The organism is Roseobacter sp. (assembly GCF_039970775.1).
Classification (GTDB): domain Bacteria; phylum Pseudomonadota; class Alphaproteobacteria; order Rhodobacterales; family Rhodobacteraceae; genus Roseobacter.
Window position 1 is genome coordinate 1 of sequence record NZ_JBDVLG010000019.1, and the last position, 115,343, is coordinate 115,343.

At 57.8% G+C, this 115,343-nt stretch carries 109 protein-coding genes, 1 pseudogene and 1 riboswitch (1 of these 111 running past the window's edge); of the genes and pseudogenes, 69 read left to right on the top strand and 41 right to left on the bottom strand.

The annotated features are described in order from the left end of the window. From ABJH13_RS03370 to crtA, 3 genes and pseudogenes are all read right to left on the bottom strand, one after another. Nucleotides 1-813 (bottom strand): annotated as a pseudogene (locus ABJH13_RS03370) (magnesium chelatase ATPase subunit D); the annotation flags it as partial. After that, nucleotides 810-1,814 carry a magnesium chelatase ATPase subunit I gene (gene bchI / locus ABJH13_RS03375; protein ID WP_348404807.1) on the bottom strand — a complete coding sequence of 335 codons (1,005 nt, stop codon included), beginning with the start codon at nt 1,812-1,814 and terminating at the stop codon, nt 810-812. The pseudogene ABJH13_RS03370 and the gene bchI, both read right to left, overlap by 4 nt. After that, nucleotides 1,811-2,527 carry a spheroidene monooxygenase gene (gene crtA, locus ABJH13_RS03380; protein ID WP_348404808.1) on the bottom strand — a complete coding sequence of 239 codons (717 nt, stop codon included), beginning with the start codon at nt 2,525-2,527 and terminating at the stop codon, nt 1,811-1,813. Before crtA ends, bchI begins: the two co-directional genes overlap by 4 nt. 103 nt (nt 2,528-2,630) lie before the next feature. Between crtA and ABJH13_RS03385 the strand changes: the two genes are divergently transcribed. Genes ABJH13_RS03385 through ABJH13_RS03395 form a run of 3 tightly spaced genes read left to right on the top strand, consistent with a single transcriptional unit; the run spans nt 2,631 to nt 5,696 of the window. Beyond that, on the top strand, nt 2,631-4,178 hold the full coding sequence (locus ABJH13_RS03385; RefSeq protein ID WP_348404809.1) for a phytoene desaturase: 1,548 nt from the start codon (nt 2,631-2,633) through the stop codon (nt 4,176-4,178). Continuing rightward, nucleotides 4,175-5,212: a 15-cis-phytoene synthase gene (crtB, locus tag ABJH13_RS03390; protein WP_348404810.1), complete on the top strand. Its 1,038-nt coding sequence runs from the start codon at nt 4,175-4,177 to the stop codon at nt 5,210-5,212. The genes ABJH13_RS03385 and crtB overlap by 4 nt, the downstream gene beginning before the upstream one ends. A 4-nt stretch (nt 5,213-5,216) precedes the next feature. Next, the gene (locus ABJH13_RS03395; RefSeq protein WP_348404811.1) at nt 5,217-5,696 is read left to right on the top strand and encodes a TspO/MBR family protein; all 480 of its coding nucleotides are present in this window, start codon (nt 5,217-5,219) and stop codon (nt 5,694-5,696) included. Here ABJH13_RS03395 and crtC read toward each other — a convergent pair. Beyond that, the gene (gene crtC / locus ABJH13_RS03400) at nt 5,693-6,541 is read right to left on the bottom strand and encodes a carotenoid 1,2-hydratase (RefSeq protein WP_348404812.1); all 849 of its coding nucleotides are present in this window, start codon (nt 6,539-6,541) and stop codon (nt 5,693-5,695) included. The genes ABJH13_RS03395 and crtC overlap by 4 nt on opposite strands. 20 nt (nt 6,542-6,561) lie before the next feature. Next, nucleotides 6,562-8,109, bottom strand: a complete 1,548-nt coding sequence (gene crtD / locus ABJH13_RS03405) for a 1-hydroxycarotenoid 3,4-desaturase CrtD (RefSeq protein ID WP_348404813.1) — start codon at nt 8,107-8,109, stop codon at nt 6,562-6,564. A 92-nt stretch (nt 8,110-8,201) separates the two neighbouring features. Between crtD and ABJH13_RS03410 the strand changes: the two genes are divergently transcribed. From ABJH13_RS03410 to ABJH13_RS03530, 25 genes are all read left to right on the top strand, one after another. Continuing rightward, nucleotides 8,202-9,086, top strand: coding sequence for a polyprenyl synthetase family protein (locus ABJH13_RS03410; RefSeq protein WP_348404814.1), 885 nt, complete (start codon nt 8,202-8,204; stop codon nt 9,084-9,086). Then, on the top strand, nt 9,079-10,206 hold the full coding sequence (locus ABJH13_RS03415) for a methyltransferase (RefSeq protein WP_348404815.1): 1,128 nt from the start codon (nt 9,079-9,081) through the stop codon (nt 10,204-10,206). Before ABJH13_RS03410 ends, ABJH13_RS03415 begins: the two co-directional genes overlap by 8 nt. Nucleotides 10,207-10,329: 123 nt before the next feature. Next, nucleotides 10,330-11,271: a chlorophyll synthesis pathway protein BchC gene (bchC, locus tag ABJH13_RS03420; protein WP_348404816.1), complete on the top strand. Its 942-nt coding sequence runs from the start codon at nt 10,330-10,332 to the stop codon at nt 11,269-11,271. Next, nucleotides 11,268-12,299, top strand: a complete 1,032-nt coding sequence (locus ABJH13_RS03425; protein ID WP_348404817.1) for a chlorophyllide a reductase iron protein subunit X — start codon at nt 11,268-11,270, stop codon at nt 12,297-12,299. The genes bchC and ABJH13_RS03425 overlap by 4 nt, the downstream gene beginning before the upstream one ends. Next, nucleotides 12,286-12,459 carry a hypothetical protein gene (locus ABJH13_RS03430; RefSeq protein WP_348404818.1) on the top strand — a complete coding sequence of 58 codons (174 nt, stop codon included), beginning with the start codon at nt 12,286-12,288 and terminating at the stop codon, nt 12,457-12,459. The genes ABJH13_RS03425 and ABJH13_RS03430 overlap by 14 nt, the downstream gene beginning before the upstream one ends. Continuing rightward, nucleotides 12,456-14,027 carry a chlorophyllide a reductase subunit Y gene (gene bchY / locus ABJH13_RS03435; protein WP_348404819.1) on the top strand — a complete coding sequence of 524 codons (1,572 nt, stop codon included), beginning with the start codon at nt 12,456-12,458 and terminating at the stop codon, nt 14,025-14,027. The genes ABJH13_RS03430 and bchY overlap by 4 nt, the downstream gene beginning before the upstream one ends. An 87-nt stretch (nt 14,028-14,114) precedes the next feature. Then, entirely contained in the window at nt 14,115-15,590 is a 1,476-nt protein-coding gene (gene bchZ / locus ABJH13_RS03440; RefSeq protein ID WP_348404820.1) for a chlorophyllide a reductase subunit Z, read from the top strand. Next, nucleotides 15,587-15,832 (top strand): cytochrome PufQ, encoded by a 246-nt coding sequence (gene pufQ, locus ABJH13_RS03445; protein ID WP_348404821.1) that lies wholly within the window; start codon nt 15,587-15,589, stop codon nt 15,830-15,832. The genes bchZ and pufQ overlap by 4 nt, the downstream gene beginning before the upstream one ends. 180 nt (nt 15,833-16,012) lie before the next feature. After that, nucleotides 16,013-16,162: a light-harvesting antenna LH1, beta subunit gene (gene pufB, locus ABJH13_RS03450; protein ID WP_348404822.1), complete on the top strand. Its 150-nt coding sequence runs from the start codon at nt 16,013-16,015 to the stop codon at nt 16,160-16,162. A gap of 14 nt (nt 16,163-16,176) precedes the next feature. Further along, a complete protein-coding gene (gene pufA / locus ABJH13_RS03455; RefSeq protein ID WP_187429532.1) occupies nt 16,177-16,335 on the top strand; it encodes a light-harvesting antenna LH1, alpha subunit in 159 nt (52 codons plus the stop codon). 252 nt (nt 16,336-16,587) lie between these two features. Beyond that, entirely contained in the window at nt 16,588-17,436 is an 849-nt protein-coding gene (gene pufL / locus ABJH13_RS03460) for a photosynthetic reaction center subunit L (RefSeq protein ID WP_348404823.1), read from the top strand. Between the two features lie 2 nt (nt 17,437-17,438). Further along, nucleotides 17,439-18,431 carry a photosynthetic reaction center subunit M gene (gene pufM, locus ABJH13_RS03465; RefSeq protein WP_348404824.1) on the top strand — a complete coding sequence of 331 codons (993 nt, stop codon included), beginning with the start codon at nt 17,439-17,441 and terminating at the stop codon, nt 18,429-18,431. 3 nt (nt 18,432-18,434) lie between these two features. Then, the gene (gene pufC, locus ABJH13_RS03470) at nt 18,435-19,550 is read left to right on the top strand and encodes a photosynthetic reaction center cytochrome PufC (protein WP_348404825.1); all 1,116 of its coding nucleotides are present in this window, start codon (nt 18,435-18,437) and stop codon (nt 19,548-19,550) included. A 218-nt stretch (nt 19,551-19,768) separates the two neighbouring features. Next, nucleotides 19,769-21,697: a 1-deoxy-D-xylulose-5-phosphate synthase gene (gene dxs / locus ABJH13_RS03475; RefSeq protein WP_348404826.1), complete on the top strand. Its 1,929-nt coding sequence runs from the start codon at nt 19,769-19,771 to the stop codon at nt 21,695-21,697. A gap of 119 nt (nt 21,698-21,816) precedes the next feature. Continuing rightward, a riboswitch (TPP riboswitch) is annotated at nt 21,817-21,917 on the top strand. A gap of 142 nt (nt 21,918-22,059) precedes the next feature. After that, a complete protein-coding gene (locus ABJH13_RS03480) occupies nt 22,060-23,031 on the top strand; it encodes an FAD-dependent oxidoreductase (protein ID WP_348404827.1) in 972 nt (323 codons plus the stop codon). After that, entirely contained in the window at nt 23,015-23,212 is a 198-nt protein-coding gene (gene thiS, locus ABJH13_RS03485; protein ID WP_348404828.1) for a sulfur carrier protein ThiS, read from the top strand. Before ABJH13_RS03480 ends, thiS begins: the two co-directional genes overlap by 17 nt. Nucleotide 23,213: 1 nt before the next feature. Further along, on the top strand, nt 23,214-23,984 hold the full coding sequence (locus tag ABJH13_RS03490; RefSeq protein WP_348404829.1) for a thiazole synthase: 771 nt from the start codon (nt 23,214-23,216) through the stop codon (nt 23,982-23,984). Continuing rightward, on the top strand, nt 23,981-24,577 hold the full coding sequence (locus tag ABJH13_RS03495; RefSeq protein WP_348404830.1) for a thiamine phosphate synthase: 597 nt from the start codon (nt 23,981-23,983) through the stop codon (nt 24,575-24,577). Before ABJH13_RS03490 ends, ABJH13_RS03495 begins: the two co-directional genes overlap by 4 nt. Beyond that, nucleotides 24,574-25,530 (top strand): ThiF family adenylyltransferase, encoded by a 957-nt coding sequence (locus ABJH13_RS03500; RefSeq protein WP_348404831.1) that lies wholly within the window; start codon nt 24,574-24,576, stop codon nt 25,528-25,530. The genes ABJH13_RS03495 and ABJH13_RS03500 overlap by 4 nt, the downstream gene beginning before the upstream one ends. 9 nt (nt 25,531-25,539) lie before the next feature. Continuing rightward, on the top strand, nt 25,540-26,478 hold the full coding sequence (locus ABJH13_RS03505; RefSeq protein ID WP_348404832.1) for an ABC transporter substrate-binding protein: 939 nt from the start codon (nt 25,540-25,542) through the stop codon (nt 26,476-26,478). Continuing rightward, nucleotides 26,475-27,143, top strand: coding sequence for a thiaminase II (tenA, locus tag ABJH13_RS03510; protein ID WP_348404833.1), 669 nt, complete (start codon nt 26,475-26,477; stop codon nt 27,141-27,143). Before ABJH13_RS03505 ends, tenA begins: the two co-directional genes overlap by 4 nt. After that, entirely contained in the window at nt 27,140-27,841 is a 702-nt protein-coding gene (locus ABJH13_RS03515; protein WP_348404834.1) for an ABC transporter ATP-binding protein, read from the top strand. Before tenA ends, ABJH13_RS03515 begins: the two co-directional genes overlap by 4 nt. Further along, a complete protein-coding gene (locus ABJH13_RS03520) occupies nt 27,838-28,500 on the top strand; it encodes a TenA family protein (protein ID WP_348404835.1) in 663 nt (220 codons plus the stop codon). The genes ABJH13_RS03515 and ABJH13_RS03520 overlap by 4 nt, the downstream gene beginning before the upstream one ends. Then, nucleotides 28,497-29,237: an ABC transporter permease gene (locus ABJH13_RS03525; protein ID WP_348404836.1), complete on the top strand. Its 741-nt coding sequence runs from the start codon at nt 28,497-28,499 to the stop codon at nt 29,235-29,237. The genes ABJH13_RS03520 and ABJH13_RS03525 overlap by 4 nt, the downstream gene beginning before the upstream one ends. A 120-nt stretch (nt 29,238-29,357) precedes the next feature. Beyond that, nucleotides 29,358-31,250, top strand: a complete 1,893-nt coding sequence (locus tag ABJH13_RS03530) for a nucleoside-diphosphate sugar epimerase/dehydratase (RefSeq protein ID WP_348404837.1) — start codon at nt 29,358-29,360, stop codon at nt 31,248-31,250. 22 nt (nt 31,251-31,272) lie between these two features. On the opposite strand, the gene asnB is transcribed toward ABJH13_RS03530, so the two are convergent. Continuing rightward, nucleotides 31,273-33,189, bottom strand: coding sequence for an asparagine synthase (glutamine-hydrolyzing) (asnB, locus tag ABJH13_RS03535; RefSeq protein ID WP_348404838.1), 1,917 nt, complete (start codon nt 33,187-33,189; stop codon nt 31,273-31,275). Nucleotides 33,190-33,328: 139 nt separating this feature from the next. On the opposite strand from asnB, the gene ABJH13_RS03540 reads away from it, so the two are divergent. From ABJH13_RS03540 to ABJH13_RS03550, 3 genes are read left to right on the top strand one after another with little or no spacing between them, the layout of a single operon-like run. After that, entirely contained in the window at nt 33,329-34,522 is a 1,194-nt protein-coding gene (locus ABJH13_RS03540; protein WP_348404839.1) for a glycosyltransferase family 4 protein, read from the top strand. Then, entirely contained in the window at nt 34,522-35,742 is a 1,221-nt protein-coding gene (locus ABJH13_RS03545; protein WP_348404840.1) for a hybrid nucleoside-diphosphate sugar epimerase/sugar transferase, read from the top strand. Before ABJH13_RS03540 ends, ABJH13_RS03545 begins: the two co-directional genes overlap by 1 nt. Beyond that, on the top strand, nt 35,739-36,308 hold the full coding sequence (locus ABJH13_RS03550; protein ID WP_348404841.1) for an HAD family hydrolase: 570 nt from the start codon (nt 35,739-35,741) through the stop codon (nt 36,306-36,308). Before ABJH13_RS03545 ends, ABJH13_RS03550 begins: the two co-directional genes overlap by 4 nt. 4 nt (nt 36,309-36,312) lie before the next feature. Here the strand turns inward: ABJH13_RS03550 and ABJH13_RS03555 are convergent, their stop codons facing one another. Together ABJH13_RS03555 and ABJH13_RS03560 are read right to left on the bottom strand one after the other, a co-directional pair. Further along, entirely contained in the window at nt 36,313-37,020 is a 708-nt protein-coding gene (locus ABJH13_RS03555; RefSeq protein ID WP_348404842.1) for a nucleotidyltransferase family protein, read from the bottom strand. 9 nt (nt 37,021-37,029) lie between these two features. Beyond that, nucleotides 37,030-38,520, bottom strand: coding sequence for a PfkB family carbohydrate kinase (locus ABJH13_RS03560; RefSeq protein WP_348404843.1), 1,491 nt, complete (start codon nt 38,518-38,520; stop codon nt 37,030-37,032). A 153-nt stretch (nt 38,521-38,673) separates the two neighbouring features. Between ABJH13_RS03560 and ABJH13_RS03565 the strand changes: the two genes are divergently transcribed. The 4 genes from ABJH13_RS03565 to ABJH13_RS03580 all read left to right on the top strand — a co-directional run bounded on the left by ABJH13_RS03565 (nt 38,674) and on the right by ABJH13_RS03580 (nt 42,470). Next, nucleotides 38,674-39,633: a glycosyltransferase family 2 protein gene (locus ABJH13_RS03565; RefSeq protein ID WP_348404844.1), complete on the top strand. Its 960-nt coding sequence runs from the start codon at nt 38,674-38,676 to the stop codon at nt 39,631-39,633. 163 nt (nt 39,634-39,796) lie between these two features. Further along, nucleotides 39,797-40,762, top strand: coding sequence for a family 2 glycosyl transferase (locus ABJH13_RS03570; RefSeq protein WP_348404845.1), 966 nt, complete (start codon nt 39,797-39,799; stop codon nt 40,760-40,762). Nucleotides 40,763-40,785: 23 nt separating this feature from the next. Beyond that, nucleotides 40,786-41,721 carry a sulfotransferase gene (locus tag ABJH13_RS03575; RefSeq protein WP_348404846.1) on the top strand — a complete coding sequence of 312 codons (936 nt, stop codon included), beginning with the start codon at nt 40,786-40,788 and terminating at the stop codon, nt 41,719-41,721. Between the two features lie 224 nt (nt 41,722-41,945). Further along, complete coding sequence (locus tag ABJH13_RS03580) at nt 41,946-42,470, top strand: hypothetical protein (RefSeq protein WP_348404847.1); 525 nt, start codon at nt 41,946-41,948, stop codon at nt 42,468-42,470. Nucleotides 42,471-42,539: 69 nt separating this feature from the next. On the opposite strand, the gene ABJH13_RS03585 is transcribed toward ABJH13_RS03580, so the two are convergent. From ABJH13_RS03585 to ABJH13_RS03595, 3 genes are read right to left on the bottom strand one after another with little or no spacing between them, the layout of a single operon-like run. Then, complete coding sequence (locus tag ABJH13_RS03585) at nt 42,540-43,610, bottom strand: glycosyltransferase family 1 protein (protein ID WP_348404848.1); 1,071 nt, start codon at nt 43,608-43,610, stop codon at nt 42,540-42,542. Beyond that, a complete protein-coding gene (locus tag ABJH13_RS03590) occupies nt 43,607-44,449 on the bottom strand; it encodes a hypothetical protein (RefSeq protein WP_348404849.1) in 843 nt (280 codons plus the stop codon). Before ABJH13_RS03590 ends, ABJH13_RS03585 begins: the two co-directional genes overlap by 4 nt. A 16-nt stretch (nt 44,450-44,465) precedes the next feature. After that, nucleotides 44,466-45,932: an oligosaccharide flippase family protein gene (locus ABJH13_RS03595; protein WP_348404850.1), complete on the bottom strand. Its 1,467-nt coding sequence runs from the start codon at nt 45,930-45,932 to the stop codon at nt 44,466-44,468. Nucleotides 45,933-46,075: 143 nt separating this feature from the next. Between ABJH13_RS03595 and ABJH13_RS03600 the strand changes: the two genes are divergently transcribed. Both ABJH13_RS03600 and ABJH13_RS03605 read left to right on the top strand, forming a co-directional pair. Then, on the top strand, nt 46,076-47,521 hold the full coding sequence (locus ABJH13_RS03600; protein ID WP_348404851.1) for a hypothetical protein: 1,446 nt from the start codon (nt 46,076-46,078) through the stop codon (nt 47,519-47,521). Further along, nucleotides 47,518-48,336 carry a sulfotransferase family protein gene (locus ABJH13_RS03605; RefSeq protein ID WP_348404852.1) on the top strand — a complete coding sequence of 273 codons (819 nt, stop codon included), beginning with the start codon at nt 47,518-47,520 and terminating at the stop codon, nt 48,334-48,336. The genes ABJH13_RS03600 and ABJH13_RS03605 overlap by 4 nt, the downstream gene beginning before the upstream one ends. Here ABJH13_RS03605 and ABJH13_RS03610 read toward each other — a convergent pair. Further along, complete coding sequence (locus tag ABJH13_RS03610) at nt 48,302-48,523, bottom strand: hypothetical protein (protein ID WP_348404853.1); 222 nt, start codon at nt 48,521-48,523, stop codon at nt 48,302-48,304. The genes ABJH13_RS03605 and ABJH13_RS03610 overlap by 35 nt on opposite strands. A gap of 340 nt (nt 48,524-48,863) precedes the next feature. Here ABJH13_RS03610 and ABJH13_RS03615 point away from each other — a divergent pair, with 340 nt between their 5' ends. Next, on the top strand, nt 48,864-49,970 hold the full coding sequence (locus ABJH13_RS03615; protein ID WP_348404854.1) for an acyltransferase: 1,107 nt from the start codon (nt 48,864-48,866) through the stop codon (nt 49,968-49,970). On the opposite strand, the gene ABJH13_RS03620 is transcribed toward ABJH13_RS03615, so the two are convergent. The 3 genes from ABJH13_RS03620 to ABJH13_RS03630 are packed head-to-tail and all read right to left on the bottom strand — an operon-like array spanning nt 49,951 to nt 54,527. After that, a complete protein-coding gene (locus tag ABJH13_RS03620; RefSeq protein WP_348404855.1) occupies nt 49,951-51,102 on the bottom strand; it encodes a glycosyltransferase in 1,152 nt (383 codons plus the stop codon). The two genes, ABJH13_RS03615 and ABJH13_RS03620, sit on opposite strands and share 20 nt — an antisense overlap. 1 nt (nt 51,103) lies before the next feature. After that, complete coding sequence (locus tag ABJH13_RS03625) at nt 51,104-52,333, bottom strand: polysaccharide biosynthesis/export family protein (protein WP_348404856.1); 1,230 nt, start codon at nt 52,331-52,333, stop codon at nt 51,104-51,106. Beyond that, nucleotides 52,323-54,527, bottom strand: a complete 2,205-nt coding sequence (locus ABJH13_RS03630) for a polysaccharide biosynthesis tyrosine autokinase (RefSeq protein WP_348404857.1) — start codon at nt 54,525-54,527, stop codon at nt 52,323-52,325. The genes ABJH13_RS03625 and ABJH13_RS03630 overlap by 11 nt, the downstream gene beginning before the upstream one ends. Nucleotides 54,528-55,100: 573 nt before the next feature. Here ABJH13_RS03630 and ABJH13_RS03635 point away from each other — a divergent pair. Continuing rightward, nucleotides 55,101-57,848: a S8 family serine peptidase gene (locus ABJH13_RS03635; RefSeq protein ID WP_348404858.1), complete on the top strand. Its 2,748-nt coding sequence runs from the start codon at nt 55,101-55,103 to the stop codon at nt 57,846-57,848. A gap of 39 nt (nt 57,849-57,887) precedes the next feature. Here the strand turns inward: ABJH13_RS03635 and ABJH13_RS03640 are convergent, their stop codons facing one another. Continuing rightward, nucleotides 57,888-58,580 (bottom strand): sugar transferase, encoded by a 693-nt coding sequence (locus ABJH13_RS03640; RefSeq protein WP_348404859.1) that lies wholly within the window; start codon nt 58,578-58,580, stop codon nt 57,888-57,890. Nucleotides 58,581-59,081: 501 nt separating this feature from the next. Between ABJH13_RS03640 and ABJH13_RS03645 the strand changes: the two genes are divergently transcribed. Continuing rightward, entirely contained in the window at nt 59,082-60,305 is a 1,224-nt protein-coding gene (locus tag ABJH13_RS03645) for a polysaccharide pyruvyl transferase family protein (RefSeq protein WP_348404860.1), read from the top strand. On the opposite strand, the gene ABJH13_RS03650 is transcribed toward ABJH13_RS03645, so the two are convergent. From ABJH13_RS03650 to ABJH13_RS03680, 7 genes are all read right to left on the bottom strand, one after another. Continuing rightward, entirely contained in the window at nt 60,269-61,504 is a 1,236-nt protein-coding gene (locus tag ABJH13_RS03650) for a glycosyltransferase (protein ID WP_348404861.1), read from the bottom strand. The two genes, ABJH13_RS03645 and ABJH13_RS03650, sit on opposite strands and share 37 nt — an antisense overlap. 222 nt (nt 61,505-61,726) lie before the next feature. Then, the gene (nqrF, locus tag ABJH13_RS03655; protein WP_348404862.1) at nt 61,727-62,950 is read right to left on the bottom strand and encodes an NADH:ubiquinone reductase (Na(+)-transporting) subunit F; all 1,224 of its coding nucleotides are present in this window, start codon (nt 62,948-62,950) and stop codon (nt 61,727-61,729) included. Between the two features lie 13 nt (nt 62,951-62,963). Continuing rightward, entirely contained in the window at nt 62,964-63,572 is a 609-nt protein-coding gene (nqrE, locus tag ABJH13_RS03660; RefSeq protein WP_348404863.1) for an NADH:ubiquinone reductase (Na(+)-transporting) subunit E, read from the bottom strand. After that, nucleotides 63,572-64,225 carry an NADH:ubiquinone reductase (Na(+)-transporting) subunit D gene (locus ABJH13_RS03665; protein ID WP_348404864.1) on the bottom strand — a complete coding sequence of 218 codons (654 nt, stop codon included), beginning with the start codon at nt 64,223-64,225 and terminating at the stop codon, nt 63,572-63,574. The genes nqrE and ABJH13_RS03665 overlap by 1 nt, the downstream gene beginning before the upstream one ends. Continuing rightward, nucleotides 64,225-65,040, bottom strand: coding sequence for a Na(+)-translocating NADH-quinone reductase subunit C (locus ABJH13_RS03670; protein WP_348404865.1), 816 nt, complete (start codon nt 65,038-65,040; stop codon nt 64,225-64,227). Before ABJH13_RS03670 ends, ABJH13_RS03665 begins: the two co-directional genes overlap by 1 nt. After that, complete coding sequence (locus tag ABJH13_RS03675; protein WP_348404866.1) at nt 65,033-66,232, bottom strand: NADH:ubiquinone reductase (Na(+)-transporting) subunit B; 1,200 nt, start codon at nt 66,230-66,232, stop codon at nt 65,033-65,035. The genes ABJH13_RS03670 and ABJH13_RS03675 overlap by 8 nt, the downstream gene beginning before the upstream one ends. 1 nt (nt 66,233) lies before the next feature. Then, a complete protein-coding gene (locus ABJH13_RS03680) occupies nt 66,234-67,577 on the bottom strand; it encodes a Na(+)-translocating NADH-quinone reductase subunit A (protein WP_348404867.1) in 1,344 nt (447 codons plus the stop codon). 172 nt (nt 67,578-67,749) lie between these two features. Between ABJH13_RS03680 and ABJH13_RS03685 the strand changes: the two genes are divergently transcribed. Together ABJH13_RS03685 and nqrM are read left to right on the top strand one after the other, a co-directional pair. After that, nucleotides 67,750-68,781, top strand: a complete 1,032-nt coding sequence (locus ABJH13_RS03685) for an FAD:protein FMN transferase (protein WP_348404868.1) — start codon at nt 67,750-67,752, stop codon at nt 68,779-68,781. 27 nt (nt 68,782-68,808) lie between these two features. After that, nucleotides 68,809-69,051 carry a (Na+)-NQR maturation NqrM gene (nqrM, locus tag ABJH13_RS03690; RefSeq protein WP_348404869.1) on the top strand — a complete coding sequence of 81 codons (243 nt, stop codon included), beginning with the start codon at nt 68,809-68,811 and terminating at the stop codon, nt 69,049-69,051. A gap of 132 nt (nt 69,052-69,183) precedes the next feature. On the opposite strand, the gene ABJH13_RS03695 is transcribed toward nqrM, so the two are convergent. Next, on the bottom strand, nt 69,184-69,972 hold the full coding sequence (locus tag ABJH13_RS03695) for an MOSC domain-containing protein (protein ID WP_348404870.1): 789 nt from the start codon (nt 69,970-69,972) through the stop codon (nt 69,184-69,186). Nucleotides 69,973-70,412: 440 nt separating this feature from the next. Between ABJH13_RS03695 and ABJH13_RS03700 the strand changes: the two genes are divergently transcribed. Further along, on the top strand, nt 70,413-71,435 hold the full coding sequence (locus tag ABJH13_RS03700) for a hypothetical protein (protein ID WP_348404871.1): 1,023 nt from the start codon (nt 70,413-70,415) through the stop codon (nt 71,433-71,435). Between the two features lie 93 nt (nt 71,436-71,528). On the opposite strand, the gene ABJH13_RS03705 is transcribed toward ABJH13_RS03700, so the two are convergent. From ABJH13_RS03705 to ABJH13_RS03715, 3 genes are all read right to left on the bottom strand, one after another. Beyond that, nucleotides 71,529-73,313: a TRAP transporter fused permease subunit gene (locus ABJH13_RS03705; RefSeq protein ID WP_348404872.1), complete on the bottom strand. Its 1,785-nt coding sequence runs from the start codon at nt 73,311-73,313 to the stop codon at nt 71,529-71,531. A gap of 17 nt (nt 73,314-73,330) precedes the next feature. Continuing rightward, nucleotides 73,331-74,287, bottom strand: coding sequence for a TAXI family TRAP transporter solute-binding subunit (locus tag ABJH13_RS03710; RefSeq protein WP_348404873.1), 957 nt, complete (start codon nt 74,285-74,287; stop codon nt 73,331-73,333). Between the two features lie 111 nt (nt 74,288-74,398). Continuing rightward, entirely contained in the window at nt 74,399-75,496 is a 1,098-nt protein-coding gene (locus ABJH13_RS03715) for an FAD-dependent oxidoreductase (protein WP_348404874.1), read from the bottom strand. Between the two features lie 273 nt (nt 75,497-75,769). On the opposite strand from ABJH13_RS03715, the gene ABJH13_RS03720 reads away from it, so the two are divergent. Together ABJH13_RS03720 and ABJH13_RS03725 are read left to right on the top strand one after the other, a co-directional pair. Beyond that, entirely contained in the window at nt 75,770-76,198 is a 429-nt protein-coding gene (locus ABJH13_RS03720; protein ID WP_348404875.1) for a hypothetical protein, read from the top strand. Nucleotides 76,199-76,207: 9 nt separating this feature from the next. After that, a complete protein-coding gene (locus ABJH13_RS03725) occupies nt 76,208-76,918 on the top strand; it encodes a DUF3047 domain-containing protein (RefSeq protein ID WP_348404876.1) in 711 nt (236 codons plus the stop codon). Between the two features lie 18 nt (nt 76,919-76,936). Here ABJH13_RS03725 and ABJH13_RS03730 read toward each other — a convergent pair whose 3' ends face one another. Together ABJH13_RS03730 and ABJH13_RS03735 are read right to left on the bottom strand one after the other, a co-directional pair. Next, nucleotides 76,937-78,295, bottom strand: coding sequence for an FAD-binding oxidoreductase (locus ABJH13_RS03730; RefSeq protein WP_348404877.1), 1,359 nt, complete (start codon nt 78,293-78,295; stop codon nt 76,937-76,939). Then, complete coding sequence (locus tag ABJH13_RS03735) at nt 78,292-79,668, bottom strand: VOC family protein (RefSeq protein WP_348404878.1); 1,377 nt, start codon at nt 79,666-79,668, stop codon at nt 78,292-78,294. Before ABJH13_RS03735 ends, ABJH13_RS03730 begins: the two co-directional genes overlap by 4 nt. Nucleotides 79,669-79,998: 330 nt before the next feature. Between ABJH13_RS03735 and ABJH13_RS03740 the strand changes: the two genes are divergently transcribed. Continuing rightward, nucleotides 79,999-80,907, top strand: a complete 909-nt coding sequence (locus ABJH13_RS03740) for a LysR substrate-binding domain-containing protein (protein WP_348404879.1) — start codon at nt 79,999-80,001, stop codon at nt 80,905-80,907. Between the two features lie 14 nt (nt 80,908-80,921). Here ABJH13_RS03740 and ABJH13_RS03745 read toward each other — a convergent pair whose 3' ends face one another. The 9 genes from ABJH13_RS03745 to ABJH13_RS03785 form a co-directional block, all read right to left on the bottom strand. After that, a complete protein-coding gene (locus tag ABJH13_RS03745) occupies nt 80,922-81,926 on the bottom strand; it encodes a P1 family peptidase (protein ID WP_348404880.1) in 1,005 nt (334 codons plus the stop codon). A 79-nt stretch (nt 81,927-82,005) separates the two neighbouring features. Then, nucleotides 82,006-82,356, bottom strand: a complete 351-nt coding sequence (locus ABJH13_RS03750; protein WP_348404881.1) for a cupin domain-containing protein — start codon at nt 82,354-82,356, stop codon at nt 82,006-82,008. Further along, nucleotides 82,353-83,099 carry an SDR family oxidoreductase gene (locus ABJH13_RS03755; protein WP_348404882.1) on the bottom strand — a complete coding sequence of 249 codons (747 nt, stop codon included), beginning with the start codon at nt 83,097-83,099 and terminating at the stop codon, nt 82,353-82,355. Before ABJH13_RS03755 ends, ABJH13_RS03750 begins: the two co-directional genes overlap by 4 nt. A 10-nt stretch (nt 83,100-83,109) precedes the next feature. Continuing rightward, complete coding sequence (locus ABJH13_RS03760; RefSeq protein WP_348404883.1) at nt 83,110-83,634, bottom strand: GNAT family N-acetyltransferase; 525 nt, start codon at nt 83,632-83,634, stop codon at nt 83,110-83,112. After that, nucleotides 83,634-85,262 (bottom strand): dipeptide ABC transporter ATP-binding protein, encoded by a 1,629-nt coding sequence (locus tag ABJH13_RS03765; protein ID WP_348404884.1) that lies wholly within the window; start codon nt 85,260-85,262, stop codon nt 83,634-83,636. Before ABJH13_RS03765 ends, ABJH13_RS03760 begins: the two co-directional genes overlap by 1 nt. After that, nucleotides 85,259-86,074: an ABC transporter permease gene (locus ABJH13_RS03770; protein ID WP_348404885.1), complete on the bottom strand. Its 816-nt coding sequence runs from the start codon at nt 86,072-86,074 to the stop codon at nt 85,259-85,261. The genes ABJH13_RS03765 and ABJH13_RS03770 overlap by 4 nt, the downstream gene beginning before the upstream one ends. Then, nucleotides 86,071-87,018 (bottom strand): ABC transporter permease, encoded by a 948-nt coding sequence (locus ABJH13_RS03775; RefSeq protein WP_348404886.1) that lies wholly within the window; start codon nt 87,016-87,018, stop codon nt 86,071-86,073. The genes ABJH13_RS03770 and ABJH13_RS03775 overlap by 4 nt, the downstream gene beginning before the upstream one ends. A gap of 550 nt (nt 87,019-87,568) precedes the next feature. Further along, nucleotides 87,569-88,207 carry an MSMEG_1061 family FMN-dependent PPOX-type flavoprotein gene (locus ABJH13_RS03780; protein WP_348404887.1) on the bottom strand — a complete coding sequence of 213 codons (639 nt, stop codon included), beginning with the start codon at nt 88,205-88,207 and terminating at the stop codon, nt 87,569-87,571. Further along, entirely contained in the window at nt 88,204-88,854 is a 651-nt protein-coding gene (locus tag ABJH13_RS03785) for a glutathione S-transferase (protein WP_348404888.1), read from the bottom strand. Before ABJH13_RS03785 ends, ABJH13_RS03780 begins: the two co-directional genes overlap by 4 nt. A gap of 151 nt (nt 88,855-89,005) precedes the next feature. On the opposite strand from ABJH13_RS03785, the gene ABJH13_RS03790 reads away from it, so the two are divergent. From ABJH13_RS03790 to ABJH13_RS03820, 7 genes are all read left to right on the top strand, one after another. Continuing rightward, entirely contained in the window at nt 89,006-89,185 is a 180-nt protein-coding gene (locus ABJH13_RS03790) for a hypothetical protein (RefSeq protein WP_348404889.1), read from the top strand. Further along, nucleotides 89,175-89,714, top strand: a complete 540-nt coding sequence (locus ABJH13_RS03795) for a pyridoxamine 5'-phosphate oxidase family protein (RefSeq protein WP_348404890.1) — start codon at nt 89,175-89,177, stop codon at nt 89,712-89,714. The genes ABJH13_RS03790 and ABJH13_RS03795 overlap by 11 nt, the downstream gene beginning before the upstream one ends. Before the next feature lie 106 nt (nt 89,715-89,820). After that, nucleotides 89,821-90,489: a cupin domain-containing protein gene (locus tag ABJH13_RS03800; protein ID WP_348404891.1), complete on the top strand. Its 669-nt coding sequence runs from the start codon at nt 89,821-89,823 to the stop codon at nt 90,487-90,489. After that, nucleotides 90,489-91,172, top strand: coding sequence for an SDR family NAD(P)-dependent oxidoreductase (locus ABJH13_RS03805; RefSeq protein ID WP_348404892.1), 684 nt, complete (start codon nt 90,489-90,491; stop codon nt 91,170-91,172). The genes ABJH13_RS03800 and ABJH13_RS03805 overlap by 1 nt, the downstream gene beginning before the upstream one ends. A 3-nt stretch (nt 91,173-91,175) precedes the next feature. Further along, nucleotides 91,176-92,228, top strand: a complete 1,053-nt coding sequence (locus tag ABJH13_RS03810; RefSeq protein ID WP_348404893.1) for an NAD(P)/FAD-dependent oxidoreductase — start codon at nt 91,176-91,178, stop codon at nt 92,226-92,228. A 9-nt stretch (nt 92,229-92,237) separates the two neighbouring features. Further along, on the top strand, nt 92,238-92,810 hold the full coding sequence (locus ABJH13_RS03815) for a TetR/AcrR family transcriptional regulator (protein WP_348404894.1): 573 nt from the start codon (nt 92,238-92,240) through the stop codon (nt 92,808-92,810). A 28-nt stretch (nt 92,811-92,838) separates the two neighbouring features. Continuing rightward, entirely contained in the window at nt 92,839-93,789 is a 951-nt protein-coding gene (locus ABJH13_RS03820; protein WP_348404895.1) for an ADP-ribosylglycohydrolase family protein, read from the top strand. Nucleotides 93,790-94,149: 360 nt separating this feature from the next. Here ABJH13_RS03820 and ABJH13_RS03825 read toward each other — a convergent pair whose 3' ends face one another. Further along, nucleotides 94,150-94,464: a hypothetical protein gene (locus ABJH13_RS03825; protein ID WP_348404896.1), complete on the bottom strand. Its 315-nt coding sequence runs from the start codon at nt 94,462-94,464 to the stop codon at nt 94,150-94,152. 767 nt (nt 94,465-95,231) lie between these two features. Here ABJH13_RS03825 and ABJH13_RS03830 point away from each other — a divergent pair. The 13 genes from ABJH13_RS03830 (at nt 95,232) to ABJH13_RS03890 (ending at nt 107,831) form a co-directional block, all read left to right on the top strand. Then, nucleotides 95,232-96,107, top strand: coding sequence for a sugar nucleotide-binding protein (locus tag ABJH13_RS03830; RefSeq protein ID WP_348404897.1), 876 nt, complete (start codon nt 95,232-95,234; stop codon nt 96,105-96,107). A gap of 34 nt (nt 96,108-96,141) precedes the next feature. Beyond that, nucleotides 96,142-97,422, top strand: coding sequence for a class I SAM-dependent methyltransferase (locus ABJH13_RS03835; protein WP_348404898.1), 1,281 nt, complete (start codon nt 96,142-96,144; stop codon nt 97,420-97,422). A gap of 606 nt (nt 97,423-98,028) precedes the next feature. Then, nucleotides 98,029-98,745 carry an O-antigen ligase family protein gene (locus ABJH13_RS03840; protein ID WP_348404899.1) on the top strand — a complete coding sequence of 239 codons (717 nt, stop codon included), beginning with the start codon at nt 98,029-98,031 and terminating at the stop codon, nt 98,743-98,745. Nucleotides 98,746-98,941: 196 nt separating this feature from the next. Then, nucleotides 98,942-99,790: an ABC transporter permease gene (locus ABJH13_RS03845; protein ID WP_348404900.1), complete on the top strand. Its 849-nt coding sequence runs from the start codon at nt 98,942-98,944 to the stop codon at nt 99,788-99,790. A 10-nt stretch (nt 99,791-99,800) separates the two neighbouring features. Beyond that, nucleotides 99,801-100,595 (top strand): ABC transporter ATP-binding protein, encoded by a 795-nt coding sequence (locus ABJH13_RS03850; RefSeq protein WP_348404901.1) that lies wholly within the window; start codon nt 99,801-99,803, stop codon nt 100,593-100,595. Between the two features lie 124 nt (nt 100,596-100,719). Next, entirely contained in the window at nt 100,720-101,658 is a 939-nt protein-coding gene (locus tag ABJH13_RS03855; RefSeq protein WP_348404902.1) for an SDR family oxidoreductase, read from the top strand. A 40-nt stretch (nt 101,659-101,698) separates the two neighbouring features. After that, nucleotides 101,699-102,697: a GDP-mannose 4,6-dehydratase gene (locus ABJH13_RS03860; protein WP_348404903.1), complete on the top strand. Its 999-nt coding sequence runs from the start codon at nt 101,699-101,701 to the stop codon at nt 102,695-102,697. Between the two features lie 32 nt (nt 102,698-102,729). Further along, nucleotides 102,730-103,563: a transketolase gene (locus ABJH13_RS03865; RefSeq protein WP_348404941.1), complete on the top strand. Its 834-nt coding sequence runs from the start codon at nt 102,730-102,732 to the stop codon at nt 103,561-103,563. Next, nucleotides 103,560-104,498 (top strand): transketolase C-terminal domain-containing protein, encoded by a 939-nt coding sequence (locus tag ABJH13_RS03870; protein WP_348404904.1) that lies wholly within the window; start codon nt 103,560-103,562, stop codon nt 104,496-104,498. Before ABJH13_RS03865 ends, ABJH13_RS03870 begins: the two co-directional genes overlap by 4 nt. After that, complete coding sequence (locus ABJH13_RS03875; RefSeq protein WP_348404905.1) at nt 104,495-105,535, top strand: zinc-binding dehydrogenase; 1,041 nt, start codon at nt 104,495-104,497, stop codon at nt 105,533-105,535. The genes ABJH13_RS03870 and ABJH13_RS03875 overlap by 4 nt, the downstream gene beginning before the upstream one ends. A 13-nt stretch (nt 105,536-105,548) precedes the next feature. Continuing rightward, nucleotides 105,549-106,145 (top strand): hypothetical protein, encoded by a 597-nt coding sequence (locus ABJH13_RS03880; protein ID WP_348404906.1) that lies wholly within the window; start codon nt 105,549-105,551, stop codon nt 106,143-106,145. Further along, on the top strand, nt 106,142-107,158 hold the full coding sequence (locus ABJH13_RS03885; RefSeq protein ID WP_348404907.1) for a phosphotransferase: 1,017 nt from the start codon (nt 106,142-106,144) through the stop codon (nt 107,156-107,158). The genes ABJH13_RS03880 and ABJH13_RS03885 overlap by 4 nt, the downstream gene beginning before the upstream one ends. Nucleotides 107,159-107,168: 10 nt before the next feature. Beyond that, nucleotides 107,169-107,831: a methyltransferase domain-containing protein gene (locus ABJH13_RS03890; RefSeq protein WP_348404908.1), complete on the top strand. Its 663-nt coding sequence runs from the start codon at nt 107,169-107,171 to the stop codon at nt 107,829-107,831. Between the two features lie 126 nt (nt 107,832-107,957). Here ABJH13_RS03890 and ABJH13_RS03895 read toward each other — a convergent pair whose 3' ends face one another. Next, nucleotides 107,958-108,998, bottom strand: coding sequence for an aromatic ring-hydroxylating dioxygenase subunit alpha (locus ABJH13_RS03895; protein WP_348404909.1), 1,041 nt, complete (start codon nt 108,996-108,998; stop codon nt 107,958-107,960). A gap of 340 nt (nt 108,999-109,338) precedes the next feature. Between ABJH13_RS03895 and ABJH13_RS03900 the strand changes: the two genes are divergently transcribed. Further along, complete coding sequence (locus ABJH13_RS03900; RefSeq protein ID WP_348404910.1) at nt 109,339-110,253, top strand: LysR substrate-binding domain-containing protein; 915 nt, start codon at nt 109,339-109,341, stop codon at nt 110,251-110,253. Between the two features lie 21 nt (nt 110,254-110,274). Here ABJH13_RS03900 and ABJH13_RS03905 read toward each other — a convergent pair whose 3' ends face one another. Beyond that, entirely contained in the window at nt 110,275-111,387 is a 1,113-nt protein-coding gene (locus ABJH13_RS03905; RefSeq protein ID WP_348404911.1) for a hypothetical protein, read from the bottom strand. Nucleotides 111,388-111,587: 200 nt separating this feature from the next. On the opposite strand from ABJH13_RS03905, the gene ABJH13_RS03910 reads away from it, so the two are divergent. Next, a complete protein-coding gene (locus ABJH13_RS03910; protein WP_348404912.1) occupies nt 111,588-112,277 on the top strand; it encodes a GntR family transcriptional regulator in 690 nt (229 codons plus the stop codon). 168 nt (nt 112,278-112,445) lie between these two features. Beyond that, a protein-coding gene (locus ABJH13_RS03915; RefSeq protein ID WP_348404913.1) for a glycosyltransferase family 2 protein crosses the window boundary here: on the top strand, nt 112,446-115,343 show its 5' portion. The gene runs 309 nt beyond the window's last position; the window shows 2,898 of its 3,207 coding nt (coding positions 1-2,898); the start codon lies at nt 112,446-112,448; its stop codon lies beyond the right edge, outside the window.

A 115,343-nucleotide genomic window follows, 5' to 3' on the forward strand; every position in this document is an offset into this window, starting at 1 on the left:
CAGCGCCCTGACCGCGACAACCAACATGTCGCCCTGTGGGATATCCAACGGGTCTTGGGCCCCGTCGTTGGCCTGCGCCTGCGCGGCGTCGGGTTCTGCGGGGGGGGTGTCTTCGGCGTCTTGCGGCACTTGGGTGGCACGCTGGGGGTACACAAGCCCCGCTGCCTGCTGCAAATCGGCCTGTGTCACCGCGGACCTGCCCGCGATCGCGGCGTGGGTTCGTGCAACCCGCAGCGCCAACAATGGGGCGCGCAGGCTGTCGATGCCGAATTGCGCGGCCAACACGGCCAAGGTCGCGGCGTCATCCGGCGAGGCCGAAACCCGACGTGGATCGCAGGCATTTTGAGACGGCGGATCGGGGGTCCATCCAGCGGGGGGGCGGCTCTCAGGGGCGATGTGAAACGGGACGCGGTCTGCCAACGCAAGGGGGGCGGCTTCTTGGGGCTCTGCCCCTTCGTCCAGCGCAATCAGGCAGTGCCCTGCGTCGCGGTCGATCTGATGCGCGATCTTCGCCGCCAAATCGGGTGCGCACCGTTCGGCCATCGTTAGAATAACCGTGCAGGGCGTCGCATAAACCCCTGAAGTTTTGACATATTGCCCCGATTGCAACGTCGCAGATAGATCCAAACCGCCGAACAGATGTTCATCTGACACCGCCGGGTGCAATTTGCGCGCGCGCAACCCGCGCAGGCCGTCCATAATAAGGTCACGCTCGGGCCCAGACCGCATGCGCACAACTGCCCCGCCCAAATATCCCGGTGCTGCGTTTAGAAGCCGCAAACAGGTGGCCGCGCGGACCCAACTATCGCTCACTCCAGAACGTCCTCTAGGATGCGGCGAACGCGGGTGCCCGACCCTGCTTCGTCCAGCGGGTCGCGGCGCAATCGGTGCGACAGGGCGGTGGGGGCAATGGCGCGCAGATGGTCCCGGCCAACGGTGCCGTCGCCTTGGTATGCAGCAAGCGCGCGTGCCCCGCGCAGCAATGTCAGTTCGCCGCGCAGCCCGTCCGACCCCAGAGCAATGCACAAGGTCGCGCAATCCTCCAAAATCGCATCGGGCGTGGTGATTTCTGCAAGCCTTTCACGCGCCGCCAAGATCGCATCGCGGATCACGGTGTCTTGTGCGGTATACTGCGCCATAAACGCTGTGTGGTTGTTTTCAAAGGCGTCACGACGCTTGATGACCTCGACGCGTTCAGCGACGTCATTGGGGGACCGCACGTCAACCGACAGCCCGAACCGGTCCAACAGCTGTGGGCGCAATTCGCCTTCCTCGGGGTTGCCGGACCCGACCAGCACAAACCGCGCGGGGTGACGAATAGACAAGCCTTCGCGTTCCACCACGTTTTCACCCGATTGTGCGACATCCAACAGCAGGTCAACGATGTGGTCGTCCAAAAGGTTGACCTCGTCAATGTACAGATACCCACGGTTGGCCCGCGCCAACAATCCCGGCTCAAACGCCTTTTCGCCCCGCGTCAACGCGCGTTCGATATCAAGCGCGCCCACCACGCGGTCTTCGGTGGCCCCCAGCGGCAGGTCGATCACCGGGGTGGCGCGCGATACGATCTTTTGCGATCCAAGCTCTGCCCACTCGGGGCAATCGGCGGGCGTGGGCGCATTCACCGGGCAGCTTTCCACCGCGCGGATCGGGGGCAGCAACGCCGCCAATGCCCGCACGGCGGTTGATTTCCCGGTGCCACGATCCCCGAACACCAGAACGCCCCCAATGCCGGGGTCTACGGCTGTTAAGATCATGGCTTGTTTCATGTCGGTTTGCCCGACGATGGCAGAAAACGGGAAGGGGGCTGTCATATGGTGTGATCCAGGGCGCTAAGTGGGCTGTGTCCGCCCCATGTGCCGGCGTCGCCCAGAATGGCAAAACGTGCATAGAGCTCTTCTGAAAACCAACCGCCCTCCCGCACCGCATGAATAGCGGCGGCATGGGGGCCGTTGGTACGGGCGAAACTGGCCATCGCTTGGGTGCTGGGCCAGATCGAAAACGTGATTTGGTGCAGCAACGGGACTTCACCGATGCCGATTTTGAACGCCACATTACGGTCGCTGCCAACCATGCGGCTGATGTCGGGGACGCGGCGCCAGAATTGCAGCGCGGTCGACGGTCTGAGCGTCGCGCGGGTCAATGCGGCCAGAGGCCCTGCGGGTTCGGGTGCGGTCGCCTTGAAGGGCGCCTGACCGGACCAGACGCCCCGCGCCGAAGAGGTCTCTAGAAAGACGGTCCAGGTTTCGCTGGCGTGTTTGCGGTAGCGTTGAAAGATCGGCGCGCCTCGTGTGTGCCGCCGTGCGGTGGCTTCATCGGGCCAACTGGCAAGAATGGCGTAGACGCCTGTGTTTGGCACCGGGGTGAACCCTTCACCGCTGCCCGAGCCGCATAATTTCCAAAACCCGATATCGGGCACTTTTGACACCGCCGCGCGGGCCAGCCCCATCATCACAAAGGCCCACAGCCGCGCGGATGGCTTGGTAAATCGAAAAAAGCTCAGGGATACAATGGGTGTATGGGTCATCGCGCGCTGTGTTTGTCCTAGCTGTCAACTAAGTCTGACACGCAAATTCGTAAAATGAAAGATCACAATTGTAAAGTAAACTAGACAGATCTACTGTATTCACATGATGACACGTGTGGACCCTCTCCAATCTGAACGCGCAACACAAGGTGGCCGCAACCGGGCGATTGTGATCGGCGCAGGCTTGGGCGGGCTGGCCGCGGCGATGCGGTTGGGGGCCAAGGGCTATGCGGTCACGGTCATCGATAAGCTGGATGTGCCGGGCGGGCGGGGGTCGGCCATCTGGCAAGACGGCCACCGGTTTGATCTGGGGCCAACCATCGTAACAGTGCCGCAATTGTACCGCGAATTATGGGCGGCGTGTGGGCGTGATTTTGATGCAGACGTAACCCTAAAAGCGTTAACGCCTTTTTACGAAATCCGCTGGCCGGATGGTACGAAATTTGTGGCCCAGCAAGACACAGATAAATTGCGCGCCGAGGTGGTCAAACTATCGCCGGGTGATTTGGCCGGGTTTGATAAATTTCTGACCGACAGCTCTGATAGGTATTGGTTTGGCTTCGAAGACTTGGGTCGGCGGCCGATGCACCGGTTGTTGGACCTAATCAAAGTCTTGCCCAGCTTTGTCAGGCTGCGGGCGGATCGGTCGGTGTATGCCCACGCCGCCCGCCGGGTAAAAGACGACAAGCTGCGCATGGCGCTCAGCTTTCATCCGTTGTTCATCGGTGGTGACCCGTTGCATGTGACGTCGATGTATATCCTTGTGGCTTACCTCGAAAAAGAATTTGGCGTGCATTACGCCATGGGCGGGTTGGCGGCGATGGCGCAAGCGATGGCGGGGGTGATCACGGATCAGGGCGGCAGCCTGCTGATGGAGACCCAGGTTGATGAAATCGTCCTGCGCGACGGGGCGGTCACCGGGGTGCGTCTTGCGTCGGGGTTGGAAATGGGCGCGGATGTGGTGGTGTCGAATGCGGATGCGGGGCACACCTATAACAAGCTGTTGCGCGCGCACACCAAACGGCGCTGGACACCCAAACGCCTGAAACGCGCACGGTCTTCTATGAGCCTGTTCGTGTGGTATTTCGGGACCAAGAACACCGCGCAAGATTGGCCCGATGTGGGCCACCACACCATCCTGAATGGGCCGCGCTATACCGGGCTGTTGCGTGATATCTTCATCAAGGGCAAGCTGAGCGACGACATGAGCCTTTATGTCCACCGCCCATCGGTGACGGACCCGTCGGTGGCGCCCAAGGGCGACGATAGCTTTTATGTGCTTAGCCCGGTGCCGCATCTGGGTCACGACAATGGGGTCGATTGGGCGCAAGAAGAACCACGCTACAAGGCCAAGATGCTCAAGGTGCTCGAAGACCAGCTTTTGCCGGGGTTGGCCGACCGGATCAGCACCGAAGTCGTGTTTACGCCCGAAACCTTTCGTGACCGGTACCTTAGCCCCCATGGCGCAGGGTTTTCCATCGAACCGCGCATCCTGCAAAGCGCGTGGTTCCGCCCGCATAATGTCTCTGAAGAGGCGCGGGGGCTGTATCTGGTGGGGGCGGGGACGCATCCGGGCGCGGGCGTGCCGGGTGTGATTTCGTCCGCCGAAGTGCTGAGCAAACTTGTCCCAGACGCAGAGGGTGTGCGATGATTGATCCAGCCGACCTAGACTATTGTCGCGATGCGATCCGCCATGGGTCGTTGTCGTTTCATGCGGCGTCCAAGGTGCTGCCTGCGCGGGTGCGTGACCCGTCATTGGCGCTTTATGCGTTTTGCCGGTTGGCCGATGATGAGGTCGATCTCAAGGCCGAAAAGGCCGAAGCCGTCCTGCGTCTGCGTGATCGGTTGGATGCCGTCTATGCAGGCCGCCCCCGCAACGCCGCGCCCGACCGGGCGTTTGCCGCGATAGTCGATGGGTTCGAGATGCCGCGCGCCTTGCCGGATGCGTTGCTCGAAGGGCTGGCGTGGGACGCAGAGGCGCGGCGGTACCAAACGTTGTCCGACGTGCGCGCCTATTCTGCCCGCGTGGCGTCGGCGGTGGGGGCGATGATGTGCGTGTTGATGGGGGTGCGCGATGCAGATGCCTTGGCGCGGGCCTGTGATCTGGGTGTGGCGATGCAGCTGACAAATATCGCGCGGGATGTGGGCGAAGACGCGTTGGAAAACCGCATTTATCTACCGCTAGACTGGCTGGACGACGCCGGGTTGGACGTAGACGCATTTTTGGCCAACCCAACGCCCACCAAGGCCGTGCGCCGCATGGTCAAACGTCTGATCGCCGAAGCCACCCGTCTTTATATCCGGTCCGAGGCAGGTGTCGGTGCGTTGCCGCGCGCCTGTCGTACGGGTATTTACGCGGCGCGGTTTATTTATGGGGGCATCGGTGGGCAGCTGACCGGCATGGGGTACGATTCTATCTCGGCCCGCGCGCGCACCAGCAAGGCGCAGAAAATCGGATGGTTGGGTCAATCGATCGTGCGAAGCGGGGCCAGCATGATCATGCCGCGATCGGCGGTGCTTTATGCCAAACCCCTAGACGAGGTCGCGTTTCTTGTCAGCGCAACGGCCCGTGGCGAGGCGCCGCGGTCGCGCAGTGACGCGCTGATCTCGGTGCTGGCCACGCTGGAACAACGGCGGTTGGATCAACGTGATGGCTTGACGGGCCCACGCACAGGTTTAACGTAACCACATGTTTTGGATATTATTCTGCATCTTTCTCGCGGCTTGTCTTGGGGCGGGCGCCACAGGGGGGCTGTTCCCGCCGGGCCCGTGGTATCGCAGCCTGACCAAGCCATGGTTCACACCGCCTGACTGGGTCTTTCCGGTGACGTGGATGGTGTTGTACGTTTGCATGGCCACGGCCGGTGCGCGGGTTGCACAGCTGGATGGCAACGGCGTGGCGATGGCGTTTTGGGCGTTGCAAATCGCGTTGAACGGGCTTTGGACGCCGGTGTTCTTTGGCCTTCAGAACATTCGCGTGGGGCTGTTTGTGGTGCTTGGCTTGTGGGTTGCGGTGGCTTTGGGCATGGGGGCCATGTGGCAGATTGATCCCGTTTCGGGGCTGCTGTTTGCGCCGTATCTGTTGTGGGTGACCATCGCGTCGGCGCTGAATGCCGCAGTGTGGCGGCTCAACCCACAAGCGGTCCGCGCAGGGCGACCCAGCGCCTAGTCAAAACGCCAGTCGCGGCGGCGCGGCACACGCACGGCCAACATGGGTTTCAACAGTGGGTTGCGAAACCGCCGCAGGTCGAGCGCCTCGTGCACGCCGGTGACGCGTTCGCCACCCAGTTGCGTTTCAACGGCCGCGCGGGTGTAAAAAGGCGCGTCCAACATGGCAAGCGTTTGGCGCGGTTGAAACCCCGGATCGGCACGGGTTTCGCGCTTTACCGCCCACAGGCTGCGCCGCATAGAGGCTTTGGGCGGCAGGGAGATCGGTTCGGCCCCGCCCGTGTCATCAAACCGAAACCCCGCGGCCAGTTCTGACCCATCCAGACGTGTCGCGTCATAAAAACACGTGGCCCCGGTCCGGGTGGGAAACCGCCCCCATGTCCAATAGCTGAAATCATCTTCTAGGGCGCGGGTGCCGAAATTGGCGTCAAAATACCCTTCGCCTTGCCACGTCCAACCGGGTCGGTCGATATCGACCTCGATGCGCGCGCGGGGGGCAAAGGGGCGCCAGATATGCGCGCCGTCATCTGTGAGTGGTAGTTCCACCTGGGTCAGCGCGGCAGGGGTCACACGGATCTGCCCGCACAGGCGGTTGATCAACGGCGGCCCGGACATTTCATCGATATCGATGACCAGCTGATCGCCGGCCCACCGCATCATCGACGGCCCGACCTGTAGCCGCGACCCGGTTTGACGCAACGCAGACGCGCCCCTATCCGTCATGGTGAACCGCCCGCCGGGGCCGTAGGTGGCCACGTTGATGCACACGTGGTTTTGCGGATTGCGGCGCCCTGACCATTTGTACCACGGCGAAAACACCGACCCAATAAACCCGATGACAGACACCGCGCGCGTGCCGCAATCACTTAGGCCGTCGACATACCACCAGGCATAGCCGTTTGGCGCGACGTGGATGTCAAAGTTTGGTCGTGCAAGATCGCCTCGGCCGCGTGCCGCGCGGAGAGCGCCGCCATCGGCACGCCCGCCCCCGGATGGGTCCCGCCCCCCGCCAGCCACAGCCCCGCTATGGAAGTCCGCGCGGTTGGCCGTTTTAACGATGCCGTCAGTCCGTGCGGCGTTTGACCGTAAAGCGCCCCCATCGTTTCGGGGAACATCGCGGCAAAGCGTTGGGGTGTCGTGATCGTCGTGGCGGCCGGGGTCGGCGACATAGTCACGCCCATATCCGCCATCCTCTGTATGATCTGATGATGCCATCTGTCCAAATCCCTCGGGGGGGCCAGTGTTTCTGTGGCTGGCGCATTCGAGATAATCTCGAACCGTTCCAGCGTGGGTGTCGGATGCCCCTGGCCGCGATCTTCGGCGCACAGGTACAACGTTGGGTCTGCGGGCGTGCGCCCGGCCATCAGATCGTCAAATTCCGACTGTGGGTCGTCGGCGAAAAAGACGTTGTGATGTGCCAGCCTAGCACCTTGGGGCGTGGCCGCAAAGCTATGAACGCGCGCTGAAAAAGACCGGGGCAAGGTGGCGGTTTGCGGGGCGACCACTTTCAACCCATCGCCCATGCTGCCGGTCGCCAACGCGCGCGGATCACCGGCATATATAACCGTCTGCGCGGGCAGGTGCGTGCCCCCCACATCCACGCCGGTGATCTGACCGTTGCGCGTGGTGATTTGGTCGACATGCACGCCAGTGCGGATGTGCACCCCACGCCGCACCGCCAATGCTGTTAGCGCTTGGGTCAGCTGGTGCATCCCCCCTTGCACCACCCAAACGCCCGCAGCTTCGGCCTGCCAAATCAACGACAAGATCGCCGGGCTCAGATGCGGTGCGCCGCCGACATATGTGGCATAGCGACCAAACAGTTGCGCCAGCCGAGGGTCGCTGAACTGTCTGTTCAGTAGTTGCGATAATGTCGACAAGGGCGCCATTGCCGGGATCAGACGTGGTTGGCGCAACACATGTGGGATCAGCTGGCCCAGTTTGGGGCGCGGGGCCTGCATCATCGGGGCGTCAAAGGCCGCGAATAACTGTGCCGTGCGGGCATGGAACTGGCGGAATTCATCGGCCGAAGCGTCGCCCGCAAAGTCGCGGATTGCAGCGGCGCTTTGGGCGGGGTCCGCATGCAGATCTAGCGTGCTGCCGTCAGGCCAAAAGTGCCGCGCCAGAATATCCTGCGGCACCAACGTCACGTGATCTTCTAGGCGGTTGCCGGCGGCCATGAACAGATCGTCAAAAACATGGCGCAGGGTTAGCACGGTCGGGCCTGCATCGACGGGCCCCGCGGCACTGGGCACGGTGCGAATTTTGCCGCCGGTGTGCGCGTGCCGTTCCAGGAGGGTCACGTCCATCCCACCCACGGCCAGCCGGAGCGCCGCAGCAAGCCCCGCGATACCCGCGCCAACGACGACAGCACGCGGATGGGGGGCAGACGTGATGGGGGGCGAGGCAACCATACGCGATTGTTGACTCGTCGTTGCGATGTGTCCAGTATGATTTACACATTGATGTCGATATTTACTGACACTTGCCAGAATGGGATCCGACTATGGGTATGACTGCGCGCATCGAAACGGCTATTTCTTCGGCAGTGGCTGTCGGGCAGGGCAGGGGGGCGGTGCCGCAACGGCTGTCTTGCGCGCTGGGGTATGCCACGGCGCCGGGGGGTGCGCGGATCCGGCCCACTATTTTGATGTCTGTGGCCATGGCCTGCGGCGATGACCGCCCGGCGATATCAGATGCGGCTGCGGCTGCGTTGGAAATGATCCATTGCGCCAGTCTCGTGCATGATGATCTGCCATGTTTCGATGACGCGTCCTTGCGGCGCGGCAAGCCGTCGGTGCATAAGGCGTATTCCGAACCATTGGCCGTGCTAACCGGGGACAGCCTGATCGTGTTGGCGTTTGAAACGCTTGCCCGTCAGTCAGCCCATGCGCCTGACCGCGTGGCGCAGTTGATCATGACATTGGCGCAGCGCACCGGCATGCCGGGCGGCATCTGTGCCGGGCAGGGTTGGGAAAGCGAGACGGACATAGACCTGTCCGCCTATCATCAGGCCAAGACGGGCGCGCTGTTTATCGCGGCCACGCAAATGGGCGCGGTGTCCGCCGGGCAAGAGGCCGAACCCTGGATGGAACTGGGTGCCCGCATCGGCGAGGCGTTTCAGGTGGCGGATGATCTGCGTGATGCGCTTTATGATGCCGACACTCTAGGCAAACCTGCCGGGCAAGATGACCTGCACGGGCGGCCCAATGCAGTGGCGCAACTGGGGGTGCAGGGTGCGATTTCGCGGCTCAAGGATATTTTGGGCGGTGCGATTGCGTCTATCCCGTCGTGCCCCGGCGAGGCGCAATTGGCGCAAATGGTGCGTATGTACGCCGAACGACTGACGCCCGTGGCGCCGACCGTCGCGACTCACCGCAGCAATGTCTGATACATTTCACGACACGTCCGGTTGGCGCGGTGGGTGGTTGAACCGCCTCGTGGCGCGCCCGGGTTTTCAAAGCTGGGCCAGCAGGTTCCCGCTGACACGGGGGCAGGCGCGGCGTGATGGCGCGGTCATGTTCGATCTGGTGCAAGGGTTTGTGCAAAGCCAAGTTTTGATGGCGCTGGTCGAATTGAATATCCTGCAACGTCTGCGCGGAGGCGCGCAAAACGCCGAAAATTTGGGGCGCGTCGTGAATGTGCCAGAAGATCGCATGCAGGTCTTGCTCCAAGCCGCCGCGGCGTTGCATTTACTGAAACGGGACCGTAGCGGGCGGTACCGGTTGGCCCGCAAGGGGGCTGCGTTGATGGGCGTGCCGGGGCTAGATGCGATGATCCGCCATCACCGCGCATTCTACCGTGATTTGGCCGACCCTGTCGCGTTGCTGCGTGGCCCCGAACAGACGGAACTGTCGGAATTTTGGCCCTACGTCTTTGGTGCGCGCGGCGCGATCGACCCTGCCGTTGCCGATACATATTCTGATCTGATGGCGCAAAGTCAGCGGTTGGTGGCCGAAGATACCCTGCGGGCCGTGTCGATGCAGGGGGTCACACGGTTGCTGGATGTTGGCGGCGGGACCGGCGCATTTCTGGAGGCGGCCGGCCGCGCGGCACCAAACATGGACTTGATGTTGTTTGATCTGCCGCAGGTGGTCCCGCAGGCGCGTGCGCGCTTTGACGGCGCAGGGATGGGCGCGCGTGCGACCGTTCACGCGGGGTCGTTTCGCGAGACCCCGTTGCCCCAAGGGGCCGATGCGGTGTCGCTGATCCGGGTGCTGTATGACCATGCAGATGACACGGTGCGCAGGCTGTTGGCTGCGGCCTACGCGGCCCTGCCTGAGGGCGGGCGGTTGATTATATCCGAACCGATGGGCGGTGGGGCTACGCCTGACCGTGCGGGGGATGTGTATTTCGCGTTCTACACATTGGCGATGCAAACGGGCAAAGCACGCTCTGTCGCCGAGATATCACAGCTGTGCCGCGCGGCAGGGTTTGTCGATATCCGCAGCCCAAAACCTGCGCGCAATTACGTGACCCGTGTCCTGACGGCCCGCAAGGGTGCGCGATGACAGTAAAATGTGTCTAAGTTTATTGACACACAACTGTGTAAGGTTAAACTGACATGTAAGACGCGCCGGGCAGATGAGTCTTAGACACCTCATCAAGCCCGGCGCGCAAACGGGGAGAGACACTTGGACACCACTGCTGTTCTTCTGAAAGGTCCGCGTGATCTGGATGTCGGCACGTTGGCGCTGATGGCGCCGGGCGCGCAGGACCTTGTGGTTGATATCCACCATTCGGGTATCTCTACGGGGACGGAAAAGCTGTTTTGGTCCGGTGACATGCCGCCCTTTCCGGGCATGGGGTACCCGTTGGTTCCCGGATATGAGGCCGTGGGCGAGGTGGTCGAGGCCGCCCCCGCAGCCGGGTACCGGCCCGGTGACAATGTATTTGTACCGGGTGCCAATTGCTATGAAGGCGCTTTTGGCCTGTTTGGCGGCGCGGCCGCGCGGGTGGTCACTGCGGCAGATCGGGTCACGCGCATAGATGCGGGCCTTGGCGCGCAGGGTGCTGTGTTGGCGCTGGCGGCGACGGCGCGGCACACGATGGCGGGGTTGAACAAATCGATGCCGGATCTGATCGTGGGTCACGGTGTTTTGGGCCGTTTACTGGCGCGCCTTACGCTGGCCGCCGGGGCGCCCGCACCCACGGTTTGGGATATCGACGCAACCCGCCGCAGTGGCGCCACCGGCTATGATGTCATCGCGCCCGAAGACGATACGCGGCGCGATTATATGTCGGTCTATGATGCCTCGGGCGATATCAATGTGATCAACGATGCGCTGAAGGTTCTGGGGCGCGGCGGGGAAATCGTACTGGCGGGGTTTTATGCAGACCCTATCCAATTCGCCTTTCCGCCTGCCTTTATGAAAGAGGCCCGGTTTCGCGTTGCCGCCGAATGGACCCACGATGACCTGACCGCAACGCGCGCGTTGGTCGAAAGCGGCGCTCTGAGTTTGGACGGGTTGATCACCCACACTGCACCGGCCCGCGATGCGCGTGCGGCCTACACGCGCGCGTTCACTGACCCCGCGTGTCTAAAGATGATAGTCAACTGGAAGGACATGGCGTGAAAGACGGTATAGACGACAAGCAGCCGGCAAAATCCGATGTGCCCAACCTCAAGGAATTTGACGCCCGATTGCGCGCAGAGGCGGCCGAGCCCACCCTAGAGGTGCCGCAGGCCGAACCGACCTCCAAAACGCAAATCATCGCGATTTATGGCAAGGGTGGCATCGGCAAATCGTTCACCTTGGCCAACCTCAGCCACATGATGGCCGAACAGGGCAAACGCGTGCTGTTGATTGGCTGCGACCCGAAATCTGACACCACGTCGTTGCTGTTTGGCGGCAAGGCCTGCCCCACGATCATCGAAACCTCAACCCGCAAGAAACTGGCGGGCGAAGAGGTCAAGATCGGCGATGTCTGTTTCAAACGCGGCGGTGTATTCGCCATGGAACTGGGCGGGCCAGAGGTCGGCCGGGGGTGTGGTGGCCGTGGGATTATCCACGGGTTTGAATTGCTCGAAAAACTAGGGTTCCACGATTGGGACTTTGACTATGTCCTGCTGGATTTCCTCGGCGATGTGGTTTGTGGCGGCTTTGGCCTGCCGATCGCACGGGACATGGCGCAAAAGGTGATCCTTGTCGCGTCAAACGATTTGCAATCGCTTTATGTGGCCAACAACGTGTGTTCTGCGGTGGAATATTTCCGCAAGCTGGGCGGCAATGTCGGTGTGGCGGGTCTGGTGATCAACAAAGATGACGGCACCGGCGAGGCCGCAGCCTTTGCCGATGCGGTGGACATCCCTATCCTGGCGGCGATCCCGCAAGATGACGACCTGCGCAAGAAATCCGCGAATTATCAAATCGTTGGGACGTCGGCCAGCCAGTGGGGCGATCTCTTTGCCGCGTTGGGTGACAATGTGGCGGTGGCCCCGCCAGTGCGCCCGGTTCCTTTGGATCAAGACGGGTTGTTGGGCCTGTTTGATGCCTCCGAGACCGGCGGAAACGTGGTTTTGGTACCGGCCACAGACATCGATATGCGCGGCAAGAATGCAGCACCTAAACCGTCCTTGGAGGTGGTCTATGACGACGCCTAAATACATTGAACAAAGCCGCGACGCGATGGACCGCAGCATGTCGCAAAACCATAAATCCTTGGCGGTATTTGACAGCAGCCAAAAGATGATCACCGAGTCCATTCGGTTAATGGAAACCATGCGTTCCCCGACACCGGGCTACCGGTTGGTGACCAAATGAAGGGCGAAGTCACATATGATGATGCCGCCGGGGTTGAGGTGATCAAGGGTCATCCGCATGGCGATGTCGCACGTGTGGCTGACGCGGCGCCTGTGGATGGCGGGGGGTGTCATTCGGGCGCGGATTTGGCGCAGGCGGCGCGCACGGCGGGCCAATCTGACCTGTTGGATAAATTCAAGGCCGACTACCCGATGGGGCCGCACGACAAACCGCAATCCATGTGCCCGGCGTTTGGGTCTTTGCGGGTGGGGTTGCGCATGAAACGGGTGGCGACTGTACTGTCTGGGTCGGCGTGCTGTGTGTACGGTCTGACGTTTGTGTCGCATTTTTACGGCGCGCGCCGGTCGGTTGGGTATGTGCCGTTCAATTCCGAAACCTTGGTCACGGGTAAGCTGTTCGAAGATATCCGCGAAAGCGTGCACGAGCTGGCCGACCCAGACCGCTACGACGCGATTGTGGTGACGAACCTGTGCGTGCCGACGGCCAGTGGCGTGCCCCTACGGTTGCTGCCAGATGAGATCAACGGCGTGCGGATTGTCGGCATCGACGTGCCCGGCTTTGGCGTACCCACCCATGCCGAGGCCAAGGATGTTTTGGCCGGTGCTATGCTTGAATATGCGCGCAAGGAAATTCAGGCGGGGCCGGTGGCCAAGCCCATGGGTGGCAAACACGACCGCCCGACCGTGGCGCTTTTGGGCGAGATGTTCCCAGCCGACCCAATGATGATTGGCGCGATGTTGGCCCCCATGGGGTTGGCGGCGGGGCCGGTTGTGCCTTGCCGCGAGTGGCGCGAACTATACGCGGCACTTGATTGCGGCGTGGTTGCGGCGATCCATCCGTTTTACACCGACGCTGTGCGTCAGTTTCAGGCGGCGGGGCGTACTGTTGTTGGGTCCGGGCCTGTCGGACACGATGGTACGGCGGCGTGGATGGCCGCGATTGGTGATGCTTATAATGTCCCTGCTGCGCAGGTTGCCGCAGCGCAAAATGCGTTTCTGCCTGCGATCAAGGGTGCGCTTGCTGGTGCGCCGATCACCGGCACCATCACATTGTCGGGCTATGAAGGGTCCGAATTGCTGGTCGCGCGGTTGCTGATCGAAAGCGGCGCGGATGTGCCCTATGTCGGGACGGCCTGCGCCAAATCGCCGTGGTCTGCGGCGGATGCCGAATGGCTGGCGGCCAAGGGCGTGACGGTGAAATTCCGCGCGTCACTGGAAGACGACTGCGCCGCGATGGAGGCTATCCGGCCTGATCTGGCCATCGGGACAACGCCGGTTGTGCAAAAAGCCAAGGAAAAGGGTATTCCGGGTCTTTATTTCACCAATCTGATTTCGGCGCGGCCTCTGATGGGTCCGGCTGGGGCGGGGTCTTTGGCCGAAGTGATCAATGCCGCCATGGGCAACAAGGGCCGTATGGACCGGATGAAGGCGTTCTTTGAGGACGTGGGCGCGGGCGACACGGCGGGCGTCTGGGAAGGCGCACCAAACCTGCGGCCAGATTACCGCGCGCAACACCAAAAGAAGCTCGACAAAGCGGCGAGGGCGGCAAAAGCCGCGCAAATGGTATGATGCGTTTTTACGTCCATAAAGCCGCGACGGTTGGCAAAGCTGCCCCCCTGGGCATCGATCAGGCCGATCCTGTACCGGAGGTGGCGCATGCTGGTCACTGATCATGATCGCGCGGGCGGGTATTGGGGGGCGGTCTATGCCTTTTGTGCCGTCAAAGGTTTGCAGGTGGTCATTGATGGTCCGGTTGGGTGCGAAAACCTGCCAGTCACGTCCGTGTTGCACTACACCGACGCCTTGCCACCGCATGAATTGCCCATCGTGGTGACGGGTTTGGGCGAAGGCGAGATGGGCGCGGGCACCGAGGAGTCGATGAAACGCGCATGGGATACGCTGGACCCTGCGTTGCCCGCCGTGGTGGTGACCGGGTCGATCGCCGAGATGATTGGTGGCGGCGTCACCCCGCAAGGCACTAATATACAACGTTTTTTGCCGCGTACGATTGACGAAGACCAATGGGAAGCGGCCGACCGGGCGATGACCTGGATCTTTACCGAATTTGGCATGACCAAAGGGCGCATGCCGCCCGAAAAGAAACGCGCAGAGGGTGCAAAGCCGCGCGTGAATATCCTTGGCCCGATGTATGGCACGTTCAATATGCCATCTGATCTGGCCGAAATCCGGCGTCTCATCGAAGGCATCGGCTGTGAGGTCAACATGGTGCTGCCGTTGGGCGCGCATGTGGCCGAAATGAGAGATCTGGTAAATGCGGATGTGAATGTCTGCATGTACCGCGAGTTCGGGCGTGGACTATGTGAGCTTCTTGCCAAGCCATATTTGCAAGCACCGATAGGGATCGAGAGCACGACCAAGTTCCTGCGCGCACTGGGGAATTTGGTGGGCCTCGATCCCGAACCTTTTATCACGCGCGAAAAACACTCTACCATCAAACCGGTGTGGGATCTGTGGCGGTCTGTCACGCAGGATTTCTTTGCCACGGCCAGTTTTGCGATTGTGGCGAATGAAACCTATGCCCGTGGGATCCGGTTGTTTCTCGAAGACGATCTGGGGCTGCCCTGTGCGTTCGCAGTGGCGCGGATTGCAGGCAAAAAGACCAACAACGAAGAGGTGCGTGCCCTGATGGGGCAAAAGCGGCCGCTGATCGTGATGGGGTCTATCAACGAAAAGATGTATATGGCCGAACTAAAAGGCGGGCACGGGCCGAGCCCGGCGTTCATCCCTGCCAGCTTTCCGGGGGCGGCCATTCGGCGGGCCACGGGCACGCCCTTTATGGGGTACGCAGGGGCCACGTATTTGGTGCAAGAAGTGTGCAACGGGCTGTTTGATGCGCTGTTTCATATCTTGCCGTTGGGCACCGAAATGGATGCAACCGACGCCACGCCAACGCCCTTACGGCGTGATTTCCCATGGGATGCGGATGCCCAGGCGATGTTGGATAAAATCGTCGAAAGCCATCCGATTTTGACACGAATTTCAGCTGCGAAAACACTGAGGGATGCAGCGGAACAGGCGGCGCTTGCCGCAGGCGACGATCGTGTGGTGCTGAACACCGTGCGCGCGCTGGACCCGGTAACCGCCGGAACAGACCTGGAGGATCTGACATGAGTGACATGACATCTGACATCATCGAGACCGCAATGGAGGCCCCCACGCAAGCCCCCAGCAAGAAAGCGGTTCGAACCGAATTCATGGTGTATTTTGCGATCATCTTTGTGGCGACGTTGCCCTTGGCCACGCTGACTTGGGCGTTGTCGGCGATCCGCAGCCGCAGTTTCACAGAAAAAGGCCCCATGGCCCGCGCCTGGACCCAGGCCCGCATTATCACGCCGATGATCTTTTCGGCATGAACGATCTCGCACAAACGGTGGCAAGACCGCGTGTGCGACCCGATTTCTCGGCCTGTGTGCGCCTGCCGAGGCACGGACTGATCGCCTTTCCCAAGGTGAACAGAGCCCCGAGGGGGAGACCCCCCAAAGGACCCGGCCGCGGGGTGCGCGGCGTCAGCATAACGTTCCGGAGGAATATTTATGGCTGATAATTCAAGCCTGTCTTTCACAGGCCTAACCGACGAGCAGGCGCAAGAATTGCATGCTGTTTACATGAGTGGGCTCTGGCTGTTTTCAGCAGTGGCTATTGTGGCTCATTTGGCAGTGTTCATCTGGCGTCCTTGGTTCTGAGGAGGACATAGAGAATGGCAAAGTTCTACAAGATCTGGCTCATCTTTGATCCGCGTCGTGTGTTTGTCGCACAAGGCGTGTTCCTCTTTTTGCTGGCCGCGATGATACATCTCGTCCTGCTCAGCACAGAGCACTTCAACTGGTTCGAACTGGCGGCGCAATCCGCCCAATAACGGGACCGGTCTGGCAAGGACCACCCCAAAACCAGTGACACCTAACAGCGCTGCGGGCGGCACAATGTGCGCCATCCGCCCGTAGCAAACCCCAACATAACAACACGACGGCCTCCGCCTATGTGGGCAGTCGACCTTGACCCGGATCAGCCTATCGCCCGTCCGCCTTTGGATAGGTCCGTGATAGCGCCGAGACGCATAAGGTCGCCGCACCTGACATATTGGCGCGCCGCACATACGCGGAGAATGAAGATGGCGTTGCTCAGCTTCGAAAGAAAATATCGCGTCCGCGGAGGGACGCTGGTCGGGGGCGATCTGTTCGACTTCTGGGTGGGCCCTTTCTATGTGGGCTTTTTCGGGGTGACGACCGCGTTTTTCGCGCTGCTGGGCACCATTTTGATCTTTTGGGGCGCCAGTCAGCAGGGCACGTTTAACCCCTGGCTGATCAACATCGCCCCACCCGATATAAGCTATGGCTTGGGGTTGGCCCCACTGCTGGAAGGCGGGTTGTGGCAAATCATCACCATCTGTGCCACCGGCGCATTCATCAGCTGGGCGCTGCGCGAGGTCGAGATTTGTCGCAAGTTGGGCATGGGGTATCACGTGCCCTTTGGGTTTGCCTTTGCGATCTTGGCCTACATGACGCTGGTGATTTTCCGCCCGCTGTTGATGGGCGCATGGGGGCATGGGTTTCCCTACGGGATCTTTAGCCACCTCGATTGGGTCAGCAACACGGGCTACGCGTACCTGCATTTCCATTATAACCCGGCGCATATGCTGGCGGTTACGTTGTTTTTCACCACCACATTCGCCTTGGCCTTGCACGGTGGTTTGATCCTGTCAGCCGCCAACCCCGAAAAGGGCGAAGAGGCCAAAACCCCCGACGACGAAGACACGTTCTTTCGCGATTTCATCGGGTATTCGATCGGCACGCTGGGCATCCACCGCGTGGGGTATCTGCTGGCGATCAACGCGGTGTTTTTCTCGGCGGTGTGCATCATTATCTCTGGGCCCGTCTGGACGGCGGGCTGGCCCGAATGGTGGAACTGGTGGCTGGATATGCCGATCTGGGGTGAACCCATTGCTGTAGGGGGAATGTGATCATGTGGTATCCGGACTATCAGAATATTTTCACGCAGGTGCAGGTTCAGGGCAAACCCGAATGGGGCATGGACAACGAAAACAACATGGCCGCCGAACGCGTCGGCACCCCGTTTTTCAACACGCTTGCAGGGTTGATCGGCAACGGCCAAATCGGCCCATACTATTGGGGCTGGACCAGCATGATCGCTTTTGGCACAGGTCTTGCGTGGTTCTTTATCGTCGGCTTTAACATGCTGGCGCAGGTGGGCTATTCGATCCCGCAATTCATCCGGCAACTGTTTTGGCTGGCGTTGGAACCGCCCAGCCCAGAATACGGGCTGCGCATGCCGCCGCTGGACGAAGGCGGGTGGTACATCATCGCCAGTTTCTTTTTGCTGGTGTCGGTGATGACATGGTTGTTGCGCACGTATCTGTTGGCGCAACAGCATAAAATGGGCAAACATATCTTTTGGGGCTTTGCGGCGGCTGTGTGGCTGTTTCTGGTGCTGGGGCTGTTCCGCCCGATCCTGATGGGGTCGTGGTCCGAGGCCGTGCCTTATGGCATCTTCCCCCACCTCGATTGGACAACCGCGTTTTCGATCCGCTACGGGAACCTGTACTACAACCCGTTCCATTGCCTGAGCATCGTGTTTCTTTATGGGTCGGTTTTGCTGTTTTGCATGCACGGCGCGACCATTCTGGCCGTCACCCGTTACGGTGGCGACCGCGAGCTGGAACAGATCTATGACCGGGGCACAGCCACCGAACGCGCCGCGCTTTTCTGGCGCTGGACCATGGGCTTTAACGCGACCATGGAAGGTATTCACCGGTGGGCGTGGTGGTTTGCGGTGCTGACGCCAATCACGGGTGGCATTGGGATATTGTTGACGGGCACGGTCGTCGACAACTGGTTCATCTGGGCACAAGAACACAATTTCGCGCCTATGTATGACGGGTCTTATGGATATGCCGACTACGGATCCTACGAGGCCTTTATCGGGAAGGAGAACTGACCGATGTTTCCCAAATGGTATAAAAAATGGAACGCCGATAACCCCACCAATATCTTTGGCCCGGCGGTTCTGGTTGGGGCACTGGGGGGCGCGGTGTTTGCGGCGGCGATGGTCGTGAATTTTGGCAACCCTGCGCAAACCGCCAGCCTGCAGACGGGGCCGCGTGGGACCGGCATGTCGGTGCCCGAATTCAACGTGGTGCACACGGCCCCCGACCCCACGATCGACGATTACTATACCGAAGAGCCCTACATCCCCGAAGGCGGCGAAGATCTCGCCCGTGATGTGTATCAAAACGTGCAAGTGTTGGGGGATCTGACCGAAGACAATTTTAACCGGGTGATGGGGGCCATGACGCAGTGGGTCAGCCCCGAGCAAGGGTGCGCCTATTGCCACGGCGACGGTGACATTGAAACCTACGGGTCGGATGATCTGTACACCAAGGTCGTCGCCCGCCGCATGATTGAGATGACACAAAACATCAACGAAAACTGGGGGGGGCATGTGAATGCCGTCGATGAGGTTGGGGTCAATTGCTACACCTGCCACCGCGGCGAAAACGTACCTTCCGAGGTGTGGTTCCGGATCAGCCCAGTGAACGAGGCCGCAGGTGGCTGGGCTGCTGTGCAAAACCGCGCGACGTCGATTAGCCAGTCGACATCGTTGCCTTCTAACGCGCTAGAGACCTACCTGACAGACTACGAACCCGTAAACGTGCACGACCTCGACAGCCGCGTCGAAGGGGTGCCAAATGACATCGATGTGGCCTCAATTCAAAAGACCGAACAGACGTTTGCCTTGATGAATTACTTTGCCAATAGTCTGGGCGTGAACTGCGTGTTTTGTCACAACAGTCGCGCGTTTTATGACCCCGAACAGCTGACCCCACAATGGAGCACCGCTTTGTTGGGGCGTCAGATGGTGATTGAACTGAACCTCGATTATTTGATCCCGCTGGAAACGGAATACCCGGCAGATCGTCTGGGGCCGATCTATGCAGATGCGCCCAAAGCGGCCTGCAAAACCTGCCACAAAGGCTATCAACGGCCCCTTCAGGGGATCAACGTGATTGCCGACTGGCCCGAGCTCGCGACCAGCGAGGCGCCGGTTTACGAATAAGCGGATGGCGGTTTGCGCCGTCCCGCTTAGCCAAGCAAGGATCCGTGGCTTCCTGGATCCGCGCGCGGGGGCTTTGTTGCCCCGGTTCCCTTCCTGTTGGCTACAGGAACGCGGCGTCGCAACCGGGGGAACCTGGGTGCGGCGCCTTTGCTTTTCACCGGGCGGTATGCAGCCGTTGGCAAGCGGCTGCTGTCCCCGATCAAACGGAGACGTGCGCCATGACCCAACATCAAACCCCCACCCTTGATCAGGTCGCAGGCCCTGCAGATCTGCGCCACATGCCCGACCATAAGTTGGCCGCAGTCGCCGATGAATTGCGCGCCGAAGTGGTCGCGGCTGTTAGTAAAACGGGCGGGCATCTTGGGTCTTCACTGGGGGTTGTTGAGCTGAGCGTGGCGATCCACGCGGTGTTCGATACCCCGCGCGACAAACTGATCTGGGATGTGGGGCACCAGTGTTACCCGCATAAGATCCTCACCGGGCGGCGGGACAGGATGCACACGTTGCGGCAGGGCGGCGGCCTGAGCGGGTTCACCAAACGCAGCGAATCTGACTACGACCCCTTTGGCGCGGCCCATTCCAGCACGTCTATCTCTGCGGCGTTGGGGTTTGCCGTCGGGCGCGACATGGGGCAGCCCACCGGCGACGCCATCGCGGTGATCGGCGACGGGTCGATCAGCGCGGGCATGGCCTATGAAGCCATGAACAACGCAGGGGCCGAAGGGCGCCGGTTGTTTGTGATCCTCAACGACAATGAAATGTCGATTGCCCCGCCCGTGGGGGCGATGTCGTCCTACCTATCCAGCCTGTCAGATCTGACGCGCAAGGGGCCGTTTGGTGGGTTGGTGGCTGTGGCCGAGGGGATGGAACAATTTGCCCCCAAGCCCGTGCGCGATGGGGCGCGCCGCGCGCGTGAAATGGTCACCGGGCTGGAAAGCCGCGGTACGTTTTTCGAAGAACTGGGGTTTGATTACATCGGTCCCATTGATGGCCACAATATGGGGCAATTGCTGGCTGTGTTGCGCGCTGCCAAAACCCGCGCGACGGGGCCGGTGTTGATCCATTGCTGCACGGTTAAGGGCAAAGGCTACGCCCCCGCCGAAGGATCAGCCGATAAATACCACGGTGTCGCCAAATTTGATGTCGATACCGGGGTGCAAGCCAAGGCCAAGGCAAATGCGCCGTCCTACACTGGCGTTTTTGGCGATGCATTGACACAGGCTGCCGCACGGGATCCCAAGGTGGTTGCCGTAACGGCCGCGATGCCAAGCGGAACCGGCGTTGACCGCATGGCCAAACGGTTCCCCGGTCGGGTGTTTGACGTAGGCATCGCAGAACAACACGGGGTCACATTCGCCGCCGGGATGGCGGCCAGCGGGCTAAAACCGTTCTGCGCGATTTACTCGACCTTCCTGCAACGCGGATATGATCAAGTGGTGCATGACGTCGCCCTGCAAGGTCTGCCCGTGCGGTTCGCGATTGACCGCGCGGGGTTGGTGGGTGCGGATGGCGCCACGCACGCGGGCGCTTTTGATATCGGTTATCTGGGCGCGTTGCCGGGTATGGTGATCATGGCTGCCGCTGACGAGGCCGAACTGGTGCATATGGTCGCCACCGCCGCCGCGCATGGTACCGGACCCATCGCGTTTCGGTATCCGCGTGGCAATGGCACGGGCGTGGCGCTGCCCGATCAGGGTACGGTGCTAGAGATCGGCAAGGGCCGGATGATCCGGCAGGGGCAGGGCGATGTGGCGCTGTTGTCCTTGGGCACGCATCTGGCGGAATGCGAAGCCGCGGCCACGTTGCTGGAACGCGAAGGTGTCAGCGTTAGCATCGCAGATGCACGGTTCGCCAAACCGCTCGATATGGCGTTGATTGCGCAGTTGGCACAGACCCACGGCGCGCTGGTCACGGTTGAACAAGGCGCGCAGGGGGGCTTTGGTGCGATGGTCTTGCAGGCCATGGCCGCCCAAGGGTTGCTTGATCATGGGTGCCGGATGCGCACGGTGTGTCTGCCCGACCGGTTTATTGACCACGACAGCCCATCGATGATGTACCGCGACGCGGGCGTGGACGCCGAAGGCATCCTTCAGACGGTTCTTGCCGCTCTGAACCGCGACCGCAAAGTCATGCACCTGACCCGTTAGTGCATAAAACTGGCCCGCAGACCTACCAAGTCACGGGCCGGTTTTATGAGAAAAAGCCCTGATCTGCGGGCCCCCTGACACATCTGTTTGACGGCCCCGCCCGAAGCGCCTAACACTGCGACGTACTGTTGGGGTGCCCGATACCGGGCTGAGACGCGCAAGTGAACCCATTGAACCTGAACCGGTTAGGACCGGCGGAGGAAACAGGCGGATTGCGGATGCGCATATCGGTTTTTTCACCCGTCCTGACCCAAAAAAGAGCGGGACGTGGTGTTGGCATCTGCCAAATTAACACAAAGCAGGGATGTGTTTGATAGGTGCGCGGCGGCGTTGTGCTGTGGTGGTTCGCTATGACGAACGGCATGATCACGATATTGGGCGGCGGTGTTTGTGGCCTGTCGATGGCGGCAGAATGCGTCGCGCGGGGGGCCGACGTAACGGTGATAGATCCTGCGGGTGGGGTCGGCGACCACGCCTGCAGCTGGTGGGCGGGTGGCATGTTGGCACCCGAATGCGAAGGTGTGCTGACCGAAGACAACGTAGTGGCGCAGGGCCGCAAGGCCGCCCTGTGGTGGGCGGATCACGGCGCGGACGTGACGCATAAGGGCACGGTGGTTGTGGCTCTTGGTCGCGATCAGGCCGAACTATCGACATTTGCGCGCCGTGCCCCGATGGCCACATGGTTGGCGCGCGACGGCCTTGCCGATTTGGAACCGCATCTGGCCGACCAGATATCACGCGCACTGTTCATTGAAACCGAAGCCCACCTAGACCCGCGCAAAACACTGGTGGTGCTAGAACATACCCTAAAGGCCCAAGGTGTGACGTTTGCCACGCAGGCCGCGTTACAGGGGCAGGTGATCGATTGCCGCGGGCTGGCCGCGCGCGATGCATTGCCCGATCTGCGCGGGGTCAAGGGCGAGATGCTGGTGGTGCATTGCCCTGACGTGATCCTCAGCCGACCTGTGCGTCTGTTGCATCCACGGTTTCCCTTGTATGTGGTGCCGCGCGGCGACGGAGTGTTCATGCTGGGCGCGACCCAGATCGAAAGTGGTCAGCGCCATCGCGCGTCTGTGCGGTCGGTGATGGAATTGATGAACGCAGCCTACGCCTTGCACCCCGCCTTTGGCGAGGCAGAATTGATCGAAATCGGCGTCGATGCCCGCCCTGCCTTCCCCGACAATCAACCGCGCATTCGCAAATCCGGCGGCCGGATTTATGCCAATGGATTGTTCCGGCATGGGTTCTTACTGGCGCCCGCGTTGGCCCGGATGACGGCAAATCTAGTGATCGACGGAACAATCCCAGAGGTTTGGTATGAGACTGATAATTAACGGCGAAACGGTGGATAGCGCGGCGGCCACGCTGGCGGATGTGCTGGCCGAATTGGGCAAGGGGGACGCCAAGGTCGCCACATCGGTGAACGAGATGTTCGTGCCCAAACCCGCGCGCGCGGCCCATGCGTTGGATGATGGTGACCGCATCGAAATCGTCGCACCACGGCAGGGGGGCTGACATGCCGGAATTTTACGGACAACAGATCGCGTCGCGGTTGATGTTGGGCACGGCGCAATATCCGTCTCCTGCGGTGTTGGCGCAGGCGTTTGAACAATCAGGCGCGGGCATCGCCACGGTTTCGGTGCGCCGCGAGGCGGGGGGCGACCACGCGGGGCAGGATTTTTGGGCGTTGATCCAGGATTTGGGCGTGGCGGTGTTGCCCAACACGGCGGGCTGCCATTCCGCGCGCGAGGCGATTACCACCGCACAAATGGCCCGCGAATTGTTCGACACCAACTGGATCAAACTCGAAGTCATAGGACACGCAGATACGTTGCAACCCGATCCCTTCGGCTTGGTAGAGGCCGCCAGAACCTTGACCGACGATGGGTTTGAGGTCTTTCCCTATTGCACCGAAGATCTGGTGCTGTGCGACCGGTTGGTTGATGCTGGCTGCAAGGTGCTGATGCCTTGGGGCGCCCCGATCGGCACCGGTTTGGGCCTGAACAACATCTATGGTCTGCGGTCTTTGCGCGCACATTTCCCCGATATCCCGTTGGTGGTGGACGCTGGGTTGGGGCTGCCGTCACAGGCCGCCCACGCGATCGAATTGGGGTTTGACGCGGTGCTGCTCAACACTGCCGTGGCCAAAGCCGGAGACCCGGTCGCAATGGCCACAGGCTTCGCACGCGCGGTCGAGGCAGGCGCGTTGGCCGTCGCCGCAGATCCGATGGACCCCCGCGATATGGCGGCCCCCTCGACCCCCGTATTTGGAAAGGCGTTCTTGTGACATTGCACCCGTTTTACCCGATCTTTGACGACGTGGCATGGCTGCACCGGATGCTGCCCTTGGGGGTAAAACTGGTACAGCTGCGGATCAAAGACCAACCGCTGGATGTCGTGCGCGCCCAGCTGGCCGAAGCCCAGGATCTGTGTCGCGCGCATGATGCGGTGTTGGTGATCAATGATTATTGGCAACTGGCCATCGAATTGGGCTGTGACTGGCTGCATCTGGGGCAAGAAGATCTTGATACCGCCGATCTGGGGGCGATCCGGGCCGCGGGTCTAAAGCTGGGTGTATCGACCCACGACACCGCAGAACTAGAGCGCGCATTGGCACTAAACCCTGATTACGTGGCGCTGGGGCCGGTCTACCCGACGATCCTGAAAAAGATGAAATGGCACCAGCAAGGCGTTGAAAAGCTGACCGTTTGGAAAAACCGGATCGGTGATATCCCGTTGGTCGCAATCGGTGGCATGACCGTCGCGCGTGCGGGTGGTGCCTTTGCGGCCGGCGCAGATGTGGTTGCCGCCGTCACCGATATCACGCTGCACGATGACCCCGAAGGGCAGGTGCGACACTGGCTGGAGACCTGCGCATGACCAGATATGCGCGCCAGATCGCGGTCATCGGCGATGACGCGCAGGCGCAATTGCGGCGCGCGTCGGTGTTGATTATCGGCGCTGGCGGGTTGGCCGCACCGGTGCTGCAATATCTGGTGGGCGCGGGCGTGGGGCATATCAGGGTGGTGGACGCAGATGTGGTCAGCCTGTCGAACCTGCACCGCCAAACGCTATTTCGCACATCCGATATTGGGCAACCCAAGGTCGATGTGGCCGCCCGCAGCATGGCCGCGCTGAACCCCGACACCACGATTGACGCGCGAGCCATACGGTTTGACCCGGCCACAGCGCCTGCGTTGTGCCAAGGGGTTGATCTGGTGCTTGATTGCGCCGACAGTTTCGCCGCCAGTTATATCGCGTCGGATTATTGCGTGACCTCTGGGCAACCGTTGATCAGCGCCAGCGTCGTGGGCACGGACGGTTATTGCGGTGGGTTTTGTGGCGGCAAACCGGGGCTGCGTGCGGTGTTCCCTGACCTGCCCGACAGGCTTGGGTCGTGCGATGTCGACGGCGTGGTTGGCCCCAGCGTTGGCGTTGTGGGCGGCGTGCAGGCGCAGATGGCAATGGCGGTGCTTGTGGGTGACAGGGCGCCGTTGGGGCAGTTGGTCACATATGACGCGGCGGCTTTGCGGTTTGGCGGGTTTCGGTTTGATACGGCGCGCGACCCTGCGCCAAACCCCGCCTTTATCGCTCGGGATGACATCGCGGCGGATGATTTTCTGATTGATCTGCGGGTCAAGGACGAGCCGGGCCCGCAACTGCCCAATGCCACCCATCTGACAACAACCGACTTTGGGCCGGGCGGCCCACAGCCACATCACAACCAACGCGCCGTTTTGGCCTGCCGGTCGGGCCTGCGGGCTTGGACGGCGGCAGACCGGCTGTCGCAGTATTGGAACGGCGAGATCAAATTGCTCGCTTTGGGAGACTAAGGACACCATATGAAATATCTCATCACAACCGCCACGGCCGTGCTGCTGGCGACCCCGGCTATAGCCCAAGACAAGATGACCGTGCTGCTGGATTGGTTCATCAACCCCGATCACGGGCCCATTATTGTCGCAGAGCAACTCGGGTATTTCGCTGATCAAGGGCTGGAGGTCGAGATCATCCCCCCAGCAGATCCGTCCGCACCGCCCAAACTGGTGGCCGCAGGCCAAGGGGATATCGCCGTCAGCTATCAGCCAAACCAGCATTTGCACGTCGCCGAAGGGTTGCCACTGGTGCGCGTGGGGACTTTGGTCGCGACACCGCTGAGCTGTTTGCTGGTGCTCAAAGACGGGCCCATTCAACAGATTAGCCAGCTAAAGGGCGGCAAGATCGGCTTTAGCGTTGCGGGTGTCGAAGAAGCAACCCTTGGGGCGATGCTGGGGCGTCACGGTGTTGGCCTGGATGATGTGGAACTCATCAACGTGAATTTCTCGCTTGGGCCGTCTGTGATGTCGGGTCAGGTCGATGCAGTCATCGGGGCCTACCGGAATTTTGAACTGAACCAGATGGAGATCGAAGGGGTCGAGGGCCACTGTTTTTACCCCGAAGAAGAAGGCGTGCCCACCTATGACGAACTGATCTATGTGGCCAATCCAGACCGGATGGATGCAAATCAGCTGCGTCGCTTCCTGCGCGCGACCGAACTGGCGACGCAGTATATCGTCAACAACCCAGACGCGGCATGGGAGCAGTTCAAAGGCTACGCCCCCGAACTGGATGACGCGCTGAACGCTAAGGCGTGGTTTGACACATTGCCACGGTTTGCACTGCGCCCCGAAGCGTTGGACGAAGGCCGGTATACCCGGTTTGAACAATTCCTTGCCGACAGTGGTCTGATTGAGGGCACGCGTCCTGTATCGCAAATCGCCGTCGATTTGGGGGCGGAATGACCTACGGCACAGTGTTCGCAGGCTGGCGGGATGCAAGCCCCGCTTGGCCGGCCTACACCCGCCACGCATTTGTGCAGGACTTGGGGGATGGCACTCTGCCACGCGCGGCTTTCCTGCATTACCTCAAACAGGATTACGTGTTTTTGGTCCATTTCGCACGGGCGTGGGCTTTGGCCGTCACCAAGTCCGAAACCGTTGCCGAAATGCGGCTGACGGCGGCGACGGTGCACGGGTTGATCAACGAAGAAATCGCGCTGCACATCAAGACCTGCGCCGAGGCAGGTATCGACGAGGCCGCGCTTTTTGCCACCCAAGAGCGGCAAGAAAACCTCGCGTATACACGGTACGTGTTGGATGCAGGCCATTCTGGTGATCTGTTAGATCTGCTGGCCGCATTGGCGCCTTGCGTCATGGGTTACGGCGAAATCGGGACCTATTTGGCGCAGACAAAGACGTCTGACACCTATGCCGGTTGGATCGACACCTACGCAGGCGACGCGTATCAACAGGTGTGTGCCAACGTCGGCGCGTTGATCGACGGCGCCGTTGCACGACGTATCGGGGACGCGCCACAGGCCAGCCCACGGTGGGCCACGCTGTGCGCGCGGTTTGACACGGCAACCCGGCTCGAGGTTGGGTTTTGGGACATGGGGCTGGCCCCATGACACAGGCCCTACGGCTGACCGGCGATGCCACGATCAATGGCACGGCCATCTTCAAGGGGCTGGATCTGACCCTGCAACCGGGGGAATGGACCTGCCTTTTGGGGGCCAGCGGGGTTGGAAAATCCACTGTGCTGCGGTTGTTCGCAGGGCTGGGCGATGGTGTTGATTTAACGGGCCAAATGACCCATCCGGGGGGCGTGGCCTTGATGGCGCAGGATGATCTGTTGTTGCCTTGGCTGAGCGTGCTGGACAACGTGCTGATCGGTGCGCGCCTGCGCGGCGACCGGCCCGACACTGACCGCGCGCGGTCGGTTTTGGCCCGCGTCGGTCTGGCCGACCATGCCGCAAAGAAACCCCACGCATTGTCGGGGGGGCAACGCCAACGCGTGGCTTTGGCGCGCACGTTGATGGAAGACCGGGACGTTGTGTTGCTGGACGAGCCATTTTCGGCGCTGGATGCGATGACCCGTGCACAGATGCACGAATTGACCGCCGAGGTGTTGCAGACGCGGACCGTGTTGCTCGTGACCCACGACCCCGCCGAGGCCGTGCGGCTGGCACACCGTATTTTCATCATGACCCGCGCCGGGTTGGTTGATGTGCCGGTGCCTGCCGGGCAAATCCCGCGCCCCATTGAGGCCCCAGACGTGCTGCGCGCGCAGGCCGACCTTTTGAACCACCTTAGGAGCATCAGATGACTGCGACCACCTATCTTCAATCGTGTGCGGCCGATGACTGGCAGGCGGCCACCACGCACTCCTTTGTGTATGCGGTGGCGGATGGCACCATGGGCCGCGATAAAATGGCAGGATACCTACAGCAAGATTACCTGTTTGTAGAAGGGTTTGTGCGGCTTCTTGCATCCAGTGTGGCGCAGGCGCCAACCTTGGCCGATGCGGTGCCGGGCGCGCAATTTCTGGGGCTGATCTGCGATCAGGAAAACACCTATTTCCTGCGGTCATTCAAAGCGTTGAATGTCCCACAGGCACGCCACGCGGCCCCCCAAACACAAGCGTTCCAACAGTTGATGGAAGATGCGCGCCAATCCGGCCGGTACGAGATCATGTTGGCGGTTTTGGTGGTTGCGGAATGGATTTACCTCGATTGGGCGGCGCCTTTTGAGGACTGCGCAGAGGATCTGCCGTTTTGGTTGGGCGAATGGATCAACCTGCACGCAAGCCCCGGATTTGCCGGTGTTGTGACCTATTTGCGCGGGCAATTAGACGACGTCTGGGAGACGCTTGATGTCGGAGCGCGCGCTGATGTGACCACGACGTTCGCCAAAGCGGTGGCGTTGGAGCGTGCGTTTTTCGATGCCGCATGGCGTGGGTTTCCCGTGCACAGGCACCCCGGATGACAGGCTGGCGCGCGGGCCTTGCCGCCGCACTTTTGTCGGTGGCCGTGTGGCAAGTGGTGATCTGGAGCACTGGCGTCGCGCGGTTTATCTTGCCCCCACCGGGGCGGGTGATGGTGACGATATGGCAAAGCCGCGCTCTTTTGGCCGAACATGCAATGATCACTATGGCCGAGGTTCTGATCGGGTTGGTGCTTGGGGCCGCGCTGGGGTTTGTATCGGCCATTGCGCTTGCCGCATCACCAATGGCGCGCGCGCTTGTGCGCCCGATGTTGGTGTTTTCGCAGGCGATACCGGTGTTTGCGCTGGCCCCTATTCTCACGTTGTGGCTGGGGTTTGGGTTGTGGTCAAAAGTCGCGATGGCGCTGATTATCATCTACTTTCCTGTCACGTCGTCGTTTTTTGATGCGTTGATGCAGACCAACCGCGACTGGATCGGCATGGCCCGCGTGATGGGCGCGCGCGGCTGGCGGATCATGTGGCATATCCGGATCCCATCGGCACTGCCGGGCTTTGCCTCTGGCTTGCGGCTCGCGGCGGTCTATGCCCCCATCGGCGCGATCATCGGTGAATGGGTTGGTGCGTCTAAAGGGTTGGGATACCTGATGCTTTTGGCCAATGGCCGGGCCAAAACGGATCTGATGTTTGCAGCCCTGATCGTGTTGGCGGTTTTGACGGTGTTGCTGCATGCAGGCGTTCACAAGCTGTGCGAACGAGCGTCGGACCGCCCGATGACCTAACCTGCCAATACCACCCTCTTGACTGTGGTGCAGGGTACACGGGGCGCGTCGTTTTGCCGAATACAGCGCCTTTTGGCACAATTCGGTGGCGCCGCAATCTACCCATGATAAGCTTCTTGTATGATGAGAAAAATTGCACTTTGGCTGATCCGCCTGCCGCGCTTTCAAAAACGTCTGTTGCAGATTGTCACAGATGTGATCTTGCTAACGGCGAGCTTCATTGCGGCCATGGCACTGCGGCTAGATAGCTTTGAATTTATGTGGTCGCGGGATCCGTGGATCGCGATCTCGATCACGTTGCCGGTGACAATCAGCATCTTTATCCGCAGCGGGTTTTACCGGGCTGTTGTGCGGTATATCTCGTCGCGGGCGCTCAAAACGGTGTTTTGGGGGGTCTTGGCGTCCTCGGTGTTTTTGTTGGTGGCGTCCCAAGTATCGGGCCTGTTTGTGCCGCGCTCAGTGCCCGGGATCTACGCGCTCTTGGCGTTTTTTTCTGTGGGTGGGGTGCGTTTTGTGCTCCGAGAGTTGTTTTTCAGCCACCAACGCAGCGGCCGAACCCCGGTTTTGATCTACGGTGCCGGGGCTTCGGGGCGGGATCTGGCCAAGGTTTTGGGCGAGGGGCGCGAGTACACAGCGATAGGTTTTGTTGATCGCAACAAGGCGCTGCACGGCTCCGACATCATGGGCCTGCGGGTGTACCCACCTGCGCGTCTGCCACAATTGCTGGCCGATCACGGGATCGCGATTGTTATGCTGGCGTTGCCGCGGCTTATGCGGTCTGAACGCAAAGAAATTATCGACACGCTCGCGGAGTATGCTGTTCGGGTGCAAACGGTACCGGAGTTGGATGAGATCGTTGGGGGCCGAGCCCAAGTGTCCGAAATACGCGAGGTCGCCCCAGAAGACTTGCTTGGTCGCGACCCGATTGCACCGGACCAAGCCTTGATGACCCGCAACATTTCGGGAAAGGTTGTTTTGGTGACGGGTGCTGGCGGGTCAATTGGCAGTGAACTCTGCTGGCAAATCATAAGCCAACGGCCCAAAAGGCTCATCGTATTCGACGTGTCCGAGGCCGCCTTGTACCGCATCGACATGGACCTGCGTGAAGGTGGCGCGATCAATGTCACCGCTATTTTGGGGTCTGTCCGGGATCCAAACGCGGTGCAGGGTGTTTTTGAACGGTTTGGTATCGATACGGTGTATCATGCGGCGGCGTATAAACACGTACCACTGGTCGAAGAAAACTGCGCCGAAGGGTTTTTGAACAACGCAGTGGGGACGCAAACCGTCCTGAAAGCCGCACTCGCGCATGAGTGCGACGCGTTTATTCTTATATCGACAGACAAAGCCGTGCGGCCCACAAATGTGATGGGGGCCACCAAACGGATGGCCGAGCTGCTCTGTCAGGCGCATGCAGCCACCAAGCCGAAAACCTGCATATCGATGGTCCGGTTTGGCAATGTCTTGGGGTCATCCGGGTCTGTGGTGCCGCGGTTCCGTGCGCAGATCGCATCTGGGGGGCCGGTGACGGTGACGCATCCCGAGATCACGCGGTATTTTATGTCGGTGCCTGAAGCCGCGCAGTTGGTGATCCAGGCAGGGGCCATGGCGCAGGGCGGTGATGTGTTTGTTTTGGATATGGGCGCGCCTGTTCGGATACATGATCTGGCGGACCGGATGATACGGCTGTCTGGTTTGAAACCCTACGTGGCTGGGCAAGGACATGGCGATATTCAGATCGCCTATACGGAATTGCGACCCGGCGAAAAACTATACGAAGAGCTGTTGATCAATGAGACTGCGCGGTCAACGGCGCACCCGCGGATCATGACATCCCACGAAGAATTCCTGCCGATGGACGAGTTAATACCACTTGTTGAGGATATGGTTTCTCAATGTCGCGCAGGAAACCACGGCGGTCTGCAAGATTGCCTGCGGAACGCCCCTACTGGCTACCCTGCGGCGCAGACAGCGTCACCGGCCGACCCCAAAACCAAGGCCGATGCTATCTGAAACGGGGCCGCTACCTGAGGTATCACGGCAGCGTGGCGCGCCATATCGTTAACGTCAGCATGTTCCAGAGAAGAGCTGAGTGGTCGCTCTGACCGCTGAGGTGTGTGGTCCAGATCTTTTGCACCGCAGCGCGGTCCAACATTGCCCTATCGATGGCCGGAGCAAATAGCGTGTCCTGTGCCCAATCCCGCAATGGGCCACGCAGCCACCCCGCCAGTGGCACAGTGAAACCCGCCTTGGGGCGATCAACGATATCTGCAGGGACATGTTTGCGCAGGATTTCACGCAAAATCCATTTTCCCGTGCGCCCGCGTAGTTTGACATTTTGCGGCAATCGCCACGCCAGATCAACGACGTCGGTGTCCAGAAACGGCACGCGCACTTCTAGTGATGCGGCCATGCTCGCGCGGTCCACTTTGGTCAGTACGTCATCGGGCATATAGACGGTCAGGTCCAGGAACTGGGCCAACGTCACCGGGTCCACATCTGCAAGCTGCGCGGCCTGTGCGGCAACGGGGTTAATCTCGTCGGTTGGGTCGGGGCTACCTGCCAACAGGTCATAGGGTGCGGCATGAGCCGACAACAACAAACGGTGCAAATCCGTGCCGTTTCGTGCTGATAGAGCTGCGGCAGCTTTTTGCACCTTATGCGCGAATTGCACATTGTTGCCCGGCATCAAGCGACCAATCTGGGCAAAGGCTCGTTGCGGGACGTGGCCAAGCGCAGTGCCCAAAAGCCGGCCCATCCGGCTGCCTGCGCCTTTGTCCATGCGGCGGGCCCATATGTGCCGCGTGTACCCGGCAAATAGCTCGTCGCCGCCGTCCCCGGATAAAGCCACCGTCACGGAGTTTCGAGCGGCTTCAGACAACAGCACTGTTGGCAAAATCGAATAATCGCCAAAGGGTTCGCTTTGGTGCCCCAATACATCCGGGATCCGGTCCAGCAGCATCGCTGGGGTCACGCGGATTTCGGTGTGTTTGGTGCCAAGGTGGGTGGCCACTGCGCGCGCGGCGGGGGCCTCGTCATATCCTTGCTCATCAAAGCCAATCGAAAAGGTCTCGACCGGGCGGCCAGAGATCTTTTGCATCAATGATGTGATCAAAGAGGAATCGATCCCGCCCGACAGAAACGCCCCCAACGGCACGTCTGACATCATCTGACGTTCAACGGCGGTTGTCAGGCAGGCCTCGAGGTCTGTCATCAGCGCCTCTGGATCCCCTGCAACAGGGGAAGATTGCGCACTAGATACGGCTGCTCCGGCGTCCCAGAACGTTCCCAATTCAGGGGGGTGGTTTGGCCTAAGGCGCAATGTCCCACCTGGCATCAATTTATACGTATCTCGAAAGGGCGTCGCTGGGGCAGGGATATTCCCATACCGTAAGAACGCAGCAATTGCGTAGGGATCGAGGTCGGATGTTACGCCCGGTGCGTGACGGCACGCCCCGAGTTCAGAGCCAAAAGCCACACCTGATGAGGTGGCGCACCAATAAAGCGGTTTCACCCCGTGTCGGTCCCGCGCCAACATCAAAACACGGTCTTTGCGGTCCCAAACTGCAAAGGCAAAAATACCGTTCAGTCGGGGTAGAACGGCGTCAATCCCCCAATGCGCGATGGCCTCTATCAAGGTTTCGCTATCGGATTGGCCGCGAAATGCGCACCCTGCGGCGTGCAGGTCTGCGCGCAGGTCTGCGTGGTTGTAGATTTCGCCGTTGTAGCTCAGAATGTAGCGCTCTGTTTGGGATTTCATTGGTTGATGCCCGGCGGGGCTTAGATCCACAATCGCCAGTCTACGGTGGGCGAAAACCGCGTGTGTGTCGTTCCATAGGCCGTCGCTATCAGGGCCACGATGGCCCAGACCGTGTGACATTGCTGCCGCCGCGGTTAGGTCTTTTTCTGTCAGATCACCCGTGGTGGAAACGAAACCTGAAATGCCACACATATAGGTCAAATTCCTTGCCGGGTCGCGCGCCGGTATTGAGGCGGTGGGCGGCCAGGATTGACCGTGCAAGCATGCTTGCGCTTTACGTAACTTCATGTAGTTCTAGGGCAATGTCGCGGTTGCGAGCAAGGATAAATACGTGGAGAACGGGATCGTGGAGCAAAGCCTGGATCCGCAGCAAGTGTTGATATCAGACCCCGAAACCGGCCCGCGCAAGCGGTTGCTTTTTATCGTCACAGTTGACTGGTATTTTTGTTCGCACCGCTTGGCCTTGGCCAAGGCCGCGCGCGATGAAGGGTATGATGTCGCGGTGGCGTGCCGTCTGACCAAGCACGAAGATCAGATCAAGGCGGCGGGCATCCGCGTGATCCCGTTATTTTGGGATCGCGGAGGGGCTGGGCCTGTTATGCAGATACGCGCTCTGATCGGATTGGTGCAAATTTTGCGACGCGAACGTCCCGATATTTGTCACAATGTGGCATTGAAACCTGTGGTTTTCGGGAGTGCTGCCGCGCGGATTGCCGGTGTGCCGAAAATCGTGAATGCAGTTGCCGGTTTGGGGACATCTTTCATTCATGCAGGATGGCGCGCGGGGCTGTCGCGAACGGTTCTGCGGTATGCCATCCGGTGTGTTGCGAATACCAAGAACGCGCGGTTCATCTTTCAGAACGAAGACGATCTGGATAGTCTGGCAGAATTGGACGCGGTTAGCCGCAGTCGGAGCGTATTGATCCGTGGTGCGGGCATTGACCCCAAAGAATTCCCCGCCTTGCCGCCGCCCACAACCATGCCTGTGACGTTTGCGCTGGTTGCGCGGATGTTAAAAACCAAAGGGATCGAAGATGCCGTTGCCGCCAGTGCGTTGCTGTCTGAGCGCGGTGTCGCGCACCGGCTGTTGTTGTGCGGCGGCTCTGACCCGGCTGACCGGTCCAGCCTGAGCGACGAAGAGCTTGCACACATCAACGGAACCGACGCTGTGCAATGGCTGGGCCCGGTTACCGATGTGCGTAATATCTGGGCGCAAGCGGATGTTGCGTTACAACCATCGCGCGGGCGTGAAGGGCTGCCCAAATCCTTGCTTGAGGCGGCGGCTTGTGGGCGCCCCATGATCGCCACCGATGTGCCCGGTTGCCGCGAGATCGCGCGCCAAGATGTGACCGGGTTTTTAGTGCCCGAACGTACGCCCGCAGATCTGGCCGATGCCATGGAACGGCTGATACTTGATCGCGCGCTGCGTTTGCGTCTGGGCGAGGGCGCGCGCAGTGCGGTTGAGCGTGAATTTTCGTCCGAACGTGTGCACCGTGACACACTTGCAGTCTATCGGATGGCCTGATGCAACAAAGCAATGACACAAAAGCACCGACCTTGCGTATCGTCGTGACTGGCGCGACAGGGTTTGTTGGCCAACAGCTGGTACCTCGGCTAGTACGGGCGGGCGCCGAAGTGCTGCTGGTGGGACGGAACGCCGCATCAGTTCAGGCGTGCTTTGTGGGGCATCAGGTATGCGAGCCCGGCGATATCAGCACGCGCGCCAAGGGCTTTGATCTTTTGATCCACCTTGCCACACGCAACAATGACCGTCTGGGCCCCGAACAAGAATTCGAAGCCGCGAACGTCGATTTCCTGCTGCAGATCGCAAAACAGGCCGAGGCCGCTGGCGTGGGCCGGTTTGTGAATGTCTCGACGGTGCAGGCGTTGGCGGACCCCCCGCGCGGCGCATATGCCACCAGCAAACGCCGTGGTCTTGCGGCGCTCGACCGTGCGAACCTATGCATGGACATCCGCACGCACTACCTGCCACTGGTCTATGGCGACAGATTTGCGGGAAAATTGGCGTGGATGAACCGCGTGCCCGTTGCGGTGCGCCGCGCCGCATTGCCGGTTATGGCTGCACTAAAGCCGGTGCTGCATATTGATCGTCTGACGGCTGCGGTGCTGGCGGATACAGCCCCCGCAATTCTCAGTGATGGACAGTGCCGTAACCCGGTTTACAGGACTGTGCGGTGGCTGATTGACATCAGCTTTGCACTGGTGGTTTTGGGCGGGTTTTGGTGGATGTTGGCCGCCCTTTGGGTCGGTATCAAGGTGACATCACCGGGGCCGGGTATCTTTGCGCAGACGCGCGTAGGGCAGGGGGGGCGGGCGTTCACCTGCTACAAATTTCGCACGATGGCCCAAGGCACGCAGCAACTGGGCACACACGAGATCAGCGCCGCTGCCGTAACGCCGATTGGCCGGATCCTGCGGCGCAGCAAATTGGATGAACTGCCGCAAGTGGTCAATATTTTGCGCGGCGAGCTAAGCCTCATCGGGCCGCGCCCTTGCCTGCCTGTACAGACCGAACTGGTCGCGGCTCGGCATGCGCGGGGCGTTTTGGATATCCGTCCGGGTATTACCGGGCTGGCGCAGGTGGAAGGGATCGACATGAGCGACCCGCAGACGCTATCCGTACGTGATGCCGAATATGTTGCCCTGCAATCGCTGGTGCTGGACGTAGGCATCGCGTTGAAAACCGTCAAAGGCGGCGGGCGCGGTGACCGGGTGCAGATGTGACAGATGTGCCCGCGCTTTTTCTTGATCGAGATGGGGTGGTAAACACCGAAACTCACTTTTGCCACCGCGTCGCAGACTTCGACCTAAGGCCGGGGGTCTTTACGCTTGTGCGGCATGCGCACCGGGCAGGGTATCCGGTGGTCGTTGTGACAAACCAATCAGGGCTGGCCCGTGGGATCTTTACTGACGCCGATTATGCGACGTTGACCGACCATATGCGCGGGCTGTTTGCCGATGCAGGGTGCCCGTTGACGGATGTGTTGCATTGCCCGTTTCATGCGGATGCGGCGGTGGCCACGTACCGCGTCGCCAACCACCCATGGCGCAAACCCAACCCCGGCATGTTGCTAGAGGCACAGGCTCGACATGGGGTGGATTTGTCGCGGTCGGTGTTGGTAGGGGATCGCACGTCAGATATGGGCGCGGCTGCCGCAGCGGGATTGGCGGCGGCGTGTTTTGTGGGGCGCGATATGCCGGGTGACATCGCGGCACCGCGTGTTTTGGCGCAAGTCGCCGACACCCAAGCCGCCGCCGCGTGGTATGGGGCGTGGTTGGCGGACCCCTAAGGCCTTAGGTGGGGCGAGGAAATTCCTGATGGGCCGCTGCAAGGCTTGTGGGTGTGCCGATATCGCGATGATATGCGGTTGTTTCCGCGCTTTGAATGCGACCGACAAATTGAGGGATAACTTCGGTCGACAGATCCACCTCGGGTTTGCCTAATGCGGCGGTGGCGGCCAGTATTTCTGGCCCCATGATGTAGACCGCGCCATTGGCCAGATTGTCCGGTGGATTGGCGACCTTTTCGTGGAACGCTTGCACCACACCATGCGCGTCACATTCGAGGATGCCGCAACTTTGCGGGACATCCGTGCGGAAAGCCAGCATCGTCATAGCACATCCGACGGTTCGGGCGTGGTGCTGATGTTGCAACCAGCGGACATCAAGAGATGATAGATTATCGGCATGGACCAATAGAAAATCCTGACCGTCAAAGTAGCGGCGGTTTTGTAAAATGGTGCCGCCTGTGCCCAACAGAACGTCTTCGTGGACAAGATCGATACGATCGCGCCAAGGCGAGGCCTGAACATGCGCCACGACTTGATCGGGTAAATAATGGGTATTGACCAGCGCCCGGTCTATCGCGTTGGTGGCAAAAACCAGCTCAAACCAATAGTCCAGCAACGGACGACCATGGATCGGTACCAAACATTTGGGCACGCTATCGGTGATCGGCCGCAGGCGCGTCCCAAACCCGGCAGCCAGTAATAGTGCCTTCATGCAGCGCGCCTAGTTGCGGCCATAGTCGATTTCCATGACCAATTCAGTCGCGCTGAGCGGAGTGTTGCCCACCCGCGAGACCTGACACCCAGCCGCAACTGATCCCAGATAAGAACTCCGCCAGATATCTATCCCCGCACAAAGCGCCATGGTGCAGCAGGTGAAAAAGCTATCGCCCGCGCCGGCCACGTCTTTGGGGATGGTGTTGAACGCGGGCAATTGGTCTGTTTCGACGGCGGTGCCGTGCCCACCGTAAATCAGCACACCTTCGGCGCCCAAGGTGATCGCCAGATGTTCGGCCTGCGCTTTTTTGCGCAGTTCATCGGCGACGACAATCAACCCCGATTCAGGGTCTTGCAGCGCGAGACGCGCTTCTCGTTCGGTCGGTGTGACGAGGGTCATCCCGCGAAACCGCGAAATGTCAGAGACCTGAGACGATGCTTGGCTGTCGGCAGCCATCATGACATCGCGCTTGCGGGCTGCTTTGCAGATCCGGTCAACAACAGTCTGCGGCAGGCACCCATAGTTGAAGTCAGAAAACAACAAAAGATCGGTTTCACCCAGCTTGGCCACGACCGCATCAACCAGTTTGTCCGCCAGATCGCTGCTTACCGACAGTTGGCGCAGGTGGTTGACACGCAACAAGGTCTTACCGTTGGCGCGGAACCGTTGTTTGTTGGTGGTTGGGCGGGTGCTGTCGGGGAACATGCAGGCCTCAACACCCATCTTATCTAGTTCTTGGGTGGCAAATCCGGCAGCGTCATCCTGCCCGCAGATTGTCACGTAGGACACATCGCCACCCATGCCGCGTGCATGTGCGGCCACAATGCCCGCACCGCCCACAAAGGTGCTTTGTTCGATCGGAGAGACAACAATTGTGGGGTCTTCTTGCGACATGCCCAAAGCTTCGCAGTTGATATAGGTGTCTACGATCAGATCGCCGATTACCAGAACCCGCAGGCCAGCCAGCTGGGTCACGGCAGATTTTAGATCGCGCATCCCAAAGCCACGTCGGGCCGGGAAATCCCGCGGCTTGTTGATCGATGAGAAACCTGTTTCGATATATTCGCGCCGCAACAGGTCAAGTGACGAGAATTTCACATCCCCCGATCCAAAAACCAGCTTGCCCCCAAATTCAGCCAGAACAGAGGTCTCTGGGTTGGGCCTCTCTTTGTATTCGATGCCCTTGACCATCACATTCGGGCGTAATTCGCGCAGCAACGCGGTCACGTCGCCCTCCATGATAAACGCTTCGTCGACCAAGTTCATCGCCTGCAAGGCTTCCAACCGCATCGCCGCTGGGACTGATATATCGGTATCACTATCGGGGCTGATACCGACGACCAGAAGGTCACCCTGTTCGGCGGCGAATTTTAGCAACCTCACGTGGCCGGGATGAACAATATTGAACTTCCCCTGCACAAAAACCACCGTTTTGCTATCAACGCGCGCAGTTTCTTCTATCTGGGATATAGAAGTTATGATGTCTTGCAGGGTCATCTTATCAATCCCTAAATATTTGTTTTTCCAATTTAAAATTATCAAAGCCGGGTTGAGGCGCTGAAATCTTGTGAGGTCAATCTTGCATGTTGCGTCGGGACCACAGAGTTGAAACTATGCGTACACTCGCTCAATAGTTGTCAGGGTTCAATCGTGCTTTCTAAGAAATCCAACGTACTGGCCACCGATGAGGCGGATCTTTCCATCGTCATCCCAAATTACAACCATGGCAACACCGTTGCAAATGCTGTGCGTGCAGCTGCCGCGCAACGCCCCCGGCCGCGCGAAATTTTGGTGATTGATGATGGATCGACGGACAATAGCCGCGATGTGCTAGAGGCACTGGCCCAGCAAGAGCCACGCTTGAGGGTCATATACCTTGCGCAAAACGGGGGCGTTGTGGGGGCCAACAACACGGGGTTGCAAGAAGCGCGCAGTAGGTTTGTCAACTTTGGCGCCGCCGATGATGTCATGCGTCCGGGTCTTGTCGCTGCAGCCATACCTCTTTTGGAGCGCGCGCCTGACATCGCATTTGCCTCTGGCGAGGCGATGGTGGTTGATATCGAAACGGGCAGCCAATCCATGCGCCCGCCGGTATTGCCGTCTTATACATCGGCCCTGTTTGATCCTGATCACGTCATGGGGCTTTTCCGGCGCGCAGATAATTGGATCCTCCCCGGAACGGCTATTTTTCGGCGTGATATGCTATTGCAAGCTGGGGGATTTGACCCGGCGCTTGCGTCTTTTGCCGATGGGTACGTCGTGCGCCATCTGGCTTTCGCGCATGGCTGCGCGTTTTTTAGGCACTGTGGCGTTGAGTGGCGGGTCGTGTCGTCTGGCCTATCGCGCAGTGTGGCACAAAACCCAGTCCAATCCGAGGCCTTGTTGGAGGCCGTGCTGGAGCGCATGAAGGCGGACCCAGTGTTCCCCGCTGCGTATCTTGATCTGTTTGCGCAAAGGTGGAGATTTGCATGTGCGCGGCTGCGCGTTTCGGATCAGGGATCTGTCCTGAAAGTGCTGAGCCTTGTGTTTCTCACAATCAAATATAGGCCTGTGTCCATGATGGGGCTGTTCAAGACGATTGTGCACCGCAAGCTACGCCCCATGGTGTGACAGCGTGGGTGCCATGACAAACAGCACATTAAACATGCCTAAATGTTAATCGCGGCGGCCACACGCGGTAAGGATGGTTAATGCAATCTTGGCGTGCGCTGTGTTGTCTGATATCCGGATAGCGGGATGGTGGTCTGTTGTGACGCATGACGGGCAGCGGTGATTGGAGAAGCTCACGCGTATGGAAAACCTCAATGCGGTTGCAGATCCGCTCGCTACGGTAGGCGAGGCGTTGAGATTGGGCGTTGTCATATGTTCGGTCGGGCGCCCTGATTGCGTGCGCGCGTTGATCCCGTCGTTGGCCGGGCAAACCCGCCCCGCCGACAAGGTGCTGTTCGTGGTGACCTGCCCGGAGGACCTTGATTTTGACCCCGCCCCGATGTTTCCGCCGGCAACGTCTGTAGAAGTCCTGATTGCGCCAAAAGGATTACCATCGCAGCGAAATTTCGGGTTGGACGCCCTTGCGGGTCATGTCGACACAGTGGTGTTTTTTGATGATGATTTCGTGCCGTCGCGAACGGCCCTTGCGGGGATAGAGGCCGCCTTTGGGCAGATGCCTGATGTCAGTGGCTTGACCGGCCGGGTTATTGCGGATGGCATCAATGGCGCGGGCTTCACCATGCCAGAAGCCACCGCCAAGGTCGCCGATTGGGACGCTGCGCATGCGGGCCCTGTCGTCGCCCCGCGTGTATTGGGCGCCGATTTGGTTGGGCTTTACGGGTGCAACATGGCCTTTCGTATGTCTGCGGTCGGCGATACCCGATTTGACGACAGCTTGCCGCTATATGCGTGGCTGGAAGATATCGACTTTGCCGCGCGTGTGCCGGGCCGAATGGTCAAAACCGATGCGTTTTCCGGCGTTCACTGCGGTGTCAAATTCGGACGCGAAAGCGCCGGGCGGCGGCTGGGGTATAGCCAGGTCGTCAACCCGTGGTATTTGTGGCGCAAGGGCAGCGTCCCGGCGGCCTTGGCGGCCAAACTGGTGTTTCGCAACGTCGCCGCCAACCACGCCAAATCATTTTTCCCCGAACCTTGGGTCGACCGTCTGGCCCGTGCATCGGGCAACCGGCTTGCGGTTTTGGAAATCCTTAAGGGCTCCGCGACGCCGGGCCGTATTATAAACCTGTGACTTTTGATGCTGTGGATTGAAACATGACTGCTCTCGTATTGGACGCGCCCAACGGGCCAACCCCACCGGCCGCCCGCAAGGACCTTTGCCCGAACCTGTTCGTGATTGGGGCGTCGAAATCGGGGTCAAGCGCGTTGCATGCCTATCTAAAACCGCACCCCGACATCCAGATGAGCACCGAAAAAGAGCCGTGTTTTTTCGTGGACCAGCCCGAACTAGAGGCCGCGTGGCCGATTATGGCGCGGCAGGCCTGTAGCCACGACTGGGACGCCTATCTTGACCTTTGGCCCGGCGGTGATACGGCGCGGTATCGCGGCGAGGGCAGCGTGTTTTATTCGCAAAGCCCGCACCGCAGTGGGGTTGCCGCACGTATTGCGGCCGCCTGCCCCGATGCGCGGATCATCTATACCGTGCGCGAACCGGTCCGCCGTGCGATCGGCCACTATTGGCAGCGGCACAAAGAATTCGCAGAACCTTTGCCATTGTCGCGCGCTGTTCGCGAGAACGCTTTATACCGCGATACATCTGATTATGCGCTTCAACTGAGCGAATATCTTGCGCATTTTGACCAAAGCCAAATCCATGTGGTGGTTGCCGAAGACATGCGCCGCGACCGTAGGAACGTTTTGGCGGGGGTGTTTGATTGGTTAGATCTCGCACCCTACGCGCACGCCGATACCGAACTGACCGACCGCCACACCTCGGCCCCCACCAGCCGTAAGGAACGGTTCCCGTTTGTGCGCGCTTTGCGTGATTCGTCGTCTTGGGCGAAAACGCGCCAATACCTCCCCAAAAGCCTTGTTGCGGCGGCGCGATCTGCTGCGACCGTGAAATTTGATAAATCGGATATCGATGAGCAAGACGCGCGCGACTGGTTGGAAACGTATTTGAATCCGCGCGTTGAGGCGTTTGAAAGCCTTATTGGGCGGAAAATAGAGGCTTGGCGCGTCGGCGGATAGTCGCCTATCAATAGGCACACCCAAGCATTATCTTTATTCATAGTTAACAACGAATTAAGGTATCATGGTGTAAAAATATATTTTTCACAGGCGAATTTTTGCTTAGCATCAATACTTTAAGTTGAATACATAAGACCAGTGGAGACCGGGTGCATGCGTTTCGACGCGCGCAATTTTAACCGGGATTTGCTTCTACTTTTTTGAAAATTGAAGGGATATGACGAATGCCAATCAACGCAGATATCACAGGAACAGACGACGGCGAAACCATTTCAGGTAGCGCCGCGGGCGAAGTTGTTGATGCCGGGGGCGGTCTTGACACTGTCTTGGCCGACGACGGCGCCGACACGATTTTTGCTGGTGCAAATCGCGACAAAGTCTGGGGTGAAGAAGGCGAAGACGAGCTATACGGGAACGGTGGTAACGACCGCATTTATGGCGGCGACGACAATGACCGCATTATCGGCGGTGGCGATGACGATGTGCTCTATGGTGATACGCCGCATGACAACAACGACAACGAGGGTTTCTCGGACACGTTCGTCTTTGGTGACAATGACGGGAACGACAAAATCTTGGATTTCGAAAGCGGGATCGACTTCATCGAATTTACCGATGGGGGTTCGGTTGCTGATCTGACGTTCGAGCACAAAGGCGAAGACACGACGATCATCACCTACGGTGACACTGTGATCACAGTCTTTGATGCGCATCTTGATGCGTCGTCGGCCGAGTTTATTTTTGTCTAACTAAGACATAGCTACGACCACACGACTTGAGGCCGCCGTCAGGCGGCTTCTTTTATGGCGCGGGGTGCGTCACAACAGCGGTTCCAGCACAGACCAAAGCCGGTCTCCCGCATTGTCCCACGTGATCGACCGGGCTGTTGCCGACCCACGGGCGCTGCGGTTTGCTGCGGCGCCGTCATCTGACACCAAACGCCCGATTTCGCGGGCCCATGCTTCGGTGTCTTCGGGGTTGGCGTAGGCCGCGCCATCACCGCACACTTCGGGCATAGCGCCTGCTGAGGCTGCAACAACAGGGCATCCGCAAAACATGGCCTCGATCGGGGGCAGGCCGAACCCTTCGGTTTGGGACGGAAACGCAAAGACACGTGCGGCTTCGTAGCACGCGCGCAATTCGCCGTCTGATATAAACCCGGTGAAAACAGTATTCTCTGGTGGTGTCCATCCTGCGTCCCGGTAGGCCGCTTCATCCGGGCCGCCTGCCACGATCAGCCGCGGGGCGGCGGGGCCAAGCGCCTTCATTGCCTCAAACACCCGGCGGATGTTTTTGTAGCCCTTGCGGGACCCCAAGGTCATCACAAAACTGCCCGGTGACACCCCCAACCGCTGCAAAATCGATGGGTCAGCCGGGACCGACAGGATGTGGTCGGCGCCATTGTGAACAACATCGATCTTATCGCGGGTCGCGATGCGGTGTTCGGCCAGCGATTGGCGTGAGAATTCAGAAACAGTAAACACGCGCCGTGCCGCCCGCCCGATGATCGGCAGCAGCGCACGGTAGGCCAACGCCTGAGCGCCGGAATAGTCGCGCGGGTACAGATAGGTTTGTGCATCATGGATCATAACCGCCGAGTTGCGGTGCAAAACGGGGCCAAGGTTGCAAAAATTCACCAATACGGCCCCGCGCGCGATCCGCGGCAGGGTGAAGGCTTCCCATCCTTGGCCTGTCCCAAAGGCGCCGGGCACCACCTGCGGCACCAGCAATGGAAAGGCGGGATCAGGCGCGGTGTGTTTGGGCGCGACCAATCGCACGTCATGTCCGCCCGCGCGTTCCATCAGCGCGGTGGCGTAATGCGCGGCGGTGCGGTGCACCCCGTTGAGACCTGCGCCCAGGAATTTGCCATTGATGACGATCTTGGTCATGCCACGCCCGCCGCCTGTTGTGCGGCGCGGTGCAGTGCGGCGTCTGGGGCGTAGTATTGCGCGATGAACGCTTCGACGTCGGCGCCAAAATCAACGGTATCATAGCCTTGCGACGCATTGCTGAACATCGCGCTGCCGATCCAATAGGGATGTAGGGCCTGCTTGATAGGGCGGGGCAGCAAGGTGCGCCCCAGCATCCGCGCGGCGGGCTGTACAACCCGTGCCCATTTGCGCGGTTGTCGCCGGATGTGGCCATGCGTAACCTCGATGCGCAGATCTGCGGTGGTCTCAAGCCAGTGCTCCAACGCGGTCAACTGTTCGAGCGGGAACAGGTTGGGCACAAACCGCGTACCGTCGATTTCGACATAGTCGATTTGCCGGGCGAAATGAATGTATTCGATGTCGGCAAAGACGTCGCGCGCATCCAACCAATCGCAAATCGCGCGCGCCTCTTGGGCCACTTCGGGGTCATCGGCACGGATGGCGCCTGCGTCTTTGAACTCTTTCATCCGTTGCATCACTGCCGAAATAAACCGGTCCCGTGGGTTCCGCGTGACGGCGAAGGGTTTGCACGCTGTCATGGCGTCCCATGTTTTGGGCATATGCGATTGCAACAGCGCCAAAGGCAAATGCGCGGGGTGGATCCGACCCAACGCGGGGTGTTCAAACCCCCGGCTGCGTTCTGTCACGCGCATCGCTTCGGCCGGGTCGAGCCCGAGATCCGCGGCAATTGGTGCAAAATCGCTGCCACCGCCGTCTTGCAGGGCGGCACGGATGCTCATCCCTGCGCATTTGGGAATGTGGACAAAGAAAACACCGTGGTCTGGCAGGTATTTCATGGCAGGCCCTTCTGGCTCATTTTGAAAAAATACGAAGCGAAAATACTTTTACGGCGCGGCCAACGCCCAATGTGGGCAAGCTGAGCAACACCGCCCAACCCAGCCCGACCGCCAGGGTCGCAGGCGCGCCAAGGTTAACAAACCCTGCGATCACCGGCCAACTGAACCCAAGCACACAGCCATAGCCCCCCACCACAGCCCCCGCCACGCACATTGCGCGCAGGGTGCCCGCAACGCCAACATTGGCCTCGCGCTGCATCAGGCGGATCGCCCAAAGGGTCGAGGCCGCCGTGACGCCTGCCTGGCTCCAGGCCAATACGCCCAAGCCATAGGGGGCGGCCAAAACCACCGAAATCACCGTGATCACGGCCCAGATAAGGTTGAACCGCATGATCTGCCCGGTGCGGTCTTGCGTGGCCAGAACGGGCTCCAAGATCATCGGGCCGATGGCTACCACCCCGCGCACGGCCATTGCATAGGTCACCACGGCAGCGGCCAAATAGGCGGGATTAAACAGGGTCGCGACAATGTGTTCGGCAAAGACCACAATAACCGCCGCGACACCGCCCGTGAGCAACACAGTGCCCCCAATGAAACGTTCCGCCGCTGGGCCAAGCGGGTCGCCCCGCCGCCCCTTTGCCGCGATTTGGGTCAAGGCAAAGCTGCGCATGGGCTGCGCGATGATATCAATTGCCCCGGTCGCGATCCGGTTGCCGAACCGGTAGAGCCCTGCTTCGGCGGTCGAAAAGGTGATGCCAAGGATCAGGTCACCCGCGTAGCGCGACAAAAACGTCAAAAACCGCGACCCGTAAAGACCCCCTGAAAAATTCGTGGCCGTGCGCGCGATGGTGCGGTTAAATTGCAGGCCGGGGCGCGTGCGCGTCCCCACCAGATACAACAGCAACCCGCTAAAGACCCGCACATACCGAAACGCAACCAACGCATAAAGCGATTGCCATAGGCCTAATAAAATAACGCCCAACACCAGCGCCAACAGGTTTTGGATAAACATGATGGTAAAATGCGTTGTCATCTTTTCGTGCCGCAATAAAACGGCGGAAAACCACGCGCTGGCCCCGGCAAAAGGTTGTGCCGCAGCCAGCCAGATCAACACCGCATGAAGTTCAGGCGCATCAAACGCCCACGCGATAGGCCCCGCCGCCGCCGCCAACAGAACCGCCGCCCCCGACGCAAGGCCACAGATCATCCAAAAGCTGGTCGACAGCAGTGCTGTTTCGTCGTCCTTTGATGTGACGATGTGGTGGTAAAATCCGGTGTAGGTCATGGTCTGGATCAAGGTCACAAACACGACGCCCAAACTATAGACACCGTATTCGGCGGGCAGCAAAAACCGTGCGGCCAGCAATGTGATCACCAGCGTCGAGATTTGTTGCAAAGACCGCGCCGTAAACGCAAATGCAGCCAACGCACCACGCTTGCGCCGCCCGGTGTTTGCCGGGTTGCCCAATTCGTTATCGCTCACCGTTTACCCCCAGCGGAAAACATCTTGGCTCTTTTCATAATTCCGTTGAAGAGTTACAAAAAACAAGCACCGGTTGAAATAGGGTGTGTGGGAAAATCGTAGATAATTTCAACTGACGCCGCAGTTTAGGGCAGAGAGGCTTCATGCAGATTGTCGACAGCACCATTTTGGCGCTGCTCATATTGGTGTTACTCGTGGTGCGGGGGCCGTTTCGGGGGTTTGTGCTGGTCGCGGGGGTGTTGCCCCTTGGGATGATGGCTGCGGTTAATCTGCCGGCCATCGGTGGGACATCGGTGTTGGCCGTTGATCTGGCGGTGCTGACGTGGCTGGGTCTGTTGATGGTGCGCGGGTCTGTGGTCGCGCATTTAGCGGCGATTTTCAAACCCGGTGGCGCGGGGTTTTATCTGATGTTGTTCATGGGGTACGCGGTGCTTGTGACGCTGTTTGCGCCACGGGTGTTTGCCGGTGAAACACAGGTGTTTGGGATTGGCCGGATCGCCAATACCATTGGCATTGTGATACGCCCGCTGATGCCCAGCGGGGGGAACCTGTCGCAGTTGTTGCGCATGGGTCTGAGTTTCACAGCCTTTGTCGCGGCGGCGATGTTTGTTATTCAGCGGCCCGATCACCGGTTGATCCTAAAAGGCGTAACGGTGGTGACCGTCGTGCATATTGCGATGGGTGCGTTGGATCTTGCCACCAACGCGGCGGGCACCGAATGGATGTTATCGCCGGTTCGGACCGCGAATTACACGTTAACGTTGGGCCAGCGGATGGCGGGATTGAACCGCATGATCGGCGGCTTTCCAGAAGCGTCGGCCTATGGGTATTTTACGCTTGGGCTGTTTGGGTTCTGGCTGAGCTATTGGATGAATGCGCTAGATCGACGGCGTTGGCACGGGGCGCTGTTGCTGGCGTTGTTGGCCGTGCTGCTGCGCGGCACGTCATCGTCGGCCTATGTTGCGGGGGCGCTTGTCGTGGGCGGGTTTTTCGCCGTGCGGTTGGTGTCGCTGCGTCACGGCATGATCGGCCGCCCATTGGGAACAGTGCTGGTGCTGGGCGCGGGACTGGTGCCTTTGGTGGTGGTTGGCGGCTATGTCGCATATGAAACTATGCCGCAATTTCAAAGCTTTCTAGACCGGTCATTGTTCAACAAATTAGGCAGCGATTCCGGAATAGAACGCATGAGCTGGAACCTGCAGGCTTGGGCAAATTTCAAAGATACGCTGTTGTTTGGCGCGGGGCTTGGGTCTGTCCGGGCGTCCAATTGGGTGATTGCCGTTTTGGCAACAACGGGCGTGCCGGGCGCGGTGCTTATGGCTGGGTTCTTGTGGCGCTTGCTGGTGCAGCGGCCGCCTGTGGCCGATGACCATACGCAGGTGCTGATCTCGGCGCTCAAGCTTGGGTGTTTGGCGACGCTCGCGCGGGCCATTGTGGTGAAGGCCTCGCCCAACCTCGATTTTTCATTTTTCATTATGTCGGGCTTGCTGGTCGGTTACGCCGCCAGAGCCGTTACAACAGGACGCCGCACGATGATGCCAACCCAGCACCCTGAAATGCGCCCATCTTTCGAAGGAACACACACATGATCGCGCTGCGTGATGGGGTAAAAACACTGGCCGCAGGGACCGTTGCACGGGCGGTGCCACAATGCCGCTTTGATCGGTGTTTGTTTGTGCTGGCGCATATGCGATGTGGGTCGACCGCATTGTCTAACATCTTGTGTTCGCGGCCAGATATCAGCGGATACGGCGAGGCGCACATCCGGTACGGGGCGCCGAATGCTTTGGGCGGGTTGGTGGTCAACCAAGCGCGGCGCGGGGGGTGGTCGCCGCGGGCGGATTACCTTTTTGACAAGGTTCTGCATTCGCGCCACGACAGCGCCGCCCCGCCCGAATTTTTCCGGTCGCGCGCGATTTTCGTGTTGCGCGCGCCCGAGCCCACGATCGTGTCGATCCACCGGCTCTATCAAAAGCTGGGCCGCGATGAATATGGCACCCATCAGCTGGCCGCCGAGTATTATATCTCTCGCGTAACTGCATTGAGCCAATTGTGGGACAGGTTTGCACCTGATCACCGGTTTGGGGTTACCCACGAGACGTTGATCACGGAGCCAGACGCGACACTGGCAGGTCTGTCAACGTGGCTGGATCTGTCACCGCCGCTGCTTAACCAATACCAAAGCAAAGCAGCCTCGCGGCGGGGCGGGGCCGGTGACCCTCTACAAAGCGGCGCATTTTCGCGGATCGAACGGGGGGCGATCTCTGATCTAAGCGGTGTCACGCTCGAAATTGACGACGCACAGCGCGCTGCCGCCTTGGCCGCCTACGAGATGTTCCGCGACAAACTGAACACGGCGGCGCATCCTGTTACGCGCGCAGATACATCCACACCACCAGAATAATAAAGACAAGCGCGCCAATCAGGCTAAACGCTGGCACCAGAAACAACACGGGCAAATCTGTCTTAATGGCCAAAACTGTCGTCAGACCGGTAGAGATCAGTGCCGCAACCAAGCCCGCAGCAAGAGGCGAGATGTCTTTTGGTGCTGCCGGGTCGGGTTGCGCGTCTTGATGTTTGTTGTTCCGCACGGTGTCCTGCTTTGCCGGATGTCGATGCTTGTAAATTCTCAACACACCGAATGGATTATACCTGAAATTTACCCGCCTATAACGTCTGTCGGTTTTTGCGGCGGTATCTTGCCTTCAACCTTAACTAGTGTCAGGCTAAAGCAAGATTAACGCTGTTTATTGTGTTTTCGCGGCTGCTCGTGTTTTGAAATATTCGGTCTGAGATACGGATTATAATCATGCATTGGTGGAAGCAACCGCGATAATTTCAATCTAAAGTAGAATACACTTATTAATAAGATGTTTCCAATATCGACACAAATTGAACGATCATTGGTAAGGATGCCCCAAGGAGATCACGATGGGAATTTTTAGGTTCGCGCTGGCGTTTCTGGTGGTCCTTCAGCATATCATCCATTTCCCGGGTATCGGGAAATTCGCGGTCACCAGCTTTTTCCTGCTGTCAGGGTATCTTATGACCTGCATTTGCGTGCGCAATTATGGGTATGGGTTCGCGGGTTTTACGCGGTTTTGGGCCAACCGTATGCTCCGGCTGTATCCTGCGTATTTTGTAACGTTGGCGTTAACGGTTATTGCCATGACACTTCTGGGCGCACAGACGTTTAGCGACTACCGGTCTGCGATCTATATGCCTCAGGGTGCGTCCGAATGGGTGCCGGTGCTGAGCATGGTGTACCCGGCCTACATGCCCTACGAGGTGACGCCCAGATTGGCGCCCGCAACCTGGGCGTTGACCACGGAGCTGTTTTATTACCTGCTGATCAGCCTTGGCCTGTCACGCAGTGTGCGCCTTAGCTGGATCTGGTTCGCAGCGGCGCTGGCCTATACGGTCACGGGCATATTGAACGGGCAGGGGTTGCATTGGTCATATTATCCCGTGACATCCGGCGCGTTGCCATTTGCGGCGGGCGCGTTGGTGTATCACCACAAAGACACGATTATGCGGGTCGCAGACCGCGCAGGGCTCTCGGGAAATCGCCGGTGCCTTGGGGTCATGGGTACATCTGTGGTGGTGCTGGTCGGGTTTGCTTTGGCCTCTCGTATCCCCAATGCGCTAGACATGTCGGCGGGGGCCGAAGGTCGCACCATCAGTGTGTTGCTGGCGGCGTCGGCGGTGCCATCTGTCATCGCGTTGGTGGCGTGTCTGCGTTTGCGGCTGTCGGGGCGGCTCAAGTCATTCGATGCGACGCTTGGGGATTTCTCCTACCCGGTCTATATTTCGCATTGGACGTTTGCAGCCATAGCCGCCTGGATCGTGGGCTCCGATGGGCCGGGTCGCAGCGTTGATGCGCTTGTGACGCTGGCGGTATCGGTGCCTTTGATGATCGCGTTTTGCATTTTGCTACAACGGTTTATCGACCCGCCAGTGCAACGCTTGCGCGACAGGATCCGCCCAACAAAAGCGGCCCCCAAAGAACAACCGCACCTTAGACACCAAGCGCCTTAAGGCTGTCTTCGACACCGCTGCGAAACGCCTGTTTCGAGAACCGCGCGGCGTGGCGCACCAAATCTTCGGGGGCGACGTTCTGGGCAAGATCTGCCTCGAACCGTTCGACCGCATCAATCAGCGCATCAACCGTTTGCGTCTGAAACAATACGCCCGTCTGGCCATCCACCACCGTATCCATCAACCCGCCGCGCCCGTACCCGATGACCGGCCTGCCCGATGCCATGATCTCAACCGGGACAATGCCAAAATCTTCTTCGCCGGGGAAAATCAGCGCCCGGCACCGCGCCATATGCCATTTGAGGTCATCAAAGGGAACCTTGCCCAGAAACCTTGTCTGAGGCCCTGCAAGCTGCGCCAGTTGGCGCGTGCGGTCGTCTGGGCCACCGATAACGACCAAGGGTTTGTCGAGCTGGCGAAACGCCTCAATCGCCAAATCGGGCCGTTTGTAGGGGGCCAATTCACCAGCCCACAGGTAAAAATCACCCAGTTCCTCGCGGGGGACAGGCGCGAAATCTTCGACCGCAACGGGTGGGTGCACAACATCAGCGGTACGGCGCCAATACTTGTGGATGCGGTTCGCAACGTGGTGCGAATTGGCCGCAAACCCATCGACACGGGCGGCGCTGGTGACATCCCATTGGCGCAACCCGTGCGCCAGACGAGGCATGACCGTGCGGGTCAAAAGCCCTGCGTCATTGCGGTAAACGTGATATTGATCCCACAGGTACCGCATGGGCGAATGGCAATAACACAGATGCGGCGCGTCGGGCGGGCAGATCACGCCTTTGGCCGGGCCCGCCTCGCTGGAAATCACCAGATCGTACCCGGTTAGGTCTAGCTCCTCTAGCGCGCGGGGCATCAGGGGCAGGTATTTTTGATACATCCGCCGCGCCATGGGCAACCGGCCAATGCGGGTGGTGTAGATCTGATGGCGCAGCAATCTGTCGCTGAGCTGGGCAGGGTCGACCACATGGGTGAAAATATCCGCCTGCGGGTACATCTCGCATAGCGCTTCGAGAACCTTTTCACCGCCGCGCATGCCCACCAACCAATAGTGGATCAGCGCCACACGTCTGTCCCGGCCCACGTCGCTGGCTTGGGCGGTGGGTTTTGCGTCAGAGTGCACCATGTCAGTTAGCCTGGTGGGGCAGCGCCGCGTCAACGACCTGCACTATCAATGTGTCGCCGGGCAGCAGGGCGCTGTCTTGTTGCAACCCCTCAATACGTGCGCGACCTGCTCGCGCGCTGGCCACTGTGAACTGCGCGGTAAAGCCTGCGGATGCAAACAAGGCATCTATGTTGTCGCCTTGCAAAAGGTTCAGATGATCCAGAGACCGGGCATACTGCATTTGGCTTTCGTCCAGCGCGATCTGTGCCGCGCGCAAGGTCTCTAGGCGGTCGCGTTTGAAGTTCGACGTAAATCGCAAAAGGTCCCGGCGCGCCTCGCCAATGGCGCGGGTCGCGGCAATTTGCGCGCTTTCGAGCTCTAGCAGCCGGGCGCGGGCGTCGGCCTCGCGTTGTTGCACCGTCGATAGCCGCGATGCGGTTTGCAACCCACGGTCCTGTAATGATTGGGCATTGGCCAATTCCGATTGCGCGGTGTCTATCACTTCGCGTTGCACGCCCAGCCTCAGATCCAAGATCTGTTGTTGGTCCTCAAGCGTGCCTATTTCTGCAACCCAAAGGGCCTGTGCCTCTTTCAAAAGCGTGCGTTCCGCTGCCAGCGACGCGGCGGCGTCCTGCACCATCCGCGTGGCATCCACGGCCTCGGGTGCCGGAATGACGCGCAACATGGCACCGTCCAAAACTACCTTGGATGCGTCACCTGCAAGTGCTGCCCGTTGTTTGGCGATTTCCACGGCAGTCGCTGCGATTTCGAGGTTGCGCAGCTTGATCTGGCCCTCGACCTCGGCGCGTGCACGTTCGATCTCGAATTGGTCAATCCCGTTGGACAGCGTGCCCCCCGACAACCCCAGCGCAGTCGCGATTGTCATGCCGGGCATGAACTCAAAACGGCCCGGCGTCGCTACGTCACCTGCAACGACAATGGGCGCGTACTCCACCACCGATATCAAAACCTGCGGGTCAACAAACAACCCCACCTTTGCAATTGCGTCTTCGATGCGGTGTTCGGCATCATCTAGCCCGTGATCGGCCAAGGTGATCCGCCCCACATCCAGCAACCGCACACTGCCTTCAACGTCTATCATCATCTCGACGGGGTCGCGGCCACCCCCAAACGCGATGCGCACGGTGTCTCCCTTGGCCAACAGATAGTCTTGTGCGTGCACCGGTCCGGTCAGGCCACACAGCGCGCCCATGAACAGCGCACACCCAACGCGCGTGATCTTAGCCTTCATAGATATAGTCCGCCTTGACACCATAAGTTTCCAATTCGTCGCGCGGATCAACCTTGGTCATCACCAAACCCACCGCAGCCGGTGCAAAGGCACGCAGTTGCCGCGCGGCTTCTCGTGCGGCGTGGCGATGGGTTGAGCCTTGCTTGACCAACAACAATGCCGCATCCGCGGACCGTGCCAAGGGCAATGTATCTGCCACCAACAACACTGGCGCCGTATCGATGATCACCAGATCATATCGCGCTTTGAGCTGATTGAGCAGCGTAACAATCTGGTCGGGATTGGTGGTTTCCAACAGCTGCGGATCGCGGTGCTTGACCGTGATAAGATCGTAGCCGTCTTTGGGCACACGCGATACGGCGTCATCGATAGAACACGTGCCCTTCAGCAGTCCTGCCAGATCGCCGCCATCAGGGGCGTACCCCAGAGTTTTGGCCAAAGACGATCCGCGCAGGTCGAAATCCAGCAACACGCATGATTTGTTCGCACGTGCTTCGGCCATGGCCAGTGCCACAGCCAGCGTGGTTTTGCCCTCGCCGGGGACGGACGAGGTGATCAACACGGTTTGCACCGGGTCCCCGGAGGATTGAAGCGCCAACCCGTTGCGCAATTGTCGGACCCGTTCTGCGAACCCTTGGTAGGGGGTCGCGCGCAGCGATCTTTGCATTCCGGGCACGCCGGTCCAGCGGCTGCGAGGCAGAGAGGCCATCAAGGGCAGTTCCAGCGCGCGTTCAATGTCGGACGACCGCGCAAAACCCGCGCTGTTGTTGGCAAGCAGCAGCGCCAGCGCCAGCCCCAGTGGAAAGCCAACCGCTCCGCCCAGAACGGTGAACAATGTCACGCGCGGGCCTGTCGGCGCACCGGGAATGATCGCGCGTTCGACGATGCGGGCCTCGGGCCGCTGCACGCTGTCAAACGACCGGGTTTCGTTGAGCCGGCCCAACGCGGTCTCGTAACTGTCGCGCACGGCGTTTGCTTCGCGTTCAAGTTGGCGCAATTCGACAGAGGCCCGCGACAACCGCGAGGCGCGATTTTCCAGCTCGGACAGGCTGCCCTGGATCGAAGCGGCCCGGATACGCGCCACGTCGACTTCGTTGCTAAGCCCCGAAATGATCCGGGCAACTTCGGCCGATAAATCCCGTGTCAGTACGTCGATCGATGACCGCAACCTTTGACGTTCAGAATGTTCGGGGCCCAATTCGGTGGCCAGATCCGCGTCGCGCAATTGCAGAGCAGATAGTTCTTCGCGCAGGGCCAAGGCAAAGGGCGACGACAACAGCTCGGCGGCTGTTGCGAACCCGTCGGTGTCCACCACAGACTGGATCTTTTGATACCGTGCCTGTGCGCCCGCAATATCGGCACGCGCCAAGGCCAACTGGGTGCTCACATCCATCATCTGCTGATCAATGGCCTCGCCGGAAATACCCAGTTCGGCCAATTGCGCCACGCGAAAGTCTTCAACGCGGGATTCGGCGTCGCGCACGGCGACCTGCATGGCCTGCACGCGTTCGTTCAAAAATGATGTGACGCCAACAATCGCCGCAGACCGCTGGTCGGCGTTGTTGTCGATATATGTCTCAACAATGGTATTGGCGAAAAACGCCGACAGCGCCGGGTCGGTTGTTTCAACGGCCAGGTTGATCACATAAGATTGCCCCTCGCGCCGGACGGTGATGCTGCGCGCCAGCGCGCCAACCAACCGCCGCATCCGCCGTTCTTGGGGGGTTAGCAGCGGCGTGCCCGTCGTTTCTATGGGCGCGCGCGGGATCAATTTGTTGCGCAAGCCCGACAGCGCGTCGGACAGTTTATCCCGCAGGCCGGGTGGGGCATTGGCGGGGTCAAACGCGTCCAGACGTGCGGGGTCGATGTTGCCTATCACTTGCTCCAATAAAAGATTGGACCGCAACACCAGCGCTTCGGAATCCAGCAGCGGATTGTTCAGCGTCAGATCTGATACGATATCGTCGCGCCCTAGCACCTGCACAGATCTGGAATCGTACATCACACTTGCACGTGACGAATACACCGGCGTCACCTGCGACACCAATGCATAAGCAACCATGCACCCGGCAATGGTCGTGGCCACGATCAGCCATTTGCGCCGCCAAAGCGCAAGGATAAGGCCGCGTAGTTGGATTTCATCATCTGTCCGGTCGGCCATCGACACTGCCAAGGCAGGCGTAATTTTTCCCACTCTCACCCCTGAGATATAAACAACTATTGTCAAATTTTCGAATTGATCGCACGTATGAAGCGAGTTCTGCAATGAAAATCGCCTGCCATTGGTTGGCTGTGGCCGCGAAATCAGGGCGGTATGCCACTCTTTGCATCGCTATTTGTGTGGTCGGGCGCCAAGTGACTGCGCAGTGGTGTGGTGTGGGTAAAGGTTGGTGGGGGTCTTGGCACATTGTATTCACCTGCAGGGGTGCGGGGCCAAAGAAATGTTACCAAAGTATCTTTTTAGGGTTGTACTCCAAACCTTATCAAAGGATTAACGCGTGGGTTTGTCGAAAACTGAGTTAAATTCCTCCCTTGTCACATTGTTTTTTTGGCTAACCCCTTTGACTTAAATAGAAATAGGGTTTCTGCCGTGATTTTTGCGTTTTTTCTCCTGATTGCGGACCAAGAGTTACCTTGATCCGAACATGTAGGCGGCCAGATGGCGCCGTGGTCGGACGGTAAACCAATCCTTGATTGCACAAAAGCGACGGTAACCTGTGGCATTCCGCGAGTTCGACATCGCGCACTAATTTTGAAGGATGTTATTATGTCTAGGAATTCGAACCCTACTCTGACGGCTCAAAACGATAATCTGGATGTCGCTGCCGATTTTTTATCAGACGCAAAGGCAGACAGAAGCTGGTATTATACCGGGTCCAACCTGTCCACGTTGAAAATCGATGTGGAAACGGTGTGGGAGGACTACACAGGCGAGGGCGTGACCGTCGGAGTGGTCGATTCACAGATTGAATTCGGGCACAGCGATTTGGGCGCATATGACACGACGCTTGACTATAACTTTGCAGATGACACCGGTGATATCGTCTGGGACAGCGCGAATTTGCCGGATGCCCACGGCACTATGGTCGCGGGAATTATCGCGGCAGAAGGCGGTAATGGCGTTGGCAGCGTTGGGGTTGCGTCTGGTGCGACGCTTGTTGGTCTGGCCATCGACTACGACAGCGACGATGTGATCGACCAAGCCATAAGCGCGTTAAGCGCCGCAGTAAACGTAGATGTTGTGAACAACAGCTGGAGCTTTTCTGGTAACTTCGAAGACAACTTTAACAAGGCGGTTAACGCCGACATGGCCGACACGCTGGAAACCCTCGCAGAAGACGGTCGAGATGGGCTGGGCACAGCGGTGGTGTTTTCGGCGGGGAACGCAGGCGCTGGCGGGTCTTCGAACTACCACAACTTCCAAAACTCACCCTACACGATCACGGTCGGTGCCGTTGACCCTGACGGCAACCCATCATCGTTTACCAGCCTTGGCGCGAACGTCTTGGTGTCGGGGCCCGGCCGCGAGGTGCTGACCACCGCGTTGAAAGACCGCTACGAAGACCCTGATGGCACGTCATTTTCCGCGCCGGTTGTGTCTGGTGTTGTTGCCCTGATGCTCGAGGCGAACCCAGATCTGGGGTACCGTGACATTCAACAAATTCTGGCGCTGTCTGCGCGCCGTGAGGGGTTGACGGACGAAGCCTTGCATGGCGACGGCTGGCAGACCAACGGGGCGACCACCCATAACGGCGGCGGGATGCATTTTTCTGATGCCTTCGGGTACGGTTTTGTAAACGCCCATGACGCGGTGCGTCTGGCCGAAACATGGACCCTGCAACAGACCGCCGACAACCGCGACACCGTCGAGGTCGACGTTGACAGTGACCAAGAACTTGTCGCCGGTGAAAACGACCACGTCTCGGTGCAGTTTGATGTCACGGATGCCATTCAGGCCGAACACGTACAGCTGTCAATGGACCTGCGGTGGGCGAATACCGCCGATATTGACGTCTATCTGACGTCGCCAGATGGCACGCAAGTGCGCCTTGTGTATGATCTGCCCGCTGAGGGCGCCATTGGCAATCTGCGCGACTTTACCTTTACGTCCGTAGCGTCGATGGGTGAATTGGCCGACGGGACATGGACATTGGATATTTACAACCGCGACCCCGATGCAACCGCCAAGGACGGCACCGCGATGAGTTCGCTGTTGCGGGATGCACAGTTGACGATCCACGGCCGGTCGGACGGGTTAGAAGACACGACCTACACCTTCACGGACGAATTTGGCGTGCTGTATTCGGCAGATGATCTGGCTGCGCGCAGGATCCTGAACGATACCGATGGTGGTGTTGACACGATCAACGCAGCCGCAGTGACAACCGACAGCCGCATTGATCTGAGCGGAGCAGGCGAGACGCAAATTTCAGGCATTACCCTAGACTGGACCGCGACCGACTTTGAAAATGCCGTGGGCGGCGATGGTGATGATGTGCTGATCGGTAACGCCTCAGACAACTGGATCTACGGCGGGCGTGGCGCTGATACCGTGACGTTCTCGGCCGGTGCCGACACGATCGACGGTGGCGCGGGCGATGACGTGCTGGTGTTTAACACAGATTTTGCGGGTATTTTTGGCTATGTCGACGCGGTGGGCGACCTGTTTGCCGGGTTCGTTGAAGGGGCGGCGTCCTTGGTCAGCAATATCGAGACGTTTGTGTTCACCGATATGACCTATGCGTTCGTTGATTTCTTCGGGTTGTTCAGCGACGCCGACCCGGATGTCCCGGAAGATGACACGCCAACGGACGACCCAGTCACAGAGGATCCAACGGACGATCCGGTCGATGAGCCAGTGGACGACCCAGTTGAAGATCCGGTTGATGAGGACGACGACACCGATACGCCCGTAACCGGCGATCCAGAAATGACCCTGACAGGGACCGACGGCAATGATAAATTGCGCGGGGATAATACATCAGACGCTCTGATAGGTGCGGATGGGGATGATTTCCTGCTGGGCTACGACGGCGCAGACAGTCTTTATGGCGACGCAGGCGCAGACAAATTGCGCGGGGGCGATGGGCAGGATAGCCTGATCGGCGGTGCCGGCAGCGACACGCTACAGGGGGAAAACGGCAACGACATCCTTGAGGGTGGCGCCGATGCAGATGTTCTGTTTGGTGGTGCGGGCGATGATGTGATCAACGGCGGCGCAGACGCGGATACGTTGGTGGGCAACGACGGCGCGGATATCTTTGTCTTTGATCTGGCGGACCTTGGCGCGGTGGATCAAATTAACGATTTTAACATCGGCGAGAATGACCAGATCTATGTTCTGGGGGCATCAGCCTACGATGGTGCCACGTTTACCTTCGAAGATAGCGGCCGTTTCACACATTTGAACATGACCTACAACGGCACCACGACAACCCTGTTTGACGTACTTGGAAGCGGTCAGAATGATCTGGTGATGGATCAATCCAGCCAAGATCTGTTCATCTTTGCCTAATATTATTGCGGGGGCTGATTTAGGTCTCGCCCCCGCATATCACCTGCCCGTGGCGCGAAAGACGACACCAACAGTGCGGACCAAAATAACCAGATCCCCGATGGTAGAGCGTTCCAGATAATAGGTCGCATCGAGCTTTACCCGTTCACTGTAGTCGACATCATTGCGGCCTGACACCTGCCATGGGCCGGTCAATCCGGGCTTGAGCGCATGGTAGCACCATTCGAATTTGCCATACATCTTCAGTTCGTCGCGGGTTACAGGGCGCGGGCCAACCAACGACATTTCACCGGCCAGAACGTTCACAATTTGGGGCAGCTCATCCAGGCTGGTGGCGCGCAGGAACCGCCCAAGTGACGTAATACGTGGGTCGTCGGTGAGCTTAAAATCACGGTCCCACTCCGCCTGCGCCGCAGGGTTTTCGGCAAGATATGTCTCCAGGACCTTCTCTGCATCGGGGACCATGGTACGAATCTTCCAGCAGCGGAACGCCTTACCGTTTTGGCCAACGCGCATGTGCCCGAAGAAACTTGGGCCGCCATCCCGACGTACAAGCACGGTCAAAACACCGATGACGGGTAGAAAAACGAGCATCAAAACACTTGCTAAAACCATATCAAATAAACGTTTTAAGGTCAGCGAGTGGCGATGCGCCTCGGGTTTTGGTATGGCCGAATAGGCCCCAATATCGTGCCACATTCTCATAAAATATATCCCATTAAATATCGTCATAGCAGAACCCGCGTGCGGTCTGATTGCAACTTTAAAGTGCTACATCGCCTTTGATGCAACTCTTTCGCTGCTTTTTTAACCACGTTTTTGCGGGGGTCGAAAGAAACACATACCCAAGTCGCAGCCCTTCCCGGCCTACGATCTGCGCCCCAAAGGGGGTAATTATGGTTAACAAAGCCTTAATATTAGGGGATGTTTTAATATGGAATTTCTAGAATTTGAGCGTTTGCACGAATTTCGGGCAGCTGGCTTCTACTTTGTGACAGGTTGGCGCAAATAAATGCACTTTAACCGGCTGTATCAGACGTTATCTCAGCCTTTCTGAAGGACAGGACCCCGACAATGCCGCTGCACCTGCGGCCATGCGATTCTGCGGGCCTATACTGCGGTGTTTTGATGAGGTTCGAAAAACACCTTGTTTGCGGTTGCAAAACTGGTCACCACTGGTGCGCTCATAGCTCACTGCCAATTTAACCCAGTTCCGATCATGCAAGGTTTGAAATGACGTCTTTTTCTGCAACTCTGGGTCCAGCTCCGATCATCCGGTGCCTGAATGTCAAATATAGCCCAAATTTGGGGGATGGCTTGCTGTCGGAGTGCCTTGAATGGGCACTGCTCGGGCAGGGCGCGGACCCACGTTCGGGGTCGATCGATCTTGCGGGGCGCACCGAATATGGCCAATCCATGGCAGGGCGCGGGGCGGTTATGTCGGTGTTGGAAACAATGCCGCCGTCCCTTCGCCAACAGTTGGTGCGCGTACCTTTGGCGATCCAATCGCGCAGGAAATGGCAGCCGCACTACGAAACCAGCCTGCAAGACGCGCAATATGCGGTGATCGGCGGTGGGAACTTGCTCAGCGATATGGACCTGAATTTTCCGACAAAACTACGGCTGGCGCTATCTGAAGTTCGGAAAAATAACATTCCGGCGGCTATTTTTGCCGCAGGTATGGGCGGCCATTGGAGCCGCGAAGGGTTGAAACGCATGCGCGCAGCGGTCGCAGGTGGAGTGCTAAACGCGGTGTATCTGCGCGATGAGGCGTCTAAAGATCGGTGGGACAGGTTGTTGGGTGATGCCGCGGGGTGCCAGGCGACGGTTGTGCGTGATCCTGGGTTGTTGGCGCGGTTGTGCTATCCGCAAACGACCGTTCGCAAAGCAGATATGCCGACCGTCGCCTTGGGCATCATGAGTAGCGTTGCCATCCGATATCATTCCGACATTCACGCAGACCCGCGCGCCTTGCGAAAATGGTACGTCGATTTGGCCACTGCATTGCATCAAAAGGGCGCGCGCGTGGTGGTTTTCACCAACGGAGCCCCCGAAGATCTGGCGGAATTGGATGCCGTGCTTCCAGACTTGCGGGCCGCTGTACCGTCTGTTGTTTATCGGCCGTTTCAACGCCCGAGCGATATCGCCGAATTGATGGCCAATTGCGACGCTGTCGCGGCCTACCGGATGCACGCGTTGATCGCGGCGCAATCGTTTGGGGTGCCGACGTTGGCCATGGCATGGGATGATAAAGTGGCGTCGTTTTTGGCGTCTGTCGGGCGCGGTGACTGGCTGTTTGACGCAAACTTACCCGCTCAAGACGCGGCAAATATCTTGCTGGATCTGGCGCAAAACCCAATCGATGCCCAACACCGCGACAGCATCGTGTCAGACGCCCTTAACGATGTGGCAACCTTGTATCAGGCACTGTGTCGTGCGGGTTCGCTCAACGCCTGATCATAAAGCGTTACCTGCGCGTTGATCCATTGATCTTGCGACAAGCACAGGCCCGCAACCCCGGACGCGGCTTTTAAGCTCATGGCGCGTAGGGCGACGCGGTCCATGTGTGCCAAACGTCGTAACGCGTCGGCAAAGACGTCGATATCGCGGGTGTTGCACATGTACCCCAACCCGGCCGCTGCGATCTCAGCGCCTAATAGGGCGGTGTCTGCGGCAATCACTGGCATGCCCGACAAAGACGCCTCTGTTGCGACAAGGCCGAATGGCTCGGGATAGCGCGATGGCATCACCACGCCCCGGCATGTGGAAATTTCGGCGGCAATCTCTGATGGGGCTAACCACCCGGTGAAACGCACCTGCGGGTGTTGTTTGGCCAGCGTTTCACGCAGTGGCCCGTCACCGATCACGGTTAACGCAATATTGGCCTGCTGGGCGGCGGCTATTGCGTCCTCAACGCCTTTTTCGGCCTCGACGCGCCCAATAAAGGCGATGCCCTCGTTGTCTTCCACAGGGACCCGGCGGGTGGTCAGGGCCGCCGCCGGGTTGCGCACAACAGCAAAGCGTGACGGGTCATACCCCGCCCGCGTCAGCCCGCCGGCCATGCCGGGATGGATCAAGATAATACCGGCAAGTGCCTGTGTTTTGGGCAATGTTCGCGACAAGACCGCCTGCCGCGCCACGCGCCATGTCTTTTGGGCATAACTGCGTTTGTCGCACTGGGTGCTAAGGCAGGCCGCCCCCAGTGGTGTCAGCGTGCAGGGCGCCATGGCTGGGTAATTCATGAACCCACCATTCGGACAGCCTAGAAAATAGTCATGGGCATGCACGAACACCCGCGCGGAAACCTGCCGCAAGGCGTAAAACACGCTGGGCGAAAGCGCCTTGGACCAACTGTGCACATGATAAATCGTATCTGGGGTGTCTGTGTCGGAAACAAAGCGGGCCAGATGGTCTGCGACCTGACGACTGTAGATCCCTTGGGTAAACGCCGCCAAACGCCGTGCTTTCATCAGAGGTTGCAGCCCGACATTGTGCACCGCGATCCCCGCCTGCGCTAGGTCGGGGTTGTTGAGGGCATCCGCCGTGAAAAACGTGACATCCATACCACGTGCGCGCATCAGACGCGCCTGCAGCAACGCCAACCCCGTGGCACCGCCCCGCGCGAGGCTCGCATCGTTGATGATGACCAGTCGCACGACCTGCGCCTTCTCTGTTGTTCGTTACCTGCGCAGGGTCGCTATGGTGATCGTTTAGGTGCGATCTTAGGTGACCCTTCAGGTTAAATTTGTGGCCCGAAGGTGTGTGTTTGTCCACCGCCATTTATCCGATGCGTCTGCAGGCCGGGCGGCCCGATCTGCAGGGGCGTCGGTGCGGCAGGTTCTGTGGCACAGAGCGCACGTGTTTAGCAACGTTTGTGATCAGCCGCCAAAGTCATCAAGCATGATATCTTCGCGGTCAACGCCAAGGTCCACCAGCATGTTGATGCAAGAAGAGTTCATGATCGGTGGCCCGCACATGTAATATTCGCAGTCTTCAGGTGCTGGGTGATCCTTGAGGTATTCATCGTGCAACACATTGTGAATAAACCCTTTATGCCCGGTCCATTCGTCTTCCGGCATGGCATCCGATAGTGCGACATGCCACGTAAAGTTCGGGAATTCCCTAGCGAGTTGATCAAAGTCCTCGACAAAAAACATCTCTTTGCGGGACCGCGCACCATACCAAAACGTGATTTTCCGATCTCGGTTTTTGAGGCGTTTCAACTGATCAAAGATGTGGCTGCGCATAGGGGCCATACCGGCACCACCGCCAACAAACACCATCTCTTTTTGCGTCTCACGGGCGAAAAATTCGCCAAATGGCCCGGAAATTGTGACTTTATCGCCGGGCTTGAGGTTGAAGATATACGACGACATCTGGCCCGCAGGGATGCCGGCGCTGCCCGGAGGCGGCGACGCGACCCGCACGTTCAACATGATCAGGCCGCGTTCTTCGGGGTAGTTTGCCATTGAATAGGCGCGTTCAATGGGTTCGGCGACGGTTGATCCAAATTCCCACAAATTGAATTTATCCCAGTCGTCGCGGTATTCGTCTTGGATGTCAAAGTCGGTGTATTTCAGAACATGGGCTGGCGCTTCGATTTGAATATATCCGCCTGCGCGGAAATTCACGTCTTCGCCTTCGGGCAGTTCCAACACCAGGTTCTTGATGAATGTCGCGACGTTTTCATTGGAACGTACGGTGCATTCCCATTTCTTAACGCCAAAGACTTCTTCGGGGACCTCAACCTGCATGTCTTGCTTGACCGCGACCTGACACGACAGGCGGTCGCCGCAGGCGGCTTCGCGTTTGGTGATATGGCTCTCTTCGGTCGGCAGGATCGACCCGCCGCCTTCGTGGATCCGGACCCGGCATTGCGCGCATGTGCCGCCACCGCCGCATGCGGATGGCACGAAGAGCTTTTGTTCGGCCAAGGTTTGAAGCAATTTCCCCCCGGCCGGGACGGAAATTTTCTTTTCGCCGTTGATCGTGATTGTCACGTTCCCGCTCGAGACGAGCTGTGACCGTGCGGCCAGAATGATCGTCACCAAGGCGACGACGATAAGCGTGAACAGGATGATCCCAAGACTAAACGTTGCCATTGCCAAACGCCCCTTAAAGTTTCACGCCAGAGAACGACATGAACGCCATGGCCATAAGACCGGCTGTGATAAACGTGATGCCAAGCCCTTGTAGACCATCGGGGATGTCGGAGTATTTCAACTTCTCGCGCACCCCGGCCATCGCCGTGATCGCGAGCGCCCAACCAAAGCCGGACGAGACACCATAGGTGACGCTTTCCCCAAAGTTATATCCGCGTTCCACCATAAAGAGCGAGCCGCCCAAGATAGCGCAATTGACTGTAATCAGGGGCAAAAACACACCAAGCGCATTGTAGAGCGGTGGAAAATATTTATCGAGCACCATTTCTAGGATCTGCACCAAGGCCGCGATCACGCCGATGTAGGAAATGAGGCCCAAGAACGTCAGATCCACATCGGGAAAGCCCGCCCATGCAAGCGCACCCGGTGCCAGCAGATAAGACAAGATCAGGTTGTTGGCAGGCACGGTGATCGACTGGACCACCATGACCGAAACGCCCAAACCAATGGCCGTCGAGATTTTTTTGGAGACGGCGATGAACGTACACATCCCTAAAAAGAACGAAAGTGCGAGGTTCTCAACGAAGATCGCTTTGACCGCGAGGGCAAGATAAGCTTCCATTAGTGCGCATCCACCGTTTGAATTTTGTAGTCACGTTCTTCGACTTGTTTCGGTTTCCACGACCGGAAGGCCCAGATGATTAAACCGATGATAAAGAACGCAGATGGCGGCAAGAGCAACATGCCGTTGGGGACATACCATCCGCCGTTGTTCACAGTTTCAAAAATGGTGATACCAAACAGGCTGCCGGACCCAAAGAGCTCGCGGAAAAACCCGACCATCATCAGGATCAACCCATAGCCAAGGCCGTTACCAATGCCGTCAATAAAGCTATCGATGGGGGTATTTTTCATGGCAAAGGCTTCGGCACGGCCCATCACGATGCAATTGGTGATAATCAGCCCAACAAAGACCGACAGGGTTTTGGAAATCTCGAAGGCATAGGCTTTCAACATCTGATCCACCAAAATCACCAGTGACGCGATGATCACCATCTGGACGATAATGCGAATGGATCCGGGAATATGGTTGCGAATAACCGAGATGAACATCGACGAAAACGCGGTTACCAACGTCACGGCCAATGTCATGACGAAAGCGACCTGCAATGACGATGTCACCGCCAAGGCCGAACAAATACCCAATACTTGCAATGTGATAGGGTTATTGTCGACCAACGGGTCGATCAACATTTCTCTGCGCTTGTGTGCCATTAAACATTCCCCTCCTTTAGATTGGCGAGGAACCGTTCGTATCCTGTTTCGCCCATCCAGAATTTCACAAGGTTATCGACCCCGACCGTCGTCAGCGTGGCCCCTGACAATGCGTCAATATGGTAATCACCCCCCGCGGATGTCACCGTCTTTGACACGCTGATTTGCAAGGTGCCAGTGTCGTCGGTCAACCGCTTGCCGTTCCATTGCGCTTTCCAACGCGGGTTGTCGACCTCGGCGCCTAGGCCGGGCGTTTCGGCGTGTTCGTAAAATTGCAGGCCGTAGATATCGTTGCCGTTTTCTTCGAGAGCGATGAAACCATATAGTGTCGACCATAACCCGTAGCCGTGGATCGGCAGGATGACCTTGTCGATCTCACCCGCGCTGTCGCGCAACAGATAGACGGTGACGAACTTTGCCTGACGGCCGATGCCGGCCGGGTCAGTGTCCAGTTCCACAGACGTCGCAGGGTCTTCGGCGGCGGCGCGATCATCGAAGGTCGTTGGGTCAAACGCGTCTGTGAAGCTGCCTGTTTCAAGTTCAAGCACATGCGGTTCAAACGCGGCAAATGCGTCTTCGACGGGAACGTTGGCATCATAGACACCTGCGACTTGCAGGATGTTTATTTGCTTGTCTTTCAAGGCGTTGATCTGTTGCAACGGGCGCAAGGCGACCGCCGCAGAAGACACAATCATCGAGGCCAATAGGCACAAGGTGACGGCAACAAACATTGTTTTGGGCACGGAATCTGCTGGCAGTGCTAAGAAGCGGCCAATGGCCCCTTTGGGCGCAGTATCTCGGATATCGTCAGACATGTCGCTTGGCCCTCCGTTTGATATTGGCTTGCACAACAAAATGGTCAATCAGCGGGGCAAAAACATTCCCGAATAAGATCGCGAGCATCATACCTTCGGGGAAGGCGGGGTTAATCACCCGTATCATCACAACCATAAATCCGATCAGCGCGCCGTAGATATAGCGGCCTACATTGGTGTGCGAACCGGACACGGGTTCGGTTACCATGAACACCAGACCAAACGCGTACCCGCCGACCACAAGATGCCAGTACCACGGCATGGCGAACATGGGGTTCGTGTCCGACCCGATCCAGTTGAGCAAAAGCGAAAAGCCGATCATCCCGCCCAGACACCCGAGCACCATGCGGTAGTTTGCGATTTTAGTGGCCAGCAAGAACGCCAGCCCTAAAAGTGCCGCGAGCGTAGATGTTTCGCCCAGTGAACCGGGGACGAACCCTAAAAAGCTGTCCCACCATGTGACCCCACGGGCCGCGAGCGCTTGAAACCCGTCAGACGCAGACACCGCCAGCGCCGTTGCCCCGGTGTACCCGTCAACTGGCACCCAGACACTGTCGCCAGACAATTGGGCCGGATACGCAAAATACAAAAACGCACGGCCCGTGAGCGCGGGGTTGAGAAAGTTCTTACCGGTGCCGCCAAAGACTTCTTTGCCGATCACCACGCCGAAAATGATGCCAAGCGCGACCTGCCAGAGCGGGGTCGTCGCAGGTAAAATCAAAGCGTAAAGCATTGATGATACGAGGAAACCTTCGTTTACTTCGTGTTTGCGCACGGTCGCGAATACCACCTCGAAGATGCCACCCGCCACAAGCGTCGTGATGTAGATCGGCAGGAAATACAGCAGCCCATGCAGCATATTCGCAACCGGATTGGCCGCATTGAAGCCGATGCCTGCGGTCTCGATGATCCACGCGCGCCACCCGGACGGGCCAAACTGTGCAATCGCAACATTCGATTGATAGCCGGTGTTGTAAAGCGCCATCAAAATACACGGGACCGTTGCCAAAACGACATAGGTCATGATCCGCTTCATATCGATGTAGGACCGCGCGTGCGGTGCCACCGTCGTCACCGTTTTCGGCGTATACAGGAAGCTTTCGACCATCTCGTACATCGGGAAATAGCGTTCCCACTTGCCGCCCTTTTCAAAGTGCGGCTCTACACGGTCAAAGACATTACGCAGACCCATGCTATCCTTCTCTCTCAATCTTTGTCAGGCAGTCGCGAAGCGCCATGCCATATTCGTACTTTGCAGGACAGGCGAACCCGACGAGGCCGAGATCTTCTTCGTCAAGTTCAAGGGCGCCAAGACGTTGCGCCTGATCGGTGTCCATCACCAAAAGCGCGCGCAGCAATTGCGTAGGCAATAGATCCTGCGGCATGAGGCCTTCAAACGTGCCCAACGGCACCATCGCCCGGCGCCCACCATTGAGGTTTGAGCTGAGAGGAAAGGCGCGTTTGGACAGGGCAGAGCCCAAAACCGGTTGCACGGCGTATTTTGACACCATCGGCCGGATCCATCCCATCGGGATTTGTTTTTTGTCTTCTTCGATTAGCGTGATTTGCCGTGCGTAACGGCCAAGATAGGCGTCTTCGCCTTGACCGGACCGGCCGCTGAGCACGGACCCGGAAATCATGCGAACCGGCATATCATCAGGCAAGTCAGAGTGCACAAGATCAGCCATAGAGGCACCCGCGACGGTTTGAACGAGGCGTGGGTCGCGGCATGCAGGGCCAGCCAGCGCAATGACACAGGAGGCATCATATTTGTCCGTCAGCATCAAACGGCCAATCACGATAACGTCCTGATATCCGATCGTCCAAACGGATGTATTAGACTGGGGTGTCGTCAGAAAATGCATGTGCGTGCCGGCAAGCCCGGCCGGGTGCGGCCCGGAAAACCCGACGGCTTCGACCCCGTCAATATCGTGACCCGGCAATGGGTCGGCATCGGCCTGACACAGATATGTGGCCCCACCCGACAGCCCCGCGACGGCCTTGAGCCCCGCCTTGAATGCGGCGGCATCTTGGGTGATCGCAATCGTGGGGTCGATGGCCAATGGCTCGGTATCGAGCGCGGTCACATATATCGCGGCAGGAACGGCACTAGGATCGGGGACTTTGGAATAGGGGCGCGTGCGAAACGAGGTCCACAGACCTGCGGCGCACAGCCGTTCAACCAGACCCTCGCGGGTGGTGGCATCGCCGACATCAGAAAAATCGACCGAATCACCGGTGGTTTCATCTGCTTCGATCACGACGCTGATCAATTTGCGCCGGGCGCCCCGGTTGATCTGGCTCACTTTACCCGCAATAGGCGAAACGATCTGCGCCTGTGGCACGTTTTTATCAAACATAACCGGCGTGCCGGGGACAACAACGTCCCCTTCAGACACCACAATAGTAGGTTTCAGGTCGATATAGTCTGCCCCAACAATCCCCACACGTTTTAAGGGCACAGACTGCCCGATTTCTGGCCGGGGCGCCCCCATTATAGGCAGATTCAAGCCTTTTGTTAGCTTAAACGTCTTCACAGAAATAGACCTCAGTTCCTAATTCGCGCGGGCGACCACAAGTGTTGTGGCGTCGGGCATCCTCTTGTCGAGGCACCTGCTAATGCGTTTTTAGAGATATGGCCATATAGAGGTTGAAGAATACGCAATTTTTCGTCTACGACGTCAAAAAATGGAACCTATGGGGTATGCCTTGACCAACTCTGCACAGTTTACACGCCGTACAATGCTTGCGTTTCCTTTGGTGTTTGCCGCTGCATGTAAGGCGCAAAACCAAGTTTTGGAAATTTCCGGCTTTTCAATGGGGACGTCCTATAAGGTTGTCGCGATTGACCCGTCCAACGCGCTTGACGAAGTGCAGGTAAAGCAAGCAATTTCAAGCGCTTTGGCCAATGTGAATGACAGTATGTCAAACTGGCAGGCCGGGTCTGAAATCTCGCGTCTTAACGCAAGCCCAGTCGGAACGATCATGCCGGTTTCTGCGGAATTGACCGATGTTTTGAACGCCGCGTCCTATGTGTATCACGCCAGCGAAGGGCGGTTTGATACCACGGTAGGCCCGCTGATCGAGCTGTGGGGATTCGGCGCGCCGGGCGCACGAGCCATGCCCCACGATGCCGATATCGCGCAGGCCCTCACACGCACCGGCCTGACCGACAGCTTGCGGGTTGGGCAGGGAACCATTGAGAAAACACACAAAGATGCACAAGCCTACCTTGCCGGGATCGGCAAAGGATACGGCGCAGACCACATTGGGCGCGCTCTTACGGCCCTCGGGATCGAAGACTACCTCGTTGAAATCGGTGGAGATCTTTATGCAGAGGGTCGTAACCCGAATGGCCAGCCATGGCAGGTGGGTATTGAAACGCCCAACGTTGGCGACCGCGGCGTGTTGGGTGTGGTTGGCGTCTCGGGGCTGGGGGTCGCATCATCGGGCGACTACCGCAATTACTTTGAGGAAGACGGCCAGCGGTATTCGCATCTGATCGATCCGACGACCGGACGCCCAGTGACGCATAAAACGGCATCGGCGACGGTTTTGGCGGAAAATGCGATGTTGGCGGATGCGTGGTCTACAGCGTTGCTTATTCTGGGCCGGGAACGCGGTCTTGATGTCGCATCGGCCCATAATGTCGCGGTTCAGTTCGTTGAACGTGATCAAAACGCCGCGAGCCCGCAGTTCAAGACCTTTACAAGCGAGGCGTTTGAAGGTCTGACCGCATAAACTAAACTCTTCAAGAGGCCGCACCTTATGGCGACTTTCCTTCTGACGTTCACGATGTTGATGTTGATCATGCTTGGCATGGCGCTTGGTGTCATTTTTATGAACAAGCGGATCAAGGGAAGTTGCGGCGGGCTAAATGCGATCGGCGACGCGGACCAATGTCTGGTTTGCCACAAGGAAATTGACCCCGATTCCCCCCTGCGGGAAAGACTGGCATGCCCCCGCGCCCGCAAAATGCTAGAGCGCGCGGGGCTTGAAGGTCAGCCCTAGATAGGCGGCGAAACCCGACCGCCCTGTGTGCTGAATTTGCGACTAGATTGCATTGCACTCTATGGGGGCGTGCCTTTTGACGACGCGCAGACGTTAAGGCCTGCGCGTCTGTTGATCTTGCAAAGCCTTGCCTTAGTCGCGGTGCATGCGCCCGTTTTGCGCGGTCTTCACCGTCCCACCCGAAACAACTTCGACGTAAACGCCCATATCCATGTGCCCCAATTCCTTACGGAGCAAATAAGGAATTTTCAGATCGCGTTCCGCCGTTTCGGGGTTCACCTCGGTCGCGGCACAACGTTTTGTGCGAGACAGAATGCGAAACGATACATCTCCAAATTCCAAAACCTCACCAACTGCATCGAGTTCGGCGTAGGGCGGCAACCCGTCGATCACGATATTCGCGCGGAACCGCGCAGGGTGGATGGCGGCGCCAACCCGTTCTTCCAGATCGCGGACAGAATTGAGGTTCAGCACAGAAATCGCGTTCATCATTTGCGGCGAAACCACCGAAACATCGGTAAACCGATGCGGGGCGGAGGACACAAATCTGGGGGGTTCTGGATCAGCAAGCCCTAACGTTTCATGCAAAAAGCGGGCAGCCGCGACCGAGGCTGCCGGATCGCGCATGTCAAAGGTCTGAGGGGTCTGTGTGCTGGCGATCTCAAGCTGCTGCGTTGTGTCATCGAACGTGGTTTGCAGCCCCGCCAACCCGGCCACCTTCAGTAAAACGACAAATCGGTCCTTGGGCAATGGTTTCGGGTCTTTGGGGTCAAAACCTGAATTGAAACGCGCAAAGCCAAAAAGCCGGTCTCCTGGCATCCCTTCACCTGCGACAAGATCCACCGAGGTCAGAGGCTCAGCGGACAGGCCTTTTACGGGAAAGCGGTTCAGCTCTTTGATCGTCAGGGGGGTATCAGACACATTTTGCTCCTTTGGGACGTTTTGTTTTCTCTTGCTACGCCGATATCAAAAAAGGTCAACCTACCGGGAATAATGCCGCCTATTCCCGATCGGTTCCAGTGGCCGGGTATCATTCATTTGTTTGAATTACGCGTGACCGATGGGTTTGAAAGACCTGTGCGTGTATCACGGGATAATCACGGTTCTGGCACTCACAAGAAGGTGTCATTGATCTTCCGGGCGCCGAGGATCAGACGGCACATACAGAGCCAGCCCGATCATGATCCAGCCAGCGAGCATTCCAACAAGGTTACACTCTGAAAGTTCAGACATGGCACAGGGTTCGAACGGCGCAACAGGTATGCAACGGACCTCCCCCGTTGCGGTTTACCCGCCGTTTAGGCCCACACCCATCTGACTGAATTGTCCAGTAACCGCCTCAATCGTAAAGATCGAAATACATGCCGTCCTTTTCTCTTTCCATCAGCACAGGCCTTGCCTTGTTGTTCACTCTCACACCTGCTTTCGCACAAGACAGCCGGTTTTCGGCCGATTTCACTGCTGAAATTGAAACAGATTTCACCTTTGATTCCGACGACGCCGACAGCGAAATTACCGATACTTTCCTGACCATCGAAGGGGCGCTATCCTACCACCTGACCGACAACGTCTCGCTCAACGCGACGCTGTTGATCGAACCTGTCACAGACGCTGATGACGACCGGTTTTTGGAAAACCACGGGTTCTTTGCCGAAGAGCTGTTTTTGTCGTTTGGTGTCGGCCAATCGGACGTGACGATTGGTAAATTCAACCCAACATTCGGGACCGCCTGGGATGCAGCACCCGGCATTTACGGCGTAGATTTTGCCGAAGACTATGAAATCACCGAAAGAGTTGGTGCGGCCGTTGATTTCGGGTTTGCATTTGCCGGTGGCGATCACACGGTTCAGGTCGCAGCATTCCAAGCCGACCGGACCTTTCTGAGCGATTCACTCGGCCGCGAACGCGGGCAGCTCGACATCAACAGCGGTGGCGTGTCCAACACAACGGGCATCGAATCCTTCTCTGTCGCGCTGTCGGGTGAATTCGGCAACACCAACTACAACGCGGGCCTGCAACGTCAGGGCGCCGGCAACGGTGATGCGGACGACCAGACGGGTGCTGTCTTTGGGCTCAACCAAGTGCTTGATACGGCTTTGCCAATCGAAGTGCTGGGTGAGGTCGCCTATTTCGATGCCTTTGACGGCACCGACAATTCGGCGACCATCGCGACGTTTGGGTCTTCGGTCGCATTTGACGCGTTCACCTTGTCCGGGGTGTTTGCAATCCGTGATGTCGAAGAGGCCCCGGTTGACCGGCTCTATACTGTTTCGGTCGAAAAAGAGCTGGTTCCGGGTTTGACCGGGTCGGTGGGCTACCGGTTTGGCCAAGAAGACGGCGTCGACAGCAACGCGTTGGGTGTGCTGCTGGCCTATGAATTCTAAGGCATGTTAAATATAGGATGACGCCAATCGATTGGGCCGGGCCACACCGGCCCAATTTCTCCGGGCTTTTTGGGTGGCAACCTGCGGGTCGTGTCAAAAGCCGGGTCTGAACAGGCACAGGGCAAGGCCCATACCACAAAGGGCGATGCGGTAAGGCCATGCGCGGTTTCCGATAAGGCCGTGTGAAATGGCGCTGAGGCCAAGCGCCACAAGACCAAAGGCGATAAGGGCAGGGACCGTATCGCTTGAGAGGTGCAGCAAGGCGTCGTTTGCGATCATGGCCAGCGGGATAATGTATAGCCCAACGCCCAACGCCATGGCGGTCAACGCCACCCGCAACCAGTTTTCCTGGACCATGCCAGCCGCGATAAAGACCGCGCCGCAAACCGGTGGTGTAATGGTCGACAACAAGGCAAACCAGAACACAAAAAGATGGGCTTGCAAGGGGGCGAGCCCCAGTTCGATCAGGGCCGGGCCCGCAACGGACACGCAGATGACATAGGCCGCGGTGGTGGGCACTTCCATGCCCAACAACAAACACGCCAGCGCCGTGAGCAACAGCGCGGGCCACAGTGCGCCCCCCGAACCCGACAATATTGCCGAGGTGATTTTAACCCCAAGGCCCGTGATGCCCAAGACGCCAATAATGATCGACGCGCACAAGATGATAGAGCCGATCATCGCCACCTGTTTGCCCGCATTTAACGCGGCATCGGCCAGCCGGGTCAGGCCTTGGCTGAGGTTCGGACGCAGGCTGATGTCGATAAACAGCACCGCCAGTGCCGCGAAAATCGCCAGTGCGGCGGAATATTGAGGGGTGTATCCCACGCCAAACATCGTGATAAGCAATGTCGCGAAGGGCACAAAAAAGAACCCCGACGTGATCAGGACTTGTCGACGCGTGGGTTGGTTTTCTTTGGGGATGGGCTGCAAGTCATAGCGCTGTGCAAAAGCGTTGATCCCTTGCCAGACGGTCAGGAAATACAAGATCGCGGGTAAAAGCGCGGCCAGCATGATCTGGGAATAGGGCACGCCGGTCAGTTCCACCATGACGAAGGCGCCCGCGCCCATGAGGGGTGGCATGATTTGTCCACCCGAAGACGCGACAGCCTCGGTGGCGGCCGCGAGCCGTTTTGGATAGCCCAGCTTGGTCATCGCGGGCAATGTGATCGCGCCGGTGGACGCCACATTGGCCGAGGCCGATCCCGAGATTGACCCAAAGAGCGCCGACGACAGCACCGACACCTTGGCCGCACCGCCCTTTAGACGCCCCGCAGCGGCGGAGGCGACATTCATGAAGCCCTGTCCGGCTTCCCCGGCATTCAGCACTGCGCCGAAAATCACGAAAACGGCAACAATGCTGACCGAAACGCCTGTTAGGCTGCCCCAAAGCCCACCCTCTGCGATGGTCAGCGTCCCTAGAAAACTGCGCAATGGGGTCCCGGCATGGCCAAATTGGCCCGGAATATGTTGCCCCAAAACCCCGTATGCAAGCGCCGCAAGCGCCACCAACGGCAGGGGCCAGCCAATGGACCGCCGGGCCCCTTCCATCGTCACGACCAACAGCGCGACGGCCAACCAAACTTGTGCATCGCTTTCCAAAAACCCGTATTGATTGCGCAGCATCTGGTGATGAAACGCGACCCACAGACAGGCCAGGACGCCGATTGTCGTCAATACGGCGCCCCAAAGGCGGGCGATAACCCCGCCACCCGAAAACAGGAAAATCCACGGCAATATCAACGCCATATGCAGCGGCCGGGCAACGAGGTTTGGCACCAGCCCGTAGAAAATCAGGCCCAGATGAAACGCAGCCGTCACCGCGCCCAACAGGATCCAAACCCGCCGCGCGGGTATATGCAACTTGGTCGTTAACATGCCTAAACGCGCTGCGGTTACATGTGCGCGTCGCTGAGTGTCGCGCCGATTTCCTTGTAATACCGCACGGCACCGGGGTGGATCTGTGTGGTGATGTTGGCCAACATATCCAGTGACACGCCGTCCCACCATTTTGCGGTGCCGACCATGTCAGACTTTGTTTCCCAGTAGGTTTTGGTTAGTTGGTAGGCGGTGTCGTCGTCCATTTTGGCGGTTGTGTAGGCGACCACTGGCAATGACGTGGTGGTAATATCGTCATCTTGCCCGGCGTAGGTACCCGCAGGGATGACCAATTCGGTGCGTTTGGACTGAGCGATTTGATCGGGGTTGAGCGAGAGCACCGTGACGCCTGTGGATGCCGCCGCTTCGATCACGTTTGGCGCGGGATAAGAGCCCGCCGTCACGAAACCGTCGATCTGACCATTCTTGAGCGCATTGACCGCGTTTGATAGTTCGCTGTCTGCCACGGTGACCTTGTCGGACAGGCCGAACAGTTTGATGTATTTCGCACCTTCCCGTGCGCCAAAGGACCCGCTGCCCAACAACACAGTCTTGCCTTCCATCTGGGCGAAATTCGTCGTCTTGCTGGCATCTGACATCACAAAGTGCATGGTCAGCGACGGGATAGGAAACAACGCCTGAATGGTGTCAAAAGACGGGTCGCGTTTGCCTTCAAACATCGCTTTGCCGCCCTGCGCCAACCCGACAAGAGCGGGAGGCGTGGTAAAGACATAATCGCCACCGCGCGCGCGCACTTCCATGACGTTTTGCACGGACCCTTGGCTTTCCTCAACCGTGACGGATATCGCGCCTTCGGACCCTGCTTTCATCGCCTCAGAAATTTGCACCGCCATCTGGTAATATGACGATCCGGTCTTGGCCGATTTGTAGGTTATCCGGGTGTCGGACCACGCCGCCGTCGCCAGAACACATGTCGCAAGCGCGCCAAAGGCCGCTGTTTTCAGTAAAGTCATCTTTTCCTCCCTCTATTCTTGAGGGGGAGTGTGACGTGACACAAGGCCCGGCGCAACACCAAGACGCAAATGAACTGTTGGCCGCAGCGGTCCGTCAAAGGCAGGAATACGCTAGAACTGGTTCATAAATTTGCGATCAATGTGGTTTTTAACACGCCACACCAAATAGCCCGCCACGCCCCAGCTCTTTTTCTCGCCGAACGCCCGTTTGCCCCCAAGCGAGACCAACTTCAGGTAATCTGACTGCGGTTTGTAGGTGCCTAGCGGGTCACCGGCCACCGCGTTGCGCAGGTTTTGCAACAAGGTCGGGGCTTGGCGCACGGCGTAAACGCCTGCTTTTGGACGGGGGTCAAACGTCATATGTGCGCAATCGCCCACCGCGAACACCCCCGGCGCGCTGGTTTCCAGCGATGGGTTGATCTCGATAAACCCGCTGTGCAGTTTCAAACCGGTCTGCGCGATCCATGCGTGTGGGGTGGCGCCGGCGGCCCCGACCACCAAATTGGCGGCAATGCGCGTGCCATCTGCGAGGGTCACGCCCTGCGCTGTGACCTCAACGACGTCGACGTTTTCATGGATTTTCACACCGTTCGCGGGCAATTCGCGGCGCAACCGATTTTGCGTCTGAGGGCTGTTTGCAGATAAGATCTGGCCCCGATCCAACAGCTTGACCGACGCGTCGTTGCCATGTGTTTTCAGGGCAAACGCCATAGCCATCGCAAGCTCGGCCCCGGCGATGCCGCCACCAATGACCACGACATCTTTCGCACCCTCTGCCGCACGAAACGTATCCCAACGTCGCGAAAAAACATCGAGCGGTTTTGCGGGGATGCCGTGCTGTTGAAACCCTGCCAAGACGTTCATCCGCGATGTGATCCCAACATCAACCGACGCCAGATCATACGGCAACTCTTGCCCATCCTCTAACGTAACGACCTTGCGCACAGGATCCAACGATATCGCCTTGCCGTCTATCAACCGCACGCCCGCTTTTTGCGACAAGGCGGCCAAATCTATGTCGAGATCTTTGCGGGTGTAGTGCCCGGCCACAAACCCCGGCAACATGCCCGAATAGGGCGCCGTTGTTCCGGGATTGATCACCGTGACCTGCGCCCCTGTGATGGGCGCGGTTTTCAAGGCGTTCAACACCAACGCATGGGTGTGGCCACCGCCGATAAGAACGATTGATTTGGTGGGGCGTTGGGTCATGGGGGCTCCGGTGGCGGGCGATACTGGGGCAACCTAGCCCATGCAGGTCGCGGACCCCACCTGTCTTGGCGCAGATCAACGAAATTTGAGGAGAGTGTCGTAAAATGCGCCCGTGTTTTAGGTGGCGCACAATGACATACACGTCACGTGGCTGTGTATCGCAATGCGGGTTTAAGTGTGATTATATGCGCTCCGGGCAGGTCGCGCGCCCGCCTCAAACGTGACGCACCCTAGGCTGCAGACATTGCGCACCCCTCAAAAGTGATACACAAAATGCCCGAAACCAAACTGTCTTTTTCCCTTCTTATCATGCGCCTGAGCATCGCGGCGTTCTTTGGTGCGTGGACGTCGCTTAAATTTTTGCGGCCAGAATGGTTCGAAAACGTCTTTCAAAATGCCTATGGGCTTGCGTTTATCTCGCAGGGAATGGCGTGGGCCGTTGGTCTTGTTCAAGTAGCGATTGTTGTGGCTTTTGCCGTGGGGTTCATGCGGACCTATAGCTACGCGGTGATGGGGCTTATGCAGGCCGCAGGGGTTGTCGGGTCGATCCCGAGCCTGATGAACTACACCCAATATCCAAACAACCTGATGTGGGCAGCGGTGCCTGCGTTGGGCTCTGTTGTCGCGCTATTTTTGCTGCGCGACTATGATATCTATTCGGTCGACGGGTGGCGCAAATCGCGCAGCCAAGCTGCGAATTAGGGGGCAACGATGCGTCATAAATTGTTGAAACTGGCAGGCAGCATTGTGGTTTTGGGTGCGGGTGTTGCGGGCTATCAAACACTGCGCCCACCGTTTTGGGAGACCGGTGCGCCTCTTGTGGGTACGTCCGGGCCTGTTGCGCTGTTGGATGATTTGCAAACAAACGCCCTTGGTAATGGCTGGAAAGAACGGCGGTTTTTCCGGGTCACACCCACCCAATATCAAACCACCGAAGACGGTGGTGCACGCATGCTGCGATGTACAACAAATAACAGCGCTTCGATTTTGGCACGTGACACTGATATCGCACTCAGCGATCTGCCGATCCTGTCGTGGACCTGGAAAGTCACCGAGCCTATCGAAACAGCGCTGGATGAAAGCACCGAGGCCGGTGATGACCATCCGTTGCGGTTCTTTCTGCGTTTCGTGAATGAAACCGGCGAAACATGGGGCAGCGAGATCATCTGGAGCAATACAAAATACGCCGCCGGCGACTATAAAATCATAGGCAGCTTCTATCATCTGGTCGCCAATGATCGCGACGCAGCTGTTGATGTTTGGCATGATCAAACGGTCGATCTAAGAACGCTGTTCCGTGATATCGGGGGCACAGGGACGCCGCGCTTGGATGTACTGGGGTTCTTTTGCGACAGCGACAACACCGGCGCGCGCAGCGATGGGTTTTTCAAAGATATCACCCTGTCAGCGCCATCAAATTAGGGCGGGGCGTTCGGGCATCTATTCTTGAAACTTCAAGGCTTGGGCACGGCGGGTTTGGGGTGACATCTCGGTGAATTGCCGGAAATATTTGATGTTTTTGGGGCCAATCCCGTGTTCGGCGCTGTAAGATCCGCCAAATTCCTGAACCGCCGCAGCGACAACAAAATCACGCAGTTCGGTCTCAAAGGCGGGGGTGTTTGGCCCATCCGTTTTGACCAGGTTAAAATGCAGCCCCCCGTCGCCAAGGTGCCCGAAATCGCAGATTTCGATATGCGGGAATTTGGCTGCAAGGCGTGGGGCCATAGCGCCACGAAAGGCGATCACCTTGTCGCGGGTGAACCCCAGATCGAAGGCGATCAAAGGCCCGGCTGATTTCACGCCCTCTGACAACGCATGGCGCAGGGCCCAAATTTCTTCGGGGCGTCCGAACAGGGCGTCTTGGATCGGCGCGCCTTGAAGTTCCCATGCTTCGGCCAACACAGATTGAAGCACCTCGTCCAAGGGGGTATCCCAAGGCGCCCCGGTGGTCGCGCGCGACAATTCAACCAGCACTGCGGTTTGTGGAATATCACCGCCCGCAAACGGGTTAGACAACGCAGGGGCATGGGCAAACGCATGGGACATCGCCGCGCGCGACATGAATTCAAACGCGGATAACAGGCTGCCCACGCGCGTTTCAAGATGTTGCAGCAGGCGCAACATCGCCGCATCATTGCTGGGGACAACGATCGCTGCGGCTTGCTCTTGCACGACGGGTTCTAGGTTGATGATGGCTTGCGTGACCACCCCAAACCAGCCCGACGTGCCGATGTAGTTTTGTTTCCAATCGGGCCCAGTGTTGTTTTTGCGCACCGCCGACCCGAGGTGCAGAATTTCGGCATCTGATGATTTCAGCACCACCGTCAGCCCCAGCACATTGCGGCGCACGTCCCCGTAGCGCACAAACCGCCCGCCGCCGGTGTTTGTCGCGACCATCCCGCCGATCATCGGGTCAGACCCCAGATCAATCGGGAAAAACAACCCATGCTGTGAAAGTCGGGCATTGATTTCAGACAGCCGAAACCCCGCGCTGACACGCAACGACCGGTTCGCCAGATCCAGATCAAAGACGTCGCGCAGTTTCGAAAGGCTCAGGACGGCTTGGTGCCCCGTGGCGTCTGGGACAGACGCCCCGACAAGGCCGGTGTTGGCCGATTGTGCCACAAAGGGCATGTTATGCGCGGCCAAGTGCCGGACACAGTCGGCGACCTCTTTGGTGGTCGTCGGCATCACCACAAACGGGCTTTGCGCGCATTCGCCGCGCACGCCTTGCAGATAGCCGGCCATGTCGCGTGGGTCGGTGATTGTGCGGATGCCCGCAGGGGGGTCGAGGGTCATGCCACGGAGCCCGCGGTTTGTAGCTGTGCAAGACAGGCCTTGAGCGACGCGTCTTGTGTGGCTTGATACAGGTCGAATTCGTCCGCCACCGGTGCACCAAGGGCGGCCTCAAATGTGTCCCGTTGCGAGGCCGTTTGTGCAGTGTCGCGCGCTTCGTCACCAAGGTTCGATTGAAAGATCCCGGCGGCACTGACGGGCAGGAAATCTTCATATATGATGGGGCTTAGCGTCAAAATACCCTTGTCCAACAGGGCCGCTGTGTCGCCTTTGACATTGGATAAACCACCGATCCCGTATTTGAAGTAGGCCAGACCCTGATCGTGCATTTCGCGCCAATCGTCTGGGAATGCCTCAAAGACCTGATCTAGCGCGGCGCAATATGCGGCGGTGTTAGAGCCGTCCGCCGCCGGTAGGATATCTGCCCGCACCCGCGCCAGCAGATCATCATAAAGCGCCCTGCCTTTGACCGTGAGTGCGACGCCGCGTTGTTCGATTTCACCGAACCGCGCCGTGTGCTGACCTTCGACCCAACCGCCTGCGCCATCGGGGAAACGCACCGCCTCGTCCAAGGCTTTGAATGCGGTTTGACGCAATAAAATCGGGCATTTGCGACGCGGGGGGCCTTCGACGACAGCTTTCGCAGGCAGGCCGCGGTCCGCCATGGCGGTTTGGGCGGCATCAATGTCAAGCGTGCGGGGGGTTAGGTGATTGATGTGCGGGCCCTTGAACGACACGACATCGGCAATCAAGCGGTGGGCCGCGATCAATTCATCAAAGACATGCGCGTCAACGCGGGCATCTGGATGCCAACGAAATGTTTCCAAAACCTGCGCGACAAAGTCATCGGCGTCTTCATCGCATAGCCCGCCCTGATCTTCGGCCTTGGTGGTCAGCGCGATAGCAGTAGGCGTAAAGATCGACCGCGCGGTGAGAGCTGTTTCGGCTTTTGCGCGCAACGCGTCATCTTCAATAAGTTCGGTCCGCAAAAGCGATGTGAAAACGCGAAACGGATTGTGCGCCAGATCGTCGCGCGCGATGGGGCGAAACGCGGTTGAATGCACCGGAACAGACGCGACCGACAAATCATAATAGCCCACGGGGAACATGCCCATCACCGCAAAAACGCGGCGGATCATCGCAAGCTCTGCGGCCGTGCCCAAACGGATTGCCCCGTGGCGTTCTTGGCTGATGCGATCTGTATCTTCTTCCGGGGTCAGGTTTAGGGATTGTGCGACATCGCTGCCCAGTGTCTCGTCGTTGATCTGCCCAACGATCTGCATCAACGTCCCGTAGGCGGGCACTTCGGTGCGGTACATAGCCGACATGGCGGCGGAGAACTCTGCGCGAATGTGATTGGGGGTCTTAAACGACATGTTTATCTTGGTCTCCATTGTGCCGCGCGGTGCGGTGATACGTCGGGTCGGTCAGGGTTGTCCCGGTTTTGAAATACAAACTTTTCATCTTAGACACAGGCCGGTGTTTGATAGAGCGCCGGGTGAATGCCAAATAATCATGCTCAGGGTGGCGCATCTATGCCTGTTTCCTAGCAGGCCATACAGGCATAGATGAGAGAATTCCGGTATTTATTTTGCTATTCCCTGCATTCGCGATGAAACCTAACCGGTATTGACCCTTCTTTGGCATTTCTACTGCCTTTATGAGAAACATAAATACCACATACCTCATGCAATAAAGTCATACCTATGCCGCACCCAAAACGTTTCTTACCTCCGACCTCTGCCCTGCGCGCGCTCGAATCCTTTGAGCGAACGGGAAGTGTCACAGAAACCGGGCGGGAGCTGGGCGTGTCCCAAAGTGCTGTGAGCCGCCAGCTAAAGGTTCTTGAAGATTATTTGCAGACATCGCTCTTTGTGCGTGAGAAAAAAGCGATACGCCTGACACCTGCCGCGCAAGACTATTGCGCCGAAGTCCGTGCTGCATTGGACAAAATCGGGACGGCGAGCTTACGGCTCAAGGCGAACCCCAAGGGCGGGCAACTGAACATCGCGATGCTGCCAGCGTTTGGTGTCAGGTGGCTGGCGCCAAAGCTGCCGGATTTTGTTGAAAAACACCCGGAGGTCACGGTGAACCTCAATACGGTGCTGCGGCCGTTCGATTTTTCCAAAGAACCCTTCCACGGGGCGATCCACTTCGGAGAGCAAAACTGGCCTGATGTTCATTTTCTCAAACTGATGACGGAGTTTGTTGTGCCTGTCGCTGCGCCGAAAATGGGTGCAAAATTGTCGTCCGCACATGTCGAAGATATTTTCGCGCTGCCGCTTTTGCACCTTGATACGCGGCCCAATGGGTGGGCGCGATGGGCTGCGTTGAACGGTAGCGCCGTGTCGCCGCAGGTCGGGATGTTGTTTGATCAATTCGCGTCGATGATCCAGGCGGCGATCCATGGTATGGGTGTGGCTTTGGCGCCGACATATCTTATCGAACGCGAGCTTCGCGAGGGTCAATTGGTCGAGCTGGGGTCGATGAAAGAGGTCAGCATTGGCAGCTATTTCTTTGTGTGGCCCAAAGACGCCCCTGACTATCAACCCAGCGTGTTGTTTTGCGACTGGATGAGAGGGTTTTGCCACCCTCAAGACCAATTGGAACCATAGGGCTGCAATCGTGTTTACTGTGCGTTGATCGTGGCCCAGCACGGCAGGATATCGTTGGGGGCAGGGCGTGCGGCAAATACGGCGCGCGCGATGGCCCGGCTGAGGCACAGCGCAGCGGCGTGACCGATCAGGGTGAGATCTCGTCTTGGGTCCGCATCAGATTGCACGCCGGTCGACAGCCCAAAAACCAGATCGCCGTCCCCCGGTGCATGGGCGGGCACACAGGCGCGCGCGATCCCGTCATGTGCCGCAACGGCCATTCGGTGGCATTGTGGTTTGGTCAACGGGGCATCGGTGGCCACAATTGCGATGGTTGTGTTGGCGTGGTCCAACATAGCTTTATGTTTGTCGCTGCTAAGGTCGCGGCCCAAACCAGATGCAGGGTCAGGCCCCAAGCCGCCGAATTCATTGTCAATTTCAAAGGGGGCCGCATAGAAATGGCGGTTGCCGGGCGTTGTTACGGATCCGATAGGGTTGGTGGCAACCAACGCCCCAACCGTCGCCCCATCCCGGAGCACCAACGACGCCGACCCAAGCCCACCCTTGAGCATCGCGGTGAGCGCGCCGGTACCGGCGCCGACAGACCCGAGCGTGAAGTGCTGCGATGCCGCATCGTAAGCCGTGCGGCCAAGGGCAGCATAAGGGTTGCTGCCCCAATTTTTGTCACCGCCATTGAGCAGGTCAAACAGAATGGCACCGGGTACGATGGGGACAACGGCCCGGCCCACGCGGTAGCCACGCCCCGCAGCGTGCAGCCTGTCAACGACGCCAGAACAGGCATCCAACCCAAACGCCGACCCGCCCGACAGCACCAAGGCGTCGATATTGCCGATGGTTTTGTCCGGTGCCAGCAAATCAGTTTCGCGGGTGCCGGGGGCGCCCCCCATCACATGCACAGACGCCATGAACGGCCGGTCGGCGGTGACGACCGTTGTGCCAGATTTCAGGGTATCGTCCTGAGCATTGCCCACATAAAGGCCTGCAACATCGGTGATCAGATTGAGGGGGCCGGGTCTCATATGCTGTTGGTCAAAGGCGCGCACTGCGTGCGCATGACATTTGTGATTTGGGCGGCGTAGCCGGGTGCGGGGTGCCAGATCATATGCGCGGTTTCGCGGCGGCGGTTGCAGGGTCGCCGGTGTTGGGCACGCCTTTGGGTTCGATCAGCAAGACCTTGCATTCATGATCGGCGCGGGGCCGGTGGGTGACGCCTTTGGGCACGACGAAAAGCTCGCCGGTTTTGACGGGATGTGCGGTGTCGTCGATATCCATGATCATTTCGCCATCTAGCACCAAAAAGAAATCATCGGTATCTTCGTGCAGGTGATAGGGAAATGCGCCCTGAAACCGAACGACCATTACGTCGTTTTCATTGTAGTCGGCGACCACGTGAGGGTCCCAGTGGGTGGTGAATTGATCCAGTTTATTGGCGAGGTTGATGGGTTTCATATGCAGCGGCCTCCGTCGACTTCCATTGCGACACCGGTGATCATTGAGGCCTCATCAGAGCATAAAAAGCAAGCGGCGTTGCCCATGTCTTGTGGCGTTGAAAACCGGCCCAATGGGATGGTGGACAGGAATTTAGCGCGGATTTCCGGTGTGTCTTCGCCCATGAAGGATTTGAGCAAGGGCGTGTCGCCCGCCACCGGGTTAAGCGCATTTACACGAACCCCGTTAGGCGCCAATTCAACCGCCATCGCTTGGGTTGCCGTGATCATCCAGCCCTTTGAGGCGTTGTACCAGTTCAGGCGAGGGCGCGGGCTGACCCCGGCCGTCGACGCAATGTTGAGAATAGCACCTGTGGCACGCGATTTCATGTGTGGCACCAGCGCGCGCGCGGTCAGATAGACCGATTTTGCATTGACGGCAAAGACCCTGTCGAATTCATCTTCGGTCACGTCTTCAAGGGCTGTGGGCAGGTGCGTGATGCCCGCATTGTTGACCAAGATATCGACCTGGCCCCATGTGTCGAGGGCCGTCTGGGCCATGTGGTTAACTGATGCAGCATCCGCCACATCAACCATGCAGGCTATCGCAGTGTCGCCTATTTGTTCGCACACTTCTTGCGCCGCGGCGACATTGATGTCGGCGACGATCACGCGCGCGCCTTCTGCGGCGAATTTGCGCACGATGCCCGCGCCAAAGCCTGATCCGCCGCCTGTGACGATGGCGGTCTTTCTTGTCAGTCGCATTCTGCTCTCCCTATAGGTCGTGTTTGAGAACCCACCGGTTATGGCCGTCGCTGTCTGGCGTTGCGGGCGCATATCGATGGGGCACAAAGCCTTCACGGGTCCAGAATAGCGTGGCGCGGGTGTTAACCTCCAGCACAGATAATTTGAGCGCCTCGATACCGGCCGTGCGGGCGCGATTTTTGATCGAATTGATCACCTTGTGGCCAATGCCACGCTCGCGATACGCCGGGTCCATCAATACCAAACCGATCCACCAGTCTTTGGCCAGCTCATAGCCTTCGGCGATGCAGATGATCCCGATAAAGGCAGGGCCATCCATCACCGCGAAATGCAGCAGATCATCCGTGCCCAAGCCGGGAGGTGCCGCGGTAAAAAACCCGTCGATGAAATCCATATTGGGCGCGTGCCCGACCTCGAGCGTGACGTAATCGGCGGCACGTTCGGCCAGATCCAGCGCATCTTCGGCGTGTTTGGCCTGGGTGATGGGGACCAGCCGGGGGGCATGCGTGTTGAACATGTTAGTTTTGGCCATCATCAGGCCTCATCGACGGAATGTTCACTGCAGGTTGCATCAGGATGCGGTGTCCTTGGATCAGGCAGCTGAGGCGCGGCCTTGATAAGCCTTTTGGTGTATGTGTGTTGAGGCTTGGTAAAGATTGCCTCGGTTGGGCCCGTTTCGACGATTTCGCCGGCTTGCATGACCATCACGCGGTCGGTGACAGATCGTACCACGCTTAGGTCATGTGACACAAAGAGATACGTCAACCCATGGGTGCGGCACAGCTCTGCGATGAGATCCAAAATTTGTGCACGCACCGACACATCCAACGCCGAGACGGCCTCGTCAAAGACGATCAGGTCGGGCTTGATGATCAGCGCACGCGCGATGGCGATGCGTTGACGTTGGCCGCCCGAAAATTCGTGGATATACCGCGTCGCGTCTTGGGGGAGCAGGCCAACGGACGTCAACGCGGTGGCAATGGCGGTGCTGCGGGCGGCGCCTTGGGGCGGGTCGGGCAACAGATGAAACGGCTCCGCGATCAGCCGGGCGACCCTGTGGCGGGGGTTGAAACTGCCGAACGGGTCCTGAAACACCACTTGCATACGGCGGCGTACATCAAAGTTCGGTTTGCCTTGGGTTGACACCGGTGCCCCATCTAATGTGATCGTGCCTGATTGGGGATCTTCGAGACCAAGGATCGCGCGGGTCAGGGTGGATTTGCCACAACCGCTTTCGCCCACCAGCCCCAACCGTTCGCCGCGCATCAACGTAAAACTAACACCTTTGACAGCCTCAAACTGGTCGGGTGGCGTAAAGAGCGCGCGGCGGGGCAGGCGGTAGCTGCGATGCAGGTCCGTGACCTCAAGCAAGGGCACGGTCATGGGCGCGACGGGCAGATCAACGCGGTGGTTGGATGCCTCAAAAAGCTGCCGTGTGTAGGGGTGCTTTTGGGCGCGCAGCACATCACCGGTGGGCCCGGTTTCGACAATCTCACCGTGGCGCATTACGGCAATTCGGTCAGCCATATTGGCGACCACAGCGAGGTCATGGGTGATCATCAACAACCCCATGCCGAAATCTTGCACCAACCCTTTGAGCAAATCGAGGATCTGCGCCTGCGTCGTGACATCCAACGCCGTTGTGGGTTCATCCGCGATCAGCAATTTTGGGCGTTGTGCGATGGCCATCGCGATCACCACACGCTGGCGTTGCCCGCCGGACAATTCATGCGCAAAGCGACCCGGTGGGAACTGGTCAGCGGGCAGGCCTACACGGTCCAAAATATCGCGGGCTTGGGCTGCGGCGTTGGCCGCACCGCTATGGAGGCGGATGGTTTCGGCGACCTGCCGGCCGATGCTGTGCACGGGATTCAGCGCGGTCATGGGTTCTTGGAACACCATCCCGATGTCATTGCCGCGCAGGCCGCAGAGCTGCGGTTCTGGCAAGGTGGTGAGGTCGGTGCCGTCAAAGTGCACCGCGCCGGTGGTCTGCGCGCGGTGTGGCAACAGCTGCATGATAGCCAACGCGGTCATCGATTTTCCGGATCCGCTCTCCCCTGTGATGGCCAGAATTTCGCCAGCGTTCAGCGAAAGCGAGACGTCTTTTAAGATAGGTGCCTCGCCTATTTTGAGCGATAGCGCTTCGATCTGCAGCAGGCTCATGTGCGCGGCCTTTGTAGCCGTGGGTCAAGCGCATCGCGCAGCCCGTCGCCCAGTAGGTTCAACCCCATAACGATGCCAATAATTGCCATCCCCGGCACGATGGCCAGATGCGGGGCAAGGGTCACCAAGGTCTGAGCATCGGCTAACATACGGCCCAACGACGGGGTCGGGGGCTGCACGCCGAGACCGACGAAACTTAGCGCGGCTTCGACCTGAATGCCTAAGGCAAATTGGATAGTTCCTTGTACGATCAATAAGTTCAGCAGGTTGGGTAGGATATGTTCGGCTGAAATATGCGCGCGGGTTTTGCCCGCTACGCGCGCCGCCAAAATAAAGTCGCGTTCCCACAGGGGCAGGGCGCCGCCACGGGTGACGCGGGCAAAAACCGGGATATTAAAGATGCCAAACGCGATGATCGCGTTGGTCGCGGATGGCCCCAAAACGGCGGTGATCAGGATCGCCATGACCAGCAGCGGAAAGGCAAATATGATGTCATTGCCGCGCATGATCGTTTCATCCAGCCACCCGCCTTTGTGCATCGCGGCGACCAACCCCAGTGGCACACCAATGGTGGCGCCAATCGCCAACGCCAGCAGCGCAACCCCCAGCGACGTGCGCGCACCGACCATTGTCATGCTCAGGATATCGCGGCCCAGATGGTCTGTGCCCAGCAGATGTATGCCACCGGGCGGTTGCAATTTGCCGGGAATATTGAGGGCTGCGTGGTCAAACGGGGTCCAGAACAGCGACAGCAGCGCCAGCCCGATAAACAGCGCCGATAACGCGGCACCGATCCACAGCCCGCGCGTCATGTGCGGGCCCTCAGGCGAGGGTCGACAATGGCGTAGGTGAGATCAACCAGAAAGTTGATCATGATCACGCCAAACACCACCAACATCACAACGCTTTCCACGACGATCAGATCTCGGGCCGAGATTGACTGGAAAATGAGGCGGCCCAGGCCAGGCAGGTAAAAGACCTGTTCGATGATGATTGTCCCCGCAAAGAGGAACGAAAACTGCAACCCGATGATCGTCAGAACCGGGATCATTGCATTGCGCAACCCGTGGCGCCAAAGGGTCTGGCGCGCGCTGAGACCTTTGGCGCGGGCGGTGCGCATGAAGTCTTCGCCCAGCACATCCAAAAGTGCGGATCGCATCACGCGGGTCAGGATCGCGGCCTGCGGCAGCGCCAGTGCGATCGCGGGCAGGGTAAGCGATGTCAGCCCGGCCAACAGGCCTTTGTCCCACCCGGCAAATCCACCGGCGGGAAACCAGCGCAGATTGATCGCAAAGACCAGCACCAACATCATGGCGAACCAAAAATTAGGCAGCGCGATCCCCAGTTGCGTGGTTGCCATAACACTCACGTCGCCCGCTTGGCCGCGTCGGGCGGCGGCGTATATCCCTGCGGGGATCGCGATGAAAATCGATAGCAGCAAGGCATATAGCGCCAGCGGAATGGACACCGATATGCGGTCCGCGACCATTTGCGTCACGGATGTGCGGTAGGTGTAGGATGTGCCAAAATCACCCGTCAACATGCCGGTAACCCAGTTGAGATAGCGTTGTGTTTTCGACACGTCCAAGCCGAGGTCGCGGCGCAACGCGTCTAGGGTTTCGGGCTGTGCGTTGATTCCCAACATAAAGGACGCGGGATCCCCCGGGGCGACCTCGATCACGGCGAAGATGATCAGCGACGCGACCGCGAGACTGAGGATCAAAGAGGCGAGGTGTTTCAGGATATAGCGCAGCATTGCATATGACGTTAGGCGCAGTGCACGGCAGGGTCCAGAGCGGTTTTCGCCCGACAGCGGCGTGTCACGTTTTGGTGTGCGCAAACGTCTTGATGTGGGGCTACTGCATGGGTGTGGTGGGTTTCGGATATGCGCTGCGTGGTTGGCCGCGTGGGTAGTCTTCAAAATTCAAACAGCTTTGACAACATGCTCACGCGTCTAATTGTTGGGCGTGCCACTGCCCCTATCTGCGTCGTGCGGAGCGGGGCCGTTTATGGGATGATAAAAGATGGCGAAACCACCGCGCCTTTGTGAGGTGTTGGATCGACACGAGGCGAAACCTACGTGATCCGCTGAAGGTATCAGCCGGGCGGCATGTGCGGGGGTTCTCGGGTTTCCGCGGCCTGATGTGCGCGTTTAATCGGCGGATGGGGTACGTTGCGGGGCCTCGTTTGATGATTGCCACCAGCGGGCCATGCCCCAGCCGACGACGCAACGGTACCCTCGAAAACGAACCCTTGTCGGGTTGGAATGCCACCTTGTGCCGCAGATGAAAAACTGCGCAACGACCCTAGTACATGTTTTTCTGGATATCGCGATCAATACGCCTGTCCATATCGTCCAGTACCTCTTGGGCATAGGTTTGGTGTGCTGACATCATGTCACTTAGGCTGGGCGCGCGCCTGCGATCGATCTGAGTGTCTGGATCCCATATTCCAGAGCGCCGTATCGCTTTGGAACAATGCGCATATGCCTCTTCGATCTGAATAAGCAGCCCAACAGGCGGCACACGGCCCTTAATGGCGCAGCGTTCCAAAAGATCAGGATCGCGGGTTGCAAGGCCGCGTCCGTTGACCCGTAAGGTATCAAGCACACCAGGTATCATGAACAAAACCGACACCGGTGGGTGTGACAGAATATTGCGAAAGGTGTCAAACCGCTGGTTTCCAGGGCGATCTGGTATCAGCAAAAGAGTAGGTGTGACGATCTCAACAAAACCGGCGGGGTCGCCACGGGGCGTGATGTCCGAATGCCCTTCGGCATCCTGCGACGACACTACGCAAAATGGCGACAACCGCACAAATTTTTGCATCGGGTCACTTAGAAAAGAGGCCGATTTATCATAGATCGTGTGCGTCGTGTCGCCGTAACGGTCCCGAAATTCTGGGATGTCCTTTATCAGATACTCGTCGCGGATCGGATCGGTCATGCACGGCCCTTTAATGTCTCTGGCACGAATGCACAGGCCGCGCGCGCGGCAATGCGCTGCCGCCACTCTGCCAATGCAGTCAACTCCGACGGTACCATTACTTTGGGGTACGTTTCAGAAAAGTTAAGCCCAGTGAAAACCGTGATATCCGCCATAGAATACGCGGCCCCTGCGACATAGGGCTGGTCGCGCAAAACCGCGTCAAAATAGGCCATACCATCCAATGTCTTTTGCCGGTGTGCCTCGCCCCAGGTTTTGTTTTGGTTCAGCTCAATTTCGGGTCCGAACCCAGGCGTGGCGTGATGAAAGTAGGTGCCAATCGCATCAACGATCTTTTGCTCGCCGCGCCGTTGCATCATGTGCACCACCGCGCGGTCTTGCGGGCCCGTTCCGGTCAGTGTGATGCCCTCAAACGCGTGGTCGATATATTCGGTAATCGCGGTGGTTTCTGAAATCGCAACACCGTTATCAAGCTCAAGCAAGGGCACAGTCACGCTGGGGTTTTTCGCTTTAAATGCTGCGGTGCGGTGCTCGCCTTCCCACAGGTTCACGTGAATGATTTCGACCTGATCCAGAGCGCCTTTTTCCGCAAGTGCGATCCGGACGCGGTCGGGGTTTGGCAAGCCAATACTGTCGTAAAATTTCATGAGCAGGGCGTTCCTTATGCGTGTTTGGGGTCCCGACACCTCAGCAATACGCGAGGTCAGTGCGGGAGAGCCCACCGTCTGATTGACATTTCATTCGGCATCTACCTATTAGAAGGTTGCCACATTGTAAATCCCGAAAAGGACATACGTTATGCCAGACCCTATTGGCGTTTTTCATGAAGGCGAACGAAGCCTGCACCAAAAACTGGATATCGAAGACCGGCTGCATCAATTGGGCCTGCGCATGATCCGCGACCATATGCCAGATCAGCACCGCACGTTCATTGAGGCTCTCGAAACGGTTCACATTGGGGCGGTCGATGCATGTTGATCAAAGCTATGGGAACTGCCCCAAGTACATTCAGGTTCGGCACAAAACCCCATCGGGGCCGTCAGCGCCCAAAGCGCCCGTCACATCAACCACCCTAAGTTGCGCTGACAAAGATCAGATCGCCAAGGCCGATACGTTGCTGATCGCGTCGCGCGCAGCGCAATTGGGGGAGGATCCCCGCGCGGGCGTCGATATCAACCACCGCGGCGGAATGCCGGGTTTTGTGACCGTGCTGGACGATCGGACGCTTCAGTTCCCAGACTATAAAGGGAACAGCTTTTACAACACATACGGCAACATCCTGACGGACAACCGCGTTGGCCTGCAATTCGTTGATTTTGAAACCGGCACGTTGCTGAACATCAAGGGAACCGCCGAGCTTGTCGAAGACCTCAACAATGGCGACGTGCCATTGATGGGGCGCGGCCTGCGTATAACAGTGCAAAGGGTCACGCGCGCCGAAGGGGCCTTGCCAATCCGGTATACCTTCGATGCGTATTCCGACCGAAACCCAGACGTTAACCTTTAAATGACCTCTCAACGAAACGCATTGACAGTCCGCCTACCTACTGATAGGGATGCGCTACGACGCGATGCTGAGCGCAGCCCAGATTGCACCATAAAGGATACGACCAATGGAACTTAATGCTGATTTTAAAACGCGTGTTGTTGTTCATTCGGATCAACTCGAATGGCACGCCTCACCGATGCCGGGTGTGGACCGTCGCATGCTGGATCGGATAGGGGGCGAGGTTGCTCGCGCTACGACAATCGTGCGGTATGCACCCGATAGCAAATTTTCGGCGCACACCCACACGGGCGGCGAAGAATTCATCGTGCTGGACGGTGTGTTCCAAGACGAACACGGCGATTTTCCAACAGGCACCTACGTGCGCAACCCGCCGACCACGTCGCACACACCGGGGTCTGACGAAGGCTGTACGATCTTTGTTAAACTGTGGCAGTTCGACCCAGATGACCGCACCCAGTTCCGCAAAACCATGGCAGATGAACTGGGCACCGCCGTCGACGGCGTCGCCACGGCTGAACTGCACCGGGATACATTCGAGGTCGTCAGTTACAGCCACCTTGACGCGGGCGCCACGCTGAATAAATCAGACGCGGGCGGGATTGAGATGTTGGTGATTGGCGGCTCAGTGACCGAAGGTGACGACACCCTTGGCAAAGGCGCATGGCTGCGTCTGCCCGAAGGTCAGCCCTTGTCCGCGACCGCAGGCGAAAACGGTGCCAAGGTCTGGATCAAAACCGGCCATTTGGTCCACGCAAAGCCACCGGCTGTCTGATGGCGCACCAAAAGCCTTTGGCAATTGTTGCCGGCGCAGGGGCAGGCCTCGGCCAGTCCCTGTTGCACCGGTTCGAACAGGGCGGTTTCGCGGTTGTGGGTCTTGGTCGCACGGCCCCGTCTGCCCCCGTCGGTGAATTCCATACACTTGATCTGGCGGATGAAACCGCAGTGCAAGGCAAACTGGCGCAGATCATCAAAACCCATGGCGCGCCCAAAATCGTCATCCACAACACCGCCGAACTCGTCATAGCCCCTTTAGGGGACACAACGCTTGACGATTTTACGCGCAGCTGGACGTCTATGGTGCAAACTGCGTTTTTACTGGGGCAAGCAACCCTCGGCCCTATGACCACCGCAGGTGGGGGTGCGTTTATCGTGTCGGGGGCGACGGCATCCCTGCGCGGGGGCGCTAAATTTGCGGCTTTCGCAAGCGCCAAATTCGCCCTGCGGGGATTGACGCAATCGATGGCCCGTGAATACCAATCCCAAGGCGTGCATGTCTGCCACGCTATTCTGGACGGGATCATCGACACCGACCGATCCCGAGATCTTCATAGTTTAGACCCCGCAAAAATGATGAAACCGGCGGATATAGCCGAAGCCTATTGGCAGCTGGTCCATCAACCCAAATCAACCTGGACGCACGAGTTGGACCTACGGCCCGCGTCAGAAGGGTTCTAGACGATGACAACGCTTATCATTGGCGGGGGCCTCTCGGGCCTCGCCCTTGCTGATGCCCTAGAGGCGCAAGGCAAAAGCTATATTCTGCTCGAGGCCCGCGCACGGTTCGGTGGCCGTATCAAAACCGAACGCCACGAGGATGGGTATTTTGATATGGGGCCAGCTTGGTTTTGGCCGGGTCAGCCCCGTATTGCGGCCCTACTTGCCAAACTGAACCTCGAAAAATTTGACCAATTTGCCACCGGGGATCTGGCATATGAAGATGAACGTGGTCAGGTGCAGCGTGGCCGTGGGTTTTCATCGATGGAAGGGTCGTGGCGGTTAAAAGGCGGGCTCGGCGCGATGATACAGGCCCTTGCGGACCGTCTGCCCGCAGACCGCAAACGGCTAAATGCGGCTGTCACCGACCTAACCCGCACAGACCACGGCGTTATCGCCACCCTTAGCACCGGTGACACCGTTGAAGCCGAACAGGCTGTTTTATGCATGCCGCCCCGCGTCGCGGCCAACATTGCTTTTGACCCACCGCTGCCCCAAACGGCGCTGACAACCATGCAAAACGTACCAACTTGGATGGCCGGGCAGGCCAAGGCCGTTGCGGTCTATGATACGCCCTTTTGGCGCGAAGACGGCCTATCCGGCGATGCCCAAAGCCGGTTTGGCCCGATGGTTGAAATTCACGATGCGTCGCCTGCCGATGGGGGGCCTTATGCGTTGTTTGGTTTTATCGGGGTCCCGCCCAAGGCGCGCGCAGACGAACCCACATTGCGCCGCCACCTGACCGACCAATTGACCCGCCTGTTTGGTGCAAAGGCAGGCGCACCCACGCAGCTTTATATCAAAGATTGGGCTTTTGATCCCTACACTTCAACGGACGCCGACCAAGCACCGCTTTATGCGCACCCAACATATGGGATGCCGCCCAGTTTGATGCATGTTTGGGGACCACATTTGCATTTTTCGGGCACAGAGGTCGCGCCCCAATTTGGCGGGTATCTCGAAGGGGCTTTGGAAGCTGCTGAAAACATATTAGATACATTGATTACTTTAGAATAGGTGACTGTGATGGCAACAATTGACACAAAAACCGCCCTATTGAACTCTGCCGAAAACGCGGCGCGCACGCTGGGGTTTGACGGCTTTAGTTACGCAGACTTGGCCGAAGATGTTGGCATTCGAAAAGCGAGCATCCACCATCATTTTCCGTCCAAGGCAAAACTGTCGGTCGCATTGATGCAGCGCTACCACGAGACGTTTCAAGCCATCTGCGTCCAACTTGAAACCTCGTTCGAGACGGGCGGCGCGCAATTGGCAGGGCTCATCAATCAATATAAACTGGGCAGTGATGGCGGCAGGCGCCTGTGCCTTTGCACATCGTTTTCCGCCAGTCGCGACAGCCTGCCCCCCGACGTGGTGGAACAGCTGCGCCTGTTTCGCGTGATGGTGATGGATTGGATGACTGGCGCGTTCGAAAGAGGGCGCGATGACGGGTCGATCTCCGGCGTCACAAACCCCGAACTAGAAGCCGCCTCTGCATTGTCCCTGCTAGAAGGCGCGCAACTCGCTGCTCGCGCCGAAGAACAACCCGCATTGTTTGACAACGCAATTGCGCTTTTGGTGATGCGTATTTCGCACTGAACATGCCCCCTTTTATGAAAGACGTCCTATGACACATAATGCTGATCTTCTTCTTGGTGCACTCGTCGCGGATGCGGCCTGCCTTGGCCTGCATTGGATCTACAACGTGGACCGGGTCGCCGAAGTCACCGCGCGCCAAAATGGGCAGTGCGCGTTTACGCCAGTTGATGCACGCAACTACGAGGGCGTTAAAACCTTTGCTCACAAAGACCGGCACAACGGCATGTTCACTCAAATCGGCGAAGTGCTGCGCCTAACGGTCCAATCCATGAACGCCAACGGTGGCGCGTTCGATGTCGACGCGTATCAATCAGATTTTGCTAACTTTTTCGGTGCAGGGGGCGCCTACAATGGGTTCATGGACCGCCCAACCCGTGGCGCATTGGACAACATCGCAGCCGGAAAATCCCCCTCGGGGATCGACGACAACCAAACCCCAGCACTGACCTGCCTTCCGGCGATCCTTGTCGCATATAATGGTCACGAAAATTTGGCCGATATGATCAAAACGTCCATGGAAGTGACCAACATCAACGCCGAAGCGGCAGCGTTTAACGCTGTTTTTGCCGATGTTTGCACACGCATCATGAACGGCGAAACCCTGACATCGGCGCTTGAACTGGCTGCGAATGCCGCGCCGGGTGCGATAAAAGCGGACCTTTTGAATGCATTGAACGCGGCCGAAGACGACAGCGTTGTGTTTGCGGGCCTCAACGGGCTCATGGGCCGGGCGTGTAACCTGCCAGCCGCTGCCCCGGTGATGTTTCACATCCTCGCGCGCAGCAAATCCTATCAAGAAGCGGTGGAACGCAACATCCTCGCGGCGGGCGATACGGCCGGGCGCTCCATCATGATCGGCGCCATTATGGCGCGGGTACATGGGGTGGCCACGCCAACCGGCGTGCCGCTGTCGTGGGTGTTGCAGCTGCAGGATGGGGCGGAAATTTGGCAAGAATGCCAAACGCTTGGTTCTGAATAGATTGAGAGTATCACAAATGTGGTTTTCAAATGCGATGTCGGCAAAATGCTAGGATCTTTCCCCAACGCCGCATACTATCCAGCCGTTCACCAATCTAGAATATAGGGCCCGTTCTGGTCGCATTGAGCAGGCCCTATATTTTAACTGTGTAGGGCTGTCGCGGCCCAGTTTGCGCAATGCACCTCTGGCTCCGTAGCCTAAGCCAATGGCTGTAGTGGGTGTTCTTTTAGTAACAATCTCACTACGGTTTAGCCGTATTTTGCATTCGCATGTTGCCCGTCATGCGCAACAAATTCATCTGCCAGTATATGACCAGCCTCGACCAATTTGGCCATGGGATCAAATACAGTGCCGCCTTTCTCAATCAAACGACTGGAAAATATATATTCTAAATGCCATGTAGATTATCCTATCGAATATAATCGGTGGTGGAACAATCATAAATGGGCCCGCTGCGGCCATTTCCCTTGCTGTGAAAAAGTGCTTTTTGCGAAACTCGAACACATAATCGCGCAGAAACACATTTGATGTAAACGCCAGAGCATCCTGTTCGTTAAAGTCGCCAATTACCATTACGGGGCAAAGTGCATAACTCTGGCCAGATTTTTGATTTACCCAGCCTTCGGTCAAGACCAAAGTAAGAACAAAAACATCGGCGTTCTGAACCGGCTTCAAAAATGCATGCCTTGTAGATTCCAAGGTTCGTCGTGCCGCCGCGTCGTCCTGGCATCCATAGGGTTCTATTCGGAACCGCACCGTATCATATACGCGCCTATCCTCATCTGTTCAAAACTCTATCGCTTCGATTGGGTCAAGTTCAGCTGCCAATTTCGCCCAACTCAGCAGCAGTATAGATATTCCCTGTGCGCGCTGAAAAAAACGCCGTAGTTATATTTCAAAGCCAGAGCTGTGGGCGTTCGACCAGGTGCCATTTCGACATTGACCCAACTCATTTTTCGAGAGACCAGCGCCCTGCTGATATAGAGACCAGCGCCCTGCTGATATGTTGTGCAAGACACGACCCATACGTGGAGCACGCAGCACCTTCCGGCAAAACCCACGTGGATGGCTATAGTTCTGATAAACCAAACAACCCGGCCTCTATGACGCCACTGCGCCAGAAGGCCGACGCAGGTAGCGACTATATTGTGTCTTGCTCATCTTGATCGCCCTTTGAGGTATGGAGGCACATCTGCACATTAAGCGCTAAAAATTTAGTGGCCAGAACATAGGCCAGATCTAGCGGTATTATAATTATGGCTGTTGCATTAGCTCACATGGGTTGTTTTGATCTTGCAAGCCTTGCGTGCCTTCGGCCCAACGTCAGATGCGCAGTCGTTAGTCGGATCGAGGTTTCCAAGAAAACGCGTGCACCCTGCCAATTGACAAACCAGCAAACGCATGATGGGACATAAATCAACCAAAGCGGGAGCAATGCGGTCATGGATAAGTCAGGATATCTGGTTGTTGGGGGCGACAGCCTCGTCGGCGGGCACGTTGTGCGGGCGCTCAAAGATGGCGGTGCCACCGTGTTCGAGACCACACGGAGGCGAGACACAGTCAGCGATGAACGAGTGTTTTTGGACTTTGAGACCCCCGAAGACTTCAGCGTCCCGGCGAGTGTTGGGACGGCGCTGGTGATCGCCGCTGCCACCAATTATGATTTCTGCGAAAGTGATCCTATGGCACGGGTCATCAACGTGGAACGAGTGCCGCGGACCGTCGCGGCCTTGTTAGAACGGGGGCTGCATGTGTTGTTTGTCTCGACCAATTCGGTGTTTGGCGGTGAACGGCCCTGGCCGGCCGAAGAAGACCCGCACGCCCCTGGGATCGCATATGCGCAGCAAAAATCCGAAGGCGAAGATGCCATCTTGGCCGCCGCCGCGCGGCTGGGTGCGCAAGACAGATTGGCGATCACCCGTTTAACCAAAATCCTGACGGCAGACACATCACCTTTGCCATCGTGGATAAAAGCCCTGCAGGCAGGTCAGCCAATTGAACCGTTTGAAGATTTGATCTTTGCGCCGATGTCGGCTGTTTTTGTCGGTCAGGCCTTGGCAGATCTTGCCCGACAACGGGTGTCTGGTTCGTTGCACCTGTCTGGCGCCGAGAATGTTTCCTATGTTGCATTTGCACAAGCCGTTGCGGATAAATTGGGTGCAGACCAAAACTTGTTGCACCCCACAACCGCCACGGCCAAAGGTGTTCATATTGCGTTCAAACCTACCTACAGTGGCCTCGGCATGTCGCGAACGACCGTAGTGTCGGGGTTGACCCCACAGCCACTTGATGACGTGTTGCGCCATCTCTTTGACTAACCGATAACTGCCACGCTGCACCTACGAGGTCCCGATGTCGCCTACACACTACCTTCGAAAAACCTGCCGCCTTTGTAATTCCTCCGAAGTAACACAGGTTGTGGCCCTCGAACCGATCCCTCTGTCCGAAGGCTATATGGCCGACCCAAACGCGGCGCAGGCGGCCGAACGGTTTCCGGTGGATGTCTATATGTGCGCGACCTGCGGTCACGTTCAGCAGCTTGATGTGATTGCGTCAGATGTGCTGTGGGACAGTTACACGTATTATTCGGGTGACGCGAAAGGGATGCCAGAACACTTTGCAACGGTGTCACAACGCATTGCTGCACGCGTTGACCTGCCCCAAGATGCCTTGGTTGTGGATATCGGCAGCAACGATGGGTCACTGTTGAAGCCGTTCAAAGAACGCGGGTGCCGGGTTTTAGGGGTCGATCCTGCCAAGGATGTTGCCGCCAAAGCCAATGCAGATGGCATTCCGACATTTGACACCTTCATGACGGCGAATCTCGCGCAGCGCATCCGTAAGGAACACGGGCCTGCGCAGGTGGTGTGCGCGTTCAACGTGTTTGCTCATGCAGATGATCTGGGCGAAATGGTCGATTGCGTACATGAAATGCTGGGCCCTGACGGGTTGTTCTTTTTTGAGGCGCAGTACCTTCTGGATATCATCGACGGCGTGTTGATCGCGACCATTTTCCACGAGCACATGAGCCATCATTCGGTCAAGCCGTTAGCGTCTTTCCTCGATCGTCACGGGCTCGAACTGATCGCAATTGACCGCGCGCGTATCCAGCACGGATCTATGATCGGGACGGTACAGCGGAAAGGCGCGGGACGCCCAGTTGAGGCGTCGGTGCATGAAACTATCGCTTTGGAAGACGCAAGGGCGCTTGATCAGGTGACGACACTCAATGCCTTTGGGGCAGATGTCCGGGCATTGCGCGACAGCACCGCAGCACTTGCCGCCCAGTGGAAAGCGGACGGGAAGCGGATTGCAGCCTTTGGCGCAGCCCGCAGCGGGCCCACACTTATGGCACAGTTTGGTCTGCGCGACATGATCGAATTTATCGTCGACGACCATCCGCAAAAAGTGGGCCTGTGCTCCTCGGGTGACGGGGTGCCTATTCGCCCCACTGCAGATTTGACCAAAGAGATGCCGGATTACTGTGTGATCCTCGCATGGGTTCACGCAGAGAAAATCATTGAGACAAATCGCGAATACCTTGAGCGAGGTGGCCGGTTTGTTGTGCTATGTCCGCAAACACGGGTGGTCGCAGCGTCAGGTGATGTGGCGTTGAACGCGGTAAACGCCTAAGTATGCGTACATCCATGGCAACGGGATCCCTACGGAATCTATCGTGAGATACGAGTGCGGTTGAGTATGATGGAAAAGAGCGCCGAAATGATTGGTCGATACGCGAACCGGGCAGAGGGCGTTGTCTTGCGATTTTGGGCGCTGTTACCTCTACTTGGGAACTTGACGGCCCCATTTTTTGTGATTTTTCTGCTGATCTGCCGGAACCGTGGCGGCGCCCTGCGGCCTGCTCTGAAATGGTTTACTGCGCTTTGTGCGGTTTATTTTGCGTATATCGCGGTGCGATCATACAGTATTGCACCTGAGACGGCAGGGGAGCCAACCGGAGACGCGGCAACGCTTTTGATTACCGTAGGGCTTGCGACTGTCACCTTGCGTGGGGGCAGGTGGGTCGATATCGCGCGGCTTCAGGCGTGGATGCCTTGGGTCCTTGTGCTGGTCTGCACGGCGTGCCTTATCGAGCACGTGGTAACGGGGATCCCACGGCCTGAATTGTTACTGGGAAACCCTCTTAATATTGCGCCGCTGCTGTTGATCCCGGCTATGCTATGCACTTTTCAGCATCGATCACTTTTTCAAACCTGTGCAGGTTGGATAGGCCTTGCAGTGGCTGTCGTCACATTGGCGGTGGTTGTCGAAACGCGCGGCCCACTTTTGGTGCTGCTTGGTCTAGTCGTTATCCGCCTTTGCTTTGTGCTGACGTCCGATATCCCAGCGGTGCGGCGTATGCTGCAGGCCGCGGCCCTTGTGGGGGCCTGCGTCGCCGGCCTGTCGCCGCTGGTTCTAAATGCCGATCGTGAAGCGCGTGTGGTGTCACTGCTCGCTGCCCCCGATCAAATGAGCGCGGCTCAAAACCATAGCAACCAGACTGAACAACCTGCGTCAGCACCTATTTTAATGTCACCGTTGAACGAACGCATGGCGATGCTCTCAGCGGGGTGGCAGGCATATAAAGCGGCGCCATTCTTGGGGTATGGCGCGCAACATCGCTTTGATGCCGCAGTTCCTTACCTACCGGATGAATTTCGATCACGTTATTCGCACCTTCATAACGAATTCCTGACACACGCCGTGGCTGGCGGGATACCAGCAGTGTTGTTGCTGATCGCCCTCTTGGTTGTCCCGTTGGTTGCCGCGGCGCAGCACCGAGGGGGGGGGCGGCGGCGCAAGATTGAAATCGGGCTCCTTGCCACCGCTGCGTTTACAGGAATGGCCGCGGTCAACAACGTATTGTTTGTCGATATATCAGCGTTTTCATTGGGTTTATCCTATGTCACGGTCCTCCTTTTGATCGAAGCGGATTGGTCGGGGAAAATGTACTGAATGCTGAATGCGATTGAACGGGGTCCATTTGGAATGGACTGTTCCTTGAGGCAAGGCTTCCGACTGCCGAGGGCGCTTGCCTCGTCATTAGATTTGAGTGATAAACGCCTTGCAAGATCCTCCATTACGCCGACTTTCGGTGTTAGTACCCTGTATGCGCATGACATTTGACCATCTTAGTCCACGAGGCATTTTCTTGACCGCAGATATTCAGACGGATCAACCCAAACGTGTCCGCGTATACGGGAGCGATAGGCGTAGTGCGCACCGCGCCCTAGAAGACTTGAAGGAAGGCTTTGGCCACTGGCGATTGTGGACGGCCATGGGATGGCAGGATATCCAGCAACGATATCGCCGCGCGTTCATCGGCCCATTCTGGATCACAATCAGCATGGGTATTTTGGTCGTCGCACTTGGCGTGATTTACGCCGGGTTGTTTCGTATCGAGACGGCCGTATTTCTACCCCACATCGCGACCGGGTTTATTGTCTGGTTCTACTTTTCATCGAGCATCAATGACGCGACAGCGGCGTTCATCGATGCAGAAGGTATCATCAAAGACGGCGGGCGCCCGCTCTCTTTGCATATCCTCAGGGTGTGCTATCGTAACTTGATCATCGCGGGCCACAACGTCGCCGTTATGATCGCCGTCTATGCATGGCAGCCCAAATTATTGACAGTGAATATTTTGTACCTGATCCCGGGTTTGATATTTTTCATCCTCAATATTTTATGGATTTCATTTGTAATCGCCACCCTCTGCACGCGGTTTAGGGACGTGCCACCCATTGTATCAAACGTTGTGCAAATGTTGTTTTTTGTATCCCCAGTTATGTATAAACGAGATAGCCTGCCCGATAGCTTGTCTTTTGTCGTTGATTATAACCCGGTCGCGTATCTTCTCGAAATTCTCCGGTCACCGTTGCAGGGCAATGCGCCTGACCTAACTGATTTTGTTGTCGTTATTGGGCTTTCGATAGCAGGCTCTCTCTTTGCCTTTCGGTTTTTTCAAGTGACGCGGGCGCGTGTCGCGTATTGGCTGTGATGGGGCGGACATGAGTATATCAACGCCGACAGATAATGCATCTCAGGCGGGAGTTTTCCTCAGAAATGTGAATGTCGTTTTTCCGATTTATTCTTCGCACGGGCGGTCTTTAAAACGGTCCTTGGTTAAGGCGGGCTCGGGAAACCGGATTGCGCTGAATGCGAGCGAAAGGCTCATTGTAAATGGGTTGCAAGGCATTGATCTCAGCGCCGAGCACGGGGATCGGATCGGGCTTGTTGGGCGCAACGGCTCGGGTAAATCCACGCTTTTGCGCGCGATCGCCGGTGTTTATGAGCCAGAACAAGGCACGGTGACCGTTCGCGGAAAAGTGGCCTCACTAATCGATATCAATCTTGGTCTCGATATCGAGGCCTCTGGCTATGAAAATATCCGCATTCGGTGTCTTCTTTTGGGGCAATCTGACCGCGGCATGGCCGACAAAATCGCCAAAATCGCCGAGGTTACCGAACTAGGTGATTTCCTTGAAATGCCCGTGCGCACCTATTCCAGCGGGATGGTCATGCGCCTTGGGTTTGCGATATCGACGGCTTTTGTCCCTGATGTTCTGTTGATGGATGAATGGATCGGGGTGGGCGATAGCACCTTCGTTGAAAAGGCGCAAAACCGGTTGCAGCGGTTGGTAGGCGAGACTGGAATCCTGTTTATCGCGTCACACAATGCTGATATCATTAGGAAAACCTGTAACCGCGTCATATGGCTCGATCAAGGAATGATCCGGATGGACGGTACCCCTGACGAGGTAATTGCCGCCTATGACGCTGAACCCGAAATGGCCGCGCCTTAACCGAAGGCCATATTCGCCAGATTTATAGCTGTCGTGCCTTGACTATATCGTTAACAAATGGCTTTTCCATCCTAAGTGGTGAATATACCGTCGCGATACACGTAGTGGATGACTTGGAGATCTGATGCATATTTTAGTTACTGGGGCATGTGGCTACAAGGGCAACGTTCTCGTCCCTAAACTGCTGCGCGCGGGGCATTCTGTTGTTGGGTTTGACATTCAATGGTTCGGAAATGACCTTGAACCACATCCGGCGCTTGAGGTCGTAAAGGGCGACGTCCGCAACATCGACGATGTGCCTTTGGATGGCGTTGACGCTATCATACATCTTTCAAGTGTTGCCAATGACCCCTGTGGTGATCTGGATCCCAAACTCACTTGGGAAATTTCCTGCCTTGCGACGATGCAATTGGCCGACCGTGCCAAACGGCTCGGGATTAAGCGGTTTATCTATGCTTCTTCCGGTAGCGTCTACGGCATTAAGGATGAAGAGCAGGTCACTGAAGATCTCGATCTTGTGCCAATTTCCGAATACAATAAAACCAAGATGTGCGCCGAGCGTATTTTGATGTCATACGCAAATGACATGGTTGTGCAAATGGTGCGTCCCGCAACGGTTTGTGGGTTTTCCCCGCGTATGAGGCTTGATGTATCAGTGAATCTGTTGACGATGCAGGCGATTGAAAATGGTCGCATTACGGTGTTTGGCGGCGATCAAATCCGACCCAATATTCATATCGATGATATCACTGACCTTTACATGTTCCTGCTGGATAACCCCGAACACACTGGTGTTTACAACGCGGGTTTTGAAAACATATCCATCATCGATATTGCCAAGCTGGTTCAAAAACATGTTGACGCAGAGGTGATCGTGACGCCTTCGAATGACCCACGGTCGTACCGCGTAAATTCTGATCGGCTTCTTGCAACGGGGTTTGCGCCGAAGAAAACCGTCGAAGACGCCGTCAAAGAGATCATCGGGATGTATCGTCAAGGTGTTTTGAAAAACGACGACCGCTTTCACAACCTCAACTGGATGCAGCAAGGGTATGCGAAATGATAACGCCCACAACGCCAAACCAACCTAACGGGCGGATGAAATGACAGTTTCTGAACGGTTCCTTGTGCTTGGATCAAACTCGTTTTCGGGGGCAACGTTTTGTGACTACCTTGCCGGTCAAGGTTTGGATGTTATCGCAACCTCTAGATCCGACGAACCGCATGATGCAATGCTACCGTACAAATGGGAAAACCGCGCGGGCGGTGTGCGGTTTGAACGGATAGATATCAACAAAGACCTCGATGCCCTTGCGGCGCTGCTGCGGCGTGAAAAGATTACCCATGTCGTCAATTTCGCGGCCCAAAGTATGGTTGGCGAAAGCTGGGACTATCCGGACCATTGGATGATGACAAACGTAGTCTCGACGGTGCGGTTGCACGACTGTTTGCGCCGATATGACGGGTTGGAACGATATGTGCATGTGACCACCCCGGAGGTCTATGGCTCGACGCAAGGCTGGGTGCGTGAAGACGCGCCGTTTAACCCCTCTACGCCCTATGCTGTTTCGCGTGCCGCCGGTGATATGAGCCTGCGCACCTATGTTGAAACCCATGGTTTTCCGGCGGTATCCACACGCGCGGCAAATGTGTACGGGCCGGGCCAGCAACTTTACCGGATCATCCCGCGGACGATCTTGGCGGCTATGGGTGGGCAAAAGCTGCGCCTTGATGGCGGCGGTAAATCCGTTCGGGTCTTTATACATATGACAGATGTCAGCGACGCGACGTTGCGGATCGCACGCGGCGCGGCGCATGGTGAAACCTATCACATTTCGGGGTACGAGATGGTCTCGATCCGGTCTTTGGTGGAAACGATCCTGACCCGTTTGGGCAAAGACTTTGACGCTTGTGTAGATATCGGCCCTGACCGTCCCGGAAAAGACGAAGCCTATACGCTCGACAGCAGTAAACTGCGGACGCAACTGGGTTGGCGCGACAAGATTGACCTTGTGCAAGGGATCGATGAGGTCATCACATGGGCAGATCGATTTGCCGATGCGGTTCCGGACTTGCCACAGACATATGTGCACCGCGAATAACCGTATTTAAAGGAGCGCAAAACTTGGAAAATGTGAACGGGGCCGGGCCCCTAGACGAAACAGCGCTTCGGCAGGCGGCGGCGCGCTTGCGCGGTAAGGTCGTTGAGATGAGCGGCGCGGCGCGGGCGGCACATCTGGCATCGTGCTTGTCGGCCTGTGATGTTCTTGCGGCGGCGTATTGGCATGCGCTCAAGATCGACCCGCAGGCCCCCAAGGCGCCAGAACGTGACCGGTTTGTGTTGTCCAAAGGTCATGCTGCCGCTGCGCTCTATGCATCACTGGCCTTTCGTGGGTTTTTCCCTGAGGATGAACTGAAGACGTTTTGCAAAGATGGCAGCCGGCTGGCCGAACACCCCCCCGCCAACTTGTTACCGGGCGTCGAAGCGGCGACAGGGTCGCTGGGACACGGGTTGCCTATTGGTGCGGGAATGGCGCTGTCGGGGCGGCTTCAGGGGCAAAACTATCGAGTGTTTGCACTGTTGTCTGATGGCGAGAATAATGAAGGTTCCGTCTGGGAGGCGGCGATGTTTGCAGCAGGTAAAAAGCTGGGCAATTTGTGCGTTATTGTTGACTATAACAAATGGCAGGCGACTGGACGGTCCAACGAAACACTTGCGCTGTCACCACTTCGCGAAAAGTGGGAGGCCTTTGGATGGGACGCCGAAGAGGTAGACGGACATGATGTTGCCGAACTGGCCGCGAAAATGGCAGAGGTTCCCTTTGGGGAAGGTAGACCAAAGGCGCTGATTGCCCATACCGTCAAGGGCAAAGGCGTGTCATTCATGGAAGACGACAACAATTGGCACTACCGGGCACCAACCCCTGATGAAGTCGCGATTGCGCATAGGGAGCTTGGCCTGACATGAGAAATGCGTTTGCGGACGAACTGACGAAACTTGGCGGTGAAGATCCGCGTGTGGTGATGCTGTCGGGTGATATCGGGAACCGGTTGTTTGACAAATTCAAGGCTGCCAACGGGGACCGGTTCTTTAATTGCGGTGTCGCCGAACAAAACATGATGGGCGTGGCGGCCGGGCTTGCCATGAGCGGCATGCGCCCGATTGCGTATACGATCACCCCTTTTGTCACCACACGCTGCCTCGAACAGATCAGAACAGATGTGTGTTATCATGATGTCCCTGTGATCATCGTTTCGGTTGGTGCGGGGCTGGCCTATGCGGGGCTTGGCCCAAGCCACCATGCCTGCGAAGATATCGCATTTTTGCGCACGCTTCCGGGGATGACGGTCATTTGCCCGGGTGATGCGTGGGAAGTACGCGCAGCCTTGCGCGCCGCATTGGCCCACGATGGACCATGCTACATTCGGATGGGCAAAAAGGGTGAGCCGACGGTGCACAGCGACGTGCCCACCGGGTTTGAGATCGGCAAGGCTCTACCGGTTCGCGATGGGTCTGAGGTGTGTTTATTGTCGACGGGCAATATGTTGCCCGAAGCGATGGATGCCGCCGAAAGGCTGACTGCTGCGGGTCGGTCTACTGCGGTGGTTAGCTTTCATACGGTCAAGCCACTGGACGACGCCTATCTTAAAAAGGCTTTTGCCGGTTTTGATTTGGTCGCAACCCTCGAAGAACATTCAGTGATTGGTGGGCTGGGATCCGCCGTCGCGGAATGGTTGATTGATACAGAAACGGCACCCGGTCGTTTTTTGCGTATTGGAACGCCGGATCGGTTTTACAAACAGGCAGGCGAACAAGAGTACGCCCGCGACCAGCTTGGCCTAACCGGTGTGCAGATCGCGCAGCGCGTGCAAGATAAACTCGCCCGAAGGGACCACCCATGAAAACACGCGCTGCACTTCTTGTCCAAACGGGACAACCGCTCGAAGTTGTTGAGATCGAAACACCGCCGTTGAAGCCGGGTCAGGTTCTTGTGGAAATCGCGTATTCTGGCGCATGTGGCACGCAAATTATGGAATGGCGTGGTGACAAAGGCGAAGACAAATGGGTGCCGCATTGTCTGGGCCATGAAGGCACCGGAACGGTGATCGAGACCGGATCCGCGATCACCAAGGTCAAGCCAGGCGATAAGGTTGTGTTGTCCTGGATCAAAGGGTCGGGCCTTGAAGCAGGCGGCAGCGTTTATGATTGGGACGGGCGCAAGGTAAATGCCGGCGGGGTCACTACCTTTCAACAACACGCAGTTGTGTCGGAAAACCGATTGACGTTGGTGCCCGAGGGGCTGCCGATGGATGTGGCCGTGCTGTTGGGCTGTGCGGCGCCTACAGGCATGGGGGCGGTCTTTAATGTTTTAAACGCGCGGCCGGGTGATTCCGTTGCGGTGTTTGGGACGGGTGGCGTCGGGCTTAACGCTGTCATGGCTGCGGCCTTTAGCGGTGCCGACCCGGTGATCGCAATCGACCCCAGCCCAACACGCCGGGCGTTGGCAGTGACCTACGGCGCGACGCATACCGTTGACCCAACAGAGGGCGACGTGTTGGCCGCTATTGCGGCTATCGTACCGCAAGGCGTTGATCGCGCCGCCGAGGCTTCGGGCCGCCCCGAAGTCATGGAACAAGCATTGCGGTGCACCCGCATGCAAGGCGGTCGCGCGGTTGTTATCGGCAATGCGCGCGCAGGGGCAGAACTGGCGTTGGATCCCGCGCTTTTCAACCAAGGCAAAAGCCTGATGGGGACATGGGGCGGCGATAGTGTGCCTGACCGGGATTACCCCCGCTTTGCCAAATTGATTGGCTCTGGGCGGTTCCCGGTGCGGGATCTACTATCGCACACTTACAAGTTGGATGACATCAACACCGCGCTAACCGATCTGGCCGAAGGCCGTATCGGACGGCCATTGATTGATATGTCTGCGGGCTGAGGAAGATAAACCAGTGCGTATTGGGCTTGATTTTGACAACACGATTGCTTGCTATGACGGTGTTTTCCATGCGGCAGCCTGTGCGCGCGATTTGATCCCACCCGATATCGGGACCACGAAAAACGCCGTGCGTGACTACCTGAATGGCGCGGGTCAAAAAGACACGTTCACCGAACTTCAGGGGTGGGTTTACGGTGCACGGATGGATCTTGTGTCGCCCTATCCCGGGGTAGGTGCATTTCTGGATCGCGCCCGCGCGCTGGGGCATGAGCTTTGTGTTATTAGCCATAAAACACGGGTACCTTTGCGCGGTCCAGCCTATGATATGCATGAGGCGGCACGTGGTTTTTTAACTCATAACGCGTTGGTCGGTGAAGGCCGCATCCCCGAGGATGATGTGTTTTTTGCCGAAACCAAGGAGGCTAAGATAGCGTTGATCGGTGACCGTGGATGCGATGTATTCGTCGATGATCTACCCGAAATATTGGTGTTTCCGGGGTTCCCGACCAAGGCGCGCGGGGTTTTGTTCGATCCCAACGCATCCTACCCAACGCAGCAAAGCTGCGAAAGCTGGGACGATCTGACCGGTTTGATACTGGGTCGGGCGTGACCCGTGTTGACGCAGATTTGGCCGCGCGTGTCGATGATCTGTTGGCGCAGGCAGGGCGACCCAAGCACATCAACTTGCGGCCACTGAGCGGCGGTAAAAACAACAAAGTCATGCGGGTAGAACAAGCGGATGGCGGTAGCGCGATCCTCAAACTGTATTTTCGCGATGCTCGAGACCCGCGCGACCGTTTTGGCGCAGAATGGCGGTTTCTGAGCTTTGCCGACGCGCAAAACATCCCTGGCGCGCCGCGGCCTCTGGCCTGTGATACCACTGCAGGCGCTGCCCTTTACACCGAATTGCCTGGCACAAAACGCGAACCGGGACTGGTTACGCCGCGTGATGTGGCGGCAGCAATGACGTTTATCATTTCTTTGAACCGCCATGTAGATCCTGCGGATTTCCCACCTGCATCAGAGGCGTGTTTTTCGCTCGCAGAGCATCTCGAAACGGTCGCGCGCCGCGTGGCGCGATTGCTAACGCTGAACCCAAAGGTGCCGCATGCACAGGAGGCCGCGCAGTTTGTTCACAATGACCTGACCCCGAAATGGCAGGCAGTTTCGGATACGCTAAAAAAGGCGGTTACGTGTGAAGATGTAGGCGCACTTGATAAAGTTCTACCCATGTCAGAACGCATTCTGTCGCCGTCGGATTTTGGATTTCACAACATCCTTGTGTCAGGCGATACCCTTGGGTTTGTGGATTTCGAATATGCGGGGCAGGACGACCCTGCCAAGTTGCTTTGTGACTTTTTTGCAGTGCCAGAAGTACCCACACCTCAATCCGAATTTGATGCTTGCGTAAGCCGTCTTGCGATAGGGCAGGGCGCGCAATTCCCCAGCCGTGCTCATTTGTTGCGAGATGTATACCAGATTAAATGGGTCTGCATCATGTTGAATGAATTCTTGCCAGTGGGTGCGGCGCGACGGGCATTTTCCCGACCCCTAGATTACGCGGCCCGTTGTGCGGCGCAGCTGACCAAAGCGCGTCAAAAATTGACCGAACTAGACCTATAAGGAGACTAAAATGGCCTATCGCGACTTCGTGAGCCTGATCCACAAATCAACTACGCGCGACTATCTTGCGCGGGTGACGGAACGCGACAAAGCAGAGGTCGCAGAGCTGGCCGTGCAATTTGACTACGATTATTGGGACGGTAGCCGCCAGACCGGATACGGCGGTTACAACTATGATGGACGTTGGCGTAAAGTTGCGGATGCAATGGTTGATATTTACGGTATTAAACCAGGTATGCGGATCTTAGATGTTGGATCGGGCAAGGGCTTTTTGCTGCATGACTTTCTTGAGGCGTGCCCCGGCGTAGAAGTTGCAGGTATCGATGTATCACACTATGCAATCGAGCATACAATGGACACCGTGAAGCCCTTTGTGCAGGTTTCCGACGCGGCAAATCTACCGTTCGATGACGGTTATTTTGATTTGGTGATTTCGATTAATACACTGCATAACCTATATAATTTTGATCTGAATGCAGCTCTCAAAGAAATAGAACGTGTAAGCCGCGGATCAAAGTACCTTTGCGTGGAAGGGTATAGAAATGAGCGGGAAAAAGTAAACCTGATGTATTGGCAATTGACCTGTCGGGCCTTTTACACGCCGCAAGAGTGGCAATTTGTATTTGACCAAGCCGGGTACGTCGGAGATCATGAATTTATCTTCTTCGAATAACACCGAGTAATTGCGCCGTGGTTTGACTCTAACGCGCCGCCACGTCAAAGGGCGCGGCGGGGCCGGCGTTACATACGAAGGTACCACTGCCGCCGCTGCGGTTCTCTAGGTAATTGTCGCGTACGATTATGCGGGTTTAGGTGTCTTAATTTGTTCCGCATCTATCATTTTTTTCAATTTCATGCGGAACGCTTTGGCGCCAAGGTCAAGCCCGAGGTCAATATTGGGTGTAACCATTTCTGCCATATTGATATGTACCGCTTCGAGAACCTCTTTATCTTCATTGAAGGCCATAATCGCACCATCGTTCATCTTCTTTGAAATGGCGGCATCATTCGGGTCGGTGTTGCGATGTTGAAACCAGATATATTGCGTGTTGTTTTCATCTACGGGCGTCATGAAGTTATACGAGATGTTGATGTAGGTTTTATCGACCATCGGCGCGCCTTCGCCACCTGTGCCAACGGGCGTGTAAATCGACTTATTCAAGGCAACTGAAGGCACAATTAATTCATAGTGCTGCTTGCGATCACAGTTGCCTTCGAATTTCACCAAGTCCTTGTAATAGGGCGATGGCGCCTGGCCACTGATCCAGCGCGACACGATTACACCGCGGTCAGTTTTATCCATTTTCAAAGGCGCATCATCCGTGCCGCCCCCACCAAACGATGTCACATGCACCCATGCAACATGGCTCGGATCCAACAGATTATCGCAGACATAAAGGTAATTACACGCAATCGACATCACACCACCATCGGTATAGCCCCATGCCGGGTTTTCGTAATTTTCAATCTCAAAAATGTCGTCTGGGTTGGCATCTTTGGGGTCACCCATCCAGATCCATAGCAAACGATACCGATCAACGACGGGGTAGGATTTTACGACTGCGCGGCGTGGGGTCATGCCGCGTTGGGTTGGCGAGTCAGTGCAGTTTCCAGTACAATCAAATGTAAGGCCATGATAGCCGCACACGACGTTATCGCCTTCGATCTGCCCCATCGATAATGGTAATTTGCGGTGTGGGCAGGCGTCTTCTAAGGCCACTGCGGACCCGTCTGTTTGACGATAAAAGACCACGTTTTCACCCAGCAGTTTTAATGCCTTTAACGAACGGTCGAAATCTCTGCTCCATCCGGCGACATACCAACAATTGCGTAAAAACATTCGCCTCTCCAAGGGGGTGATTAATATCCGCAAACTAGGGCGCAGGGGGTGTTGGCACCATCCACTTTTGTTTATGCTCAGCTTTAGCTTACCTTATGGGTCTCAGGATGAAAGCCTGCGTACATTTGCTGTCTGCATCGCCGCAGTTTTGCGCGGATTCGCATCGCCAGATGGCTTCCAATTTGATCTAGCTGGTCACTCGAAAGGCATAGACATAATAGTATAAAGATCATGGGCGGATTGTTCTAGTGTCTGATGGGCGCAGGCCGTACATCCAGTGATGTTACCATCTTTCACTTTGTGCGATTCGACGATTTTCTGAAATAAGAAGTGACAACACATGTTAAAGACACTCCCCTTCAATGCATTGCGGACATTGGAATCCGTTGTACGTCTGCGGGGTTTTGGGCGGGCAGCGGATGAGCTCAACATCTCGCAAAGCGCTGTAAGTCAACACATAAAACAGCTTGAAGAATGGCTTGGTCATCAGCTTTTGATCAGAAAGAACCCAAAAGTCATCCCAACAGAACAAGGCACCCGCTTGGCCAATGCTACGCGCGAGGGGTTTGGCATGGTCGAAACGATTTGCGACAGCCTACGCGATGCCAAGAAAACCGCAAAGGACGGGATCCTTGTTGCCGCGCCGCCGGGGTTTGCTTTTGTCTGGCTTTTACCTCGGCTTCTCGACTTTTCAGACAGCCACCCCGATGTGCAGATATCCCTGTCGACGGACCCCAAATCCCTTGATCCGTCGTCAAGCGATGCGGACGTGATAATCGCTTATAGCGCTGGCGGATTTCCCAACCTACATTCAGAAAAGATAATGGGTGAGCGCATGTATCCGGTATGCTCACCACAGCTTGCCACCAGCATCGAAGCACCGCAGGATTTGAACAAACACGTCATCTTACAAGACGGGCAGCCCGCATCCGAACACCTGTCGAACTGGGAGTTTTGGGCAAAAGAGGTCGACGTTAAACTGCCGGCACCACGGCGAAAGCAAATTTATGGACAGGCAAACATGGTGATACAGGCCGCGATCAATGGCTCTGGCGTTGCCATGGGGCGGTGCCCTTTGGTGGTTGATGCCCTTGATGCAGGGCAGTTGGTATGCCCCTTTCCCCAAACTGCAGAGTCCCAGTTTTCGTATTGGTTTGTCTGCACGCATGGCAACGCCAACGCGAAATTCATCAAGACATTCCGCACGTGGCTACATGCGCAGGCCAAACCTATCAACACCCAGCTCGCAGAGTAAAATCGTGTAACTTACAGTAATTTATGCGTAGGCTAGCCGGCCGCACGGCGCCTGACCTACTGCTGTTTGAGGTTGCTCAAACAGGTCAACCAATTCAGGGAATTCATTAAAAAGCGCAGCCCCACCCGCAAGGCGTTGGGGCATCAAGCGCCCATGGTCCCACACTGCGACCCCATCCAAACGCACCGTTGGATCAAGAACGTTGAGTGAAATTTCACCGGGGGGATATCCGCCGCAAGTGTGAACATGCATAATGCGCGGGTTGCCAAATGCTCCGCCGCTCCAGCGTTCAAAATGCCGCGCGGCCTCTTGTTCGTAGCACAGACCCGGATGAATGCCCGCGTGCCACGAATGTACCCCGTATGTTTCAATTTCATACAGCGCACCCACATATTCGTAATGTGCTTTGGCAACGGCAACGTCATTGTCGGATCCTTCAAACCCAACGATCTGCGCGCCTTCGATGTTCACAAACAACGTGTCTTTGACGGCGCAGGCCCAGGGCGTATAGAAATGTGACCCGGTGCCGGTCAGAAACCCGACCTGCGCGACGCGGCCGGAAAACCCTTTTGCGGGAACGGGTGTGAACACCGACAAGGGAAAGCGTTTGAGCGTGGTATCCCCGCCGCAAGGGTTAAAATCTGCGGCTGTCCCGCGGTAGTCGGTTCCGGCGGGGCACGTGACGTGTATGTCGGTGGATTGGGCGATTGCTGTATCAACCAGCGCTTTTAAACGAATAAACGCTTGGTAGTTGGCCACACCAAACGACGACACCATCATGTCGCGGTTCAACGCGTAACTTATGACTTGGGTCGTGGTGCACGTCTTGGTGCGGAACCGGATTTGATCACCCAGCCGCGCCAGAAAAACGGCGCAATCGGCGGCTTCTATTCTGGCAGAAAGCACGGGGTCTGGGTCGGTGACGTTTTTGTTCAGCGGCACCCCGTAAAGCTCGACATCAAAGCCCAATTCAATCGCTGTTTTCACAACATCACCGGCAAAGACGGGGTCATAGTATCCATCTTTTTCGGTTTCATACACAATCAGCACACGCTGCCCCGGCTGACAGTTCGCGCAGTTGATCAACAGGTTCTGCACCCCTGCGACCAGCCGGTTTTGAACATCGTCGAGCATTGCAGAACTCCTTGGGGCACCCATCGAAATCACCGGTACGCACCAGTTACAAGCACGTTACCAAGGGTGCATTTTCTGCGCGATATTCGAGAAGTTATGCGGCATATTTGGTTTCCTTATGGGTCACCTCAGTCTTGCAAGGCTGGGTATTAGCAGCGATAAAGATAGACATAATGAAACGTGAACTTTGAGGTCTCCGAATGCGAATTAGCTATCGTGATGTGAAGGTGGAAATTCTGAACCGCATTCGCAGCAACACCTGGCCGCTCGGCTCTCACCTTCCGACCGAAATTGAACTGGCCAAAGAATTTGGATGCGCGCGTGCGACCATGAACAGAGCAATGCGCGATTTGGTGGATGACGGTATTCTGGAGCGCAAACGCAAGGCTGGCACCAAGGTCAAACAATCGCCAATCCGCCGCGCGCAGTTTTCGATCTCTATTGTGCGCGAAGAGGTTGAACAATCGGGCGCCGAATATTCCTATAGTTTGATCGAACGCTGCATTCTGCCCGCACCGTCGTGGTTGTGCGAGCGCATGAACGTCACGAAAGACGACCCGGCGCTTCATATCAAATGCATGCATTACAGCGGCAACAACCCTTATCAATACGAAGACCGCTGGATTAATCTTGCGGTTGTTCCGGCCGCTGAAGGTTTCGATTTTGAGACCGTCGGCCCAAATGAGTGGTTGCTGCAACAGGTGCCGTTCTCGAACGGTGAACTGGTTTTTAGTGCTATGAATGCGCCGGAAGACATTGCACGGTTCCTCAAGGCGCCCATCGGATCGGCGCTGTTTTCGATCGAACGCACCACGTGGCTGGAGGACAAGAGCGTGACCTACGCGCAGCTCTATTTTGCACGCGATTATAAGATGACATCGCGCATTTAGGGGGGTGTTATCTCGGGTGGTGCGTTGCCCTTGGCAGCCTTCAAAAGCGCGCATTGTGCGAGATTAAACCGTAACGGGCCCTCGCCGCACAAAGCCCATTTGAATGGGCGTTACTCCAACCGTTTATTGGCCATCAAGAGCCCGACCCGTGCTCATAGGAGAGTGTTTATGACCCTTCCAAAAATCGCATCCCTTTGGATTGGCGGCAATCTTTCTTATCTTGAGCAGGTTTGCCTTAAATCGTTCGCAGACCATGGCCACCGCACAATTCTATATACCTACGAAGGCGTTACCAACGCGCCTGAAGGGGTCGAAGTGCAGGATGCGAACCTTATCTTTCCCAACACAAACTTCATGCGTCACAAAGAAAGCGGATCACCCGCTGTGCACGCAGATGCCTTTCGATACCGGATGATCCAGCTGCAGGATGTGATTTGGGTCGATGCGGATATGCTATGCGTCCAGCCTTGGGACATCCCCAACAAGTTCGTGTTCGGTTGGGAAAAGAAGAACCGCGTGGTGTGTAACGCAGTGTTCGGATTGCCGAAATTCTCGCGGACGCTAGAGCGGTTGAACGTCTTTTGCCGCGACGAATACCCCATCCCGCCGTGGTTGAGCGACGCAGAACAAGACGACCTGCGCCGCGCTGCGCAGGCGGGTAACCCGACGCATGTATCTGAGTTGAAATGGGGGGTTTGGGGCCCATCCGCCGTGACCCATTTTTTGAAAGAAACGGGCGAAATTGAACATGCGATGCCGGTCGAGGCGTTTTACCCTGTCTCTTTTAAGGATCGCCGCAAGTTGATCGACCCGGGCCAAATGGTCGAAGACATCATGACTGATGGCGTTTACGGGGTACACCTTTGGAACCGTCGTCTGAGCCGCCGTATCGTGACCAACGAAAACGGGATAACCCCCGAGGATGGGTTTTTGGGCCGCGCTTTGGTGCGCCACGACATTGACCCGCATCTTGCGCCGATCCCCGACAAACCGCCCCCCGGCCACCCCACGCAAAAAGAAATCGCCGAAGGCCGTGGCGAAAAGACAGCCGTAAAGGGCCCGGCACCGACCCGCACAAAGGCACGAGAGACAGGTGCAAAAAAGCTAGATAGGCTCCAACAAACCGCGCCATATCAGTCAGCGATTGATGGGCTTGAAGGGCGCACTGAAAAGCTGTTTAGCAAACTGGCGCCCCCCGCCGCGCCGATACCCCACGACCGCATTGTCATTTTGACGGCAATGAAAAACGAGGCGCCCTTTATTCTTGAATGGATTGCTTATCACAAGATGATCGGCGCGTCGCATTTTCTTGTTTATACGAACGATTGCACCGACAACACCAATGACATTCTGGACCGGTTGGGTGAGATGGGGTTGGTCACGCGGCTTGATAATCCGTGGGACCCGACATCGAACAAAAAGCCCCAGCATGTGGCCCTTGCCGATGCCCAAAAGCAGCCAGTGATACAGCAGGCCGACTGGGTCTTGACCATCGACGTTGATGAATTCGTCAACGTGCATGTGGGCGACGGCACCTTTGCCGATCTCTTTGCCGCGTCAAACGACCCCAATGTCATCTCGTTCACGTGGAAGTTCTTTGGAAACAAGGGTATCGACACCTATCAAGACCGCCCCATCACCGAACAATTCGTGGCCTGTGCGCCCGAATATATTCCCAAACCCCGCCTTGGCTGGGGGTTCAAAACGATGCTGCATAGCACCGCGCCCTACACAAAAATAGGGGTTCACCGCCCTCTCAAGATCGAAAACGAAGAGGCCGTGGGCAGGGTGCGTTGGGTCAACGGGTCGGGCCGCGCCATGCCCGAAATGTTGCTGACCAACAACGGCTGGCGGTCGACCAAACGGTCGTTAGGATATCGGTTTGCAACGCTGAACCACTATGTCTTGCGCTCTGCCGAAAGCTATTTGGTCAAACGTGACCGTGGCCGGATCAACCACACCGATCAGGATCAGGGCATTTCTTACTGGATGCGCCGCAATTACACGTCAGAAATCGACGACCGGATGATGGCGCGGCAGGATGACCTGCAACGTGAAATAAAGGCGTTGAAGGATGATGCGACATTGGGCCGTCTGCATCAAGATGCAGTCGCGTGGCACCGCAAGAAGATAGAAACTCTTAAGGCAGACGCAGGTTACGCCACGCTGTTTCGTCAACTGACAGATGTGCAGTGGCCTGACGCGATTTATCTGACCAAGACAGAGGCTGAAACCAGGGCGACGGACGACGACAACCGCAATATCATGATCCCCGAGCCAGAGCGCAATGCGATGCATGATGACACCTCAGCGGCCAAAATCATGCGGCTAGAGCTGATGTTGTCTGGCGATATCCCACGCGGGGCTGGGGTCGACGCGCAGGGCAACTTGCCCGTCAAAGCGCCCGATATCCAGCCAGAAACCATCGCAGTTGCGGGGTACGACGCATGGGCGCCAGACCCACCCGCGTCGGCACAATGCGCCGCACCGGAGCCGAGGTTTGACAGTATGCGCGCCAAGGTTGCGGGTGGGTCAGGGTTCTTTTGGGAGGGCGAAAAGAACGCGCTGTATTTTGAACCGGGCGGAAAAAAATTGGTTGTGGCCTTTGACAATGTTCATACTGCGCGTCTGGAAGAACAACGTTGGCCGTGGGGGCACGCGATGATCACGCAGCAATTGGGGTGTGCGGTTTTGGGGGTCCTGTCGAAGGATCGCGGCTGGTTCCGCCATGACTTCGTGCACGATAGTTTCGACAGGTTGCAAGAAAGTGGTTGGTTCAAACAGTTCGACGAGGTGCTGTTTTACGGTGCATCAATGGGCGGTTTCGGGGCGCTGACCTACGCGCGCAGCTGTCCGGGTGCGCATGTTTTGGCGTTAGAGCCGCAGACAACGCTTGATCGCGATATTCTGCCCAATGATAATCGCTGGCCGTGGACCAAAAAGCTGAACTGGAAAAACCGCTATGGCGACGCCAGTGACGGGACGGCGGCGTGCAATACGGTTGTCGTGGTCTCGGACCCGTATTTTGATATGGACCGCGCCCATGTTAAACGTCTGTCGGGCGAT

Coding starts and splice junctions, on each gene's coding strand:
- bchI (WP_348404807.1), bottom strand. CDS start 1,814: ATGACAGCCCCCTTCCCGTTTTCTGCCATCGTCGGGCAAACCGACATG.
- crtA (WP_348404808.1), bottom strand. CDS start 2,527: ATGACCCATACACCCATTGTATCCCTGAGCTTTTTTCGATTTACCAAG.
- ABJH13_RS03385 (WP_348404809.1), top strand. CDS start 2,631: ATGATGACACGTGTGGACCCTCTCCAATCTGAACGCGCAACACAAGGT.
- crtB (WP_348404810.1), top strand. CDS start 4,175: ATGATTGATCCAGCCGACCTAGACTATTGTCGCGATGCGATCCGCCAT.
- ABJH13_RS03395 (WP_348404811.1), top strand. CDS start 5,217: ATGTTTTGGATATTATTCTGCATCTTTCTCGCGGCTTGTCTTGGGGCG.
- crtD (WP_348404813.1), bottom strand. CDS start 8,109: ATGGTTGCCTCGCCCCCCATCACGTCTGCCCCCCATCCGCGTGCTGTC.
- ABJH13_RS03410 (WP_348404814.1), top strand. CDS start 8,202: ATGGGTATGACTGCGCGCATCGAAACGGCTATTTCTTCGGCAGTGGCT.
- ABJH13_RS03415 (WP_348404815.1), top strand. CDS start 9,079: ATGTCTGATACATTTCACGACACGTCCGGTTGGCGCGGTGGGTGGTTG.
- ABJH13_RS03430 (WP_348404818.1), top strand. CDS start 12,286: ATGACGACGCCTAAATACATTGAACAAAGCCGCGACGCGATGGACCGC.
- bchY (WP_348404819.1), top strand. CDS start 12,456: ATGAAGGGCGAAGTCACATATGATGATGCCGCCGGGGTTGAGGTGATC.
- bchZ (WP_348404820.1), top strand. CDS start 14,115: ATGCTGGTCACTGATCATGATCGCGCGGGCGGGTATTGGGGGGCGGTC.
- pufQ (WP_348404821.1), top strand. CDS start 15,587: ATGAGTGACATGACATCTGACATCATCGAGACCGCAATGGAGGCCCCC.
- pufB (WP_348404822.1), top strand. CDS start 16,013: ATGGCTGATAATTCAAGCCTGTCTTTCACAGGCCTAACCGACGAGCAG.
- pufA (WP_187429532.1), top strand. CDS start 16,177: ATGGCAAAGTTCTACAAGATCTGGCTCATCTTTGATCCGCGTCGTGTG.
- pufL (WP_348404823.1), top strand. CDS start 16,588: ATGGCGTTGCTCAGCTTCGAAAGAAAATATCGCGTCCGCGGAGGGACG.
- pufM (WP_348404824.1), top strand. CDS start 17,439: ATGTGGTATCCGGACTATCAGAATATTTTCACGCAGGTGCAGGTTCAG.
- pufC (WP_348404825.1), top strand. CDS start 18,435: ATGTTTCCCAAATGGTATAAAAAATGGAACGCCGATAACCCCACCAAT.
- dxs (WP_348404826.1), top strand. CDS start 19,769: ATGACCCAACATCAAACCCCCACCCTTGATCAGGTCGCAGGCCCTGCA.
- ABJH13_RS03480 (WP_348404827.1), top strand. CDS start 22,060: ATGATCACGATATTGGGCGGCGGTGTTTGTGGCCTGTCGATGGCGGCA.
- thiS (WP_348404828.1), top strand. CDS start 23,015: ATGAGACTGATAATTAACGGCGAAACGGTGGATAGCGCGGCGGCCACG.
- ABJH13_RS03490 (WP_348404829.1), top strand. CDS start 23,214: ATGCCGGAATTTTACGGACAACAGATCGCGTCGCGGTTGATGTTGGGC.
- ABJH13_RS03500 (WP_348404831.1), top strand. CDS start 24,574: ATGACCAGATATGCGCGCCAGATCGCGGTCATCGGCGATGACGCGCAG.
- ABJH13_RS03505 (WP_348404832.1), top strand. CDS start 25,540: ATGAAATATCTCATCACAACCGCCACGGCCGTGCTGCTGGCGACCCCG.
- tenA (WP_348404833.1), top strand. CDS start 26,475: ATGACCTACGGCACAGTGTTCGCAGGCTGGCGGGATGCAAGCCCCGCT.
- ABJH13_RS03515 (WP_348404834.1), top strand. CDS start 27,140: ATGACACAGGCCCTACGGCTGACCGGCGATGCCACGATCAATGGCACG.
- ABJH13_RS03520 (WP_348404835.1), top strand. CDS start 27,838: ATGACTGCGACCACCTATCTTCAATCGTGTGCGGCCGATGACTGGCAG.
- ABJH13_RS03525 (WP_348404836.1), top strand. CDS start 28,497: ATGACAGGCTGGCGCGCGGGCCTTGCCGCCGCACTTTTGTCGGTGGCC.
- ABJH13_RS03530 (WP_348404837.1), top strand. CDS start 29,358: ATGATGAGAAAAATTGCACTTTGGCTGATCCGCCTGCCGCGCTTTCAA.
- asnB (WP_348404838.1), bottom strand. CDS start 33,189: ATGTGTGGCATTTCAGGTTTCGTTTCCACCACGGGTGATCTGACAGAA.
- ABJH13_RS03545 (WP_348404840.1), top strand. CDS start 34,522: ATGCAACAAAGCAATGACACAAAAGCACCGACCTTGCGTATCGTCGTG.
- ABJH13_RS03555 (WP_348404842.1), bottom strand. CDS start 37,020: ATGAAGGCACTATTACTGGCTGCCGGGTTTGGGACGCGCCTGCGGCCG.
- ABJH13_RS03560 (WP_348404843.1), bottom strand. CDS start 38,520: ATGACCCTGCAAGACATCATAACTTCTATATCCCAGATAGAAGAAACT.
- ABJH13_RS03575 (WP_348404846.1), top strand. CDS start 40,786: ATGACTGCTCTCGTATTGGACGCGCCCAACGGGCCAACCCCACCGGCC.
- ABJH13_RS03580 (WP_348404847.1), top strand. CDS start 41,946: ATGCCAATCAACGCAGATATCACAGGAACAGACGACGGCGAAACCATT.
- ABJH13_RS03585 (WP_348404848.1), bottom strand. CDS start 43,610: ATGACCAAGATCGTCATCAATGGCAAATTCCTGGGCGCAGGTCTCAAC.
- ABJH13_RS03590 (WP_348404849.1), bottom strand. CDS start 44,449: ATGAAATACCTGCCAGACCACGGTGTTTTCTTTGTCCACATTCCCAAA.
- ABJH13_RS03600 (WP_348404851.1), top strand. CDS start 46,076: ATGCAGATTGTCGACAGCACCATTTTGGCGCTGCTCATATTGGTGTTA.
- ABJH13_RS03605 (WP_348404852.1), top strand. CDS start 47,518: ATGATCGCGCTGCGTGATGGGGTAAAAACACTGGCCGCAGGGACCGTT.
- ABJH13_RS03615 (WP_348404854.1), top strand. CDS start 48,864: ATGGGAATTTTTAGGTTCGCGCTGGCGTTTCTGGTGGTCCTTCAGCAT.
- ABJH13_RS03620 (WP_348404855.1), bottom strand. CDS start 51,102: ATGGTGCACTCTGACGCAAAACCCACCGCCCAAGCCAGCGACGTGGGC.
- ABJH13_RS03625 (WP_348404856.1), bottom strand. CDS start 52,333: ATGAAGGCTAAGATCACGCGCGTTGGGTGTGCGCTGTTCATGGGCGCG.
- ABJH13_RS03635 (WP_348404858.1), top strand. CDS start 55,101: ATGTCTAGGAATTCGAACCCTACTCTGACGGCTCAAAACGATAATCTG.
- ABJH13_RS03640 (WP_348404859.1), bottom strand. CDS start 58,580: ATGACGATATTTAATGGGATATATTTTATGAGAATGTGGCACGATATT.
- ABJH13_RS03645 (WP_348404860.1), top strand. CDS start 59,082: ATGACGTCTTTTTCTGCAACTCTGGGTCCAGCTCCGATCATCCGGTGC.
- nqrF (WP_348404862.1), bottom strand. CDS start 62,950: ATGGCAACGTTTAGTCTTGGGATCATCCTGTTCACGCTTATCGTCGTC.
- nqrE (WP_348404863.1), bottom strand. CDS start 63,572: ATGGAAGCTTATCTTGCCCTCGCGGTCAAAGCGATCTTCGTTGAGAAC.
- ABJH13_RS03665 (WP_348404864.1), bottom strand. CDS start 64,225: ATGGCACACAAGCGCAGAGAAATGTTGATCGACCCGTTGGTCGACAAT.
- ABJH13_RS03670 (WP_348404865.1), bottom strand. CDS start 65,040: ATGTCTGACGATATCCGAGATACTGCGCCCAAAGGGGCCATTGGCCGC.
- ABJH13_RS03675 (WP_348404866.1), bottom strand. CDS start 66,232: ATGGGTCTGCGTAATGTCTTTGACCGTGTAGAGCCGCACTTTGAAAAG.
- nqrM (WP_348404869.1), top strand. CDS start 68,809: ATGGCGACTTTCCTTCTGACGTTCACGATGTTGATGTTGATCATGCTT.
- ABJH13_RS03700 (WP_348404871.1), top strand. CDS start 70,413: ATGCCGTCCTTTTCTCTTTCCATCAGCACAGGCCTTGCCTTGTTGTTC.
- ABJH13_RS03705 (WP_348404872.1), bottom strand. CDS start 73,313: ATGTTAACGACCAAGTTGCATATACCCGCGCGGCGGGTTTGGATCCTG.
- ABJH13_RS03710 (WP_348404873.1), bottom strand. CDS start 74,287: ATGACTTTACTGAAAACAGCGGCCTTTGGCGCGCTTGCGACATGTGTT.
- ABJH13_RS03715 (WP_348404874.1), bottom strand. CDS start 75,496: ATGACCCAACGCCCCACCAAATCAATCGTTCTTATCGGCGGTGGCCAC.
- ABJH13_RS03720 (WP_348404875.1), top strand. CDS start 75,770: ATGCCCGAAACCAAACTGTCTTTTTCCCTTCTTATCATGCGCCTGAGC.
- ABJH13_RS03725 (WP_348404876.1), top strand. CDS start 76,208: ATGCGTCATAAATTGTTGAAACTGGCAGGCAGCATTGTGGTTTTGGGT.
- ABJH13_RS03730 (WP_348404877.1), bottom strand. CDS start 78,295: ATGACCCTCGACCCCCCTGCGGGCATCCGCACAATCACCGACCCACGC.
- ABJH13_RS03735 (WP_348404878.1), bottom strand. CDS start 79,668: ATGTCGTTTAAGACCCCCAATCACATTCGCGCAGAGTTCTCCGCCGCC.
- ABJH13_RS03740 (WP_348404879.1), top strand. CDS start 79,999: ATGCCGCACCCAAAACGTTTCTTACCTCCGACCTCTGCCCTGCGCGCG.
- ABJH13_RS03745 (WP_348404880.1), bottom strand. CDS start 81,926: ATGAGACCCGGCCCCCTCAATCTGATCACCGATGTTGCAGGCCTTTAT.
- ABJH13_RS03750 (WP_348404881.1), bottom strand. CDS start 82,356: ATGAAACCCATCAACCTCGCCAATAAACTGGATCAATTCACCACCCAC.
- ABJH13_RS03755 (WP_348404882.1), bottom strand. CDS start 83,099: ATGCGACTGACAAGAAAGACCGCCATCGTCACAGGCGGCGGATCAGGC.
- ABJH13_RS03760 (WP_348404883.1), bottom strand. CDS start 83,634: ATGATGGCCAAAACTAACATGTTCAACACGCATGCCCCCCGGCTGGTC.
- ABJH13_RS03765 (WP_348404884.1), bottom strand. CDS start 85,262: ATGAGCCTGCTGCAGATCGAAGCGCTATCGCTCAAAATAGGCGAGGCA.
- ABJH13_RS03770 (WP_348404885.1), bottom strand. CDS start 86,074: ATGACGCGCGGGCTGTGGATCGGTGCCGCGTTATCGGCGCTGTTTATC.
- ABJH13_RS03775 (WP_348404886.1), bottom strand. CDS start 87,018: ATGCTGCGCTATATCCTGAAACACCTCGCCTCTTTGATCCTCAGTCTC.
- ABJH13_RS03780 (WP_348404887.1), bottom strand. CDS start 88,207: ATGACCGATCCGATCCGCGACGAGTATCTGATAAAGGACATCCCAGAA.
- ABJH13_RS03785 (WP_348404888.1), bottom strand. CDS start 88,854: ATGAAATTTTACGACAGTATTGGCTTGCCAAACCCCGACCGCGTCCGG.
- ABJH13_RS03790 (WP_348404889.1), top strand. CDS start 89,006: ATGCCAGACCCTATTGGCGTTTTTCATGAAGGCGAACGAAGCCTGCAC.
- ABJH13_RS03795 (WP_348404890.1), top strand. CDS start 89,175: ATGCATGTTGATCAAAGCTATGGGAACTGCCCCAAGTACATTCAGGTT.
- ABJH13_RS03800 (WP_348404891.1), top strand. CDS start 89,821: ATGGAACTTAATGCTGATTTTAAAACGCGTGTTGTTGTTCATTCGGAT.
- ABJH13_RS03805 (WP_348404892.1), top strand. CDS start 90,489: ATGGCGCACCAAAAGCCTTTGGCAATTGTTGCCGGCGCAGGGGCAGGC.
- ABJH13_RS03810 (WP_348404893.1), top strand. CDS start 91,176: ATGACAACGCTTATCATTGGCGGGGGCCTCTCGGGCCTCGCCCTTGCT.
- ABJH13_RS03815 (WP_348404894.1), top strand. CDS start 92,238: ATGGCAACAATTGACACAAAAACCGCCCTATTGAACTCTGCCGAAAAC.
- ABJH13_RS03820 (WP_348404895.1), top strand. CDS start 92,839: ATGACACATAATGCTGATCTTCTTCTTGGTGCACTCGTCGCGGATGCG.
- ABJH13_RS03830 (WP_348404897.1), top strand. CDS start 95,232: ATGGATAAGTCAGGATATCTGGTTGTTGGGGGCGACAGCCTCGTCGGC.
- ABJH13_RS03835 (WP_348404898.1), top strand. CDS start 96,142: ATGTCGCCTACACACTACCTTCGAAAAACCTGCCGCCTTTGTAATTCC.
- ABJH13_RS03850 (WP_348404901.1), top strand. CDS start 99,801: ATGAGTATATCAACGCCGACAGATAATGCATCTCAGGCGGGAGTTTTC.
- ABJH13_RS03855 (WP_348404902.1), top strand. CDS start 100,720: ATGCATATTTTAGTTACTGGGGCATGTGGCTACAAGGGCAACGTTCTC.
- ABJH13_RS03860 (WP_348404903.1), top strand. CDS start 101,699: ATGACAGTTTCTGAACGGTTCCTTGTGCTTGGATCAAACTCGTTTTCG.
- ABJH13_RS03870 (WP_348404904.1), top strand. CDS start 103,560: ATGAGAAATGCGTTTGCGGACGAACTGACGAAACTTGGCGGTGAAGAT.
- ABJH13_RS03875 (WP_348404905.1), top strand. CDS start 104,495: ATGAAAACACGCGCTGCACTTCTTGTCCAAACGGGACAACCGCTCGAA.
- ABJH13_RS03890 (WP_348404908.1), top strand. CDS start 107,169: ATGGCCTATCGCGACTTCGTGAGCCTGATCCACAAATCAACTACGCGC.
- ABJH13_RS03895 (WP_348404909.1), bottom strand. CDS start 108,998: ATGTTTTTACGCAATTGTTGGTATGTCGCCGGATGGAGCAGAGATTTC.
- ABJH13_RS03900 (WP_348404910.1), top strand. CDS start 109,339: ATGTTAAAGACACTCCCCTTCAATGCATTGCGGACATTGGAATCCGTT.
- ABJH13_RS03905 (WP_348404911.1), bottom strand. CDS start 111,387: ATGCTCGACGATGTTCAAAACCGGCTGGTCGCAGGGGTGCAGAACCTG.
- ABJH13_RS03910 (WP_348404912.1), top strand. CDS start 111,588: ATGCGAATTAGCTATCGTGATGTGAAGGTGGAAATTCTGAACCGCATT.